The 113573-nt window shown below is 72.4% G+C and carries 104 protein-coding genes, 1 tRNA gene and 2 pseudogenes (1 of these 107 cut by a window edge); 34 read left to right on the top strand and 73 right to left on the bottom strand.

The genetic code is table 11. From position 1 onward, the window contains the following. On the bottom strand, positions 1-765 hold the 5' portion of the coding sequence (locus OG259_RS23475; RefSeq protein WP_328944052.1) for an MDR family MFS transporter. 822 nt of this gene lie to the left of the window's left edge; the window shows 765 of its 1587 coding nt (coding positions 1-765); its start codon is at positions 763-765; its stop codon lies beyond the left edge, outside the window. 101 nt (positions 766-866) lie between these two features. Here OG259_RS23475 and OG259_RS23470 point away from each other — a divergent pair, with 101 nt between their 5' ends. Next, on the top strand, positions 867-1424 hold the full coding sequence (locus OG259_RS23470) for a TetR/AcrR family transcriptional regulator (RefSeq protein ID WP_328944051.1): 558 nt from the start codon (positions 867-869) through the stop codon (positions 1422-1424). Between the two features lie 52 nt (positions 1425-1476). Here the strand turns inward: OG259_RS23470 and OG259_RS23465 are convergent, their stop codons facing one another. Beyond that, positions 1477-2199, bottom strand: a complete 723-nt coding sequence (locus tag OG259_RS23465) for a M23 family metallopeptidase (protein WP_328944050.1) — start codon at positions 2197-2199, stop codon at positions 1477-1479. A gap of 476 nt (positions 2200-2675) precedes the next feature. On the opposite strand from OG259_RS23465, the gene OG259_RS23460 reads away from it, so the two are divergent. Genes OG259_RS23460 through OG259_RS23450 form a run of 3 tightly spaced genes read left to right on the top strand, consistent with a single transcriptional unit; the run spans position 2676 to position 9090 of the window. Continuing rightward, the gene (locus OG259_RS23460) at positions 2676-5846 is read left to right on the top strand and encodes an NACHT domain-containing protein (protein ID WP_328944049.1); all 3171 of its coding nucleotides are present in this window, start codon (positions 2676-2678) and stop codon (positions 5844-5846) included. Positions 5847-5884: 38 nt separating this feature from the next. Further along, positions 5885-6232: a trypco2 family protein gene (locus OG259_RS23455; protein WP_328944048.1), complete on the top strand. Its 348-nt coding sequence runs from the start codon at positions 5885-5887 to the stop codon at positions 6230-6232. Beyond that, positions 6229-9090, top strand: coding sequence for an NACHT domain-containing protein (locus tag OG259_RS23450; protein ID WP_328944047.1), 2862 nt, complete (start codon positions 6229-6231; stop codon positions 9088-9090). Before OG259_RS23455 ends, OG259_RS23450 begins: the two co-directional genes overlap by 4 nt. Before the next feature lie 76 nt (positions 9091-9166). On the opposite strand, the gene OG259_RS23445 is transcribed toward OG259_RS23450, so the two are convergent. After that, positions 9167-11689, bottom strand: a complete 2523-nt coding sequence (locus tag OG259_RS23445) for an ATP-dependent Clp protease ATP-binding subunit (protein WP_328944046.1) — start codon at positions 11687-11689, stop codon at positions 9167-9169. A 474-nt stretch (positions 11690-12163) separates the two neighbouring features. Here OG259_RS23445 and OG259_RS23440 point away from each other — a divergent pair, with 474 nt between their 5' ends. After that, on the top strand, positions 12164-12754 hold the full coding sequence (locus tag OG259_RS23440) for an SCO3374 family protein (RefSeq protein ID WP_328944045.1): 591 nt from the start codon (positions 12164-12166) through the stop codon (positions 12752-12754). On the opposite strand, the gene OG259_RS23435 is transcribed toward OG259_RS23440, so the two are convergent. The 10 genes from OG259_RS23435 to OG259_RS23390 all read right to left on the bottom strand — a co-directional run bounded on the left by OG259_RS23435 (position 12733) and on the right by OG259_RS23390 (position 20770). Next, positions 12733-13068, bottom strand: coding sequence for a histone-like nucleoid-structuring protein Lsr2 (locus OG259_RS23435; protein WP_030324199.1), 336 nt, complete (start codon positions 13066-13068; stop codon positions 12733-12735). The two genes, OG259_RS23440 and OG259_RS23435, sit on opposite strands and share 22 nt — an antisense overlap. A gap of 199 nt (positions 13069-13267) precedes the next feature. Beyond that, a complete protein-coding gene (locus OG259_RS23430) occupies positions 13268-13813 on the bottom strand; it encodes an amino-acid N-acetyltransferase (RefSeq protein WP_328944044.1) in 546 nt (181 codons plus the stop codon). A 9-nt stretch (positions 13814-13822) separates the two neighbouring features. After that, positions 13823-14242 carry a BlaI/MecI/CopY family transcriptional regulator gene (locus OG259_RS23425; RefSeq protein ID WP_266893240.1) on the bottom strand — a complete coding sequence of 140 codons (420 nt, stop codon included), beginning with the start codon at positions 14240-14242 and terminating at the stop codon, positions 13823-13825. A 120-nt stretch (positions 14243-14362) separates the two neighbouring features. After that, entirely contained in the window at positions 14363-14542 is a 180-nt protein-coding gene (locus OG259_RS23420) for a hypothetical protein (protein ID WP_328944043.1), read from the bottom strand. 14 nt (positions 14543-14556) lie between these two features. Beyond that, positions 14557-15129 (bottom strand): hypothetical protein, encoded by a 573-nt coding sequence (locus OG259_RS23415; RefSeq protein ID WP_328947157.1) that lies wholly within the window; start codon positions 15127-15129, stop codon positions 14557-14559. 148 nt (positions 15130-15277) lie between these two features. Continuing rightward, a complete protein-coding gene (locus tag OG259_RS23410; protein ID WP_328944042.1) occupies positions 15278-16084 on the bottom strand; it encodes a type III pantothenate kinase in 807 nt (268 codons plus the stop codon). Continuing rightward, the gene (gene nadC, locus OG259_RS23405) at positions 16084-17106 is read right to left on the bottom strand and encodes a carboxylating nicotinate-nucleotide diphosphorylase (protein ID WP_328944041.1); all 1023 of its coding nucleotides are present in this window, start codon (positions 17104-17106) and stop codon (positions 16084-16086) included. Before nadC ends, OG259_RS23410 begins: the two co-directional genes overlap by 1 nt. After that, complete coding sequence (locus OG259_RS23400; protein ID WP_328944040.1) at positions 17107-18801, bottom strand: L-aspartate oxidase; 1695 nt, start codon at positions 18799-18801, stop codon at positions 17107-17109. Next, positions 18798-19856 carry a pantoate--beta-alanine ligase gene (gene panC, locus OG259_RS23395; protein ID WP_328944039.1) on the bottom strand — a complete coding sequence of 353 codons (1059 nt, stop codon included), beginning with the start codon at positions 19854-19856 and terminating at the stop codon, positions 18798-18800. Before panC ends, OG259_RS23400 begins: the two co-directional genes overlap by 4 nt. After that, a complete protein-coding gene (locus OG259_RS23390; protein ID WP_266893252.1) occupies positions 19853-20770 on the bottom strand; it encodes a Rossmann-like and DUF2520 domain-containing protein in 918 nt (305 codons plus the stop codon). Before OG259_RS23390 ends, panC begins: the two co-directional genes overlap by 4 nt. A 126-nt stretch (positions 20771-20896) precedes the next feature. On the opposite strand from OG259_RS23390, the gene OG259_RS23385 reads away from it, so the two are divergent. Beyond that, positions 20897-22069, top strand: coding sequence for a threonine aldolase family protein (locus OG259_RS23385; protein ID WP_328944038.1), 1173 nt, complete (start codon positions 20897-20899; stop codon positions 22067-22069). 27 nt (positions 22070-22096) lie between these two features. Here the strand turns inward: OG259_RS23385 and OG259_RS23380 are convergent, their stop codons facing one another. Beyond that, positions 22097-22303, bottom strand: coding sequence for a hypothetical protein (locus OG259_RS23380; RefSeq protein ID WP_328944037.1), 207 nt, complete (start codon positions 22301-22303; stop codon positions 22097-22099). A 153-nt stretch (positions 22304-22456) separates the two neighbouring features. Between OG259_RS23380 and OG259_RS23375 the strand changes: the two genes are divergently transcribed. Beyond that, positions 22457-23539: a DUF5937 family protein gene (locus tag OG259_RS23375; protein ID WP_328947156.1), complete on the top strand. Its 1083-nt coding sequence runs from the start codon at positions 22457-22459 to the stop codon at positions 23537-23539. Positions 23540-23597: 58 nt separating this feature from the next. On the opposite strand, the gene OG259_RS23370 is transcribed toward OG259_RS23375, so the two are convergent. The 3 genes from OG259_RS23370 to OG259_RS23360 are packed head-to-tail and all read right to left on the bottom strand — an operon-like array spanning position 23598 to position 26157. Further along, the gene (locus tag OG259_RS23370; protein ID WP_328944036.1) at positions 23598-24209 is read right to left on the bottom strand and encodes an AAA family ATPase; all 612 of its coding nucleotides are present in this window, start codon (positions 24207-24209) and stop codon (positions 23598-23600) included. 14 nt (positions 24210-24223) lie between these two features. Further along, entirely contained in the window at positions 24224-24901 is a 678-nt protein-coding gene (locus OG259_RS23365) for a response regulator transcription factor (RefSeq protein ID WP_328944035.1), read from the bottom strand. Positions 24902-24948: 47 nt separating this feature from the next. Beyond that, a complete protein-coding gene (locus tag OG259_RS23360; RefSeq protein ID WP_328944034.1) occupies positions 24949-26157 on the bottom strand; it encodes a sensor histidine kinase in 1209 nt (402 codons plus the stop codon). Positions 26158-26254: 97 nt separating this feature from the next. Between OG259_RS23360 and OG259_RS23355 the strand changes: the two genes are divergently transcribed. Next, positions 26255-27283 carry an SAM-dependent methyltransferase gene (locus OG259_RS23355; RefSeq protein WP_328944033.1) on the top strand — a complete coding sequence of 343 codons (1029 nt, stop codon included), beginning with the start codon at positions 26255-26257 and terminating at the stop codon, positions 27281-27283. A gap of 4 nt (positions 27284-27287) precedes the next feature. Continuing rightward, complete coding sequence (locus tag OG259_RS23350) at positions 27288-28430, top strand: NADH-quinone oxidoreductase subunit D (RefSeq protein WP_328944032.1); 1143 nt, start codon at positions 27288-27290, stop codon at positions 28428-28430. Positions 28431-28558: 128 nt separating this feature from the next. Here OG259_RS23350 and OG259_RS23345 read toward each other — a convergent pair whose 3' ends face one another. The 5 genes from OG259_RS23345 to OG259_RS23325 all read right to left on the bottom strand — a co-directional run bounded on the left by OG259_RS23345 (position 28559) and on the right by OG259_RS23325 (position 32679). Next, on the bottom strand, positions 28559-29059 hold the full coding sequence (locus OG259_RS23345) for a GNAT family N-acetyltransferase (RefSeq protein ID WP_328944031.1): 501 nt from the start codon (positions 29057-29059) through the stop codon (positions 28559-28561). Further along, entirely contained in the window at positions 29056-30165 is a 1110-nt protein-coding gene (locus tag OG259_RS23340) for a hypothetical protein (RefSeq protein WP_328944030.1), read from the bottom strand. Before OG259_RS23340 ends, OG259_RS23345 begins: the two co-directional genes overlap by 4 nt. Positions 30166-30295: 130 nt before the next feature. Next, a complete protein-coding gene (locus tag OG259_RS23335) occupies positions 30296-31300 on the bottom strand; it encodes an ABC transporter substrate-binding protein (protein ID WP_328944029.1) in 1005 nt (334 codons plus the stop codon). Between the two features lie 25 nt (positions 31301-31325). Further along, on the bottom strand, positions 31326-31991 hold the full coding sequence (locus OG259_RS23330) for an ABC transporter permease (protein ID WP_328944028.1): 666 nt from the start codon (positions 31989-31991) through the stop codon (positions 31326-31328). Between the two features lies 1 nt (position 31992). Further along, positions 31993-32679 carry an ABC transporter permease gene (locus tag OG259_RS23325; protein ID WP_328944027.1) on the bottom strand — a complete coding sequence of 229 codons (687 nt, stop codon included), beginning with the start codon at positions 32677-32679 and terminating at the stop codon, positions 31993-31995. 143 nt (positions 32680-32822) lie between these two features. Here OG259_RS23325 and OG259_RS23320 point away from each other — a divergent pair, with 143 nt between their 5' ends. After that, positions 32823-33818: an ABC transporter ATP-binding protein gene (locus OG259_RS23320; RefSeq protein WP_328944026.1), complete on the top strand. Its 996-nt coding sequence runs from the start codon at positions 32823-32825 to the stop codon at positions 33816-33818. 7 nt (positions 33819-33825) lie between these two features. Here OG259_RS23320 and OG259_RS23315 read toward each other — a convergent pair whose 3' ends face one another. After that, positions 33826-34938 carry an alpha/beta hydrolase gene (locus OG259_RS23315; RefSeq protein WP_328944025.1) on the bottom strand — a complete coding sequence of 371 codons (1113 nt, stop codon included), beginning with the start codon at positions 34936-34938 and terminating at the stop codon, positions 33826-33828. 165 nt (positions 34939-35103) lie between these two features. On the opposite strand from OG259_RS23315, the gene OG259_RS23310 reads away from it, so the two are divergent. The 6 genes from OG259_RS23310 to OG259_RS23285 all read left to right on the top strand — a co-directional run bounded on the left by OG259_RS23310 (position 35104) and on the right by OG259_RS23285 (position 39933). After that, positions 35104-36948 carry a phosphatidylglycerol lysyltransferase domain-containing protein gene (locus OG259_RS23310; protein WP_328944024.1) on the top strand — a complete coding sequence of 615 codons (1845 nt, stop codon included), beginning with the start codon at positions 35104-35106 and terminating at the stop codon, positions 36946-36948. A 28-nt stretch (positions 36949-36976) separates the two neighbouring features. Then, entirely contained in the window at positions 36977-37837 is an 861-nt protein-coding gene (gene folP / locus OG259_RS23305) for a dihydropteroate synthase (RefSeq protein ID WP_328944023.1), read from the top strand. Continuing rightward, the gene (locus OG259_RS23300) at positions 37834-38301 is read left to right on the top strand and encodes a nuclear transport factor 2 family protein (protein WP_328944022.1); all 468 of its coding nucleotides are present in this window, start codon (positions 37834-37836) and stop codon (positions 38299-38301) included. The genes folP and OG259_RS23300 overlap by 4 nt, the downstream gene beginning before the upstream one ends. Before the next feature lie 133 nt (positions 38302-38434). Then, complete coding sequence (gene folB / locus OG259_RS23295; RefSeq protein ID WP_056569486.1) at positions 38435-38794, top strand: dihydroneopterin aldolase; 360 nt, start codon at positions 38435-38437, stop codon at positions 38792-38794. Beyond that, positions 38791-39390: a 2-amino-4-hydroxy-6-hydroxymethyldihydropteridine diphosphokinase gene (gene folK, locus OG259_RS23290; protein ID WP_328944021.1), complete on the top strand. Its 600-nt coding sequence runs from the start codon at positions 38791-38793 to the stop codon at positions 39388-39390. The genes folB and folK overlap by 4 nt, the downstream gene beginning before the upstream one ends. Positions 39391-39450: 60 nt before the next feature. Next, positions 39451-39933, top strand: coding sequence for a DUF3180 domain-containing protein (locus OG259_RS23285; RefSeq protein ID WP_328944020.1), 483 nt, complete (start codon positions 39451-39453; stop codon positions 39931-39933). Between the two features lie 27 nt (positions 39934-39960). Here the strand turns inward: OG259_RS23285 and OG259_RS23280 are convergent. The 7 genes and pseudogenes from OG259_RS23280 to dacB form a co-directional block, all read right to left on the bottom strand. Beyond that, positions 39961-40245 (bottom strand): annotated as a pseudogene (locus tag OG259_RS23280) (SMI1/KNR4 family protein); the annotation flags it as partial. A gap of 414 nt (positions 40246-40659) precedes the next feature. Then, complete coding sequence (gene folE / locus OG259_RS23275) at positions 40660-41265, bottom strand: GTP cyclohydrolase I FolE (protein ID WP_328944019.1); 606 nt, start codon at positions 41263-41265, stop codon at positions 40660-40662. Between the two features lie 100 nt (positions 41266-41365). Next, positions 41366-43384, bottom strand: coding sequence for an ATP-dependent zinc metalloprotease FtsH (gene ftsH / locus OG259_RS23270; protein WP_328944018.1), 2019 nt, complete (start codon positions 43382-43384; stop codon positions 41366-41368). 184 nt (positions 43385-43568) lie between these two features. Then, a complete protein-coding gene (hpt, locus tag OG259_RS23265; protein WP_030219931.1) occupies positions 43569-44108 on the bottom strand; it encodes a hypoxanthine phosphoribosyltransferase in 540 nt (179 codons plus the stop codon). 41 nt (positions 44109-44149) lie between these two features. After that, positions 44150-45169 (bottom strand): tRNA lysidine(34) synthetase TilS, encoded by a 1020-nt coding sequence (tilS, locus tag OG259_RS23260; protein WP_266893305.1) that lies wholly within the window; start codon positions 45167-45169, stop codon positions 44150-44152. 208 nt (positions 45170-45377) lie between these two features. After that, a complete protein-coding gene (locus OG259_RS23255; protein WP_328944017.1) occupies positions 45378-46517 on the bottom strand; it encodes a zinc-dependent metalloprotease in 1140 nt (379 codons plus the stop codon). Between the two features lie 93 nt (positions 46518-46610). Next, the gene (gene dacB / locus OG259_RS23250) at positions 46611-48014 is read right to left on the bottom strand and encodes a D-alanyl-D-alanine carboxypeptidase/D-alanyl-D-alanine endopeptidase (protein WP_328944016.1); all 1404 of its coding nucleotides are present in this window, start codon (positions 48012-48014) and stop codon (positions 46611-46613) included. Positions 48015-48116: 102 nt separating this feature from the next. Here dacB and OG259_RS23245 point away from each other — a divergent pair, with 102 nt between their 5' ends. Both OG259_RS23245 and OG259_RS23240 read left to right on the top strand, forming a co-directional pair. After that, complete coding sequence (locus tag OG259_RS23245; RefSeq protein ID WP_024758444.1) at positions 48117-48608, top strand: inorganic diphosphatase; 492 nt, start codon at positions 48117-48119, stop codon at positions 48606-48608. A gap of 115 nt (positions 48609-48723) precedes the next feature. Continuing rightward, complete coding sequence (locus OG259_RS23240; protein WP_328944015.1) at positions 48724-50394, top strand: threonine/serine ThrE exporter family protein; 1671 nt, start codon at positions 48724-48726, stop codon at positions 50392-50394. 31 nt (positions 50395-50425) lie between these two features. Here the strand turns inward: OG259_RS23240 and OG259_RS23235 are convergent, their stop codons facing one another. Continuing rightward, positions 50426-51130: a DedA family protein gene (locus OG259_RS23235; protein ID WP_328944014.1), complete on the bottom strand. Its 705-nt coding sequence runs from the start codon at positions 51128-51130 to the stop codon at positions 50426-50428. A 151-nt stretch (positions 51131-51281) separates the two neighbouring features. Between OG259_RS23235 and OG259_RS23230 the strand changes: the two genes are divergently transcribed. Then, positions 51282-51650: a YbjQ family protein gene (locus tag OG259_RS23230; protein WP_328944013.1), complete on the top strand. Its 369-nt coding sequence runs from the start codon at positions 51282-51284 to the stop codon at positions 51648-51650. A 21-nt stretch (positions 51651-51671) separates the two neighbouring features. Here the strand turns inward: OG259_RS23230 and OG259_RS23225 are convergent, their stop codons facing one another. After that, complete coding sequence (locus OG259_RS23225) at positions 51672-52433, bottom strand: MerR family transcriptional regulator (RefSeq protein WP_328944012.1); 762 nt, start codon at positions 52431-52433, stop codon at positions 51672-51674. Positions 52434-52555: 122 nt separating this feature from the next. Here OG259_RS23225 and OG259_RS23220 point away from each other — a divergent pair, with 122 nt between their 5' ends. Next, positions 52556-53854: an ion channel protein gene (locus OG259_RS23220; protein WP_328944011.1), complete on the top strand. Its 1299-nt coding sequence runs from the start codon at positions 52556-52558 to the stop codon at positions 53852-53854. Positions 53855-53915: 61 nt separating this feature from the next. Next, on the top strand, positions 53916-55337 hold the full coding sequence (locus OG259_RS23215; RefSeq protein ID WP_328944010.1) for a glutamate decarboxylase: 1422 nt from the start codon (positions 53916-53918) through the stop codon (positions 55335-55337). Between the two features lie 95 nt (positions 55338-55432). Here OG259_RS23215 and OG259_RS23210 read toward each other — a convergent pair whose 3' ends face one another. The 7 genes from OG259_RS23210 to OG259_RS23180 all read right to left on the bottom strand — a co-directional run bounded on the left by OG259_RS23210 (position 55433) and on the right by OG259_RS23180 (position 62472). Beyond that, a complete protein-coding gene (locus OG259_RS23210; protein ID WP_328944009.1) occupies positions 55433-56524 on the bottom strand; it encodes a sialidase family protein in 1092 nt (363 codons plus the stop codon). Positions 56525-56787: 263 nt separating this feature from the next. Further along, the gene (locus OG259_RS23205) at positions 56788-57552 is read right to left on the bottom strand and encodes an ABC transporter permease (RefSeq protein ID WP_328944008.1); all 765 of its coding nucleotides are present in this window, start codon (positions 57550-57552) and stop codon (positions 56788-56790) included. Further along, positions 57549-58517 carry an ATP-binding cassette domain-containing protein gene (locus OG259_RS23200; protein WP_328944007.1) on the bottom strand — a complete coding sequence of 323 codons (969 nt, stop codon included), beginning with the start codon at positions 58515-58517 and terminating at the stop codon, positions 57549-57551. Before OG259_RS23200 ends, OG259_RS23205 begins: the two co-directional genes overlap by 4 nt. A gap of 119 nt (positions 58518-58636) precedes the next feature. Beyond that, entirely contained in the window at positions 58637-59251 is a 615-nt protein-coding gene (locus OG259_RS23195; protein WP_328944006.1) for a PadR family transcriptional regulator, read from the bottom strand. 91 nt (positions 59252-59342) lie between these two features. Further along, complete coding sequence (locus tag OG259_RS23190) at positions 59343-59885, bottom strand: DinB family protein (RefSeq protein WP_328944005.1); 543 nt, start codon at positions 59883-59885, stop codon at positions 59343-59345. Between the two features lie 133 nt (positions 59886-60018). Next, entirely contained in the window at positions 60019-61476 is a 1458-nt protein-coding gene (locus OG259_RS23185) for an aldehyde dehydrogenase family protein (protein ID WP_266893339.1), read from the bottom strand. A gap of 117 nt (positions 61477-61593) precedes the next feature. Then, positions 61594-62472: a helix-turn-helix domain-containing protein gene (locus OG259_RS23180; RefSeq protein WP_266893341.1), complete on the bottom strand. Its 879-nt coding sequence runs from the start codon at positions 62470-62472 to the stop codon at positions 61594-61596. A gap of 306 nt (positions 62473-62778) precedes the next feature. Here OG259_RS23180 and OG259_RS23175 point away from each other — a divergent pair, with 306 nt between their 5' ends. After that, positions 62779-63276, top strand: coding sequence for an ATP-binding protein (locus OG259_RS23175; RefSeq protein WP_328944004.1), 498 nt, complete (start codon positions 62779-62781; stop codon positions 63274-63276). A 110-nt stretch (positions 63277-63386) separates the two neighbouring features. Here the strand turns inward: OG259_RS23175 and OG259_RS23170 are convergent, their stop codons facing one another. The 6 genes from OG259_RS23170 to OG259_RS23145 form a co-directional block, all read right to left on the bottom strand. Then, entirely contained in the window at positions 63387-63599 is a 213-nt protein-coding gene (locus tag OG259_RS23170; RefSeq protein WP_173861569.1) for a DUF397 domain-containing protein, read from the bottom strand. 231 nt (positions 63600-63830) lie between these two features. Further along, a complete protein-coding gene (locus tag OG259_RS23165; RefSeq protein ID WP_328944003.1) occupies positions 63831-64124 on the bottom strand; it encodes a type B 50S ribosomal protein L31 in 294 nt (97 codons plus the stop codon). Positions 64125-64132: 8 nt separating this feature from the next. Next, complete coding sequence (gene rpmG / locus OG259_RS23160) at positions 64133-64297, bottom strand: 50S ribosomal protein L33 (RefSeq protein ID WP_141300493.1); 165 nt, start codon at positions 64295-64297, stop codon at positions 64133-64135. A 135-nt stretch (positions 64298-64432) separates the two neighbouring features. Then, complete coding sequence (locus tag OG259_RS23155; protein ID WP_328944002.1) at positions 64433-66505, bottom strand: FUSC family protein; 2073 nt, start codon at positions 66503-66505, stop codon at positions 64433-64435. Between the two features lie 206 nt (positions 66506-66711). Further along, positions 66712-67857, bottom strand: a complete 1146-nt coding sequence (locus OG259_RS23150; protein ID WP_328944001.1) for a DUF2786 domain-containing protein — start codon at positions 67855-67857, stop codon at positions 66712-66714. Next, on the bottom strand, positions 67836-68225 hold the full coding sequence (locus OG259_RS23145) for a winged helix-turn-helix transcriptional regulator (RefSeq protein ID WP_328944000.1): 390 nt from the start codon (positions 68223-68225) through the stop codon (positions 67836-67838). The genes OG259_RS23150 and OG259_RS23145 overlap by 22 nt, the downstream gene beginning before the upstream one ends. An 81-nt stretch (positions 68226-68306) precedes the next feature. On the opposite strand from OG259_RS23145, the gene OG259_RS23140 reads away from it, so the two are divergent. The 4 genes from OG259_RS23140 (at position 68307) to OG259_RS23125 (ending at position 72723) form a co-directional block, all read left to right on the top strand. Next, a complete protein-coding gene (locus OG259_RS23140; protein WP_328943999.1) occupies positions 68307-69125 on the top strand; it encodes an NAD(P)H-binding protein in 819 nt (272 codons plus the stop codon). A 155-nt stretch (positions 69126-69280) separates the two neighbouring features. Next, positions 69281-70120 (top strand): ABC transporter ATP-binding protein, encoded by an 840-nt coding sequence (locus tag OG259_RS23135; protein WP_328943998.1) that lies wholly within the window; start codon positions 69281-69283, stop codon positions 70118-70120. Then, positions 70114-72228, top strand: a complete 2115-nt coding sequence (locus OG259_RS23130; RefSeq protein WP_328943997.1) for an FtsX-like permease family protein — start codon at positions 70114-70116, stop codon at positions 72226-72228. The genes OG259_RS23135 and OG259_RS23130 overlap by 7 nt, the downstream gene beginning before the upstream one ends. 189 nt (positions 72229-72417) lie before the next feature. Continuing rightward, complete coding sequence (locus tag OG259_RS23125; protein WP_328943996.1) at positions 72418-72723, top strand: hypothetical protein; 306 nt, start codon at positions 72418-72420, stop codon at positions 72721-72723. A gap of 78 nt (positions 72724-72801) precedes the next feature. On the opposite strand, the gene OG259_RS23120 is transcribed toward OG259_RS23125, so the two are convergent. Next, the gene (locus OG259_RS23120) at positions 72802-73386 is read right to left on the bottom strand and encodes a GNAT family N-acetyltransferase (protein ID WP_328943995.1); all 585 of its coding nucleotides are present in this window, start codon (positions 73384-73386) and stop codon (positions 72802-72804) included. A gap of 76 nt (positions 73387-73462) precedes the next feature. Beyond that, on the bottom strand, positions 73463-74389 hold the full coding sequence (locus OG259_RS23115) for an NADP-dependent oxidoreductase (protein ID WP_328943994.1): 927 nt from the start codon (positions 74387-74389) through the stop codon (positions 73463-73465). A gap of 152 nt (positions 74390-74541) precedes the next feature. Between OG259_RS23115 and OG259_RS23110 the strand changes: the two genes are divergently transcribed. Both OG259_RS23110 and OG259_RS23105 read left to right on the top strand, forming a co-directional pair. Continuing rightward, positions 74542-75786 carry a helix-turn-helix transcriptional regulator gene (locus OG259_RS23110; protein WP_328943993.1) on the top strand — a complete coding sequence of 415 codons (1245 nt, stop codon included), beginning with the start codon at positions 74542-74544 and terminating at the stop codon, positions 75784-75786. Between the two features lie 76 nt (positions 75787-75862). Then, entirely contained in the window at positions 75863-77554 is a 1692-nt protein-coding gene (locus OG259_RS23105) for a bifunctional 3'-5' exonuclease/DNA polymerase (RefSeq protein WP_328943992.1), read from the top strand. A 138-nt stretch (positions 77555-77692) separates the two neighbouring features. On the opposite strand, the gene OG259_RS23100 is transcribed toward OG259_RS23105, so the two are convergent. Continuing rightward, positions 77693-78988 (bottom strand): hypothetical protein, encoded by a 1296-nt coding sequence (locus tag OG259_RS23100; RefSeq protein WP_328943991.1) that lies wholly within the window; start codon positions 78986-78988, stop codon positions 77693-77695. A 95-nt stretch (positions 78989-79083) separates the two neighbouring features. Next, positions 79084-79593, bottom strand: coding sequence for a SigE family RNA polymerase sigma factor (locus OG259_RS23095; protein ID WP_328943990.1), 510 nt, complete (start codon positions 79591-79593; stop codon positions 79084-79086). Positions 79594-79734: 141 nt separating this feature from the next. Between OG259_RS23095 and OG259_RS23090 the strand changes: the two genes are divergently transcribed. After that, complete coding sequence (locus OG259_RS23090; protein ID WP_266893373.1) at positions 79735-80115, top strand: DUF6479 family protein; 381 nt, start codon at positions 79735-79737, stop codon at positions 80113-80115. A 30-nt stretch (positions 80116-80145) separates the two neighbouring features. Continuing rightward, positions 80146-81081: a sigma factor-like helix-turn-helix DNA-binding protein gene (locus OG259_RS23085; RefSeq protein WP_328943989.1), complete on the top strand. Its 936-nt coding sequence runs from the start codon at positions 80146-80148 to the stop codon at positions 81079-81081. A 131-nt stretch (positions 81082-81212) separates the two neighbouring features. Here OG259_RS23085 and OG259_RS23080 read toward each other — a convergent pair whose 3' ends face one another. Both OG259_RS23080 and OG259_RS23075 read right to left on the bottom strand, forming a co-directional pair. Continuing rightward, positions 81213-81836 (bottom strand): pyridoxamine 5'-phosphate oxidase family protein, encoded by a 624-nt coding sequence (locus tag OG259_RS23080; protein WP_328947155.1) that lies wholly within the window; start codon positions 81834-81836, stop codon positions 81213-81215. A 193-nt stretch (positions 81837-82029) separates the two neighbouring features. Then, complete coding sequence (locus OG259_RS23075; RefSeq protein WP_328943988.1) at positions 82030-82650, bottom strand: TetR/AcrR family transcriptional regulator; 621 nt, start codon at positions 82648-82650, stop codon at positions 82030-82032. Between the two features lie 243 nt (positions 82651-82893). On the opposite strand from OG259_RS23075, the gene OG259_RS23070 reads away from it, so the two are divergent. Continuing rightward, positions 82894-83754, top strand: coding sequence for an alpha/beta fold hydrolase (locus OG259_RS23070; RefSeq protein ID WP_328943987.1), 861 nt, complete (start codon positions 82894-82896; stop codon positions 83752-83754). A gap of 42 nt (positions 83755-83796) precedes the next feature. Here OG259_RS23070 and OG259_RS23065 read toward each other — a convergent pair. The 4 genes from OG259_RS23065 to OG259_RS23050 form a co-directional block, all read right to left on the bottom strand. Beyond that, positions 83797-83870 (bottom strand) — tRNA-Thr (locus OG259_RS23065). Between the two features lie 85 nt (positions 83871-83955). Beyond that, positions 83956-85530 (bottom strand): alpha/beta hydrolase, encoded by a 1575-nt coding sequence (locus OG259_RS23060; RefSeq protein ID WP_328943986.1) that lies wholly within the window; start codon positions 85528-85530, stop codon positions 83956-83958. A gap of 72 nt (positions 85531-85602) precedes the next feature. Beyond that, on the bottom strand, positions 85603-86805 hold the full coding sequence (locus tag OG259_RS23055) for a DNA polymerase III subunit delta' (protein ID WP_328943985.1): 1203 nt from the start codon (positions 86803-86805) through the stop codon (positions 85603-85605). 128 nt (positions 86806-86933) lie between these two features. Then, positions 86934-87107 (bottom strand): hypothetical protein, encoded by a 174-nt coding sequence (locus OG259_RS23050; RefSeq protein WP_328943984.1) that lies wholly within the window; start codon positions 87105-87107, stop codon positions 86934-86936. Between the two features lie 165 nt (positions 87108-87272). Here OG259_RS23050 and OG259_RS23045 point away from each other — a divergent pair, with 165 nt between their 5' ends. Continuing rightward, positions 87273-88478: a sensor histidine kinase gene (locus OG259_RS23045; RefSeq protein WP_328943983.1), complete on the top strand. Its 1206-nt coding sequence runs from the start codon at positions 87273-87275 to the stop codon at positions 88476-88478. Beyond that, positions 88466-89110 carry a LuxR C-terminal-related transcriptional regulator gene (locus tag OG259_RS23040; RefSeq protein WP_266893389.1) on the top strand — a complete coding sequence of 215 codons (645 nt, stop codon included), beginning with the start codon at positions 88466-88468 and terminating at the stop codon, positions 89108-89110. Before OG259_RS23045 ends, OG259_RS23040 begins: the two co-directional genes overlap by 13 nt. A 45-nt stretch (positions 89111-89155) precedes the next feature. On the opposite strand, the gene OG259_RS23035 is transcribed toward OG259_RS23040, so the two are convergent. From OG259_RS23035 to OG259_RS22970, 14 genes are all read right to left on the bottom strand, one after another. Further along, entirely contained in the window at positions 89156-91576 is a 2421-nt protein-coding gene (locus OG259_RS23035; protein ID WP_328943982.1) for an FtsX-like permease family protein, read from the bottom strand. Next, positions 91573-92370, bottom strand: coding sequence for an ABC transporter ATP-binding protein (locus tag OG259_RS23030; protein WP_328943981.1), 798 nt, complete (start codon positions 92368-92370; stop codon positions 91573-91575). The genes OG259_RS23035 and OG259_RS23030 overlap by 4 nt, the downstream gene beginning before the upstream one ends. Before the next feature lie 98 nt (positions 92371-92468). Further along, positions 92469-95849, bottom strand: a complete 3381-nt coding sequence (gene tmk, locus OG259_RS23025) for a dTMP kinase (RefSeq protein ID WP_328943980.1) — start codon at positions 95847-95849, stop codon at positions 92469-92471. A 142-nt stretch (positions 95850-95991) separates the two neighbouring features. Then, entirely contained in the window at positions 95992-98835 is a 2844-nt protein-coding gene (gene topA, locus OG259_RS23020) for a type I DNA topoisomerase (RefSeq protein WP_328943979.1), read from the bottom strand. A 261-nt stretch (positions 98836-99096) separates the two neighbouring features. Further along, positions 99097-99294: a hypothetical protein gene (locus OG259_RS23015; RefSeq protein ID WP_266900820.1), complete on the bottom strand. Its 198-nt coding sequence runs from the start codon at positions 99292-99294 to the stop codon at positions 99097-99099. 165 nt (positions 99295-99459) lie between these two features. Then, a complete protein-coding gene (locus OG259_RS23010) occupies positions 99460-100251 on the bottom strand; it encodes an ABC transporter permease (RefSeq protein ID WP_328943978.1) in 792 nt (263 codons plus the stop codon). Positions 100252-100289: 38 nt separating this feature from the next. After that, complete coding sequence (locus OG259_RS23005) at positions 100290-101084, bottom strand: ABC transporter permease (protein ID WP_266893401.1); 795 nt, start codon at positions 101082-101084, stop codon at positions 100290-100292. After that, positions 101081-102121 (bottom strand): ABC transporter ATP-binding protein, encoded by a 1041-nt coding sequence (locus tag OG259_RS23000; protein ID WP_328943977.1) that lies wholly within the window; start codon positions 102119-102121, stop codon positions 101081-101083. The genes OG259_RS23005 and OG259_RS23000 overlap by 4 nt, the downstream gene beginning before the upstream one ends. 60 nt (positions 102122-102181) lie before the next feature. Beyond that, on the bottom strand, positions 102182-103186 hold the full coding sequence (locus OG259_RS22995) for an ArsR/SmtB family transcription factor (protein ID WP_328943976.1): 1005 nt from the start codon (positions 103184-103186) through the stop codon (positions 102182-102184). Continuing rightward, on the bottom strand, positions 103183-104754 hold the full coding sequence (locus OG259_RS22990; protein ID WP_328943975.1) for a class I SAM-dependent methyltransferase: 1572 nt from the start codon (positions 104752-104754) through the stop codon (positions 103183-103185). The genes OG259_RS22995 and OG259_RS22990 overlap by 4 nt, the downstream gene beginning before the upstream one ends. Before the next feature lie 102 nt (positions 104755-104856). Next, positions 104857-105552, bottom strand: coding sequence for a small secreted protein (locus OG259_RS22985; protein WP_328943974.1), 696 nt, complete (start codon positions 105550-105552; stop codon positions 104857-104859). 249 nt (positions 105553-105801) lie between these two features. Next, entirely contained in the window at positions 105802-108111 is a 2310-nt protein-coding gene (locus tag OG259_RS22980) for a sodium-translocating pyrophosphatase (protein ID WP_328943973.1), read from the bottom strand. 190 nt (positions 108112-108301) lie between these two features. Next, positions 108302-108760, bottom strand: a complete 459-nt coding sequence (locus OG259_RS22975; RefSeq protein ID WP_328943972.1) for an ATP-binding protein — start codon at positions 108758-108760, stop codon at positions 108302-108304. 15 nt (positions 108761-108775) lie between these two features. Next, positions 108776-109129 carry an STAS domain-containing protein gene (locus tag OG259_RS22970; protein WP_015034520.1) on the bottom strand — a complete coding sequence of 118 codons (354 nt, stop codon included), beginning with the start codon at positions 109127-109129 and terminating at the stop codon, positions 108776-108778. Between the two features lie 81 nt (positions 109130-109210). On the opposite strand from OG259_RS22970, the gene OG259_RS22965 reads away from it, so the two are divergent. Then, on the top strand, positions 109211-111775 hold the full coding sequence (locus OG259_RS22965; RefSeq protein WP_328943971.1) for a DEAD/DEAH box helicase: 2565 nt from the start codon (positions 109211-109213) through the stop codon (positions 111773-111775). Between the two features lie 40 nt (positions 111776-111815). Here the strand turns inward: OG259_RS22965 and OG259_RS22960 are convergent. The 4 genes and pseudogenes from OG259_RS22960 to OG259_RS22945 form a co-directional block, all read right to left on the bottom strand. After that, positions 111816-112013 (bottom strand): annotated as a pseudogene (locus OG259_RS22960) (Rv3654c family TadE-like protein); the annotation flags it as partial. 101 nt (positions 112014-112114) lie between these two features. Further along, the gene (locus tag OG259_RS22955) at positions 112115-112513 is read right to left on the bottom strand and encodes a TadE family type IV pilus minor pilin (RefSeq protein WP_328943970.1); all 399 of its coding nucleotides are present in this window, start codon (positions 112511-112513) and stop codon (positions 112115-112117) included. Continuing rightward, complete coding sequence (locus tag OG259_RS22950) at positions 112500-112706, bottom strand: DUF4244 domain-containing protein (RefSeq protein WP_328943969.1); 207 nt, start codon at positions 112704-112706, stop codon at positions 112500-112502. Before OG259_RS22950 ends, OG259_RS22955 begins: the two co-directional genes overlap by 14 nt. Positions 112707-112819: 113 nt before the next feature. Then, positions 112820-113557 carry a type II secretion system F family protein gene (locus OG259_RS22945; RefSeq protein ID WP_328947154.1) on the bottom strand — a complete coding sequence of 246 codons (738 nt, stop codon included), beginning with the start codon at positions 113555-113557 and terminating at the stop codon, positions 112820-112822. Positions 113558-113573: the final 16 nt, after the last annotated feature.

The raw sequence follows: 113573 nt of genomic DNA, 5'->3' as shown, positions 1-113573 counted from the left end.
GAGGGCGGCGGCTCCACCGACCGCGAGGCCGACGATGGTCGCCGAGCTCCAGGCGTACTCCGTGCCGCCCCAGGTGGTGACGAGGACGATCGCGGTGATGCCGACGGTCAGGAGTGCGGCACCGAGGAAGTCGATCCGGGTGCCGGTGGCGCGCTGCTTCTTCGGCAGGTGCAGGACGGTGCTGACCATGGCGAGGGCGACGGCGCCGAGGGGCAGGTTGATGTAGAAGGACCAGCGCCAGCCCCAGTGGTCGGTGATGGTGCCGCCGACGAGGGGGCCGCCGATCATGGCGAGGGCCATCACGCCGGCCATCATGCCCTGGTACTTGCCGCGCTCGCGGGGCGGGATGAGGTCGCCGATGATCGCCATCACGCCGACCATCAGGCCACCCGCGCCGAGGCCCTGGATGGTCCGGAAGCCGATGAGCTGGCCCATGTCCTGGGCCATGCCGCTGAGCGCCGAGCCGATCAGGAAGATCACGATCGAGGTGAGGAAGACGCCCTTGCGGCCGAACATGTCGCCGACCTTGCCCCAGAGCGGGGTGGAGGCGGCGGTGGCCAGGGTGTAGGCGGTGACGACCCAGGAGAGGTGCTCCAGGCCGCCGAGCTCGCCGACGATCGTCGGCATCGCCGTGCCGATGATCATGTTGTCCAGCATCGCGAGGAGCATCGCGATCATCAGGGCGAGCAGGACGACGCGGACGCTGCGTGGCTGCGTCTCCGATTCCCCCTGCGCCGGTTTCGCTGTCGCTTGTTGCGTCGTCATGTCAGTCCCTTACTTGCCGCCCGGCTAGTTACTACACTGGGGAAGGTAGACCCGTAACTTGCCGGTCGTCAAGTAAGTTCTTTGGAAAGTGGAGGGCAGTCATGGCCCGAGGCAACACCCGCCAGCGCATCCAGGACGTGGCGCTGGACCTCTTCGCGGAGCAGGGCTACGAGAAGACCTCCCTGCGTGAGATCGCGGAGCGCCTCGACGTCACCAAAGCGGCCCTCTACTACCACTTCAAGACCAAGGAAGACATCCTCGTCGGGATCTTCGAGGACCTGACCCGGCCCATGGACGAGCTGATCACCTGGGCCGAGGAACAGCCCCGCACCCTGGAGACCCGGCAGGAGGTGCTGCGCCGCTACCAGGTGGCGCTGCGCGCGGCGGCCCCGCTCTTCCGCTTCATGCAGGAGAACCAGGCGACGGTCCGCGAGCTCAGCGTCGGCCTCACCTTCAAGGAACGCATGATGGCGCTGACCGGGCTGATCCGGGAGCCGGACTTCGCCATGGTGGACCAGGTGCGCTGCGTCAGCGCGATCTTCACCCTGCACGCGGGCGCGTTCTTCATGCAGAACATCGAGGGCGACCCCGAGGAGAAGCACAGGGCCACCCTCGAGGTCGCCCTCGATCTGCTCAATCAGGCCCACGGGGCCCAGTGAAGTTCGGTCGTACGACTCAGACCACGGCTCAGCGTACGGCTCGGATCGCGGCTCAGATGGAGACGCCGTGGGACCGCAGGAAGGCGGCCGGGTTCACGGCGGAGCCGTAGTTCGGGGTCGTACGGATCTCGAAGTGCAGGTGGGGGCCGGAGGAGTTGCCGGTGTTGCCCGAGAGGGCGATCTGCTGGCCGACGAGGACCTTCTGGCCGATGTGCACCTTGATCTTCGACAGGTGGGCGTACTGCGAGTACGTGCCGTTGGCGTGCTTGATGACGATCGCGTTGCCGTACGCGGGGCCGTCGCCGCCGCCGTTCGGGCCGGCCTTCACGACGGTGCCGCTGCCCGCGGCCTTGACCGGGGTGCCGGTCGGAACGGCGAAGTCCTGGCCGGAGTGCTTGTGGGCCCACATGGCGCCGCCCTGGTTGTAGCTGGCGCTCAGCGTGTACGCGGAGACCGGCTTGACCCAGGACGCGGCCTTCTTGGCGGCGACCGGCTTCACGGCCGCGGCCTTCTTGACCGCGGCGGCCTGCTTGGCGGCCGTGACCTTCGCGGCCGTCGCCTTCGCGGCGGCGGCCTTCACCTGGGCGGCGACGTTCGCCTGGGCGTCGGCCTGGGCGGCGACGGCGGCGGACGCGGTGAGCGCGACCGGGGCGGTGACGGCCTTGCCCTCGGCGGCGAAGGCGGACCCAGCTCCGGTCACCATCGTCGCTCCCAGGCCGGCGGCGGCGAGAGCGACGACGGTGACACGGGCGGCGGGGTTCATGCGCTTCGACATACGGGGGAAACCTCCGGGGAAGTACGGGACCCGACGCGAACGGTGCTCTGCGTCGGGCTTGCTCATCCTTGGTAACCCGGACCCCCATCCAGCCCAAAACACCCCATCTACGACATCAGGTCGTAGCGATCTCCGGGGATGTTCAGCCCTTGACGGCCCCGGGAGTCGCCTTCGAAATCGGACATACCGGCACAAGAGAACCGGTTTATCCGCACGTCGCGGGCGGCCGGAACCGCGCAAAAGGCCGTCCGGCGTCCGGTTCGGGCCCCTCCGGGACCAAGGTCCCGCCGGTTCACTCCTGAACGTCCCGAATCGACACCAAAGGTCGCCACTATTCCGGTTAGTACCCCTCGAAACGCCTGTGCGCCTTGTCACCAGGCACCGGCCCCCAATGGGACCTGGGTCACGCAACCGAGCCACCCGCAGGACCGTCCCGCACTACGCTGACCGCTTCGGGGACCCACGGGGGGACACACATGGAACCGGCACTGATCGGCACGCGCCTCGCTTCGGCCGCCATCGGCCCGATCCTGAAGAAACTGCTGGTCAGCGACGGTCCGGGGGCCGGCCTCACGGGCCGGTCGGAGAAGGTCCGGCTCTCCTCCCTGGTCTCCTTCCGCGGCGAGAAGCGCACGCTGACCGAGAAGGACGTCCGGAAGCTCGCGGGGACGCTGGTCGACCGCTCCCGGGACGGGAACGGCGAGCGCCCCTTCCCCACCGACGAGACCGAGGCCGTCACCGACACCCTCGCCACCACCCTCCTCGCCCTCGGCGACCTGGACATGGACGACGTCCAGGCCGTCGGCCTCGGCCACCACGCCCTCGCCCGCCGCCTGCGCGCGGCGGCCCCCGCCCCGGACGGCCTGTCCACCGACTCGGTCCTCTACCTGGAGTCGATGACGGAGTGGGCCTGCCTCCACATCCTCGACTTCTTCACCCAGCGCTCCACGTTCGTGGCCCGCAGCCTGGTCGAGCAGACCCGCGGGCAGAGCGAGCTCATCGCGAAGACCGACGAGCTGATCCGCCGGACGCCGAGGGCCGACACGGAGGACGCCGCGTTCGAGCGGCGCTACCTGACCCACCTGGCGAAGAAGCACGGCCGCCTGACCATCTACGGAGTGGACCTCCGCGACACCCCGGAGAAGTGGCCGCTCGACGTGGCGTACCTGTCACTGGAGGCGACGGGCGTGGCACCGGCCGCGACGGGCGCGATCAGGGCGTGGCTCGCGGACGAGGTCGCGAGCACGGGGCCGAACGATCGCCCCCGCCCTGAGGCGGGCCTCGCCGACACGGCCGCGCTCGTGGAGCCCGACGCCATGGGGGTCGTGGATATCGGCCCGGCCGCTCTTACGGAGGTCGACCCGGCCGACCCCGGCTTCTCGGCCCTGCTGGCGGCGCTGCAGGCGATGTCGGTCGACCAACGCCGCGCTTTCCACCTCGCCACCGACCGCTTGCTCCGCATGTTCACGGGCGACCGCGCCGACCAGGTCCTCGCCCGCCACGACAAGGTGCTCCTGCGCGGTACGGCCGGCTCCGGCAAGACGACCCTCGTCCAGTGGCTGGCCGTCTCGGCCACCCGCGAGGACCTCGCGGACGACATGGCGTACCTCCGCGGCCGGATCCCCTTCGTCCTCCCCCTCCGCGCCCTCACCCGCCACGGCGAGCGGCTCCCCGCCCCCGAGCGCTTCCTCGCCGCCGTCGACTGCCCGCTCTCCGCGCCCGACGGCTGGGCCGACCGCGTGCTCGCCGCCGGGCGCGGCCTGGTCCTCGTCGACGGCATCGACGAGATCCCCGAGGCCGAGCGCGACCGCGCGCGCCGCTGGCTCCGCGACCTCCTCGACTCCTACGACGGCAACCGCTGGCTCGTGACCTCCCGCCCCACCGCCGTACAGGACGACTGGCTCGCGTCGGACGGCTTCACCGAACTCACGCTCGCCCCGATGTCCGCCTCCGAGGCCGCCACGTTCGTGCGCCGCTGGCACCGGGCCGCCGGACCCGAGGCCGCGCCGTACGAACAGCCCCTTCTCGATGCTCTGCGGACGACGCCTGACGTCGCCCAGCTCGCCACCAACCCCCTGATGTGCGGCCTGATCTGCGCCCTGCACCACGGGCGGCGCGGTTTCCTGCCGCGCGGCCGCAAGGCGCTGTACGACGCGGCGCTCGCGATGCTGCTCTCGCGCCGGGACCGCGAGCGGGACATGGGGACCCCGTACGGGATCGAGCTGGGCGACGCCCCCCAGATCCAGCTGATCCAACGCCTCGCGTACTGGCTGACGCTCAACGGCCGCACGACAATGGACCGTTCGCACGCCGAGTCGGTCGTACGGGAGGCCGTGCCCGCGATCACCGAGGCGGCGGGGTACGACGCCGGCGCGCTCTTCACGCATCTGCTCCACCGCAGCGGTCTGCTGCGCGAACCGACCGCGGACACGGTCGACTTCGTCCACCGCACCTTCCAGGACTACCTCGCGGCAAAGGCCCTCGTGGACCGGTGGGACATCGGCGTCCTCGTCCGGCACGCGGCGGACGACCAGTGGGAGGACGTCATCCGCATGGCCGTCGGGCACGCGCGCCCGCGCGAGTGCGCGGAGATCTTCGACGAGCTCCTGAAGGCGGCGGACGCGGCACCGGACCGCCGCACCCGGCTCCGTGTCCTGGTGGTGGCGGCCACGGCGCTCGACCATGCGACGGAGGTGGCGCCGGAGGTCAGGGAACGGATCCTGGCGCGGACCGCGGAGGTGATTCCACCGCGCGGGGCGGAGGAGGCGCGCGAGCTGGCGTCAGTGGGCCGAGCGGTCCTGGACCTGCTGCCGGGCCCGGAGGATCTGGACCACGAGGCGGCGCTGGATGTGGTGATCACGGCGACGCACATCACCCATGACGCCGCCCTGCCCTACCTCGCCCGGTTCACCGCACATCAGGACCTGCCGGTCCTCTCCCAGCTGATGTGGGGATGGTCCCGGTTCCCGACGACCCCCTACGCGGAGGAGATCATCGCCCGGCTCGACACGCCCCTCCTCGACTTCACGCTCGTCTCCGACGCACAGGCCGCCGAGATCGCACGTCTCGGACTGCGCCCCAAGAACATCGAACTCCGCCCCGGAGTCAGCGCCGACGGCATGGCTCTGCTGCGCCCGACGATCGCCCGGGCCCAGAGCCTGCAGCTCCAGGGGTCCCTCGCCTGGTGCCTGGACGCCCTGCCCGCCGAGAACGAGCTGGAGACCCTCACCCTGATCGGGTACCCCACAGGGGGGCTCTCCTTCCTCCGCCGCCTCACCCACCTCAATGCGCTCGAGTTCTACGGTGCCGTGCCGACCACCCAGGAGGACTGGGGCGTGCTGGCCGACCTGGGCAGGCTCTCGTTCCTCGCGCTGCACGCCGAGGCCGTGAAGGACTTCCCCGAACCACTGCGGCTGCCACGGACGGAAGCCCTCTACGTGAACTGCGACGGCACCACGGCACCCCTGGACGTCATCGCCCGGACCTTCCCCGCCCTGAGCCAACTACGGCTCCTGGGCGACGCCGATGAACGGATCCACGACCTCACCCCCCTCGCGGCCCTGCCGCGGCTCCGCTCCGTCGTGGACTACGGCGCCCGCTTCACCGGCGTCGAGAACCTCGCGCCCACGGTCGAGATCAAGACATGAGCCGACTTCCTTCACCCTCCCCCGCTACGTTCACCGTCATGACCGACATCGATCTCGCCGACGCCATCGAGTCCGTACGGGACCAGCTCGTCGACGCCGCCACCCGCGCCCACGGCAAGCCCGTCGCCTTCGAAGTGGGCGACATCGAGATGGAGTTCACGATCGAGCTCCGCAAGGAGGTGAAGGGCGGGACCAAGGCCAAGGCCTGGGTCGTCGAGGCCGGCGCCGACGCCTCCCGCACCCGGGGCGACACCCACCGCGTCTGCTTCACCCTGAAGCCCCGGAACGCCACGACGAACGGGCCCTGGCTCGTCGGCAACGACGACGCCGGCGACACCTCCGACTTCGGGAACACGCCCGACTCCCCTGGCAGGCCCGCGCGTTGACGGCCCCCCTACCGAGCCCCTCCGTACGGCTCCCCGTCGTCGTCCACTCCGAGCAGCACGGACAGCAGGGGAGCGGAGTCCTGCTCACCGACGACACCGTCCTCACCTGCGCCCATGTGCTGCGGAGCGCCTACTCGGCCCGGGTGTCCGTGCCCGGCCGTGGCGAGTCGGTTCTCTGTCAGGTGATCTGGTCGGACCAGCGACTCGACGCGGCGCTCCTCCAATCCCCGGAGAGCCTGCTCGCCATGCCCGGCGAGGTCGCACACCACGATACGTACCGGGCGAAGGTCAGCCTGCTCGCCACCGACCGGCCCCTGCCCGACTGCGAGATCCTCGGCTACCCCCGTGTGCAGCGGTACGGAAACGGGCGACTGGAGAGCGATCAGTACCGGGGCACGCTCCTCCCCCTCGCCGGCCTCGTCCGCCGCACGATGGTCGTCGAGCTCGACGTGCCCCCGGCCACCGAACCCGCGGACGGCAGCTCGCCCCTCGCCGGTCTTTCGGGTGGGCCCGTCGTCGCCGGCGACGGACTGCTCGGCATCGTCAGGGAGGTCCCGCGCGGCCGCGGCCACCGGCGGGTCGAGTGCGTCCCCCTGCACGCCATCGCCGCCGACGCCGACTTCCTCGCCGCCTTCACCCAGGCCACCGGGCGGGACTTCCCCTCGCTCACCGCCCTCACCCGGCACAGCTCGACCGACTCCCCCTACGAGCAGGAGTACGGGGAGGCCGTCGGCACCGCCTACCGCCGCACACGGGTCTTCGGCCTCGACGAACTCCGCAGACGCGCCGCCGAATGGGACCTGGACACCGCCTACCTCTCGCTGGAGGCCGCTGCGAAGGAGCACGACACCGCTCCTGTCCCCCAGCGCATCGACGAACTCCTCGCCTCTCGCCCGCGCGTCCTCCTCCGGGGCGACGCCGGCGCCGGCAAGACCACCCTGGTCTGGTGGCTCGCCGCCCACGCGGCCGCCGGTACCCTCGGCCCCCAACTCGCCGAACTGAACGGCCTCGTCCCCTTCGTCGTCCCGCTCCGGACCCTCCGGACCCGCGGCTCCGGATTCCCCTCACCCGCCGAGCTTCCCGCGACGGCGGGCCTGATGGTCGACTCCCCGCCCGACGGCTGGGCCGGCCGGGTCCTGTCCGGCGGACGGGCGCTGCTGCTCGTCGACGGCCTCGACGAGGTGTCCCAGGAGGACCGCGAGGCCGCACACACCTGGCTCTCGGGGCTCCTCGCGAGGTTCCCCCGGACCCGCTGCGTGGCGACCGTGCGGCCGCTCGCCGTGGAGCCGGAGTGGCTGGCGGCCGAGGGCTTCGAGGAGCTGACGCTCCTGCCCATGCGGGACCAGGACATCCAGGCGTTCGTCACCGCCTGGCACGACGCCGCCCGCCTCGACGGCGAGGACCCGGAGGTCCTGACGAGCCTCGAACAGGACCTGCGCCAGCAGTTCCGGAACAACCCGGCACTCTCCGACCTGGCCCGTACCCCGCTCCTCTGCGCGGTCATCTGCGCACTCCACCGCTTACGGGAGGGCTTCCTGCCCGAGACCCGCTGGGCGCTGTACGACTCCGCCCTGCAGATGCTGCTCGGCACCCGCGACGACCGGCGCCGGATCGACGCCCCCGACGGCATCCGGATGTCGGTGGAGGAGCACCGACAGCTCCTCCAGCGTCTGGCGGCCTGGCTGGTCCGGGGCGGCCAGACGGAGTTCACCCGGGAACAGGCACTGCACCGGCTGAACCGCGCACTGCCGGGGATGCCGCAGGTCGCCGCACAGGGAACGCCCGACCAGATCCTCACTCACCTGCTCAACCGCAGCGGCCTGCTCCAGGAGCGGACAGACGACGTCTTCCAGATCGCACACCGCACGTTCCAGGACTTCCTCGCGGCGAAGGAGTTCGTGGAGGACGACCTCGTGTCGGAGCTCCTGCGCCACGCGTGGGAGGAGCAATGGCACGACGTCCTCCTGCTCGCGGCCGGCCACTGCTCGCGCCGCGAGCTGCCCGTGCTCGTCGAGGGGCTGCTCACGGCGGCGGGCTCGACCGCGTCGGACTGGGATCTGAGGACCACGCTGTACGTGCTGGCGGCGCTGTGCGCCCAGCACGCGGCGTGGCTGTCCGAACCTGTTCGCGACCGCGTCCGGGACGGGGTGACGTCGGTAATGCCGCCACGGAGTCCGGAGCAGGTGTACGAGCTGGCCCGGCTCGGCCCGTACGTCCTGCCGCTGCTGCCCAGCCCCCACCCGGACGGCCGGTTCGACGAGCATGTGATCGAGGTGATCTGCGCGGTCGGGGGCGCGGAGGCCGTCCCGTATGCCCGCGGTTTCGTGGATTCTCAGGTCGCCCACGGCCTGGCCGTCAGCTGGCGGTCCTTTCCCCTCGCCCTCTATGCCCGCGAGGTCCTGGCCCGCCTCGACCTGGACAGGACTCTGCTGTTCGTCTCGACGCGGGCGGAGCTCGCGCACCTGGATCTGCTCGGACCCGTCGCGCGTGTGGCCTTCAGCGGCGACTTCACCGGCGAGGAACTCGCCCGAGCGGTGATCTCCCTGCGCCCCCGGCTGGTCGAGATCCTCAGCAACACCGTTCTGGACGGCCTTGAGTGGCTCCGGGACAGCGGTGCGACACCCGGGAGTCTGATGCTCCAGAACTGCCCGGGAGTGTCCAGTCTGGTCCCGCTCGCCGGGATGGACGGCTTGGAATCGGTCCACCTCCGAGACGTGCCCCTGAGGCCCGGCGGCGTACTAGCCCTCGCTGACGTACCTGGGCTGCAAACCGTCAGCCTGCCGGCCTCGCAGGTCGACTCGCACGAGTTGTCGGCCCTGTACGCGGCGCGACCCGACCTCGATCTCCGTACCACCTGAGAATGCATGCAAAGGGGCGGCCCCGGAACCGATCAGGTTCCGGGGCCGCCCCTTACCGCTCAGTCGCGTGGAACGCTTACGCGTCCTTCGACAGGTTCGGGCCCGTGCCGCCCGTCGCCTCGATCGGCGGGGCGTCCGGCAGGGCCGTCTTCTCCTCGCCGCGGAAGGTGAAGGTGCGCTCGTCGCCCTCGCCCTCCGTGTCCACGACCACGATGTGACCGGGGCGCAGCTCGCCGAAGAGGATCTTCTCCGACAGCGAGTCCTCGATCTCGCGCTGGATCGTCCGGCGCAGCGGCCGGGCGCCCATCACGGGGTCGTAGCCCTTCTTGGCGAGCAGCTCCTTCGCGGCCTGGGAGAGCTCGATGCCCATGTCCCGGTCCTTGAGGCGCTCGTCGACGCGGCCGATCATCAGGTCGACGATCTGGAGGATGTCGTCCTGGGTCAGCTGCGGGAAGACGATGATGTCGTCCACACGGTTGAGGAACTCCGGGCGGAAGTGCTGCTTCAGCTCGTCGCTGACCTTCGCCTTCATCCGCTCGTAGTTGGACTTCGTGTCGCCCTGGGCGGCGAAGCCCAGGTTGAAGCCCTTCGAGATGTCCCTGGTCCCGAGGTTGGTCGTCATGATGATGACCGTGTTCTTGAAGTCCACGACCCGGCCCTGGGAGTCGGTCAGGCGACCGTCCTCCAGGATCTGGAGAAGGGAATTGAAGATATCGGGGTGGGCCTTCTCGACCTCGTCGAAGAGCACGACGGAGAACGGCTTGCGGCGCACCTTCTCGGTGAGCTGGCCGCCCTCTTCGTAGCCGACGTATCCGGGCGGCGAACCGAAGAGACGGGAAACCGTGTGCTTCTCGCTGAACTCCGACATGTCGAGGGAGATCATCGCGTCCTCGTCGCCGAAGAGGAATTCGGCGAGCGCCTTCGAAAGCTCGGTCTTACCGACACCGGACGGACCGGCGAAGATGAACGAGCCACCGGGGCGCTTCGGGTCCTTCAGACCGGCACGCGTACGGCGGATGGCCCGCGAGAGGCCGATGACGGCGTCCTTCTGCCCGATGACGCGCTTGTGGAGCTCGTCCTCCATGCGGAGCAGGCGGCTGGACTCCTCCTCGGTCAGCTTGAAGACCGGGATGCCGGTGGCCGTCGCGAGGACCTCGGCGATCAGATCGCCGTCGACCTCGGCCACGACGTCCATGTCGCCGGCCTTCCACTCCTTCTCGCGCTTGGCCTTCGCGGCGAGGAGCTGCTTCTCCTTGTCACGGAGCGAGGCGGCCTTCTCGAAGTCCTGCGAGTCGATCGCGGACTCCTTGTCGCGGCGGACGCCGGCGATCTTCTCGTCGAACTCGCGGAGGTCCGGCGGCGCGGTCATCCGGCGGATGCGCATCCGGGAGCCGGCCTCGTCGATCAGGTCGATCGCCTTGTCCGGGAGGAAGCGGTCCGAGATGTACCGGTCGGCCAGGGTCGCGGCCTGGACGAGGGCCTCGTCGGTGATGGAGACCCGGTGGTGGGCCTCGTACCGGTCGCGCAGACCCTTGAGGATCTCGATGGTGTGCGGCAGCGACGGCTCGGCGACCTGGATGGGCTGGAAGCGGCGCTCGAGGGCCGCGTCCTTCTCCAGGTACTTCCGGTACTCGTCCAGCGTGGTCGCACCGATGGTCTGGAGCTCACCGCGGGCCAGCATCGGCTTGAGGATGCTGGCGGCGTCGATCGCGCCCTCGGCGGCACCCGCACCCACGAGGGTGTGGAGCTCGTCGATGAACAGGATGATGTCGCCGCGGGTGCGGATCTCCTTGAGGACCTTCTTCAGGCGCTCCTCGAAGTCACCGCGGTAGCGGGAGCCGGCGACCAGCGCGCCGAGGTCGAGGGTGTAGAGGTGCTTGTCCTTGAGGGTCTCGGGCACCTCGCCCTTGACGATGGCCTGCGCCAGGCCCTCGACGACGGCGGTCTTGCCGACGCCGGGCTCGCCGATGAGGACCGGGTTGTTCTTGGTGCGGCGGGACAGCACCTGCATGACCCGCTCGATCTCCTTCTCGCGCCCGATGACCGGGTCGAGCTTGGATTCGCGGGCCGCCTGGGTGAGGTTGCGGCCGAACTGGTCGAGGACCAGGGACGTCGAGGGGGTGCCCTCGGCAGGACCGCCGGCAGTGGCGGCTTCCTTGCCCTGGTAGCCGGAGAGCAGCTGGATGACCTGCTGCCGCACCCGGTTGAGGTCGGCGCCCAGCTTCACGAGGACCTGGGCGGCGACGCCCTCGCCCTCGCGGATCAGGCCGAGCAGGATGTGCTCGGTGCCGATGTAGTTGTGGCCGAGCTGGAGGGCCTCACGGAGCGAGAGCTCCAGGACCTTCTTGGCGCGAGGGGTGAAGGGGATGTGCCCGGACGGGGCCTGCTGCCCCTGCCCGATGATCTCCTCCACCTGCTGGCGGACCGCCTCGAGCGAAATCCCGAGGCTCTCCAGGGCCTTAGCGGCGACACCCTCACCCTCGTGGATAAGGCCCAGAAGGATGTGCTCGGTGCCGATGTAGTTGTGGTTGAGCATCCGGGCTTCTTCCTGAGCCAGGACGACAACCCGCCGCGCGCGGTCGGTGAACCTCTCGAACATCGTTAATCGCTCCTCAGAGCGGTCAGTCAGTTAGGGGTCGATCCCCTCCCTGTCCTTCCGCAGCTTAGTCCCGCAAGCGGGGACCGCTCATTCCAACTGCCGACATCCGTCCGGATCACCCCCTCTTCCGCGGGGAGACCTGCTGCCGAACAGCCGACAAATGCTCCAACCCGATGGTGCGAGACGATGTTCCCGCAGGCCAAGTAGTTACCCGCGTCATCTGTACGCCGATGGCGAACGTGAGACGCCGAAGCCCGCGAGTCGCCCCTCTCCACTAGGAATGTCTTACCCGTAAGCAGTGACACTCCATGCGGCGCACCCCGGTTCCCTCCGCTACCAGCGAACACCCTTGCGCTGCCGAATGCACGCGTACGCCCCATCACGGACACCTTGCGCGTTCGGAGCGGGACTGATTGTCACCGCGGCGGTCCGCCACGGGCGTAACCAACGCACCCTCTCGGGAGTTCCCCGGGCATGGCCTTCACCGTCCCGCTCCCCCGTACGCCGATCGACGGCGGTCTGGCGCGGTGGTACGAGCAGGAGCTCGGCTGGGCGGCGGTGGCCGGCCCGCCGGTGCAGCTGGTCACGGGGCTGCGCTTCGACGTCCTGGAGCTGCCCGCGGCGGCCGGCCGCGGTGTGCTGCGCAGGATGGGCCCGGCGACGGGTCCGGTCGCCCTGCTGGGGCGACGGATGCGGTTGCTCGTGGCCGCGGGGAGCGCGGAGGAGCTACCGGGCCTGCTCGACTGGCTCGAGTGGGGCGGGATCTCGCTGGATCTCGCCGTGCTGGGCACCGACGGCCGGATGACCGCACCCCTTCCCCCGGGGCGGGGCGGATCCGGCGCGCCGGGCGCCGCCGTGTGGCTGCGGGCCCCGGCACCGGGCCGCGAGGTCGAGTCCTCGCTGCCGGCGCTGCGGTCCGCGCCGTGGGGCGGTGCGGCCGCCCCTTGCTTGGTGCGTCTCGTGGCCGCCGCTGCCGCGGAGTGCCACCGGGTGCGGCTGCTGAGTGCCCGGGCCCTGGGGCCGGCGGCTCAGCAGCTGCCGCCTCAGCGGTTCGCGTCCTCGTAAGCGGCCTTGATGTCGGCGGGAACGCGACCACGGTCGTTCACGTTCATGCCGTTCTCCTTGGCCCACGCGCGAATCTTCGCGGTGTCCTGGCTGCCCGTCGCCACCGCGCGGCCCTTGCCGCGTCCACCGGTGGTACGGCCGCCGGTGCGGCGCCCGCTCGTGGTGTACGGCTCGAGCAGGCCACGGAGCTTTTCCGCGTTGGCGGTGGTGAGGTCGATCTCGTAGGTCTTGCCGTCCAGCGCGAACGTCACGGTCTCGTCCGCCTCGACGCCGTCGAGGTCGTCGACAAGAAGGACCTGAACCTTCTGTGCCACCGGATTTCCTTTCATCGAAAATGCAGTACGCGGAAAGGAAACCGCTTTTCCCGGAAAAACACAAACCCCTGGCAGAGGTTCAGAACCTCGGCAACGCGGGAAACGTGCGCGATTCGGACATAGGGTTCCGTGTTGGTTCCGTGTTGGTTCCCCACGGGTTCCCCGTACGGTTCCGCCCGGCGTTCCCGGGGGTTCCGGGTCACAGGTGCAGAAGCATCCGGCTGTTGCCCAAGGTGTTCGGCTTCACTCGTTCGAGACCGAGGAACTCGGCTACTCCCTCGTCATAGGAACGGAGGAGCTCGCTGTAGACATCTCCGTCGACCGGGGTCTCGCCGATCTCGACGAAGCCGTGCTTCGCGAAGAAGTCGACTTCGAAGGTCAGGCAGAATACCCGCCGCACCCCGAGCCATCGGGCGGTGTGCAACAACTTGTCGAGCACCTGATGTCCGACGCCGGCGCCCTTGAACTCGGGATCGACGGCGAGAGTGCGGACTTCCGCGAGGTCTTCCCACATGACGTGGAGAGCGCCGCAGCCGACGACGGTGGCGTCCTCGTCGCGTTCCGCCACCCAGAACTCCTGGATGGACTCGTAAAGGGTGACGGTCGCCTTGTCGAGCAGGATGCCGCGCTGAACGAACGGATCGACGAGACGGCGGACCGCGGCGACATCTCCGGTGCGGGCCCTGCGTACGGTGACGGCTTTGGCGGAGGCCGCGGAAGCGGCCGGGGAGGCAGACGGCGACATGGGGGGACGCTATCGCTCCTGGGGCCCGGTTCCCTCGGCGCCCTCCTCGGGCGGGGCGGGAAGCGGGTTGTCGCGCTGGACGATACGGATGGCGTCGTTCAGGGCCTCGCGCTGATCCTGCGACATCATGCCGAAGAAGGCGACGAGCGCGGCGGCGGGGTTGTCGCTCTGGGCCCATGACTCGTTCATCAGGGCCGCCGCGTATGCGGCGCGGGTGGAGACCGCCGTATATCGATAGGCGCGGCCTTCGACTTCTCTGCGGACCCAGCCCTTCTGGTGGAGATTGTCCATGACGGTCATGACGGTGGTGTAGGCGATGGACCGTTCCTGCTGAAGGTCCTCGAGAACTTCCCGGACGGTCACCGGACGGTTCCATTGCCAGACGCGCGTCATGACGGCGTCTTCGAGCTCTCCCAAAGGACGGGGCACAACGCCACTTTAGTGCTCAAACCGCCAATAACAGGCTATTGACGGAGGGAAACGCAACAAAAAGGACGTGCGACCTCGAAAGGTCGCACGTCCCGGGTACTGCGGCAGCCCGCGAGGGCTTCAGCCGGCGGAGGTGCCGTCCGCCTGGCGCGCGGCCTCGGCGCGGGCGATCGCGGCGTCCACGATCGCGTCCTCCTTGGCCTTGTTCGGGCCGCCCTGGCTCTTGATGATGATGGCGACGACACCGAAGAAGAAGATGGCCATCACGATGGGCGGCACGAGCGCGGATACGTAGTCCATGGCGACCAGACTAGCTATCCGGCGACGCGTTCCTCCGGCGGGGGCGGGGGTACGGGCCTCCGGCGCGGCGGGAAGACCTCGGAGGGCTTGGGCACCGGACGCTCGGCCGGGGCGGGCGGCGTCGGCTTGGGCTCGTCGGCCGCCGCACGGCCACCGGGGAGGGCGAGCAGCCGGGCCCTGGGGGCGGTGGTCGCGGGGGTGCCGGTGGCCTGGGAGACCCGGGCCAGGCGCGCGCGTACGGAGCGCTCGGCGAGGATCTGGCAGCGGGCGAGCAGCGCGGCGGCCGCGGGGTTGCGACGCAGGGTGCGCAGGGCGGCGAGGTCGTCGGCCGCGGGGTCGTACCCGGCGGCGAGGGCGTCCTGGAGGAGCCCCAGGTAGCCGCTGAGCGACCCGGGAAGCGCCTCGCGGTAGCGGGCCAGGTCGTCGAGGAGGAAGGCGCGCAGCCGGCCGGCCTCGCGCACTGCCTCGTCGACGGATTCGGCCAGGCGCAGCGCGTCCTGGACGTCCTCGTCCTGGAGGGGGGCGGGGTGGAGGGCGACGGCGAGGGCACGGCGGAGCACACGCAGCTCGTCCGCGCTGAACGCCATGCCGCCGCGGGATCCGTATGGCGTGGGCATGGGCCGACGATACGCGCTAATCGGACAATTTTCTCTTAGCGATCATTCCGGCGCGTCGATCGCCGGGCGGCCCGGGCGCGGTCGCCGGGGCCCTCACCTGCGGGCCCGGCCCCGCCCCTCACATGCGGGAGACGTTCCGCTCGTAGACCAGGCGCAGGCCGATCAGGGTCAGCCAGGGCTCGTGCTCGTCGATCTCCTTGGAGTCCGCGAGGACCATCGGCGCCAGGCCGCCCGTCGCGATCACCGTCACGTCCGACGGGTCGCCGTCCGCGCCGACGAGCTCCCGCTTCATGCGGGCGACGACGCCGTCGACCTGGCCCGCGTAGCCGTAGACGATGCCCGACTGCATCGCCTCGACGGTGTTCTTGCCGATGACGCTGCGCGGCCGGGCCAGCTCGATCTTGCGGAGCATGGCCCCCTTGACCCCGAGCGCCTCGACCGAGATCTCGATGCCCGGCGCGATCGCCCCGCCCGCGTACTCCCCGCGCGTGGTGATCGCGTCGTACGTCGTCGCCGTACCGAAGTCGACGACGATCGCCGGGCCGCCGTAGAGCTCGACGGCGGCGACCGCGTTGATCACGCGGTCCGCGCCGACCTCCTTGGGGTTGTCCGTGAGGACCGGGACGCCCGTCTTGACGCCCGGTTCCACCAGGACCGCCGGAACGTCCCCGTAGTACCGCCGCGTGACCTCACGCAGCTCGTGGAGCACCGAGGGGACCGTCGCGCAGATGGCGATCCCCTCGATGCCGTCGCTCAGCTCGACGCCGAGCAGCGGGTGCATGCCCATGAGGCCCTGGAGCAGGACCGCCATCTCGTCGGCGGTGCGGCTCGGATCGGTGGAGATCCGCCAGTGCTCGACGATCTCGTCACCGTCGAAGAGACCGAGGACCGTGTGCGTGTTGCCGACGTCGATGGTGAGCAGCATCAGGCCCGCACCTCGCGCAGGTCGAGGCCGATGTCGAGGATCGGGGAGGAGTGGGTGAGGCCGCCGACCGCCAGGTAGTCCACGCCGGTCGCCGCGTACGCCGCCGCGGTCTCCAGGGTCAGCCGGCCCGAGGACTCCAGGACGGCGCGGCCCGCGACGAGGGCGACGGCCTCCTCGGTCTCCGCCGGGGTGAAGTTGTCGAGCAGGATCAGGTCGGCGCCCGCCTCCAGGACCTCGCGGACCTGGTCCATCGTGTCGACCTCGACCTCGATGGGCAGCTCGGGGAACAGCTCGCGCACGGCCTTGAAGGCCTCGGCCACGCCGCCGGCCGCCACCACGTGGTTGTCCTTCACCAGGGCCGCGTCGGAGAGCGACATGCGGTGGTTGACGCCACCGCCGCAGCGGACCGCGTACTTCTCCAGGGCGCGCAGGCCCGGCGTGGTCTTGCGGGTGTCGCGGACCTTGGCCTTCGTGCCCTCCAGGACGTCCGCCCACGCGCGCGTGGCGGTGGCGATGCCGGAGAGGCGGCACAGGATGTTGAGCGCGCTGCGCTCGCCGGTGAGCAGGTCGCGGGTGCGGGCGGTGACGCTGAGGAGCACCTGTCCGGCCTCGACGCGCTCGCCGTCCTCGACGTGCCGCTCGACCTCGAACTCGTCGTCGCAGACGATCGAGAGCACGGCCTCGGCGACCCGCAGACCCGCCACGACGCCGGCCTCGCGGGCGGTGAAGTCCGCGGTGGCGACGGCGTCCTCCGGGACGGTCGCCACGGTCGTCACGTCGACGCCGCCGTCGAGGTCCTCGGCGATCGCGAGGTGGGCGATGTCCTCGACCTGTACGGGGTCGAGACCGGCGTCCGCGAGCAGCTCGGCGAGCGCGGGGTCGAGCCCGCACTCGAACTCCTCGCCGCCGCCGCAGCCACAGCCGTCGCCGCAGCCACCGGCCTCCTCGTCGGAGGAAACCGTGTTGATCTGGATGAGAGGGACGTCCACGGGCTGGGGACGGGCTTCCTCGGGCGTGGTCACTTACGGCTCCCTGGGGGCATCGGAGGTGGGGGGAAAGTCATGTGTGCCGGTCGTCCGGACGTCGAGGGTCCGCTCCGGGGTGAGGCGTACGACGAGGTGCCGGCGCCAGGCCGTGTCGTCGCGGTCCGGGTGGTCCAGGCGCCAGTGGCAGCCGCGGGTCTCCTCGCGGCGGCGGGCGGCGGCGACCAGCACCCGGGAGACGCACAGCAGGTTGGTGGTCTCCCAGGAGTCCACGCCCGGCTCGCCGGCCTTGGTGTCGTCGGTGCCGCCCGCGAGGGCGTCGCTGTGCAGCGCGTCGAGGGCCTCGGCGGCCTCCCGCAGGCTGGCCTCGGAGCGCAGCACCCCGGCTCCGGCCGTCATGATCCGCTGGATGCGGGTCCGGGCGCCCGCCACGGGCAGCGGCAGGGTCACCGGGGCCGCGTGCGCCACCGGGGCGCCCGGCACGCGCGGGGCGGCGGCCGTGATGTCCTCGGCGATCCGCTCGGCGAAGACCAGACCCTCCAGGAGGGAGTTCGAGGCGAGCCGGTTGGCGCCGTGGACGCCCGTGCAGGCGACCTCACCGCACGCGTACAGGCCCGGGACGGTGGTCCGGCCCCGCAGGTCGGTGCGGATGCCGCCGGAGGCGTAGTGGGCGGCGGGGGCGACCGGGATCGGCTCCGTCACCGGGTCGATGCCGTGGGAGCGGCAGGCCGCGAGGATCGTGGGGAAGCGCTCCTCCCACATCTCGGCGCCGAAGTGGCGGGCGTCGAGGTACATGTTCTCGGTGCCGTGCTCCTGCATCCGGCGCGTGATCGCCTTGGCGACGATGTCCCGGGGCGCCAGCTCGGCCAGCTCGTGCTGCCCGACCATGAACCGCACCCCGTCGGCGTCGACCAGGTGGGCGCCCTCGCCCCGTACCGCCTCGGAGACCAGCGGCTGCTGGCCTTCGGAGCCGGCGCCGAGGAAGAGCACCGTGGGGTGGAACTGGACGAACTCCAGGTCGGAGACCTCGGCCCCGGCCCGCAGGGCGAGCGCGACGCCGTCGCCGGTGGAGACCGCCGGGTTGGTGGTGGCGGAGAAGACCTGTCCCATGCCGCCGGTGGCGAGGACCACCGCGGGCGCGTGGACGGCGCCGACGCCGTCGTGCTGCCCCTCGCCCATGACGTGCAGGGTCACCCCCGCCGTCCGGCCCTCGGCGTCCGTCAGGAGGTCCAGGACGAGGGCGTGCTCGATGGTGCGCACGCCCCGGTCCCGTATCGCCTCGACCAGCGCGCGGGAGATCTCGGCGCCGGTCGCGTCCCCGCCCGCGTGCGCGATGCGGCGGCGGTGGTGGCCGCCCTCGCGGGTCAGTGCGATCTCGCCGTCGACGGTCTTGTCGAAGTCGGCGCCGGTCGCGATCAGACGGCGGACGGCGTCGGGGCCCTCGGTGACGAGGGCGTGGACGGCCCGCTCGTCGCACAGCCCGGCACCGGCGACGAGGGTGTCGTCGAGGTGCTGCTCGGGGGTGTCGCCCTCGCCGAGCGCGGCGGCGATGCCGCCCTGGGCCCAGCGGGTGGAGCCGTCGTCGAGCCGCGCCTTGGTCACCACGACCGCGCGGAGCCCGGCGGCGGTGCAGCGCAGGGCGGCGGTGAGACCGGCGACGCCGGAGCCGACCACGACGACGTCGGCGTCGATGGCCCAGCCGGGCGCGGGGGCGTGCAGCCGTATTCCGGTCACTGGGTGGCTCCGAACATGGTGGACATGGTGGCTCCGAGGAGGAGGGGGACGTTGTCGATCAGCCGCGTGGCGCCCACGCGGGCGGCGACGGCGAGGACCGCCTCCCCGTCGTGGTCGTCGGTGACCTCGGTGAAGTCGGCCGGGTCGACGAGGGCCAGGTAGTCGAGGACGAGCGGCGGCTCGGCCCTCGACGCACCGTCGAGGACCGCCCGGGCCGCGGCCCGCACGGCCTCGGCGCCGCAGCCCTCGGCGGCGGCCTGCGCGACCGCGTGGGCGTCGGCGGCGGCCCGTGCCTCGCCGAGCCGGGAGAGTGCCTCGGCGCGGTTCTCGCCCCGGTTCTGGGCGCCGGGCAGAGCCTCGGCACGCGCGCGCAGCGCCTCCTGGGCGGCGAGCCGGTCACGGGCGGCGAACAGCGCGCCGGACAGCGCGAGGGCCGTACGGCGCTCGTCGCGCGACAGGTAGCGGTTGCGGCTGGAGAGGGCGAGGCCGTCGGTCTCGCGGACGGTCGGCACCCCGACGATCTCGACCGGGAAGTTCAGGTCACGGGCCATCCGGCGGATCAGGGCCAGCTGCTGGGCGTCTTTCTGGCCGAAGAAGGCCAGGTCGGGCGCGGTGAGGTGGAGCAGCTTGGCGACGACGGTCAGCATGCCGTCGAAGTGACCGGGCCGGGAGGCGCCTTCGAGGCGCTCGCCCATGGGGCCCGCGGTGATCCGGACCTGCGGCTCCCCGCCCGGGTAGACCTCGTCGACGGAGGGCGCGAAGACGGCGCTCGCGCCGGCGGCGAAGGCCACCTCCAGGTCGGCGTCGAGGGTGCGCGGGTAGCGGTCGAGGTCCTCGCCCGCGCCGAACTGGAGCGGGTTGACGAAGACGGTGACGACGACGGTGCCGTCGGCTCCGACCCGCTCGCGGGCCGTACGGATCAGGGTGGCGTGGCCCTCGTGAAGGGCGCCCATGGTCATGACGACGGCCCGTCGGCCGCCGCTCCCGGCGTCCAGGGCGCGCAGCTCCCGCGCCGTCCGCACGGGCGCGAAGGGGGTGGCGGACGAGGTGTTCATCGGGGCTCCCCTTCGGCGAGTACGCCCAGCAGGTCCTCGGCCAGCTCGGGCTTGAGCAGGCCGTGCGCGAGCGCGCGGTCGGCGGTCGTGCGGGCCATCGCCAGATAGCCGGCGACGGTGCCGGGCGCGTGCTTGCGCAGCTCGGCGACATGGGCGGCGACCGTGCCGGCGTCACCGCGCGCGACGGGGCCGGTGAGGGCCGCGTCCCCGGACCGCAGCGCGTTGTCCAGGGCGGCGCCGAGCAGCGGGCCCAGCATCCGGTCCGGGGCGGCCACCCCGGCCTTGTGCAGCAGCTCCATCGACTGGGCCACCAGGGTGACCAGGTGGTTCGCGCCGAGGGCCAGGGCCGCGTGGTAGAGCGGGCGGGCGTCCTCCGCGATCCACTCGGGCTCGCCGCCCATCTCGATCACCAGGGCCTCGGCGGCGAGCCGCAACTCCTCGGGCGCGGTCACCCCGAAGGAGCAGCCGGCCAGCCGCTGGACGTCGACCGGGGTGCCGGTGAAGGTCATGGCGGGGTGCAGGGCGAGCGGCAGCGCACCCGCGCGCCGGACGGGGTCGAGGACCCGTGCCCCGTACCGCCCGGAGGTGTGCACGATCAGCTGTCCCGGCCGTACGGATCCGGTGTCGGCGAGGCCCTCGACCAGACCGGGCAGGGCGTCGTCGGGCACGGTCAGCAGGACCAGGTCGGCGAGGGCGAGGACGCGCGCGGGCTCGACGACCGGGACCTCGGGCAGGAGGGCGGCGGCACGGCGCCGGGAGGCGTCGGAGACCGCGGAGACGGCGACGGGGCGGTGCCCGGCGAGCCGGAGGGCGGCGGCGAGCGCGGGGCCCACGCGGCCTGCGCCGACGACACCGACGGCGAGCCGGGCGGGTCGGTCCTCGGCTCGGGGCTCTGGCGCTACTGGTGCGTTCACGGTGGGGACGGCCTTCCGTTCCAGTCCTCGGCGGGTACCGGACGATTTCTGGTCATGCTACGCCAGCGTTTCGCGCTGCTCCCGTGGCTGTCCACAGGGTGTGGGTGGTGGTGTGATGATCGGTCCATGAATCCTGTGGACCCTGTGGACGAGGAAGCGGCCCGGCTCTACCGGGCGAAGCTCTGGGGCGGCGCCGACCGCACGCTGTGGCGCACCCAGGTGGAAGGCACGGTCGGCGCGCGCCTGCGTGAACTCGCCGACTGGGCCGAGTCCTCCGGGCACGGCGAGGCATCGCTCGACACGTACGGGGACGGGCTCGTCGAGGAGCTCGAACGGCGCGTCGCCGAGGAGCTCGGCCTCCCCGCCGCGGTCTTCTTCCCCACCGGCACGATGGCGCAGCAGGTGGCGCTGCGCTGCTGGGCCGGGCGGACCGGCAGCCCCGTCGTCGCCCTCCACCCGCTCGGTCATCCCGAGGTCCACGAGGGCGGCGCGCTCACGGCCGTCTCCGGGCTCCGCACCGTCCACCCGACCGACGCGCCCCGGCTGCCGACGGCCGAGGAGGTACGGGACCACCCGGAGCCCTTCGGGACGCTGATGCTGGAGCTCCCGCTGCGGGACGCCGGCTTCGTGCTGCCGTCCTGGGAGGAGCTGACCGAGGTGGTGGAGGCGGCCAGGGAACGGGACGCCGTGGTCCACTTCGACGGGGCGCGGCTCTGGGAGTGCACGACGCATTTCGGCCGTCCGCTCGCGGAGATCGCCGGGCTCGCCGACAGCGTGTACCTCTCGTTCTACAAGTCCCTCGGCGGCCTGTCCGGAGCCGTACTGGCCGGCCCCGAGGACGTCATGGCGGAGGCCAGGGTGTGGCGGCACCGGTACGGCGGCCAGCTCTTCCAGCAGTACCCGGTGGCGATCTCCGCGCTCCGCGGCCTGGACGACGAGCTGCCCAGGCTGCCCTCGTACGTGGCGCACGCGCGCGTGGTGGCCGACGCGGTCCGGGAGGCGCTCACGGAGGCCGCGACGGAGGCGGGCGGCCCGGGGTGGTTCCGGGTACACCCGGAGGCCCCGCACACCCACCAGTTCCAGGTCTGGCTGCCGTACGTCCCCGAGGCCCTCACGGCGGCGTCCCTCGCCCAGACCGAGGCCACCGGCACGGTCCTCTTCCGCCGCTGGTTCAGCCCGGGCGCGGGCGGCCCGCCGGGGGTCTCCGTGACGGAGCTGACCGTGGCGGGACCGGGCCTGGAGTGGACGGCGGAGGACGTGAAGGCGGCGGTACGGGACTTCCTGTCCCGACTGGGCTGAGCATCCGGGGGACGCGCGGGGTTCGGTTCAGGGCGTGCGATGGCGCAGCAGGCGTCGCAGGGCGGTCCCGAGGCCGCCCCGCGCCGGGCGGCCCGCCATCACCCGTTCGAAGCGGCGTCGGTCGCGGACCGACCGCAGGACGGCGACGTCATGGGTGCCGGGCGCCGGCGGCGCCGGCTCACCGAGCCGGTCGGCGCGGTACGTGTCGAAGAGGTACTGGTGCAGCGCGTTCATGTCCTCACCGTGCGCCCGGCCCCCACCCCCTGGCGCGCCGTTTGACGGCTCCCGTCAAACGGCGGTCCCGGGCCCGCCGGCGCGTCGATTGACGGCCCTCGTCAAACGTCGCGACACCGCCCCCACCCGACCCCGCACCATGGACGGGTGAGCGTGACGATCGACATCACCGGACTGCCGCACGAGCGGATCGCCTTCTGCCCCTCGCCGCTGGCGGAGCTGGGCGCCGCCCTGCACGCCCTCTCCGAGCCGGCGCACCACGCCAGGCTGCACGCCTGGACCACCACGACCGCCGCCGCGCTCAAGCCCGAGCTCGCGGACCGGCTGCACGAGGCCGACTTCATGTGGCGGTCCACCCGCTCCGACATCCTGCTGCCCGCCCGGCCCCGTGCGACCCTCGCCGAGGAGCTGGACGACCTCGACCGCATGGACGACGAGAAGTACGTGGGCTCGGCCCTGGAGATCTCCTGCGCCAGCCGCTACTCGCACGGCGCCCCCTCGCCGCTCGTCGACGAGCGGATGCGGCGCCGCACGCTCGACCTGGCCGCCGCGCGCGGACCGCGCCAGGCCGCGTTCGTGGAGCGGATGCTCGCCGACCCGCCCGGTACGCGCGCGTGGATCCGGCGCCTCCTGGAGGACTGCGACGAGGCCTTCTTCGCCGACACCTGGCGCCGCGTCCGGGTCCAGCTCGCCGCCGACGCCCGCCACAAGACGGAACTGATGCGCCACAAGGGCCTGGCCGAGGCCGTCGCGGACGCGTCCTCCGCGATGGTCCTGGAGGAGGACGAGGCGGGTTCCCGGATCGTCGTCGACAAGCTGGTCCAGGGCCGCACCAGCGCCGAGGGCTCGGGCGTGACGTTCCTGCCGACCGCCTTCGGCTGGCCACACCTCTTCGCACTGCACGCCCCCGGCTGGCAGCCGGTGATCCAGTACCCCGTGCCCGCCCGCGACCTCGGCGGCGGCGCCCCCGTCGACACCGTGAAACTGCGTCTTGAGGCGGTCGCCCACCCGATGCGGATGCGGCTGAGCCGCAGCCTCGCCCGGGGCTCGTACTCCACGAGCGAGCTGGCCGACGCGTACGGCATCAGCGCCCCCGAGGTCTCCCGCCACCTCGCGGTCATGAAGAAGGCCGGTCTGATCACCACCCAGCGGCGCGGCCGGTACGTCCTGCACCAGCTGGACGTGGCCGTCGTCGCCCGCCTCGGCAGCGACTTCCTGGAGAGCGTGCTGCGGTGAGTGAGGACCCGGGCCGGCCGGCCCTGGGGGGTGTCTTGTCCGATCGGCAAGACACCCCCTAGTCGAAACGGATGTGCGAGAGGCCGACCCGGAGCCGTCGCAGCCGGTGGCGCAGCGGCCCGTCCGTGTCCGGCAGCGGCCGCAGTCCGGCCAGCTCCGCGACCCGGTCGGCGACCTGCGGGACCGTCAGCCGGTCCGTACGGAGGTGGTGGGCGAACTCCGCCGCCGCAAGCCGCTCCAGGCACTCGTCCAGCTTGGCCACGGCGAAGCTCTCCCGCTTCAGGCCGCGCCCGAGGCCCCGCTCCGCCAGCCGCCCCAGGACCGTCTCCCGCTCGGCGAGCAGCGCGACGTGGTGCACCCGGTCCGCGCCGTGGTCCGCGCGCAGCCGGCCGACGATCTCGGCGAAGTACCCCGGGTCGGTGAGCGTCATCGGCACGATCACGGGCCCGTCCCCGTACCGCCGCAGCGCCAGGTCCAGCACCTCGTGCACGCCCTGCCGCCAGGCCGCCAGGTCCTGGAAGTCCCCGCGCAGCGACGGCGGCAGCGTCCGGTGCAGCCCGAAGCCGATGTGCTCCGGGTCGCACACGGCGCTGCCGGGCAGCCGGCGCCGCAGCTCGTACGCGGTCTGGGTCTTGCCGCCCCCGAAGGGGCCGTTGATCCACAGCAGCATCGGAACGCCCCGGCTCAGCCCGCCGCGCCGCCGCCCGCCCGGACCAGGCCCGTCTCGTACGCGAGGACGACGACCTGCACCCGGTCGCGCAGGCCCAGCTTGGTCAGGATGCGGCCCACATGGGTCTTCACCGTCGCCTCGGAGAGGACGAGCCGGGCGGCGATCTCGCCGTTCGACAGGCCCTGCGCGACCAGCATCATCACCTCGCGCTCCCGGTCCGTGAGGCGCCCCAGCTCCTTGTGCTCGGGCTCCTTGCCCGAGGACGGCAGCATCGGCGAGAAACGGTCGAGGAGCCGCCGCGTCGTCGAGGGCGCCACCACCGCGTCACCGCTGTGCACCGACCGGATCGCGCCGAGCAGCTCCGCCGGGGGCACGTCCTTCAGCATGAAGCCGCTCGCGCCCGCCTTCAGCCCCGAGAACGCGTACTCGTCGAGGTCGAAGGTGGTCAGGATCAGCACCTTCGGGGCGTCCGGCTGCGAACAGATCCGCCGGGTCGTCTCCACCCCGTCCAGCTTGGGCATGCGCACGTCCATCAGCACGACGTCGACCGCCGTCGCGCGCAGCACCTCCAGCGCCTCGACCCCGTCGCCCGCCTCCGCCACGACTTCCATGTCCGGTTGGGCGGCGAGCACCATGCGGAAACCGGTGCGCAGCAGCACCTGGTCGTCGACGAGCATCACGCGGATGGACATCAGATTCCTTCGGGTCGTCAGTGAGCGGGCTGGTCGCCCGGGGGACGTCAGTGAGCGGGTTTGAGCGGGAGCAGGGCGCTGATCCGAAAGCCTCCGCCGGGACGCGGGCCCGCGTCCAGCGTGCCGCCGACCATGCCGACCCGCTCCCGCATGCCGATCAGACCGTGGCCCCGGCCGTCGGCGCCCCCGTCCTCGTACATCTCCTGCGGCGCGCCCCGGCCGTCGTCCTCGACGAGCAGCCCGAGTCCGTCGTCGAAGTACACCAGCCGGACGCTGGCGCCGACGTCAGGACCGCCGTGCTTGCGCGTGTTGGTGAGGGCCTCCTGCACGATCCGGTACGCGGTGAGCTCGACGCCGCTGGGCAGCGGGCGCGGGCTTCCCTCGATCGCGAAGTCCACGGTGAGACCGGCTCCCCGCACCTGCTCGACCAGATCCTCGATCTGCTTCACGTCGGGCTGCGGCACGTACTCCCCGGCCTCCTGGTGCTCTCCGGTGCGCAGGATGCCGAGCAGCCTGCGCATCTCGGCGAGCGCCTGGCGGCCGGTGGTGGAGATGGTGTCCAGGGCCTGCTTGGCGGTCTCCGGGGAGGAGTCCATGACGTACGCGGCGCCGTCGGCCTGCACGACCATCACCGACACGTTGTGCGCGACGACGTCGTGCAGCTCGCGGGCGATCCGGGCCCGCTCGGCGGCGACCGCGACCTTGGCCTGGGCCTCGCGCTCCTGCTCCAGGCGGGAGGCCCGCTCCTCCAGCTGCGCGAAGTAGGCGCGGCGGGTGCGGAGCGAGTCGCCGAGGACCCAGGCGAGGACGAACGGCACGGTCATGATGATCGTGAAGAAGACCCGGGCCGCGCTCGACTGCGGACCGTCCACCGGCCATCTCAGCTGCGAGAGCGTCGCGGCGGAGAGTCCGCCGACCAGTGCGAGCCGGGACGCCCAGCGGGGGCCGTCGTGCGCGGCGACGGTGTAGATGATCACGAGCATGGCGAAGTCGGCCATGAACGGCGTCAGACCGAAGGCGAGCTGCGCGAGGCCGAGGGCGACCGCGAGGACCAGCATCTTCTCCGGGGCGCGTCGCCGCAGGGCCACGACCAGGGAGAAGAGCACGGCGACGAGGCCGTACCCGAGGGGGTGGCCCTCCACCTGGCCCGCGCCCGCCGACACCACCCACAGCATGGAGAACCCCAGGAGGACGACCGCCCAGAAGGTGTCGACGCCCGTCGGGTGTCTGCGGATGAAGTCATAAAGGCGCTGCACGTCACCCAGAGTAGGGAAGGGAGATAGGTGCAGGGATCAACCGTGGGGTCGATCCTTGGCGCGGGACCCGTACTCCCCGAGGTGGAGACTGGGGCGCGTGACGGATGAGACGTGTCAGTGGCAGGGGTGGCGACAGGCCACGGAACGGGCGCTGTACGGCCCCGGGGGCTTCTATCTGCGACCCGAGGGGCCTGCGGGGCACTTCCGCACCTCGGTGCACGCCTCCCCGCTCTTCGCGGGGGCCGTCGCCCGGCTGCTGGTCGAGGTCGCGGAGGAGCTGGGAACGGCCGAGGTCGACCTCGTGGACGTGGGCGCGGGACGGGGCGAGCTGCTCACGGGGGTACTCGCGGCGACGGCCTCGCGGGGGGAGCACGGGCTCACGGTCCGGGCGTACGCCGTCGAGCGCGCGGCCCGGCCGTCCGGGCTCGATCCCCGGATCGAGTGGACCGACCGGCTCCCCCAGGGCGTCCGGGGGCTGATCTTCGCGAACGAGTGGCTCGACAACGTGCCGGTGGACGTGGCCGAGGCGGACGCGGCGGGCACGGCCCGGTACGTGGAGGTCCGCGCGGACGGTACGGAACGGCTCGGCGGCCCCGTCGCCGGCCCGGACGCGGAGTGGCTGGCCCGTTGGTGGCCGCTTCGGGACCCCGGCACGCGCGCGGAGATCGGCCGGCCGCGCGACGAGGCCTGGGCGTCGGCGGTGGCCTCGCTCACGGCGGGCCGCGCGGTGGCCGTGGACTACGCGCACGTACGGGCCGCCCGACCGCCCTTCGGCTCGCTGACCGGCTTCCGGGCGGGCCGCGAGGTCCCGCCGGTCCCGGACGGCGGCTGCGACCTGACCGCCCATGTGGCACTCGACGCGTGCGCGGCGGCGGTCGGAGGCGCGGACGGGGTGCCCGTGGCCGAGCTGGTCACGCAGCGGGAGGCGCTGGGGCGGCTCGGGGTCTCCGGCGGACGGCCGCCGCTCTCGCTCGCCTCGACCGATCCCGTCGCGTACGTCCGTGCCCTCTCCTCCGCGGGGGAGGCCGCCGAGCTGACCGCCCGCGGCGGTCTCGGCGACTTCGGCTGGCTGACCCAGCGGGTCACGGGCGGGGCTACGAGGCCTCCGGGGCAGGGGGGATACTGACCGCATGACGGAGACGACGGTCGGCATCGGCGGCGCGGCGGAGAGCACCGACATGGTGCTGAACATCGGGCCGCAGCATCCCTCGACCCACGGTGTGCTCCGGCTCCGGCTCGTGCTCGACGGCGAGGTCGTGCGCCAGGCCGAGCCGGTGATCGGCTACATGCACCGCGGTGCCGAGAAGCTCTTCGAGGCGCGGGACTACCGGCAGATCATCATGCTGGCCAACCGTCACGACTGGCTCTCCGCCTTCTCCAACGAGCTCGGCGTGGTCATGGCCGTCGAGCGGATGCTGGGCATGGAGGTCCCGGAGCGCGCGGTGTGGACCCGTACGCTCCTCGCCGAGCTGAACCGGGTCCTCAACCATTTGATGTTCCTCGGCTCGTACCCCCTCGAACTGGGCGGGATCACCCCGGTCTTCCACGCCTTCCGGGAGCGCGAGGAGCTCCAGGCCGTGATGGAGGAGGTCTCCGGCGGCCGGATGCACTACATGTTCAACCGGGTCGGCGGCCTCAAGGAGGACCTGCCCGCCGGGTGGCTGGGCCGGGCCCGCCAGGCCGTCGCGGACGTGCGCTCGCGGATGGACGTGTACGACCGGCTCGTCCTCGGCAACGAGATCTTCCGGGGACGTACGCGCGGGGTCGGTGTCCTGTCCGCGGCCGCGGTCCACGCGTACGGGGTGTCCGGGCCCATCGCCCGCGCCTCGGGCGTCGACTTCGACCTGCGCCGCGACGAGCCGTATCTGGCCTACGGGGAGCTGCAGGACACCCTGCGGGTCGCCGTGCGCGAGGAGGGCGACTGCCTGGCCCGGTTCGAGTGCCTGCTGGAGCAGACGCACAACTCCCTGGACCTCGCGGACGCGTGCCTGGACCGGATGGCGGAGCTGCCGCCTGGGCCGATCAACCAGCGGCTGCCGAAGGTGCTCAAGGCGCCGGAGGGGCACACGTACGCGTGGACCGAGAATCCGCTCGGCGTCAACGGCTACTACCTGGTGTCCAAGGGCGAGAAGACGCCGTACCGGCTGAAGCTGCGCTCGGCCTCGTTCAACAACATCCAGGCGCTGGTGGAACTGCTGCCGGGGACGCTGGTCGCGGACATGGTGGCGATCCTGGGGTCGCTGTTCTTCGTCGTCGGCGACATCGACAAGTAGCAGGGACCTGGCCGGGGCCGGGCCGGAGCCCGGCTGTGCCCCTGGCCGGGGCCTGGCCCGGGGGGCAGGCCTGGGGTCAGGCGTAGGGGTCGGACCCGGGTGCCTTGCCTGGGGGTCGGGCCCTGGTGTCAGGCCCCGGGGCGGTGCCCGCAGCTCATCACGACGTACTCCCGCTCCTCCTTGCCGGGGCGACGCCGGTCGACGACGGTCCAGCCCCAGCGCTCGTACCGGTCCGTCAGCTCCGGTACGTCGAGGGTCATGAGGAGGGCCCGGCCCTGTGCCCCGGTCACGAGCAGGGCGTCGTGGAGCGCGCGGCCGATGCCGCGCCCCTGCTGGCCGGGGGCGACGACGAGTTCGGCGAGTTCGAAGGCGGGCTCCCCGCCGGTCAGGACGGTGTCGGTCCAGCCGGCCGCGAACCCGAGCAGGGCACCGTCGGCGTCGAGCGCGACCGCCGCGTTGAACTCTTCCTTCCGCGCGGCCGAGTCGAGCAGCCGGTCCACGGTGCGTACGGCGCCGAGCGGCGGCTCGTGCCAGGGGGCACCGCAGAAGGCCTGGGCGCACAGGGCGAGCAGCTCGTCGCGGTACGGGGCGACCTCACCTGCCGGGAGGGAGGCGAGGCGGTACGTCACGAGTTCACCGCTCCGCGCAGTTCGGCCACATCCAGCTGCTCGGTCTCGTCGTGCGCGGTCAGGTCGATGACCTGGCCGATCGCCTGGGCGGGCGCCGCGACCCGGGGGGCGAGCGGGTTGCCCGGGGTGCCGGTGGGGCTGATCGGGGTGAGCACCGGGGTGCCGAGCACGGCCTGGGCCGCGAGGGCCTCTTCGAGGACCTCTTCGCCCACGACGTCGGCGAGGTCGGTGTTCTGCACGGCCTCGATGGCGGCCGCCGCCTTCTGCGTACCGAAGAAGTCGAAGCCGCCCTCGGGGCGCGGGACGGGCCTGCGAGCCGCGTACGGGACGATCGCGGTCGCGGTCGGCACCACCGGCACCATCGTGGAGGCGGGCGGGACCGGCGCGGCCGGCGGGAGCGCGAGGGCGGGGGCGGCCGGGCGGCTGTGCTCGTTTCCGGCGGCCGCCGCGTGCTTCCCCTGCGGTTCCTCCGTCTCGCGGGCCCGCTCGGCGAGGTCACGCGCGCGTGCGGCCTCGGTGGTGCGGCGGGCCTGCTGGGCCGCGGCGTTGCGCGGGAGGTCGCGCAACGCCTGGGCGGCGCGGCGGAAGACCTCGGGGGTGAGGGTGGAGCCTCCGGCAGGCAGTGCCTTGGCGGCGCCGGACGTACCGGACGCCGACTCCAGGGCCAGGACCCGGGCGCCTTCCAGGGCGCTGGCCCGCTCGGTCTCCGCCGTGGCGTACCGGCGGAGCAGGTCGGCGTGCTCGCCGCGCAGCCCGGCGAGCTCCACGCGCTTGGCGCGGAGCTTGGTGTCGAGCCGGGAGCGCAGCGCGCGCGCCTCCTCCAGGTCGGACTCCAGCTCGGCGACCCGCTCCTCGGCCTTCCACTGGTCGGCGGTGCGGGCCCGGTCGAGCTCGGCGACGCGCAGGCCGGCGCTCCGGTCCCAACTGCGCATGAGGACGGCACCGGTGACGGCGGCCGCCGCCGCGGCGGCCGCGAGCAGCCGTACGACGATCAGGTCCCCGGGAAGCCAGGCGGCCGCGGCACACACGACCGCGGCGCCGGCGACCGCGGAGGGCGGCAGCAGCTTGTGCAGAGGCGGGGAATGGCGGTGGCGTCCACGTGGCATGGCCTGAAATTTACCGTGCGTAGGCGCTGTGTGGGGCGTCGGCCCGGCAATCTCTTGGCCACTTCTCGCCATCAGAAGTGGATATCCACCGTTCCGGTTCCGTTTCGAGCCGACTCCCCTCAGCCGATGCCTACTTCTTGAGCAGCCCCTTCGTCTCCAGATACTCCTTGGCGACGTCCTCCGGCTTCGCCCGCTCGGCGTCCACCTTGCGGTTGAGTTCGGCGAGATCCGCTGTGGTCAGCACCTTGGTGATCTTGTCCAGGGCGGCGGCGATCTCGGGGGAACCGGCGTCCTTGGCGTTGACCACGGGCAGCACGTTGTCGGCGTTCTGCAGCTTCTTGTCGTCCTCCAGGAAGACAAGGCCGTAGCTGTCGAGGGTGGCGTCCGTGGTGGTCGTCAGGACCAGCTGGTCCACCCCGTCCTTCACCGCCTGCTTGGACTGCGGGGTGCCGACGCCCTTGGGGTCGATCCCGGTCACGTCGATCCCGTACGTCTTCTTCAGGCCGGGCGCGCAGAACGGCCGCACCGCGCATTCGTCACCGGCGGCGATCTTCACCTTCAGCTTCGAACCGCCGAGATCGGAAAGCGACGTCAGCTTGTTCTTCTCGGCGAATTCCTTCGTCACCGCGAACGCGTTCTGATCGACCGCCTCACCTACCGCGAGCACCTTCAGGCCGCGCGGTTCGGCGAGCTTCCGCAGCGCCTCGACCGTGGCCGTCGCGTCACCGGAGGCGACCGGCTTGTCCTCGGGCGCCTTCGGCCCGTTCACCTTCGCGTTGAGGAATTCCGCGATCGTCGCCGCGTATTCGGGAACGACGTCGATCTCGCCCTTCTCAAGGGACGGCTCGTACAGCTCGCGATTCTTCACGGTGGTGATGGACACGGAGTATCCGGCGTCCCGCAGCGTCTGGGCGTACAGCTCGGCGAGCACCTTGGCCTCCGTGAAGGCCGCCGCGCCGACCACCAGCGAACCCTTCTCCGCGCCGCCGGAGTTCCCGGTGTCCCCGGAGCTTCCCGAGTTCTTCTTGCCCTCCTCCAGGCTGTCGCCGCCGCACGCGGCGAGCGCGACGGTCAGCGCCGCCGTACCCAGCAACGCACCCGCGATACGCGAGACCCTGTTCACGAGATCACCCATCCCCAGTCGACGTTCAGTGAGAAGTTCACAACCCGCGCGTCCGCGCGAGGAGGCGGTCGGCGGCCACGAGGACGCCCTCCACCAGCAGGGCCAGCAGCGCCACGAGCACCGCGCCCGCGACGACCTGCGCCGTGTCGTACGTGGCGAAGCCGGCCGTGATGATCCGGCCCAGGCCGCCCTGGCCGACCATCGCCGCGACCGTCGCCGTGGCCACCACCTGCACCGCGGCCGAGCGCACCCCGGTCATCACCACCGGCCGGGCCAGCGGGAGTTCGACCTTCCGGAAGAGCTGGCCGCCCGTCATTCCCATGCCCCGCGCCGCCCGTACCGCGGCCCGGTCCACCTCCCGCATCCCCACGTACGCGTTGGTGAGGAGCGGCGGTATCGCGAACAGGACGAGCGCCACGACCGTCGGCACGTATCCGGCGTTCCGCAGGGGCGACACCATGAACAGGGCGAGGACCGCGAAGACGGGGATCGCCCGCCCCACGTTCGACACGTTCACCGCGAGCGTCCCGCCCTTGCCGAGGTGGCCGAGCCACAGCCCCAGCGGCAGCGCGAGCGCCCCTGCTATCAGCAGCGCCGCCCCGCTCACGTACACGTGCTCGGCGAGCCGCTGCCCGATGCCCTCCTCGCCCGTCCAGTGCGCGCCGGTGGTGAGCCAGCCCCAGGCTTCCGTCACGACGCCCATCTCACCCACCTCCCGGCGCGGTCCGTATCCGGGTCCACGGCGTCAGCAGCCGCTGGAGTCCCAGGAGCAACAGGTCGGCGGCGACGGCGAGCAGCACGCACAGCACGGAGGCGGCGAGCATCTGCGCCTTGAAGAAGGTGGGCAGCGCGTCCTCGATGAGATTGCCGAGGCCGCCGCGGCCGACGACCGAACCGACCGTCGTCAGCGCGATCGTGGAGACCGTCGCCATCCGTATCCCCGCCATCAGCACCGGGAGCGCCAGCGGCAGTTCGACCTGCCACAGGAGCCGCAGCGAGCCGTACCCCATGCCCCGGGCGGCCTCCCGGGTCTCGGCGGGCACGGCCGCGAGCCCCGCGAGCGTGTTCCGCACGAGGATCGTCAGGGCGTACAGCACGAGGCCGGTCACCACGAGCGCCGACGAGAGCCCGAAGACGGGCAGCAGCAGCGAGAACATGGCGAGCGACGGCACCGTGTAGAGCAGGGTGGTCAGTCCGAGGACGGGTCCCGCGAACCGGGGCCGGGCCCGGACGAGCAGCGCGAGCGGCACCGCGACGGCGAGCGCGATCAGCACGGACGCGACCGTGATTCCCACATGCTGGAGGGTGGCGTCCGTCAACTCCTGGGAGCGCGTGCGCAGATACTCACCGCAGATCCAGTCGTTCGTGACCAGACAGTTCGGTGCGCTCATCCGTCCCTCCCCCCGGGTCGCCGATCTTCCGAACGCATGTCTGACGACCCTAACCCCCGCCACCGACAATCCCCGAGACCCGCCACAATGCGGCAACACGCCCTTCACACACCCCCGGCATCCAGGGGCCAGAATGGGGAACCATGATCCGGTTCGAGCACGTGACCAAGCGGTACGCGGACGGCACCACCGCCGTCGACGACCTCTCCTTCGAGGTGGCGGAGGGCGAACTCGTCACCCTGGTCGGGCCGTCCGGCTGCGGCAAGACGACCACGATGATGATGGTGAACCGGCTCGTCGAACCGACCTCCGGCCGCGTCCTCGTCGACGGCGAGGACATCGCCGACGTCGACCCCGTCGCCCTGCGCCGCAAGATCGGCTACGTCATCCAGCAGGTCGGGCTCTTCCCCCACCGCACGGTCCTCGACAACACCGCGACCGTCCCCGCCCTCCTCGGCTGGAAGAAGGCCGCCGCACGCGCGCGTGCCGCCGAACTCCTCGACCTCGTCGGCCTCGACCCGGCCGTCTACGGCTCCCGCTACCCCGCGCAGCTCTCCGGCGGTCAGCGCCAGCGCGTCGGCGTGGCCCGCGCCCTCGCCGCGGACCCGCCGGTCCTCCTCATGGACGAACCGTTCGGCGCCGTCGACCCCGTGGTCCGCGAGCGCCTCCAGAACGAGTTCCTCGCCCTCCAGGCCACCGTCCGCAAAACCGTCCTCCTCGTCACCCACGACATCGAGGAGGCCGTCCGGATGGGCGACCGCATGGCCGTCTACGGACAGGGCCGCATCGAGCAGTTCGACACCCCGGCGACCGTCCTCGGCTCCCCCGCCACCCCGTACGTCGCTGACTTCGTCGGCAGCGACCGGGGCCTGAAGCGGCTGGCGGTCACGCCCGTCACCGAGGCCGACCTCGAACCCGTACCGGCGGGAAGTCCCGCGGCCCTGGAAAAGCCCGCGAGCCGGAACGGCGCCCCGGAACCCGTCCCGCTCGGGACCTCGCTCAAGGACGCCCTCGCCGTGCTCCTCCAGCACGACACGGGCCGGCTCACGGTCACCGGCGACGACGGCCGACCCCTCGGCGTCCTCACCCCTGAGGGCGTCCACCGCGCCCTGCGCCGGGCGTCGGCCCCGGCTTCCTGAGCGAGGCTCAGGTCGCGCTGAGCTTGCCGCTCATCCAGACCAGCCCCGGCGGGATCTCCCGGTTCCACGTGTTGAAGTTGTGGCCGCCGCTCTCCAGCGTGATCGACGAGACCTTCGCCGGGCTCTTCACCCTCTTGATGAAGTCGAGCGTGCCCCGGCGGTTGCCCTCGCCCTGCTTCGACGTCGTCACCAGGAACGACGAGTCGCCCTGCCGGCCGTGGTCCAGGCTCCACAGCAGGTCGCCCCGCTTGCGCAGCCGGTCGTCCCCGTGGAAGAGATCGCCCGTCGTCACGTCCTCCGCCGCCCGGTAGTACGCGGAGAACCCCGCCCCCGCGGCGAACCGGTCCGGGTGGTGCAGAGCGATCTTCAGCGCGCAGTACCCGCCCGTGGAGTTCCCCATGAACCCCCAGTTACGGGGTTTCGTGCCCACCCGGTACGTCTCCGAGACGGCCTTCGGCAGGTCCTCGGCGAAGAAGGTCTCCGTCTGCGGACCACCCGGAATGTCCACGCACTCGGTGTCCCGCGGCGGGGCCACCGTCGGCCGGAGCATCACCAGGATCATCGGCTGCATCCGCCCCTCCTTCGCCTGGAGGTACGCCGTCTTCGGGTACTTCAGCCCCTTGATCAGGTTCTCGGCCGTGCCCGGATAGCCCGTCAGCACCACCGCGGCCGGGAAGGTGCGCTTCGCGTACCGCTCCTGGAAGTACTCCGGCGGCAGGTACACATAGGCCGACGAGGCGATCTTGGACCGCTCCCCCGCCACCACGACCTTCTGTATCTGGCCGGCGACCGACGGACGGCCGCCGCCGGGCACGTCGAGCCCCTGCTTCCCCACCACCCGCAGGTCCTTCGAACCGCCCGCGTGGTCGACGACCACACCCATGTCCTGCTCCTGCCCGAACAGGTCGGCCCACGAACCGTAGAAGAGGAAGGACCGGTTCGCCGCCAGGCCGACGGCCGCGAACAGCGCCACCTGCGTCACGAGCAGCAGCCCGACCCGCCCCACCACGGCCCGCCAGCCACGACGCGCGAGCCGCGGCCAGAACCAGACCGTGGCGAAGAACAGCGCCACGGCCAGCACGACCGCCACCACGAGAACTTTGTTGCTGGTGAGACCCATGCGACGACCGAGCCTTCTTTCCGAGAATTTCCTGTGAACCGATGAACCCGACCCCGCACGACTCCGTCCTAGAAGGCGCACCAACCGGAACGGCCCGCCGAACGCGCCGCAGGGCCCGACCGGAGTCAAGGACCCTTCGCAGGACCACGGGAAGCACGGGAAGCCATGTCTGTCACAGTAGATGGGGACAAATCAGGATTGGTTCCGGTTCGGGTACGCCGGATTCTCCGCGGCCCCCGCCCGGAGAAGGTCCCCACGCTCGTCGGCACCGCCTGCACCCTGATCGGCCTCATCGACATCGCCGCCGGCGTCTTCCCCCGCTTCCGCGCCAGCCGGATGCACGCCATGGCGGAGGTCCTCCCGGGCACCCTCGGCCCCCTCTCCGCCGCCCTCTCCCTCAGCGCCGGCGTCCTCCTGCTGCTCCTCGCCCACGGCCTCAAGCGGCACAAGCGCCGCGCCTGGCGCGCCGCCGTCGTCCTCCTCCCCGTCGGCGCCGTCGCCCAGTTCGTCTGGCGCCACTCCGTCCTCGGCGCCCTCCTCTCCCTCGTACTCCTCACGCTCCTCCTGCGCCATCGAGGCGAGTTCGCCGCCCTGCCCGACCCCCGCAGCCGCTGGCGCGCACTCGCCAACTTCGTCGTCATGGGCGCCGGATCCATCGCCCTCGGCCTCGTCATCGTCAGCGCCCACCCGCGCCGCGTCATCGGCAGCCCCAGCCTCGCCGACCGCCTCGAACACGTCCTGTACGGACTCTTCGGAATCGAAGGCCCCGTCGGCTACAGCAACGGCGTGGACTGGACCGTCGGCTACTCCCTCGGCGCCCTCGGCATGCTCACCGCCCTCACCACCATCTACCTCGCCTTCCGCCCCGAGCACCCCGCCGCCCGCCTCACCGACGAGGACGAGGTCCGGCTCCGCGCCCTCCTCGACCAGCACGGCGGCCGCGACTCCCTCGGCCACTTCGCGCTCCGCAGCGACAAGGGCGTCGTCTTCTCCCCCAGCGGAAAGGCCGCCGTCTGCTACCGCGTCGTCTCCGGCGTCATGCTCGCCAGCGGCGACCCCATCGGCGACGTCGAGGCCTGGCCCGGCGCCATCGAACGCTTCATGGACGAGGCCAAGGCCCACTCCTGGACCCCCGCCGTCATGGGCTGCTCCGAGACCGGCGGCCAGGTCTGGACCCGCGAGACCGGCCTCGACGCCCTCGAACTCGGCGACGAGGCGGTCGTCGACGTCGCGGATTTCTCCCTCTCCGGACGGGCCATGCGCAACGTCCGCCAGATGGTCAAGCGCATCGAACGCAACGGTTACACCACCCAGGTCCGCCGCGTCCGTGACCTCGACGAAGCCGAACTCGAACAGGTCCGCCGCGCCGCCGCCGACTGGCGCGGCACCGACACCGAGCGCGGCTTCTCCATGGCCCTCGGCCGCATCGGCGCCCCCGGCGACGGCGACGCCGTCATAGCGACCGCCCACAAGACCGACGCGGACGACGCCCCGGACTCCGCCTACGGCGACCTCAAGGCGATCATCCACCTGGTCCCCTGGGGCCCCGACGGCATGTCCCTCGAACTCATGCGCCGCGACCGATCCGCCGACCCCGGCATGAACGAGCTCCTCATCGTCGCCGCCCTCCAGGCCTCCCCCGTCCTCGGCATCGCGCGCGTGTCCCTCAACTTCGCCATGTTCCGCTCGGCCCTCGCCCGCGGCGAGAAGATCGGCGCCGGACCCGTCCTGCGCGTCTGGCGCGGACTCCTCGTCTTCCTCTCCCGCTGGTTCCAGATCGAGTCGCTCTACAAGTTCAACGCCAAGTTCCAGCCCCGCTGGGAACCCCGCTTCGTCGTCTACCGCAAGAGCCGCGACCTCCCCCGCATCGGCTTCGCCGCCATGCAGGCCGAAGGCTTCGTGAACTTCGCCCTGCCCCGCCCCTTCACCCGCAGGCGCCCCGCCCCGGCTCGCCGCCCCTGCGCCCACATCGTCCCCGCGGCGACGGAGCGCGAGATCCGCGCGGCCTGATCACCCCCCTGGGCCCTACGCTGGACACATGAGTACGACGATCGACCGGGGTACGGCCCGGGGCCTGCCGGAGTGGGACCGCTGCGCGGTCATGGGCGTGGTCAACGTGACCCCCGATTCCTTCTCCGACGGCGGCCGCTGGTTCGACACCACGGCCGCCGTCAAACACGGCCTCGAACTCGCCGCCGAGGGCGCCGACCTCATCGACGTCGGCGGCGAGTCCACCCGGCCCGGCGCCAGCCGCGTCGACGAGGAGGAAGAACTCCGCCGCGTCGTCCCCGTCGTCCGCGGCCTCGCCGCCGAAGGCGTCACCGTCTCCGTCGACACCATGCGCGCCAGTGTCGCCGCCCGCGCCGTCGAAGCCGGCGCCCTCCTCGTCAACGACGTCAGCGGCGGGCTCGCCGACCCCGGCATGGTCCCCGCCGTCGCCGCCGCCGAAGTCCCCTTCGTCGTCATGCACTGGCGCGGATTCAGCCAGGACATGAACAGCCTCGCCGTCTACGACGACGTCGTCACCGAGGTCGTCGGCGAACTCCGCACCCGCCTGGAAGCCGTCGTCGACGGCGGCATCGACCCCGAGCGCATCGTCGTCGACCCGGGCCTCGGCTTCGCCAAGCTCGCCCCCCACGACCTCGCCCTCGTCGCCCACCTCCCCGAGCTCCGCGCCCTCGGCCGCCCCCTCCTGGTCGCCGCCTCCCGCAAACGCTTCCTCGGCCACGTCCTCGCCCACGAGGGCGCCGCCCCGCCGCCCGCCCGCGAACGCGACGCCGCCACCGCCGCCGTCTCCGCCCTCGCCGCCCACGCGGGCGCGTGGGCCGTCCGCGTCCACGAGGTCCGGGCCACCGCCGACGCCGTACGGGTCGCCCGCGCCGTCGAGGGAGCCGCGTGAGCCGCAGCACCGACGCGGCGGCCGTCGAAGCCGCCAACACCGCCTTCTACGAAGCGATGGAGACCGGCGACTTCGAGCGCGTCTCGGACCTCTGGCTCGACGACGGGGCCACCCCCATCACCTGCGTCCACCCCGGCTGGCCCGTCCTCACCGGCCGCGGCGAGGTGCTCCGCTCGTACGCGCTGATCATGGCGAACACCGAGTACATCCAGTTCTTCCTCACCGACCTCAAGATCTCCCTCGCCGGCCGCACCGCCGTCGTCACCTGCACCGAGAACATCCTCAGCGGCGGCCCCGCCGAGGACGGCGCCGAACTGGGACCCCTCGTCGGCCAGCTCGTCGTCGCCACCAATGTGTTCCGCCACACATCCGACGGCTGGAAGATCTGGTCCCACCACGCCTCTCCCGTCCTTACGGAGACCGAGGAGAACGAGGACGGCGACCCCGGTACGAACGAGGCCTGAACCCCCTCCCCTGACCCGCCCACGGCCCCGAGGGCAAGCGCTGTCGGTCCCCGCAGGTAGATTCGATGCTGGACACCCGGCCGTCCGCACCCGGCTGCGTGGCCACCGAACTACGACAGCAGGAGTGATTCGCGTGGATCGTGTCGCGCTGCGCGGCCTCAAGGCCCGGGGCCACCACGGCGTCTTCCCCAAGGAGCGCGAGGAGGGCCAGACCTTCATCGTGGACCTGGTCCTCGGCCTGGACACCCGCCCGGCGGCCGCCGACGACGACCTGACGAAGACCGTGCACTACGGGATCGTCGCCGAAGAGGTCGTCGACGTCGTCCAGGGCGAGCCCGTCGACCTCATCGAAACCCTCGCCGAGCGCATCGCCCAGCAATGCCTCAGCCACGCCGGGGTACAGGAGGTGGAAGTCGTCGTCCACAAGCCGGACGCACCCATCACCGTGCCCTTCGACGACGTGACCATCACGATCACCCGGAGCCGACGATGAAGCCGACACAGAGCGACCCCACCGTCCAGCCCGTACCGGCCTCCGTCGTCGAGACCGTCGACGCCGCCGACACGACGCTGTCCAACCCCCGCTGGGCCGTCGTGGCCCTCGGCGCCAACCTCGGCAACCGCCTGGAGACCCTCCAGGGGGCCGTCGACGCCCTCGCGGACACCCCCGGCCTCCGGGTCAAGGCCGTCTCCCCCGTGTACGAGACGGAGCCCTGGGGCGTCGAGCCCGGCACCCAGCCCTCGTACCTCAACGCCGTCGCGCTCCTGAAGACGACCCTGCCGCCCTCCTCCCTCCTGGAGCGGGCCCACGCAGTCGAGGAGGCCTTCCACCGCGTCCGCGAGGAGCGCTGGGGCGCCCGCACCATCGACGTCGACATCGTCGCCTACGCGGACGTGGTCTCCGAGGACCCCGTCCTCACCCTCCCGCACCCCCGAGCCCACCAGCGCGCCTTCGTCCTCGCCCCCTGGCACGACGTGGACCCCGAGGCCCGGATCCCCGGCCACGGCCCCGTCGCCGAGCTCCTCGCCACCCTCGGCAGCGAAGGCGTCGCACGCCGCGCCGACCTGGAACTCCGTCTGCCCGAGTAGTCGTTACGCTTCGTGGCAGACCGACCCGACCACGACCGACGACCACGCGAAGGACATCCGGTGAAACAACTGCGGCTCAAGGTGCTCGCCGGACTGTTCCTCGTGGCCGGAATCCTCTCCTGGGGCGCCGCACGGCTCTGGGACGCGGTCGGCACCCTCCCCAGCGTGCCGATCGCCGCGCCCATCGTCCTCGCTGTGATCGCGGTCGTGCTCACGGCGACCGCCCTCTCGATCCGCGCCCGCCTCAAGGCACAGCGCGAGCGCCGCCCCGGCGCCAAGGGCGTCGAACCGCTGATGGCGGCCCGCGCGGTGGTCTTCGGCCAGGCGAGCGCCCTGGTGGCCGCCCTCGTCGCCGGCATGTACGGCGGCACGGGCGTCTTCCTCCTCGGCTCCCTCGACGTCCCGGCCCGCCGCGACCAGGCCCTCTACGCCGCCTTCGCGGTCCTGGCCGGCCTGGCCGTCATCGCCGCCGCCCTCTTCCTGGAGCGCGTCTGCAAGCTCCCGGAGGACGACGACGAGGGCCCGGGCAAGGCCCGGGTCTAGCTCCCCGACCGGCGAGGACTCCCACGCTCAGCGGCAGAGCTCGTCGAGGTCCTCGGAGAAGCTCGCGAACTCGGCCTGCGCCTCGCTGACGATCTCCCGAGCGCCCCGGCGCGGCGTGGTCGCGTACCGCCCGGCCAGATCGGCCAGGTCCGCATCCGGGCGCGCCCCCCGCTCCACGTACAGAGCGGCCTCCATCGGCCCGAAGCCGTCGGCCAGCACCCACAGGAAGTCGGACAGGTTCCCGGCGACCACACCGCGCTCGCCCTCCGACCCCATGAACACCACTGGCTGCTCGACAAGCGGCCGCCCCGGCGCCGACGAAGTAGCCGAACTCGTACCCTGGCCGGATCGTCAGCCGCTCCCGGCACAGCTTCCGCGCGTGCGTCCAGGCGACCGTCTTCCCCGCCACGTCCGCCGCGTGCGTCCAGCCGTCCGGCGTGGCCAGCAGCAGATCCGGACTGGCTGAGAACGTCATATGGTCCGTGACCACGTCGACGGCGGCACGCGCCTTCACCGCCGCCACGTCCACGACCGTGGTCTGCACCGTCCGGTCCCCGTCCAGCGTCCACATGGTGCTGCCCGGAATCACGTTCTTCGCCTGGACACAGCCGTCCACCAGGTTCACCAGCATCTTGCTGGTCGGCCCGTACCCCATACCGATCCCCCTTGATCAGCGATCAACTCCACTGATCGGGGACGGTAGGGAGCAAGGCGGACAGCCCGCTACTAACGGGCCAATATCAGGGACATAGCCTCAGCGCGCGTAGTAGCGTCACGAAGTTGACCACGTACCGCCGAGGTGGTCGTCTTCGCGCCCGGCTTCCGGACCCCACGCAGAGCCATGCACATGTGCTCGGCCTCGATGACGACGATCGCGCCACGGGCATCGAGGATGCGCATCAGCGAGTCGGCGATCTGCGTCGTCAGGCGCTCCTGTACCTGCGGACGCCGGGCGAAGACGTCCACGAGGCGAGCCAGCTTGGACAGTCCGGTAATCTTGCCCGATTCAGCCGGAATATACCCAATGTGAGCTACGCCATGGAATGGGAGCAAATGATGCTCACATTGGGACGTCAGTTCGATATCTTTCACGAGGACCATTTCGTCGTGTCCCAGGTCGAACGTCGTCGTCAGGACGTCCTCAGGCTTCTGCCACAGCCCCGCGAACAGTTCCTTGTACGCCCGCGCCACCCGCGCCGGCGTCTCCCTGAGCCCCTCGCGGTCCGGGTCCTCGCCGACCGCGATGAGGAGCTCGCGTACGGCCGCCTCGGCGCGCTTCTCGTCGAAATCGCCGATCGTGCCCTCGCCGTCCAGCGTCACCGGGTCGGTCATCTCTGTGCCTCGTTCCGTCTGACTGATGTGCGCGGAAAAGCCGCGCCCCCACAGGCTAAAACCTGTGGGGGCGCGGCAGCCATTCCGGGGGTCGGGACGGTCAGTCCTCCGGGGTGTCCACCGGGGCGATGTCGATGCCCTTCGTGGTGTCGACCGTCGGGGCCGCCGAGCCGTTCGCCGTGTTCGTCAGGGCGAGCTCCTTGGGGGAGAGCACCGGCGGACGCGTGGACGGGGTACGGCGGGAGGAGCCGGTCCAGGCCGGGCGGGCCGGGCGCTTGACGATGGGGGTGAAGATCTCGGCGATCTCCTCCTTGCCCAGCGTCTCCTTCTCCAGGAGGGCGAGGACCAGGTTGTCGAGAACGTCGCGGTTCTCGACGAGGATCTCCCAGGCCTCGTTGTGCGCGGTCTCGATGAGCTTCTTGACCTCTTCGTCGACCAGCGCGGCGACCTCTTCCGAGTAGTCCCGCGGGTGCGACATCTCGCGCCCGAGGAACGGCTCGGTGTTGTCGCCGCCGAACTTGATCGCGCCCAGACGCTCGGTCATGCCGTACTGCGTGACCATCGCTCGCGCGGTGGCCGTGGCCTTCTCGATGTCGTTGGCCGCGCCCGTGGTCGGGTCGTGGAAGACGAGCTCCTCGGCCGCGCGCCCGCCCAGCATGTAGGCCAGCTGGTCGAGCATCTCGTTGCGGGTGGTGGAGTACTTGTCCTCGTCCGGCAGGACCATCGTGTAGCCCAGGGCACGGCCGCGGGACAGGATGGTGATCTTGTGGACGGGGTCGGAGTTCGGCAGGGCCGCCGCGACGAGGGCGTGGCCGCCCTCGTGGTACGCGGTGATCTTCTTCTCCTTGTCCGACATGATCCGGGTCCGCTTCTGCGGGCCCGCGACCACACGGTCGATCGCCTCGTCGAGCGCGTGGTTGTCGATCAGCTTCTGATCGCCGCGCGCGGTGAGGAGCGCCGCCTCGTTGAGGACGTTGGAGAGGTCCGCGCCGGTGAAGCCGGGGGTGCGTCGGGCGACGGCGCCGAGGTCGACGTCCGGAGCGACCGGCTTGCCCTTCTGGTGGACCTTGAGGATCTCCAGACGGCCCAGCATGTCCGGTCGGTCGACGGCGATCTGCCGGTCGAACCGTCCGGGGCGCAGGAGGGCCGGGTCGAGGATGTCGGGCCGGTTCGTGGCGGCGATCAGGATGACGCCGCCCTTCACGTCGAAGCCGTCCATCTCGACGAGGAGCTGGTTGAGCGTCTGCTCGCGCTCGTCGTGGCCGCCGCCGAGGCCGGCACCGCGGTGGCGTCCGACGGCGTCGATCTCGTCGACGAAGACGATGGCGGGCGCGTTGGCCTTGGCCTGCTCGAAGAGGTCACGGACCCGGGAGGCACCGACACCGACGAACATCTCGACGAAGTCGGAACCGGAGATCGAGTAGAACGGCACCCCGGCCTCACCGGCGACGGCGCGCGCGAGGAGCGTCTTGCCGGTTCCGGGCGGGCCGTAGAGCAGGACGCCCTTGGGGATCTTGGCGCCGACGGCCTGGAACTTCGCCGGCTCCTGGAGGAATTCCTTGATCTCGTGGAGTTCCTCGACGGCCTCGTCCGAGCCCGCGACGTCGGCGAAGGTGGTCTTCGGCGTGTCCTTGGTGATGAGCTTGGCCTTGGACTTGCCGAACTGCATGACGCGGGAGCCGCCGCCCTGCATCTGGTTCATCAGGAAGAGGAAGACGACCACGATGAGGACGAAGGGGAGGAGGGAGAGCAGGATCGAGACGAAGGGCGACTGCTTCGTCGGCGAGACGGTGTAGCCCTTCTCGATCTGCCCGGCCTCGAACTTCTCCTGCAGCTTGTCGGCGAGGTCGGCGCCCTGGGTGCCGATGTAGCTGGCCTGGACCTTGCTGCTGTTGTCGATCTTCTGGCCGTCGACGAGTTCGATCTTGACGATCTGCTCGTCACCGGTGGTGATCTTTGCCTGCTTGACCTGGTTCTTGTCGATCGCCTGGACGACCTTGCCGGTGTCCACCGTCTTGTAGCCCTCGGACGAGCCGACGACCTGCATCAGCACGACCACGGCGAGGACGGCCAGCACGATCCACATGACCGGCCCACGGAAGTATCGCTTCACGTCCATCCATACGGAGCGAGAACGCCCCGTCCCTCCTGCCCGTAGGAAAATGCTGCTGTGTGAGCTGCTGTATGAAAAAGCTGTTCTTCGGACGGTACCTCAGCATCGTCGCCCGCGACCGCCTTCCCGTGGTTCAACGGGGGGAAGGCGGTCGTGGTTCCCCGTACGACGGGACTGTCAGCGTGGGCTGTCAGCCGCCGTAGACGTGCGGGGCGAGCGTGCCGACGAACGGAAGGTTCCGGTACTTCTCGGCATAGTCGAGGCCGTAGCCCACGACGAACTCGTTGGGGATGTCGAAACCGATCCACTTGACGTCGATCGCGACCTTCGCGGCCTCGGGCTTGCGCAGCAGCGTGCACACCTCCAGGGAGGCGGGCTCGCGCGAGCCGAGGTTCGACAGCAGCCAGGACAGGGTCAGGCCGGAGTCGATGATGTCCTCGACGATCAGGACGTGCTTGCCCTTGATGTCGGTGTCGAGGTCCTTGAGGATCCTGACGACGCCCGAGGACTGGGTGCCGGCGCCGTAGGAGGACACGGCCATCCAGTCCATGGTGACGGGGGTGGAAAGGGCGCGAGCCAGATCCGCCATCACCATCACCGCGCCCTTGAGGACGCCGACGATGAGCAGGTCCTTGCCCGCGTATTCCGCGTCGATCTTCGCGGCCAGCTCTGCCAGCTTGGCGTCGATCTCTTCCTTGGTGATGAGCACCGACTGGAGGTCGGTGCCCATGTCCTTCTCGTTCACCCGGGTCACTTTCGTTGCAGCGTGCGTCAGCCTTGCCGGATGACCAGTCTGCCACCCTGGCGGCGGGCTTCGACGCGGCCGGGCAGGTTGATGGCCCCCTGGCCGCGCCAGCCGGTGATGAGCCGGTCGACTTCTTCGATGTGCCGGGCGAAGAGGGAGCCGGCGGGCGCGCCCTCGGCGATGACGGCGCGGCGCAGGACGCGGCGGCGTACGGCGGGGGGCAGCCCGAAGAGCTTGGCGCATTCGAGGGCGCCCGCCTCGTCGCGTACGCGGGTCTCGGCGTCTGCGGCCCAGGTGTCGAGGGCGTCGGCGTCGTCGCGGGACAGCTGGGCCGTTCGGGCGAGGGCTTCGACGACGCCCTTGCCGAGGGCCTTCTCCAGGGCGGGGAGGCCCTCGTGGCGGAGGCGTGAGCGGGTGTAGGCGGGGTCGCTGTTGTGGGGGTCGTCCCAGACGGCGAGTTCCTGTGCGACGCAGGCCTTGCGGACGGTCTGGCGGTCGAGCTGGAGGAAGGGGCGCCGGTAGCGGCCGGAGGCACCGGAGATCGCGGCCATGCCGGAGAGCGAGCGGATGCCGGAGCCGCGGGCGAGCCCGAGCAGGACGGTCTCCGCTTGGTCGTCGCGGGTGTGGCCGAGGAGGATCGCGGCGGCTCCGTGGCGCTCGGCGGCGGCGTCGAGCGCCGCGTACCGCGCGTCGCGTGCGGCGGCTTCGGGTCCTCCTTCGCGGCCGACGGTGACGGCGACGGCCTCGGCGGGGGTGAGGCCGAGGGCGGTCATGCGTCCGGCGACCTCGCCGGCGCGGGTGTCGGAGCCGTCCTGGAGTCCGTGGTCGACGGTGATGCCGCCGGCGCGCACGGGAAGCTTGCGGGCCTCGAAGGCGAGGGCGGAGGCGAGCGCCATCGAGTCGGCGCCTCCGGAGCAGGCGACGAGCACGAGGGGGGTGTGTGCGTCGCGTGCGGGGGCGGGGTCGGTCTGGTGCTCGGTGAGAACGTCGTGGAGTACGCGGCGGACCGCCAGGCGTATCGCCGCGACCGCAGGATGGGGACCCATGTCCGGTGCCCTTCGTGAATGGGGTGGGGTGCCTCGGTCGGAGTCTTAACGGTCGGAAAGGGGGGTTCGGTCACTCAGAGTGCGTCGATGGTGACAGAAACCCGGCCGTTACCCGAGCATTGCACGCCTCACCCCATGCCCAGGGTCCCTCGGATGGGTGATTGGTGGGGTGTTCCGACGTGTTGCTGTGCCGTGTGCCGCACCAGTCTCACGAGTCTGCCTTACGGTGCACCCTCGCGATCCACTCGGCGGGGGCGGCGATCTCGGTCTTGGTGGGGAGCGTGTTGGGGGAGGTCCACACGCGGTTGAAACCGTCCATGCCGACCTGGTCGACGACGGCGCGGACGAAGCGCTCGCCGTCGCGGTACTGGCGGAGTTTGGCGTCGAGGCCGAGGAGCTTGCGCAGGGCGAGGTCGAGGCGGGAGGCGCCGCGTGCGCGGCGCTGCTGGAACTTCTCGCGGATCTCGGCGACGGAGGGCACGACCTGGGGTCCGACGCCGTCCATGACGTAGTCGGCGTGGCCTTCGAGGAGGGACATGACGGCGGTGAGGCGGCCGAGGATCTCGCGCTGCTCGGGGGTCTGGACGAGTTCGACGAGGGAGGGGGCGGGCTCGCCCTCCTCGGCTTCGGGGCGGCCGCCGGCGAGGGTCTGGGCGGCTTCGCGGAGGCGTTCGACGACGGTGCCGGGGTCGACGTCGGTGGCGGAGAGGAACGACTGGATTTCGCCCTGGAGGTGGTCGCGCAGCCAGGGGACGGCGGTGAACTGGGTGCGGTGGGTCTCCTCGTGGAGGCAGACCCAGAGCCGGAAGTCGTGCGGGTCGACCTCGAGTTCGCGTTCGACGTGGACGATGTTGGGCGCGACGAGGAGGAGGCGTCCGCCGCCGTTGGCTCCGGCGGGGAGCTCGCGGGTGGCGGGGGCGAAGGTCTCGTACTGGCCGAGGATGCGGGAGGCCAGGAACGACAGCAGCATGCCGAGTTCGACGCCGGTGACCTTGCCGCCGACGGCGCCGAGGACGGCGCTGCCCGCGTTGCCCGACCGGCGGTCCTGCATCTTGCCGAGGAGGGGGGTGAGGAGCTCGCGGAAGCCTGCGACGTTGGCCTTGATCCAGCCGGCCCGATCGACGACGAGGACGGGCGTGTCGTGGGGCTCCATGCCTTCGGGGATCATCCGGGTGTAGGCGCGGACGTGTTCCTCCGAGGCCTTGGCGTGCCTGCGGAGTTCGGCGACGACCTCGCGGGCCTCGTCGCGGCTGACTTCGGGTCCGGGCCGCACGAGGCGGGTCGCGGTCGCGACCGCGAGGTTCCAGTCGACCATCCCGGATGTGCCTGCGCCACCGATGCTCGTCATGCGTCAACCGTACGGTCTCGAAGCCTGTTCGGTGCGGGTTCGGGACGGCTTCCGTTCGGGTCGGGGCGGGGGCGGCGCGGGGCGGGTGCCTGGTCAGTCCTGGCCGGCGAGGGCGGCGGAGAGGCGGTCGAGGGCGGGCTGTGCCTCGTACGGGGAGAAGGTGGCTCCGGCGAGGAACGCGAAGGCGAGGAGGCGTCCGTCGGCGGTGACGACGGTCCCGGCGAGGGTGTTGACGCCCGTCAGGGTGCCGGTCTTGGCGCGGACGAGTCCGGCGCCCGCGGTGGCGGGTGCGGTGTCGAAGCGGCCGGCGAGGGTGCCGGTGAAGCCGCCGACGGGCAGTCCGGTGAGGAGCGGGCGCAGGGCGGGGCGGGCGGGGTCGGCCGCTCGGGTGAGGAGTCCGGTGAGGAGGGCGGCGGAGACGCGGTCGCGGCGGTCGAGTCCACTGCCGTCGGCGAAGCGGGCGCCGGCGACGGGGAGGCCGAGCCGGGAGAGTTCGTCCCGTACGGCCTTGCTCGCGCCGTCGAAGCTCGCGGGCTGCTTCCGGGCGAGGGCGGTCTGCCGGGCGAGGGCTTCGGCGAGGTCGTTGTCGCTGTGGGTGAGGGTGTGCTCGACGAGGTCTGCGAGGGGTGCGGAGTACGTACGGGCGAGGGGGGCGGCCTTCGGGGTGCGGCCGGGGGCCGGGTCGCCGGTGACCTTGATCCCGGCCGCGGTGAGGTGGCCGGCGAAGGCGGTGGCGGTGTCGCCCGCCGGGTCGCCGGTGCGGGGCGCGGGGCCGCTCTCGCTGTCGTCGAGGCGTCCTTCGTCGGTCATGAGGGCGACGACGGGGGCGATGTTCTCATTGGGGCCGATGGGGTGGAGCGTGGGGCCCGGGTAGAGGTTCGCGTCGTACGTGAGGCGTACGGAGGTGTGGCCGCGGGCGGTGAGGGCGCGGGCGGTGTCGGCGGCGAGGGCCTTGAGGCGGGCCGGGTCGAGCGTGGGGTCGCCGCCGCCGGTGAGGGTGACGGTCCGGCCGTCGGGGGCCTCGGTGACGGTGGTCGCGATGCGGTGGTCGGGTCCGAGGGCGGAGAGTGCGGCCGCGGCGGTGGCGATCTTGACCGTGGAGGCGGGGGGCATGGGGGTGCCGGCGCCCTCGCCGTACAGCTGCCTGCCGGTGGTGGTGTCGACGACGGAGGCGGTGCGCAGGGGGCCGAGGCCGGGGTCGGCGAGGAGCGGTACGAGGCGGGCGGCGAGGTCCGCGGGGCGTCCGGCGGGGGCCGGGGCGTGGAGGGCGGTGAGGACGCCGGGGGCGCTCGGGGCGGGTGCCGGCCGGCGGGGCGGGGCGGGCGCGGGGGGCGGGGCGTGACGCGCGCCACCCGTCGTCGGGGCGGCGGCGCGGGCCCGCTCGGCCGTACGCTGACCCGAGTCCCACGGCCCGGCCGAGGTCACCGCCACGGCGGCCAGGGCCAGTCCGAGGGCAGCGGAGCCCGCCGTGAGCTGCCACATCCTCGGCTCGGGCATTGCTGACCAGCCCCTTTCGCGATCACACACGTGCGTGAGGGACACTTAATCACCGCGCGTCGTCGCGAGCATTCACTTGTGTTGATTCAGGAGGAGCCACCCGTGGAGTTCGACGTTCTCATCGAGATCCCCAAGGGATCGAGGAACAAGTACGAGGTCGACCACGAGACGGGTCGCATCCGCCTGGACCGTCGCCTGTTCACGTCGACGGCCTACCCGACCGACTACGGCTACGTCGAGAACACCCTCGGTGAGGACGGCGACCCGCTGGACGCGCTCGTCATCCTCGACGAGCCCACCTTCCCGGGCTGCCTGATCAAGTGCCGCGCCATCGGCATGTTCCGTATGACGGACGAGGCGGGCGGCGACGACAAGCTGCTGTGCGTCCCGGCCACGGACCCGCGCATGGAGCACCTGCGGGACATCCACCACGTGGCGGAGTTCGACCGCCTGGAGATCCAGCACTTCTTCGAGGTCTACAAGGACCTGGAGCCGGGCAAGTCGGTCGAGGGTGCGGACTGGGTCGGTCGCGCCGAGGCCGAGGAAGAGATCGAGAAGTCGTACGCGCGCGCCAAGGAGCAGGGCGGCCACTGAGCCGGTTCTGTTCTGAGCGTGTGAAGGCGGTGCACCCGTTGGGTGCACCGCCTTTCGCACGTCCGTCGCACACTCATACTGGAATTCACGGTTCCCAGGGAGTGAGGCGGACAGAGTGGTGGCGGAGCCGGACGGCTCGAAGGACGGTCCCGAGGGAGCTCCGGAGGACCGGAAGCCGGTGTCGGACGAGGCGCGGAGCGCTTTCGTGCCGCCGGCCGGGGTGGAGCAGCCCGCACCGTCCGAGGAGGAGCATCCGACCTCCGAGTTCGCCCTTCCGCCGGGACTGACGACGGAGCCGTCGGCCGAGCAGGAGGGTTCGGCGTTCGCGCCGCCGGCCACCTACTCGGCCAAGAACGCGCCACCCGCCTTCACCCCGGCGTACGGGGTGCCCCTGGTGCGGCTCCCGCAGAACGCGCCGTGGCAGGACCGGATGCGGACCATGCTGCGGCTGCCGGTGGGTGAGCGGCCGGTACCCGAGGCGCCGCGCAAGGAGGACGAGAGCGGTCCCTCGGTGCCGCGGGTGCTCGACCTGACGCTGCGCATCGGCGAGCTGCTGCTCGCGGGCGGGGAGGGCGCGGAGGACGTCGAGGCGGCGATGTTCGTGATCTGCCGCTCGTACGGTCTGGACCGGGTCGAGCCGACGGTGACGTTCACGCTGTTGTCCGTCACGTACCAGCCGTCGCTCGTCGACGATCCGATCACGGCGAACCGGACGGTACGGCGACGGGGCACGGACTACACGCGGCTCGCGGCGGTGTACACGCTGCTCGCCGACATCAACGCGCGGGCGCACGAGGTGACGCCCGAGGAGGCGTACGGGCGGCTCGCGGAGATACGGCGCAACCGGCACCCGTATCCCGGGTGGGTCCTGACGGCGGCGGCGGGCGTGCTCGCCGGTGCGGCCTCGGTGCTGCTCGGCGGCGGTCCGACGGTGTTCTTCGTGGCGGCGCTGGGCGCGGTGCTCGGCGACCGGCTGGCGTGGCTGTGCGCGGGGCGCGGGCTGCCGGAGTTCTACCAGTTCCTGGTGGCGGCGATGCCGCCGGCGGCGATGGGCGTGCTCCTGACGATGCTCCACGCGGATCTGCGGCCGTCGGCGGTGATCACCGGTGGCCTGTTCGCGCTGATCCCGGGGCGGGCGCTCGTGGCGGCCGTGCAGGACGGTCTGACCGGCTTCTACATCACGGCGTCGGCCCGGCTCCTGGAGGTCGCGTACTTCTTCGTCGCGATCGTGGTGGGCGTGCTGTCGGTGCTGTACATCGCGGTGCAGTTCGACGCGCAGCTGAACCCCGAGGGGGCGCTGACGGCGGTCGAACGGCCGGTGACGCAGATCCTGGCGTCGATGGTGCTGTGCGCGACCTTCGCGATCCTGTTGCAGCAGTCGCGGGCGACGGTGCTCTTCGCGACGCTGAACGGCGGAGTGGCCTGGGTGATCTACGCGTCGATAGCGGTGACCGCGGACGGGTCGACGGTCATGGCGACGGCGGTGGCGGCGGGTCTGGTGGGCCTTTTCGGCCAGCTGATCGCCCGCTACGAGCACACCTCGTCGCTGCCGTACGTGACGGCGGCGATCGGCCCGCTGCTGCCCGGTTCGGCGACGTACTTCGGGGTGCTCGCGATCGCGCAGAACAACCTGGACCAGGGCTTCGCCTCCCTTGCGAAGGCGGCGGCCCTGGCCCTGGCGATCGCGATCGGCGTGAACCTGGGAGGCGAGCTGGCCCGCCTCTTCATGCAGGCCCCCGGCGCCGCCGCGGCCCGTCGTGCGGCCAAGCGGACCAGGGGCTTCTAGCTGCTGCGGTGATCCCGGTGCCGGTGGGGCGTCAGCGCTTGGCGTGGCGGCCGCGGGGGCCCTGGGGGTTCGGGGTCCCGGGGGCGTCGTGGTCGCCGCCCTTGGACTGCGCCTTCTTCGACTGGGAGCGGGACCTCAGGACCTCGATCACGATCGGTACGACGGAGATCAGGACGATCCCGACGAGGATCAGCTCGATGTGCTGGTGCACGAAGTCGATCTTGCCGAGGAGGGCGCCGAGGATGGTCACACCCGCGCCCCACAGGACGCCGCCGATGATGTTGAACGTGATGAACAGGCGGTAGTTCATGCGGCTGACGCCGGCGATGATCGGCGTGAACGTCCGCACGATGGGGACGAAGCGGGCCAGGATCAGCGACTTCGGGCCGTGCTTCTCGAAGAACTCGTGGGCCTTCTCGACGTTCTCCTGCTTGAAGAGCTTGGAGTCGGGGCGCTTGAAGAGGGACGGGCCGACCTTCCGCCCGAAGAGGTATCCGACCTGGTCACCGAGGACCGCCGCGGCCACGATCAGCATGCACATCAGCCACAGCGGCATGTCCAGCTTGTTGGTGGTGATCAGCAGGCCGGTGGTGAAGAGCAGCGAGTCACCGGGGAGGAAGAACCCGATGAGGAGTCCGGACTCGGCGAAGACGATGACCAGGACACCGATCGGACCAAAGGTCTGAATCAGATGGTCCGGGTCCAGCCAGCTCGGTCCGAGGGCAAGCGTGTTCACGGGTTCCGGGCTCCTGCGGTCGGTGGGGGCATGGGGGACGGCTGGCCCCAAGCTATCAACGTGAACTGAACGCGACCGGTTCCACCCGGGGCCCACGGGATGCGGACAGGGCCCGCTCCCCCGAGGCTGGGGGTTCAGGAGGTGTATGCCGATGGGCATCGAGGAGTTCGGAGGCGGCCAGGGGCCGCACCCCGATGTGCTGGTCGTGACGACGAACGACGTGCCGGGTTTCGAGGTCCGGCAGGTGATCGGTGAGGTCTTCGGGCTCACCGTCCGCTCCCGCCATCTGGGCAGCCAGATCGGCGCGGGGCTCAAGTCGATGATCGGCGGGGAGCTGAAGGGCCTGACGAAGACGCTGGTGGAGACCCGCAACCAGGCGATGGAACGCCTGGTGGAGCAGGCTAAGGCGCGCGGCGCGAACGCCGTGCTGATGTTCCGCTTCGACGTGACGGAAGCGGCGGACGTGGGCACGGAGGTGTGCGCCTACGGCACGGCGGTGGTGATCGCACCGCGCGCGTGAGCCGGCCGGTGGGCCTTCGGGTCAGGGCGCCAGGCGTGCCGCGTTCGCCCGGACGGCGGCATGGAGGTGCTCGGGAAGGCCCGGGTGGATCGAGTCGTAGAAGGCGTGGAAGTTCTCGTCGGCGACGTACATCCCGGCGAGCTCCGCATGGGTCTTCGGGTGGCACTCGAAGAACCAGGTGGTGATGTGGCGGCGGTGGGCCTCGGCGAGGTCCATCGCCTCCTCCGACTCCGGGGTCAGGCCCTCTTCCATGAGGTCGGCGTAGGCGGCGCCCCAGACGTCCACCTCGTCCTTCATCCGCTGCCAGTCGTCCTTCGTGTAGCCGGCGGCCCTGGCCTGGGCCAGTTCGTGGGAGTGGGTGCCGCCCCAGCGGCGGGCGGACTCCTCCGCGTACCGCTCGGGGTCCTTGTCCCCGAAGACCTCGAACTTCTCCTCGGGGGTGAGGTTGATGCCCATCTTCTTCGCCTCCATGGCGTGCTCGACGGCCGCCGCCATCCTCTTCAGCTCGCCGATCCGCTCGGTCAGCAGCGCGTGCTGCCGCCGCAGGTGCGCCTGTGGGTCGGCGTGCGGGTCGTCGAGGAGGACGGCGACCTCTTCGAGGGGGAAGCCGAGCTCCCGGTAGAACAGGATCTGCTGGAGCCGGTCGAGGTCCGCGTCGTCGTAGCGGCGGTGGCCCGCCGTGCTGCGGCCGCTCGGGGAGAGCAGTCCGATCGCGTCGTAGTGGTGCAGGGTCCGCACCGTGACCCCGGCGAAGCCGGAGACCTGTCCCACGGAGTAGCCCATCGGCCGTCCGCCCTTTCTCTCGGTACGCGTGTCAGCCTCGGGCCTGACGTGACGTGAGGTGCAAGTCCGTTCGACTCGAATTTCGGGATGTTGTGCGGCATTTGCTCACTTATGGTGGGCCAGTGGCCACCGATGATGCTTCGCCCGGTCAGCCCGCTCCGTCATCCTCCGCCGACGAGGCCTCGCTGCGGGTGCTGCTTCCGCAGGTGCTGCCCTCGCTCTTGGTCGGGGTGGGGGCGAGCCTGCTGCTCCTGGGGATCAGCGCCCTCGCGGATGAGTTCGAGGGCGTCCTCTGGGACGACCTGCCCGACGCCCTCGGCATCGGCGGCTACTCCTCCCTCTGGATCATCAGCATGCTCACGGCGGCGGGCATCGCGGTGGGCCTCGTCGTCTGGAAGGTCCCCGGACACGCCGGCCCCGACCCGGCGTCCATGGGCCTCGGCGGGACGCCGCTCGCCCCGGGAGTCGTACCCGGCCTCCTCCTCGCGAGCGCCCTCGCGCTCGCCGGCGGAGTCAGCCTCGGCCCCGAGAACCCGATCATCGCGTCGAACATCGCCCTCGCCTACTGGCTCGGCCGCAAGGTCGCGCCCGCCGTTCCGGGCGCCGCCTGGGTCGCCCTCGCCTCGTCCGCCACCATCGGCGCCCTCTTCGGTACGCCGGTGGCCGCCGCCCTCGTCATCTCCGAAGCCCTCGCCGGCACGCCGGGGCGCGGCTCCCTCTGGCAGCGGCTCTTCGCCCCGCTCGTCGCCGCCGGCGCCGGGTCGGTGACCACCCAGCTGCTCGCCGACCCCACCTTCGACATGGACATCCCGCCGCTCACCGACCCCGGCTGGGGCGACCTCCTCGCCGCCCTGGTGATCGCCTCCGCGGCGGCCCTCTTCGGCCTCGCCTCCTGCTACCTCTTCCCCTACTTCCACGCCGCCTTCCGGCGGCTGCGCCACCCCATGCTGATGCTGCCCCTCGGCGGTCTCGTCCTCGGCCTCCTGGGCGCCCTCGGCGGACCCCTGACCCTCTTCAAGGGCCTGGATCAGGTCAAGGAACTCACCTCCTCGATCGGCAGCTGGTCCTCGGGCGAACTGGCCAGACTGGCCGTCGTCAAGCTCTTCGCCCTCCTCGTCGCCGCCTCCTGCGGCTTCCGGGGCGGCCGGATCTTCCCCGCGGTCTTCATCGGCGCCGCCTTCGGGCTGCTCGCCCAGGCCCTCGTCCCCGAGGTCCATCCGGCGATCGCCGTCTCCTCCGCCGTCCTCGGCGTCCTGCTCGCCACCACCCGACAGGGCTGGATCAGCCTCTTCACCGGCGCCGTCCTCGCCCCCTCCCCCGCGGTACTCGGCCTGCTCTGTCTCGCCTCCCTCCCCGCCTGGCTGATCGTCACCGGCCGCCCCCAGCTCGAACTCGACGAACAGGGCGACTCCCTGCGCTGACCCCGCCCCCTCGGAGACGACCACCCCGCCGGCTCTCCCCACCCGACAGAAGGAGTCCCCCATGCCGCCGCTCCACCAGGGGCCCACCGCCTCCCCCTCCGAGCCCGAACGCCGACTCGCGCTCAACCCCTTCTTCGGTGCCGCCGACCCGGTCGGCGGCATGACCGAGGCCCCGCCCCGCCACCGGATGCCCGACGGCCCGCTGCCCCCGGCCAACGCCTACCAGCTCGTCCACGACGAGCTGATGCTCGACGGCAACTCCCGGCTCAACCTCGCCACCTTCGTCACCACCTGGATGGAGCCCCAGGCCGGGGTCCTGATGGGCGAGTGCCGCGACAAGAACATGATCGACAAGGACGAGTACCCGCGCACCGCCGAACTGGAACGCCGCTGCGTCGCCATGCTCGCCGACCTGTGGAACGCCCCGGACCCGGCCACGGCCGTCGGCTGTTCCACCACCGGCTCCAGCGAGGCCTGCATGCTCGCCGGCATGGCCCTCAAGCGCCGCTGGACCATGCGGAACGCCGACCGCTACCCGGGCACCGCCCGCCCCAACCTGGTCATGGGCGCCAACGTCCAGGTCTGCTGGGACAAGTTCTGCAATTTCTGGGAGGTCGAGCCCCGGCTCGTCCCCATGGAGGGCGACCGCTTCCACCTCGACGCCGAGTCCGCCGCAGCGCTCTGCGACGAGAACACCATCGGCGTCGTCGCCGTCCTCGGCTCGACCTTCGACGGCTCCTACGAACCCGTCGCCGAGATCTGCGCCGCTCTGGACGCCCTCCAGGAACGCACCGGTCTCGACATCCCCGTCCACGTCGACGGCGCCTCCGGCGCCATGGTCGCCCCCTTCCTCGACGACGGCCTCGTGTGGGACTTCCGGCTGCCCCGCGTCTCCTCCATCAACACCTCCGGTCACAAGTACGGACTGGTCTACCCGGGCGTCGGCTGGGCCCTGTGGCGCTCGCCCGCCGAACTCCCCGAGGAGCTCGTCTTCCGCGTCAACTACCTGGGCGGCGACATGCCCACCTTTGCCCTCAACTTCTCCCGGCCGGGCGCCCAGGTCGTCGCGCAGTACTACACGTTCCTCAGGCTCGGCCGGGAGGGCTACCGGGCGGTGCAGCAGACCTCCCGGGACATCGCCCGCGGCCTCGCCGAACGGATCGAGGCCATGGGCGACTTCCGGCTCCTGACCCGCGGTGACCAACTGCCCGTCTTCGCCTTCACCACCGCCCCCGACGTCACCTCCTTCGACGTCTTCGACGTCTCCCGCCGGCTCCGCGAACGGGGCTGGCTCGTCCCCGCCTACACCTTCCCCGCGAACCGCGAGGACCTGTCCGTCCTGCGCGTGGTCTGCCGCAACGGCTTCTCCGCCGACCTGGCCGGGCTCCTCATCGAGGACCTGGGCCGACTGCTGCCCGAGCTGCGGCGCCAGTCCCATCCGCTCACCCACGACAAGAGTGCGGAGACCTCCTTCCACCACTAGGGACCGTCTCGGCCGTGTCCGCCGGTTCGCGCCCGGCCGGGTCGGGTCGGGTCGAGGTCGTACATGCCCCGGAGCGACCGCCGCGAGCCTTCCGGTCAGTCACCGACCGGGTCCTCGCAGGCCAGCTGGAACTCCGACCAGCGCACCCCGTCCAGGGTCAGCGCGTACTGGCAGCGCGACGCCTCACGCAGCAGGCCCAGCGGGGTGCGCCGGGTGTGATGCGTCCCGTCGCCGAGCCGGACGAACGTACGGCCGCCGTCCCCGCTCTCGTACCCCGAAAGCTCCGTGCCGATCTCCACCCGGCCACCGGGGCCCGGGACCGGCAGGCCGAGCAGGCTGCGAGGCTGCTCGCTCGGCCCCGTCGTCCACATCCGCTGCCAGGTCCTGCCCCCGTCCACGGAACGGTGCAGTGCCCGCATCGGGTTCTTGACGGGCTCACCGTCCGCCAACTCCCCCATCTCCGCCGCGTACACCGCGTCCCTGCCCACCGCCACCGCCGTGTGCCATCCGGGCCTTGTGGTGGGACTCGGCAGCCGGCTGACCGTCCAACCACGCCCCCCGTCCCGGGAGACGGCGACCGCCGCCCGCCCCGACAGCGGGTCCGTGCCCGAGACCCACCAGGAGCCGTCGGGCTCCGGCTGCTCCTGGGGGCGTGGATGTGCCCCCAGCAAGGGCATCCGGGCCAGCGCCCGGCGTCGCCCGTCCTGCGGCGACACCACCACGAGACGGTGCCGCTCGCAGTCGTCCGGCAGGGCCTCGGAGGGCACGGCACAGTCGGTGTCGAGCACCGCCCCGGCGGGTATCTCCTGGGTCGTCCCGACCGTACGCCGGTCGCCCGCCCGCCAGTTGCGCCCGCCGTCCTTCGTGAACCAGGTCCGCGCGCCCTCCTCGACGAGCGCCCGGCCGGGGCCGAGGGGCAGCAGGTTCGCCGATATGCCCTCCGTCCCCGCCACCTGCGGCAGCGGTGACCTCCGCAGCACCCATTCCCTCGCCCCGGCGTCCCGCACGGCCACGTACTGCCGACAGAAGCCGTTCGCCGGAACCGCCGGGTCGGTCACACACGAGGCGAGCAGCGCGAATCCACTGCCGTCCCGCGCGAAGCCCAGACTGTGCGCCCAGCCGGGCAGTCCCGGCGCGGACGGGATCTCGGGCGGCGCCCCGAACAGTCCTGGATCCGGAGTCGCCACCTGACCCTTGCCGACCGACGCCGAGGCGCCCGCATTCCCCGCATTCCCCGCGCTCCCCGCGCTCCCCGAACCACCTTCCACCACACCCGACTTCGACCCCGTACACCCGCTCAGCACCACCAACACCAGCGCCACGACGGCGCCGGCCACTCCTCCCACGGGCCTGCGCATCGCACGTCCCCCTGTCCTCCCTCGGGCGGTCCGCGGTGAACCGCTGCTTTGAATACACCGCTCATCGCCTCCGGGTTCCCACCTCCGCGCCGCTACTTCCCGAGCCGCCCGAACTTCCTTACCGCCAGCGGGAAGAAGACCGCCAGGAGCACCAGCGGCCACACCACCGCCGCCCAGATGTGCCCGGGCGCGCCGCCCGGATTGCCGAAGAGGTCGCGGACCGCCGTCGCGGTCGCCGACATCGGGTTCCACTCCACGAACGTGCCGAGCCAGCCCGGCATCGAGTCCGGCGAGGCGAAGGCGTTGGAGAGGAAGCCGATGGGCCAGACCAGGATCTGCACCGCCTGCACCAGCTCGGCCCGCCCCGCGACCAGGGCGAGGAAGATCCCGATCCACAGCATCGCGAACCGCAGCAGGAGCAGCAGCCCCAGGGCCCCCAGGGTGCCGGCGAGGCTCCCGTTCGCCCGCCAGCCGATCGTGTACCCGACGCCGACCATCACGAGCAGCCCCACCGTCGACTGGAGCATGTCGGCGGCCGCCCGCCCCACGAGCACCGCGCCGTCGGTCATCGGCATCGCCCGGAACCGGTCGATCACGCCCTTGTTCAGGTCCTGCGTCACCGCCGTCATGGTGCCTTCGAGCCCGAACACCATGGTCAGCGTGAGCATCCCGGGCACCAGGAAGTCGACGTAGTCGCCGTCGACGCTCCGCCCGCCGCCGACCAGATAGCCGAACATCAGCAGCATCATCACCGGGAACACGAGCCCGACCAGGACCTGCACCGGCTGCCGCGCCCAGTGCGCCAGTTCCCGGCGGGTCATCGTCCAGCAGTCGCTCACCACGTACGCGGCGCTCATGCCGCCACCTCCTTCCGCGGGGACGGCTCCCCGTCCGTCAGATGCAGGAAGACCTCGTCCAGCGTCGGCCGCCGCAGGGCGATGTCCTCCGCCTCGATCCCCGCCTCGCCCAGCGCCCGCACGGTCTCGGTGAGCGAGGCCATCCGGTCCGCCACCGGCGCGCTGAGCCGCCGCCGGTCGGCGTCCACGCTCACCTCGGACCGCGCCGCGGGCAGCAGCCCGGCCGCCTCGTCGAGCCGTGCCCCGTCCCGTACGACCACGTCGATCCGGTCCACGCCGACCTTCGCCTTGAGCTCGTCGGATGTGCCGTCCGCGACGATCCGCCCCTGGTCCACGACGGAGATCCGGTCGGCGAGCTGGTCGGCCTCCTCCAGGTACTGCGTGGTCAGCAGCACCGTGGTGCCCCCGCCGACGAGCGAGCGCACCGACTCCCAGACCTCGCCACGCCCGCGTGGGTCGAGTCCCGTCGTCGGCTCGTCGAGGAAGAGGACCTCGGGCTCCGTGATCAGCGAGGCCGCCAGGTCGAGCCGCCGCCGCATGCCGCCGCTGAACTGCTTGACCGGCTTGCGGCCGGTGTCGCCGAGGCCGAAGCGCTCCAGGAGCTCGTCGGCCCGCGTGCCCGCGCGCCGCGCGCCCAGGTGGTGAAGCCGGCCGAACATCTCCAGGTTCTGCCGGCCGCCCAGCTCCTCGTCGAGGGCCGCGTGCTGCCCGAGCAGCCCGATCCGCCGCCGTACCTCCCGGGCCTCGGTCCGTACGTCGTGTCCCGCCACCCGCACCAGGCCCTCGTCGTGGCGCAGCAGGGTGGCCAGGATCCGTACCGTCGTGGTCTTGCCCGCACCATTGGGCCCGAGCAGGCCGTGGACGGTGCCGCGCCGGACGGTGAGGTCGAGGCCGGCCAGGGCGTCCTTCTCGCCGTACCGCTTGCGCGCGCCCTCCACGAGGATCACGTCGCCAGTCGCCGTCATGTCGATTCCTCCCGAAATGCTCGTAGTCAAATTTGACCAGTTGCCACCGACGGAGGAAGGTATGCCCTCCCGGGCTTCTAGTCAAACTTGATTAGAGACTGCTCTTCCCGCGCGCCCGATCAGCTCGCAAAGGGGTTCTCCTCCCCCTCGGCGAGGACGCCCACGAAGGGATCGCCCTCCCCCGCGAACACGTACGCCCCGCCCTCGATCCGCTCGATCAGGCCCAGCGTCCACTCCTTGCCGGCGTCCGCCGAGTGGACCCACATGTGCATGATCTCGCCGATGTGCCCGAGCTGACCGGGGCCGCCCTCGGGCGTGTAGTACCCCGTGACGGCGGCCCGCCACTCGTCGAGCGCCCGTACCCGCTGCCGCAGCAGCTCCGCGGCCTCCGCGCGGGGCAGGTCCACGATGAAGCCGATGCCCGCCGACAGGACGTCCATCTTCTGGTCGTACGTGGTCAGCGCCTCGCGCAGCAGCGCGAAGTACTCCTCGGTGCCGCGCTCCGTCAGCTCGTACTCCACGCGCGGCGGGCCGCCCACCGCGCTCGGCGCGACCTCGTGCGCGTGCAGCAGTCCCTGCTTCGCCATCTGCTTCAGCGCGTGATAGATCGAACCGGGCTTGGCATGGGACCACTCATGCGCGCCCCAGTACTCCAGGTCGTTGCGGACCTGGTAACCGTGGGCGCGGCCGTGCTGCCTCACCGCGCCCAGGACGAGCAGCCGGATCGCCGACATCGCCGTACCTCCTAGTCAATCTTGACCAGAGTACGCGCGCGGTGGCCCCGCGCGCGGGGCCGCTCGGGGAGCGGCCCCGACCCGCTCACGTTCAGCCCCGGCCCCGCTCCGCCGCGATCAGCTCGAAGGAGGTCTTGCCGTCCAGGGACTCGCGGACGACATCCGCGTGCCCCGCGTGCCGACCGGCCTCCTGCACCAGGTGGAGCAGCATCCAGCGGATCGAGACCCGTCCGTCCACGGGGAACCAGGGCGCCTCGGGCAGCGGGAAGGTGTCGTCCAGGCTCGGCACCGAGCGGACGAACTCCTCGGTCTCCTTCGCCACGCCCGCCCAGAACTCCACGACCTCCGGGATCGTCTCCTCCTCCACGAGCCGGAAGCCCTCGCCCCAGGTCTCCTGGGTGCGCTGCCGCTCGTTCGGCTGCTGCTGCGCCAGCCGGAGCCAGTTCAGCTCGACCTCGGCGACGTGCTTGAGCAGGCCGGAGAGGCTGAGCTCGCTGGCACTGGGGCGACTCGCCGCCTGCTCCTCGGTGAGGCCGAGGAGCGAGCGGCGGATCGCGGCACGCTGGGCCTCGACGAAGTTGAGGAGCGCGCCGCGCTCGTCGCCGTGAGCCTCCGTGGGAACGAGAGCCACCATGATGTCCGCCTTCCGTACGCCTACGCAGATGGGTGCCGGGGAGGCCCTGGCCTTTCGGCCCCGGCCCTTCCGACACCCATCAAGTTACGGACCCTTGCGGACAAGTACTGTCCTCAACGAGACATCAGCCGGGTCAGAAGGGGAACCGGCTCCGGCCGTGCTGGATCGAGATCCACTTCTGGGTGGTGAAGCTCTCCACCATCGCCTCGCCGTTGAGCCGCCCGATGCCCGAGTGCTTCTCGCCGCCGAAGGGCACGATCGGCTCGTCGTGCACGGTGCCGTCGTTGATGTGGATCATGCCGGTGTGCACGCGCTTGGCGAGTCGCACACCCCGCTCGATGTCACCCGTGTGGACGGCGCCGCTGAGCCCGTACGGGGTGTCGTTGGCGATCCGCACGGCCTCGTCCTCGCCGTCGAACGGGACGATGAGGGCGACCGGGCCGAAGATCTCCTGGCCCAGGATCGGGGCGTCCGGGGCGAAGCCGGTGAGGACGGACGGGGAGACGAGGTTGCCGTCGACCGTGCCGTGCAGGAGTGCCGTCGCGCCGGCCTCGACCGTCTGGTCGACGAGCGAGGAGACGGCCTCCGCCTGCTGGGAGTTGATGAGCGGACCGATGTGGGTGGCGGGGTCGGCCGGGTCGCCGACGCGCAGGGTCTTCACCTTCGCCACGAACTTCTCGGTGAACTCCTCCTCCACCGTCCGGTCCACCAGGATCCGGTTGGCGGCCATGCAGACCTGGCCCTGGTGCACGAAGCGGCTGAAGACGGCCGCGTCCACCGCGTAGTCGACGTCGGCGTCGTCGAGGACGATCAGGGCGCTGTTGCCGCCGAGTTCGAGGACGGCGTGCTTGAAGTTCTGCGCGCAGACCGTGGCGACGTGACGGCCGACCTTGTCGGAGCCGGTGAAGGAGATGACCTTCGGGATCGGGTGGGTCAGGAGCGCGTCGCCGATCTCGGCGATGTCGGTGACGACGACGTTCAGCAGACCGGCCGGCAGACCGGCCTCCTCCAGGACCTTGGCGACGAGGGTGCCGCCGCAGATCGGGGTGTTCTGGTGCGGCTTGAGGACGACCGCGTTGCCGAGCGCGAGCGCGGGCGCGACCGACTTGATCGAGAGGAGGAAGGGGAAGTTGAACGGCGAGATGACACCGACGACGCCGACCGGGACGCGGTAGACGCGGTTCTCCTTGCCGTCGACCGGGGACGGCAGGATGCGGCCCTCGGGACGCAGCGCCAGCTGCACCGCCTCGCGCAGGAACTCCTTGGCGAGGTGCAGCTCGAAGGCCGCCTTGAGACGGGTGCCGCCGAGCTCGGCGACGATCGTCTCGGCGATCTCCTCCTCGCGGTCCTCCACGATCCGCAGGGCCCGCTCGAAGACGAGCCGGCGCGTGTACGGGTTGGTCTCGGCCCACTCGGCCTGGGCGCGCTCGGCGGCGCGGTAGGCACGGTCGACCTCACCGGCGGTGGCGACGGTGATCGACGCGAGCTTCTCCCCGGTGTACGGGTTGAAGTCGATGATGTCCCACGAGCCGCTGCCGGGCTTCCACTCGCCGTCGATGTACTGGTGGGCCAGGTCGGTGAAGTGCGACATGGATCGAGACCCCTCTACCCGCTCTACGTCTGTACGGATGACAGAAGCGACGCTGAGACGCCGCGACGCGGAGACGTCACGACGCCGGAACTGATGTCACGTCATCGTACTGATGTGTCAGGTGAGTTGGAGGAGTCCTCGGAGAAGGTCCCGGCTTTCGGCCGGATCCGGCCCTTCCTTCTGCAGTCGCTCCATCACGCGCTGGTACTGGGCGACCTCCTCGCGCTTGTCCAGGTAGAGGGCGCTGGTGAGCTGCTCCAGGTAGACGATGTCGGAGAGGTCGGACTCGGGGAAGCTCAGCATCGTGAACGCGCCGCTCTCGCCGGCGTGCCCGCCGAAGCTGAAGGGCATGACCTGGAGCGTGACGCCCGGGTGCTCGGAGATCTCGATGAGATGCCTCAACTGCCCCTGCATGACGGCCCGGTCGCCGTAGGGGCGGCGCAGCGCCGCCTCGTCGAGGACGGCGTGGAACTGCGGGGCGCGCTCGGAGACGAGGACCTTCTGCCGTTCGAGCCGCAGGGCGACCCGGCGGTCGATCTCGGCGGCGGGGGCGTCGGGCATGCCCCGGGTGACGACGGCCTGGGCGTACGCCTCGGTCTGCAACAGGCCGTGGACGAACTGCACTTCGTAGACGCGGATGAGGGAGGCGGCGCCTTCGAGACCGATGTACGTCTGGAACCAGCCGGGCAGGACGTCGCCGAAGCTGTGCCACCAGCCGGCGACGTTGGCCTCGCGGGCGAGCCCGAGGAGCGAGCCGCGCTCGGCCTCGTCCCCGACGCCGTACAGCGTGAGCAGATCCTCTACGTCCCTGGCCTTGAAGCTCACCCGTCCCAACTCCATGCGGCTGATCTTGGATTCGGACGCGCGGATCGAGTAGCCGGCCGCCTCGCGGGTGATCCCGCGCGATTCGCGCAACCGCCTCAGCTGGGAGCCCAGCAGGATGCGCCGCACCACACTCCCGCTCGCTCCGCCCGATTCGCCTGCGGTTGCGGTCACGGCTCCAGCCTCCCCTTTACGGTGTCGAGCCCCCGTCGAGCCCCGGATTCTGCCACCAAACGCTTCAGCGCGTACACATTCGATTACGGAAAGACGGCGACTTCCGGGCAGCCGCGGAAAGTTCCCCCCGACCGGGGGACGACTTATGCACAGATTAGGCACGGGGGCGGACAGGTCCGGCGCGTGCACGTGCATCTGCCCTTGCATCCAGTGGTCGCATTCGGAACCATGGACCCCGCGCAGCCGCGTGCTCGTTCGTGTTGTCGTGTTGTCGCACCACAGTCGCGATTCCCGGGAGTGCCTCGCATGGGGACGAATGGATCGACCGTGCTCGAGCCGTTAAGGCAGGGCCTTCCGCCGATCGATCCCGGCGCCGTCTCCACCTCCGCCTCCTGCGCCCTGCCCGCACGGTACGAAGCCGTGCGCGGGGCCCGGAAGTTCACCAGCGCGACGCTCGACCGCTGGGAGCTGAGCGAACGCTTCGACGATGTGGCCCTGGTCGTCTCCGAGCTCGTCACCAACGCGCTGCGCCACGCGGTGCCCGCCGACGCGCCACAGGAGGAAGGCCAGAACCCACCGGTTCGGCTGCACCTGATGCGCTGGTCCTCGCGCCTCGTGTGCGCCGTGCGCGACCCCAGCCAGGAGAGCCCGGAGGCGCGCGGCGGCGAGGAGGACTTCGCGGCCGAGTCGGGACGCGGACTGTTCCTGGTGGACTCGTTCAGCGACAGCTGGGGGTGGCATCCGCTCGCCGGCACGCTGCGGGGCAAGGTGGTGTGGGCGCTGTTCCGGATCGGTCCGGAGTAACGGCGCCCCGTCGTACGCATGCGAGAAGGGCCCTGGCGCACACCGCCGGGGCCCTTTCTCATAGGTACGCGGTCCTGCCGCAGGAAGCGGCCCCACACCAGGACGCGGTCTCACACCAAGTGGTCGAACTCCCCGTCCTTGACGCCGAGGAGGAGCGCCTCTATCTCCGCGGGCGTGTAGACGAGGGCGGGACCTTCGGGGTGTCGCGAGTTGCGTACGGCAACGTTTCCCCCGGGCAGTTTGGCGAACTCCACGCAGGATCCCTGGGAGTTGCTGTGCCTGCTCTTCTGCCACACGACGCCTCGCAGCTCCGTGGCCGCCATGCCGTTGTACGCGTGATGCGCATGATGCACTGGTAGCTCCCCGAGTTGCTTGGTGCAGGTGTCAACTTCCTCGGATCATAGCTGTGTTCATATGCCGATGCATGAGCAGATGCACGTGCACGGGGGGTGGCGTAGCGGCTACGCGACTGAGCGTGCTACCAGCGAGTACGGCGGACGGGCGGGCACTCACTCCCCCTCCGACGTACGCCTTCTTGGACGACCGAGGGCAGCCTACGGTTCCTGATCTTCGGCGGTGCCGCCGGTGGCGGCACCCTCCCCCCTGCCGTACCTCTTCTCGAAGCGTTCGACGCGGCCCGCGGTGTCCAGTACGCGCGCGGTGCCGGTGTAGAAGGGGTGACTCGCCGAGGAGATCTCGACATCGATGACGGGGTAGCTGCGGCCGTCCTCCCACTCCACGGTCTTCCCGGGATCACCGGTGCGCGTGGAGCGGGTGAGGAAGGCGAAGCCGCCGGCCTTGTCGCGGAAGACGACGGGCTCGTACGGGGGATGGATGGCGGGCTTCATGGGGTGGTTCAGCGCTCCTCTCGGAAGTCGACGTGCCGGCGGGCGACCGGGTCGAACTTGCGCAGGGTGAGGCGGTCGGGGTCGTTGCGGCGGTTCTTGCGGGTGACGTAGGTGAATCCGGTGCCGGCGGTGGACCGGAGCTTGACGACGGGGCGGAGCTCATTGCGTGCCATGCCGTGAAGAGTAAATGAAAATGAATCCCATTGCCAATATCTCCATCGAGAGGTAGGTCACCCGCTGAAGGAGACGGGGAAGGCGGGTGCCGGGGAAGGCGGGTGCCGGGGAAGGCGGGTGCCGGGAACGAGGGGCTAACGCGCCCGCGTGGAGTCCATCAGGGCCGTCGTGACCTCATCCAGGGCCTCCAGGAGGAACACCGCGCCCTTGTGCAGCAGGAAGTGGTCCGGCGGTTCCTCGGACCAGGCGTCGACCGTCTCCCGCAGGTCGTCCCAGCTCGGCGCCTTCCGCTCCCGCACCTTCTTGGCGCCCCGTTCCGTCGCCCGGCGCAGGGACTCGGCGAGGGTCGCGGCGGCCGGCAGGGGCGTGGCGCCGCGCTCCGGCAGATGTGCCTCCAGGAGCATCGCCACCCGCCCGAACTCCGCGAGCGCGTGGTCGGCCTGTTCCGCCGCCGCGTGTGAGAGCCCCCGGTGCCGTACGGGCTCGTGCGTCGCCCGCTCCACCGCCTCCTGCCAGGCGACCCGGGCCGCGCGGGTGTCCAGGAGCGCCTCCCGTACGTCGGGGCTGCCGTATCCCGCCGGGTCGGCGTACCGCGCGGTGACGGTGGCCGCGTACCGGCCGACCGACGCCAGCCAGTCCGCGAGCCGGCCGCGCAGCCGCGGGGTCTCCCAGGCCGGGTACACGGCGTACGACAGCATCGCGAGGAGCCCGCCCAGCAGGGTCAGCAGCACCCGGTCGCGGACGGTCTGGGTCAGGCCCGCGCCCTCCATGTCGAGCAGGAACACGACGTACGCGGAGACGAAGACCTGGCCGGCCGCGTACCCCGTGCGCATCAGCAGGTAGTTCGCGAAGGCGCACACCACCGCCAGACCGGCCGCCAGGTACGCGCCCGGATGCGCCGACTGGACGACCGCCGTCGCCAGGCCCACGCCGACGAGGGTGCCGCCGAACCGGGCCACCGAGCGCGCGTACGTCTGCGAGAAGTCCGGGCGCATCACCATCACCGAGGCCATCGGCGCCCAGTAGCCGTGCCCGAAGGGGAGCGCCGCGCCCAGCAGGTAGCCGGCGGCCGTGACCGTCGAGACACGGATCGCGTGGCGGAGGACCGGGGAGTCGCGGCGCAGCTCGGCGCGTGCCTTCGCGGCGACGATCGGTGCGAGACGGACGAGGGTGGGACGGGTACGGCCGGTGGCGCCGGGCCCGCCCGCACCCGTGGTCTCCGTCCTCGGCTCGGCCGTCTCGACGACGTCTCCGAGCAGCGCGGCGAGCCGGAGGGCGGCGCGGCGGGACGGGCCGTGGAGGATCGCGCCGGTGTCCGGGGTGCGGAGGGCGGCGACGGCGGGGGCGGGGAGGGTGACCGGTTCGCCGTGCCGGATCGCGTGCGCGGCGGCGTCCAGGACGGAGGCCGCCGCCGCGAGAAGCTCCCGCACGCGTGCGCGTGCCGGGCCCTCCTCCGGGACGCCGACCGCCGGGTCGGCGAGGGAGGCGAGGACGGGACGGATGCGTTCCGCGAGGCCCCGTGCCCCGTGGAGTTCCGCCGGGCGGCGGCGGGCCTGGCCCGGGGTCACCGCGGCGGCGCTGCGGGCGGTCATGAGCGGCAGCGGATCGAACGGCGCCACCGGGTCGTGGCGCAGGCGGCGGGCGTAGTCCGCCTCGGCGGCGAGCGCGTCCGCGAGGGCGTCGCGCTGGGCGCCCCAGCGGCGGACGGGGAGGAGGACGACCAGGGCGGCCTGGACGACACCGCCCGCGAAGATCATGACGGCGTGGCCGGCGGCCGCGGCGACGGAGGTGGGGAGGGTGACGGTCACCAGCATGATCGCCACGTTGGAGGAGGCGATGATGCCGGCGGTGGGACCGGCGGCCCAGGCAAGCCCCGCGAGGAACGTCCAGAGGAGCAGAAGGGCGAGGAAGAGGACCTCGTGGGCGCCGGTGAGATAGCCGAAGAAGGTCGACACGGCGAGGCTGGCGCCGGAGGCGAGCGCGAGGGTGGGACGGGGGCGCCAGGAACGCTGGAAGGTGGCGATGGCCGCCTGGAAGGCGCCGAAGGCGGAGGAGACGGCGACGGCGGGCCCGAAGACGGCGAGGGAGAAGCCGACGACGAGGGCGAGCCCGAGTGCGGCGCGGGCGGCGAGGACGGGGTCGAGCGGCCGCCGCTCGACGGTGAGCCCGGAGCGGGCGGTCTCCCTCAACGCCCGGAGCCAGCTCATGGCCCGAGCGTATCCGCGATCACGACATAAGGGGCATACCCCCCGCTCCGCCCCTTCCCGAAACCCTGCGGGAGGTGGGCGGCGGGGCCACCCTGCCACCTCGTCGTGGGCACGCGTCCGCCGCTCGCGGAGACACCCGGCCCGGCGTCCGGCTACCCCCGCGGCACGCGTCCGCCGCTCGCGGAGACACCCGGCTCGGCGTCCGGCTACCCCCGTAGGCCCCGGCGCTCCGGCCCCAGGCCCGCTCGGTCCGCTGCCGTCGCGCCGTGGTTCCAGCCGTCCTCGTCCCAGGCGGCACGTACGCGCGTGGTGCGGGTTTCCGGGAAGAGTTCGTCCGTGCGGGTGGTGACCGCAAGGTCGCGCGAGGCGAGGGCCGGGAGGAGGGTGGGGGTCTCCGCGGCGACCCGGCGGGACGTCGTCGCGAGGCGGCTTCCCAGGCGGTTCGCGTACGCCAGCAGGAACGACTGCCGGAAGGACTTCGTGCGCTTGCGGCCCCCCGCCCGCTGCTCCGCCTCCGCCCGCGTCATCGCCGCCGTCCCCTGCACCAGCAGCGACGTGTACAGCAGCTCCACCGGGTCGAGGTCCGCCTCGAAGCCGACCACCGTCGAGAAGCCGTACGTCTCGTTCCACACCGCCCGGCAGTGGTTCGCCGTCGCCACCGCGTCGAGCAGGATCGCCTTCGCCTGCTCGTACGGCGGCTCCACCCCGATCCGGATCGCCCCTGGCGTCTCCGGCGACGGCGCCCCCGCCGCCAGCGTCGCCTCGTCCAGGCTGTGGCGCGCCATCAGCTCCTGCGCCTTCGCCGTGAGCGCCTCCGCCTCCTCCGGATACCCCGTCGCCTCCGCCTTCGCGAGCAGCGCCCTGATCCGGGTGAGCATCCGCGGCTCCCCGGCCACGGCCGGCGGCAGCGCCTCCCCCGGCACCGGACCGACCGCGTCCAGGCGCGGCAGCCGGACCAGGAGCCGGTACAGCTCCAGGACGGTCGTCGCGTAGGAGAAACGGTCCGACGGGCGGCCGCGAGACGTGTCGTCGAGTTCGTCGAGCTGCCCCCGCCAGCGGTGCGGCAGCGTCTCGTAGCGGGCCGTCTCGGCCCGGATCAGGCCGGTCAGGACCCGGAGGTGGTCCTCGGAGAGATCACGGCGCACCATCCGCGCCAGGTCCGCCGGCTGCCACCCGCGCCCCCACAGCGTCCGTACGAACTCCTCGCCGCGACGCGCCAGTTCCCCGTCGGCGCCCCGGTCGGCGGCCAGCAGCGACGCCGCCGTGTCGAGCGACCCGTCGTCGCTCGCGTACAGCGCCTCGAAGGCCTTGTCGATCGTGGTGCTCGTACTCACGCCGTCCTCGTGTCCCATTCCTCGCGCGACCGGGCGATCACCGCACGGTGGTCGAGCGACCAGTCGATCAGCTGCTTGATCAGGCGGGTCATGCTGTGCCCGGTCTCGGTCAGCGCGTACTCCACCTGCGGCGGCGTCGTCGGATACACCGTCCGCGAGACGAGGCCGTCCCGTTCGAGGCGGCGCAGCGTCAGGGTCAGCATCCGCTGCGAGATCCCGGTGACGAGCCGCTGGAGTTCCCTGAACCGCCTCGGCCCCGCCGCGAGTTCGACGACCACATGCACGCTCCACTTGTCGCCGAGCCGGTCCTGGACGTCCCGTACGCCGCACTCCTCCGCGCAGCTCACCAGGGGATCGGTGGTTACCTCCGTGTGCCCCTCGGACATGAATGTGCCTCCTTACGCGATCGTCTCCGCCGCTCCACGATGGTCTCAGCCACCTCACCACCACGGCCCCTGGGGGAAACCATGCTGCTCGTCACCGGCGTCTCCGGCGCTCTCGGCTCGCTCGTCGCCGAACGGCTCGCCGGTCGCGAGGACGTCGTCCTCGGTACGCGCGCGGGGCTGCCCGGCACCCGCCGGCTGGACTTCGACGCGCCCGGGACGCTGCCGGAGGCCTTCGCCGGGGTGGACACGCTGCTGCTGATATCCGCCGGGTACGGGGAGGACGACACGGTCGTCGCCCGCCACGAGGCCGCGATCTCGGCCGCCGAGCGGGCCGGCGTACGGCACGTCGTCTACACGAGCCTCTCCGGCGACGGCGACCACCTCACGTACGCGCTCGCGCACCGCTGGACCGAGCGTCGGCTGCGGCGCTCCACCACCCTCGACTGGACGATCCTCCGCAACGGCCTCTACGCCGAATTCCTCACCTGGATCGCCGCCCCCGACGCCGACGACCGGATCACCGGCCCCCTCGGCGAGGGCCGCCTCGCCGCGGTCGCCCGCGCGGACCTCGCCGACATCGCCGTCTCCGTCGCCACGGACCCGGGCGCGCACCGGAACCGGGTCTACGAACTCGTCGGCGAGCGCGCCCTCGGCGGCGCCGACCTGGCGGAGGCACTGGGCGCGACGTACGCCCCCGGCACACTCGCCGACGCCCGCACCGCGCTCGCCGCGTCCGGAGCGGTGCCCTTCCAGGTGCCGATGCTGGCGAGCACGTACTCGGCGATCGCCCACGGATTCCTGGACGGTACGGGGGTCGAGAGCGACCTGCGCGCCCTCCTCGGCGGCCGCGAACCGCTCGACGCGCTGGACGTGTTCGTGAAGGCGGTACGGGCGGGCTAGACCTGGCTCTCGGGGGGCAGTCCCGCTCCGGCTCGGGGAGGGCGGACCTTGCTCGGGGGAGGGCTGGACCTGGCTCCGGGGGTAGGGCCAGGCCTACCTTCCGGACGCCCTTCAGTGGTCGTGATCGGCGGCGGCGGAAACGGTTCGCTTGAGGCATGACCTCGACAGCCCCCATCGCCCCCGTCGCCACCGTCTCCACGGCCACGGCCACCGCCGCCACCTCCGCCGTACGGCTCCGCGGGCTCACCCGTCACCACCGTGACGTCCGCGCCCTCGACGGCGTCGACCTCGACTTCCGCGCCGGGACGTTCACCGCCGTCATGGGCCCCTCGGGCTCCGGCAAGTCCACGCTGCTGCAGTGCGCGGCCGGGCTCGACCGGCCCACCTCCGGGCGGGTGGAGGTCGGCGGGACCGCCCTTGAGGGGCTGAGCGAGCGGCGGCTGACCCTGCTGCGGCGGGACCGGATCGGTTTCGTCTTCCAGGCCTTCAACCTGCTGCCCGCCCTGACGGCCGCGCAGAACGTGGCCCTGCCCCTCCGGCTCGCCGGCCGCCGCCCGTCCCGTACGGAGGTACGGGAGGCGCTGGCCCGCGTCGGGCTCGCGGGGCGGGAACGGCACCGGCCCGGCGAGTTGTCCGGCGGACAGCAGCAACGGGTCGCGATCGCCCGCGCGTTGATCACCCGCCCCGCGGTCCTCTTCGGCGACGAGCCGACCGGCGCGCTCGACTCGACGACGAGCCGCGAGGTGCTGGACATGCTGCGGGAGCTGGTCGACCGGGACGGCCAGACGATCGTCATGGTCACCCATGACCCGGTGGCGGCGGCCCGCGCGGACCGCGTGGTCTTCCTGGTCGACGGCCGCGTGGCGGGCGAGCTGCCGGACCCGACGGTGGAGGCGGTCGCGGCGCGGATGACGGCCCTGGAGACGATCACCCCGGCCGCGATGCCGGGGACGGCCCGCACCACCGCTTCCCCCGCCGGGAGGACCTCGTGCTGACCGTCGTCCTCTCCGGCCTGCGCGCCCGCTGGGCCTCCTTCCTCGGTGGTTTCGTCGCCCTGGCGCTCGGCGTCGGGCTGCTCGCCGTCATGGGCCTCGGGCTGTCCGCCACCATTCACGCGCCCGAGCGTTCCCCTCAGCGGTTCGCTTCCTCGCCCGTCGTCGTGCAGGGTCAGGACCGGCTGACGCTCGATGTGCGGCGCGGACCCGAGACCGTGTCCGTGGCGCAGCGGCTCGACCGTCCACAGCCTGTGGACAACCAGCTGCTCCGCGAACTGAAGGCCCGCTGGACCCTCACCGCCTCCGGCGGCCCCGACGCCTTCGGAGTGGACGCCCCGGCCGCCGAGGTCCGGGCGCTCGTCGGCGACCGCGCCCAGGTCCTCACCGGCGACGAACGGCGGCGCGCCGACCCCGGCTCCGAGCGGGACGCCGACGCGCTCGTCGGCCTCAACGCCCTCCTCGGCACCTCCGGCGGCGTCACCGCCTTCGTCTCCGTCTTCGTCGTCGCCTCCACCTTCGCCTTCGCCGTGGCACTGCGCCGCCGTGAGTTCGGGCTGCTCAGGACCGCCGGAGCCACCCCCGGGCAGATCCGGCGGCTCCTCCTCGCCGAGGCCACGGCGCTCGGCGTGCTCGCCTCAGCCGCCGGGTGCGCGCTCGGCGCCCTCGGCGCGCCCCTGCTCGCCAGGACCCTGGTCGACGGCGGTCTGGCGCCGGAGTGGTTCACGGTCGGCGGGCCGGCCTGGCCCTTCCACGCCGCCTTCTGGACGGGGGTGACCGTCGCCCTCGCGGGGGCAGTGGCCGCCTCCCGGCGGGCCGGGAAGGTCGGCCCGACGGCCGCGCTCCGCGAGGCGGACGTCGACGCCGACACCCTGCCCCTCGGCCGGGCCGTGCTCGGTACGGGACTGCTCCTGGCCGGCCTCGGGCTCCTCGCCTGGACGTACGCCACGGAACCGTCCGCGCTGCTCAAGCGGAAGACGTACACGACCCTCCCGATGCTCCTGATCACCGGAATCGCCCTGCTCTCCCCGCTCCTCGTCCGGCCGGTGGCCCGACTGCTGCGGCTGAGGGGGGCGGTGGGGACGCTGGTACGGGAGAACAGCGCGGCCTCGGTACGCCGTACCGCCGCCGTCGCGGCCCCCGTCCTCGTGACCGTGGCGCTCGCCGGGACGCTCTTCGGCTCGGCGACGAGCGTCACGCGCGCGAAGGGCGTCGAAGCGCGCGAGCAGACGGCCGCGCAGTACGTCGTGCGGGGCACGGAGCTGAAGCCGGTGACGGCGCCCGCCGGGGCGGTCGTCTCCCCCACCGGGCCGACCTCCGTCTTCGTACGGGACGGGGACGCGGCCGTCGTGAAGTACGGGGCGCGGGCGGTCACCGACCCGGCGGCCTTCGCCGAGCTCGCCCGGCTGCCCGTGGTCGCCGGCGACCTGCGGGACCTCGACGACCGGTCGATCGTCGTGAACGAGGAGTTCGAGCGGCGCCGGGTGGGCGAGAGCGTCGAGGTCTGGCGGGCGGACGGGACCGGTCCGGTACGGCTCCGGATCGCGGCCGTCCTCGCCCTCGGGACCGGCGACAACGGGCCGTACGTCACCCGGGCGAACGCCCCCGGCTCCGCCCCCGACCGGATCGACGCGCTCGGCGGCGGTACGGCCACGGTGCGGGCCCTGGAGGCGAGCGGCGGCACCGTCAGGACGGCCGACGCGTGGGCCGAAGCCGAGCGCCCGTCGAACGGCGGCCCGCAGGCCCGGCTCGGCATGATCCTCGTCCTCGGCATCGCGCTCGTCTACACGGTGATCGGCCTCGCCAACACCCTGCTCATGGCGACCTCCGTCCGCGGCGGAGAACTGGCCTCGCTGCGGCTCGCCGGGGCCACCCGGGCCCAGATCCTGCGGGTGGTGACGGGCGAGGCGACCCTGGCCGTCGCGATCGGCACCCTGCTCGGCCTTGCGGTGACCGCCCTGGTCCTGGGCGCCCTGGGAGCAGGCCTCGCGGCCCTCTCGGCCCCGGTGGCCCTGGCCCTCCCGTGGACCACGGTCGGCGCGGCGGCGGGCGCGTGCGCGACGGCCGCGATCGCCGCGTCGGCCCTCCCCGCGTGGCGCCTGACGCGCTGAGCGGCGATGGTGGGACGGACGGGGCGGTGACCGGGGTCGGAGCCGGGTCACCGCCCCGTCCAGCTGTCCAGCCCTGTCCAACCGCGTCGAACCGCGTTCAGCCCGTCCAGCCCGTTCAGCCCGTCCAGCCGCGTCCAGCCGCGCGAAACGCCTTGCTGCGCACTCCGGCGGACGGCGATCATCGATCCTGTGCCGGGACAGCGGAAGCGGAAGAGAGAGCGGCAGCGGAAGCTCGCGGAGTTCGCACGCGAGGCGGACCGCTTCGGCCCGGACGCCGGGCGCTGGGAGCTCCGCTACGCGACGAAGGACGAGTCGGAGTGGCAGGCGGAGCTCCGACGGCTACGGACCGAGGAGCCCGGCCTCGACTGGGACGCGGTCCGGCTGGACATGCTCTGCGGACGCTCGACGCACCCGACGACGTACCAACTGAGCGTCTTCGTCCCCCATCCGGCCCCGGAGGAACCCACCGCCGCGCCGCTCCCTGATCCGGCCTGATCGACAAGACACCCCCTGGACGGCACCGGAACCGGGGCGCACCCCCCGTGCCGCCCCGGCCCCGCCGCGGGGCCCGACTCAGGCCCCGCTCTCCCCCGCCCCCGCGGACGCGGACTTCGCCGCCCGCCACTCCGGGGCCAGGACCGACCAGACCTCCTCGTCGTGGCGCCTGCCCCGGTACGGGTAGCTCTCCCGCAGGACGCCGTCCTTGCTCATGCCCAGGCGACGCGCCACCGCGATGCTGGGCTCGTTGTCGGAGGAGACCACCCACTCCACCCGGTGGATGCCGCGCACCTCGATCGCCCAGTCGACGAGCGTCCGCGCCGCCCGGGTCACCAGACCCTTGCCGACGCCCGCAGGCTCCAGCCAGCAGCCCGCCTCGGCCGTACCGTCGCCGGTGTCCAGCTTCCGGAGGATCACCGCGCCCACGAGGGTGCCGTCGGACCAGATGCCGTGGATGCGCCCCGTGTCGGCGGCCGTCTTCTCCGCGTACGCCCGCAGGAAGGCCCGGCTGGACTCCAGGTCGGTGACGACGTCGGGGAGGCCGTTGCGCGCGCCGATGAACTCGCGTCCCCGGTCCATGTGCGCCAGGAACTCGTCGGCCTGCCACGGTTCGAGCGGGCGCAGCTCCGCGCCGTCGTCTCCCAGGGGTATCGCGTACATCGTCGTCGCCTTCCAGGTCGGGGCCCGCACTCGCGGCGAAGGGATCTTCTCACCCGCCTCCACCGCGCACCGGGACTTACGGGATCAGGACCAACTTCCCCCGCACATGGCCCGACTCGCTCAGTTCCTGGGCCCGCGCCGCCTCCTTCAGGGGGAGCGTGTCGGCCAGCCGGACGGCGAGGGTGCCCTCCACCGCCGCGCGCGCGTGGGCCGTGAGCCCGGCCCGTACGGAGTCGGGGTCGCCCGTGACCCCCGAGAACACGATCCCGTGCCGCTCCGCGTCCACGTCCGCGATCGTCACGATCCGCTCCTTCGCCGCGCCCGCCCCGCCCAGGAGCTCGATCGCGACGGGCAGCACACCGTGCCCGGCCGCGTCGAAGACCGCGTCGACGCCGTCGGGGGCGGCGGCCCGCACCCGGTCGGCCAGGCCCTCCCCGTACGCCACCGGGATCGCGCCGAGTTCCCGCAGGTAGGCGTGGTTGGACTCGGACGCGCTGCCGATGACCGTGACCCCGGCGGCGACCGCGAGCTGGACGCCCACCGAGCCGACGACACCCGCCGCACCGTGCAGGAACAGCGTCTCGCCCTCCCGCACGCCGATCAGGTCGAGCACGCGCTGCGCCGTCTCCCCGGCCACCGGGATGCTGGCGGCGGCCTCCCAGGAGAGCCCGGCCGGCTTGGGCGCGACGGTCCCGGCGATCGCGTACTCGGCGTAGGAGCCGGTCTTCGTCCAGCCGAGCACCTCGTCGCCGACCGTCAGACCGGTGACGCCCTCGCCGAGCTTGTCGACGGTTCCGGCGAACTCCAGGCCGGGGACGGCCGGGAAGGTCGTCGGGTAGAACTCCTCGACCCAGCCGTAACGCCGCTTCCAGTCCACCGGGTTGAGCCCGACGGCCGCCACCTTGACGCGGACCTCACCGGGACCCGGCTCCGGTACGGCGACACCGGTCGCGTGGCGCAGCACCTCGGGGCCGCCGAACTCCTCGTACACGATCGCTTCCATCTCAGCCTCCGCAGCTGCCCGTTCACGTTTTCCGCTCTTCGACGTGATCAAGACTGCGCCCACGGCCCCCCGCTCCCCGCCCTCCCGACGGCCAGTCCCACCTGGCCGAAATACCGGCCGCTCCCCGTCCCTCCCCGCGTACGCTCCCTCGCATGGACGCGACCACGCTGACCACCGCGTACGAGATCATCCGGCAGCCGCTCGGGGAGATCCTCCCCAAGGTCTCGGCCGCCCTCGCCCCGCTCGTCCCGCACGTGGACGCGGCCGAACTCTCCACCCACTGCGCCCACTCCCCCTTCAAGGCACTCGGCGGCACGGAGCTGCTCACCGCCTCCGAACTCGCGCCGCTGCTCGCGGCCGGCGTGCCCGGGAGCCCCTGGCAGGGCGTCGCGACGCTCGGCGGCCGGGAGCGCGAGGTCGTGGCCGTCACGAGCCACGCGACCCGGCGCGGGGCGGTCCTCGTACTGGTACGGGAGGACGGCGCCGCCCCGGCGGACGAGGCCGAACTCGCCGTGGCGCAGGCCCTGTGGGACCTGGTGACCGGCCACTTCGACCGGTTCGCGTCGGAGGCCCTGCCGGGCGCCCTCGCCCGTTCGCGGTCGGCGGCCGACACCCGGGCCCGGGTGATCGCGGAACTGACCGCCACGCACTCGGCGGCCCTCGCCGGGGTCCTCGGGGTGCTGCGCAGCCGGGCCCTGGACGACACGACGGCCCGGACGACCGCGACCGACCTGGCCGCGTCGGCGCTGATCGAGATGCGGGCGGAACAGCGGCGGGACCGGGCGCTCGCGGAGGAACCGGTCCAGGACGCCTTCGAGCGGCTCGCCGCCGAACTCCGGCCGATGCTGCGGCACAGCCAGGTCAGGCTGGACCTGGGGGCACCGGACTCGGACCGCTCGCTCGCGGCGGACGTGGCGCACAGCGCGCGGGCGATCGTCCGGTCCCTGCTCCTGATCGTGCTCGAACAGGACTCGGTGGACCGGATCCATGTCGGCTGGCAGCTGACCGAGCACGAGCTGCGGGCCTCCGTACGGGACGACGGCGCGGGCGCGCTCGCCCCCTGCGACCTGGGCGCGGGCACGATCAAGGACCGGCTCGACGTGCTCGGCGGGCGGCTCGACATGGACCCGGTCCCGGGTTGGGGCACGACGATCACGGCGGTGATCCCCCTGGCGGCGCCGGCCGCGCCGGTCGAGGCGGCGCACCCGCTGACCGGCCTCGGCGAGCGGGAGGTGGAGGTCCTGCGGCACCTGGCCCTCGGGCACCGCAACCGGCGGATCGCCGAGGAACTGCACATCAGCGAGTCGACGGTGAAGTTCCACGTCGCCAACATCCTGAACAAGCTGGGCGTCGACTCCCGGGGCGAGGCGGCGGCACTGTTCCACGCGGCGGCGTAACGCCTGCGGCGAGCTCCGGGAGGCTCGTCGGCCCGGCTTCCGGTCACTGTCAGTGCCGGGTGCCAGACTCGCACCCATGACCGAGAGGTGGGCACTGGCGGCCGAGGCGGAAGGGGACGGAGCACTGCTCGTCCCCCTCGGCCCGGACGGGCTGCCCACCGGGGACGTGCGGCGCGAACCCGACCTCGTCGAGGCCGTACGGGCCAGGCCCGAGGTCGCCCGCTGGGTGTGGCGGTCGACGGCCGAGGTGTACCCCCGGCTGCTCGCCGGCGGAGTGCGGGTCGAGCGGTGCTACGACATCGAGGACGCCGAGCAGCTGCTCCTCGGCCACGAGGGGCGGCTCGGCGAGCCCCGCTCGGCGGCCGCGGCCTGGGCGCGCCTGCGGAACTCCCCCGTGCCGCCCGATCCGCCGCAGCGCAACGCCGAGCCCGGCTCGCAGGACTCGCTCTTCGAGCCGCGCCCGGTGGTCTCCGTACCCTTCGACGGGATTCTCGCGGTCTACGCGGAGCAGCTGCGCCGCCACGACCGGGCGGAGCACCCGGGCCGGATGCGGCTGCTCACGGCCGCCGAGTCGGCGGGGATGCTGGTGGCCGCCGAGATGCACCGGGCGGGGCTGCCGTGGCGGGCGGACGTGCACCGGGAGCTGCTGAACGAACTGCTCGGCGAGCGGTACGCGGGCGGGGGCGAGCCGCGCCGCCTGGCCGAGCTCGCGGACGAGGTGTCCGCGGCCTTCGGCCGCCGGGTCCGGCCGGATCTGCCCGCCGATGTGGTGAAGGCCTTCGCGCAGGCCGGCGTACGGGTGAAGTCGACCCGCCGCTGGGAGCTGGAGGAGCTCGACCATCCGGCGGTGAAGCCGCTGATCGCGTACAAGAAGCTGTACAGGATCTGGACGGCGCACGGCTGGTCGTGGCTGCAGGACTGGGTGCGGGACGGCCGTTTCCGGCCGGAGTACCTGCCCGGGGGCACGGTCAGCGGGCGCTGGACGACCAACGGCGGCGGGGCCCTGCAGATCCCGAAGGTGATCCGGCGGGCGGTGGTCGCGGACGAGGGCTGGCGTCTCGTCGTGGCCGACGCCGACCAGATGGAGCCGCGCGTGCTCGCCGCGATCTCCCGGGACCCCGGCCTGATGGAGGTCGCGGGGCACCCCGACGACCTGTACACCCGGCTCTCGGACCGGGCCTTCTCCGGCGACCGCGACCACGCCAAGATCGCGCTCCTGGGCGCGATCTACGGGCAGACCAGCGGCGACGGCCTCAAGAACCTGGCGGCGCTGCGGCGCCGCTTCCCGCGTGCGGTGGCCTATGTCGACGAGGCGGCGAAGGCCGGCGAGGAGGGCCGTCTCGTACGGACCTGGCTGGGCAGGACGAGCCCGCGCGCGGTGGGCGCGGGCGAGGACGAGGAGGCCGGGCTGCCCCAGGAGGGCGGTGAACCGGCGGCGGAGGAAGCGGAGTTCACTCCTGGGTACGCCTCGGGGAACGCGCGGGCGCGGGGCCGCTTCACCCGCAACTTCGTGGTGCAGGGCAGTGCCGCCGACTGGGCGCTGCTGATGCTGGCGGCGCTGCGCCGTGCTCTGGCGGGGATGCTGGCGGAGCTGGTCTTCTTCCAGCACGACGAGGTGATCGTGCACTGCCCGGCGGAGGAGGCGGAGGCGGTCTCGGCGGCGATCCGGGCGGCGGGGGACGAGGCGGGACGGATCGCGTTCGGGGAGACGCCGGTACGGTTCCCGTTCACGGTCGCCACGGTCGAGCGGTACGCGGACGCCAAGTAGCCACGAGGAAAAGGGGGATGGGCCCGCACCCCAATGCGGACCCATCCCCGGAGAACTTCCTCGGGCACTGCTTCGGCGCTTCTCGGGCGCTGCTTCGGCACTGCTTCGCTTCGATGCTGCTGCGGTGCTGCTTCGGCGCTACTTCATGGGCAGCGTCTGCCACTTCGGGCTCAGCGCGATCGCCTTCAGCTGCTTCATCGTCAGCGCGGGCTCGGCGCGGGTGGCCGCCTCGTGCTGGGTGCCGGCGTTGAAGGCGGACACGACAACCCGGAAGCCCTCCGGCGTGATGGTGTCGACGGACCACCAGACGACGCCCTCGCCGCCCTTCTCACCCGCCTGCTGGGTGAGCTTGACCTTGCGGCCGTCGGGGAGCGTGGTGACGTCCCCGCTGCCGAAGAGGGTGCCGACCACGTCCGCCATGTTCGGCTGGATGTTGACCTCGACGAGGCTCTTCCCCTTGCCGTCGTCGACGACCACGTAGGCGTACCCGGACTGCCCGCCCTTGTTGACGACCGCGAGGCCCTTGGGCACGAGCGAGCGCAAGGTGTTCATCGAGTCGGTGGCGTTCGGCTCGGCCGGCAGCCGGGGCTCGCCCTGGCTGCCCTCGCCGCCCGACATGTCCACGTTCTGGGGCAGCTTCTTGAGAAGCGGACGCCAGTCGTCGGTCGTGACGAGGGCCTTGAGCTGCGCGGGCGTGAAGGGCGGGTTCTCCCGGCTGATGGGGGCGCCCTTCTCGGCGGCGGCGTTGTACTCGCTCACGTCGACCAGGAAGCCGTCCTTGGTGAGCAGGACCGCCCGCCACTGCTTGGTCTCCTCACGCTTGTCGGGGTACTCGTACCCCTGGAGGATCATGAGCCGGGAGCCGTTCGACAGGTTCTGCATGGTGCAGTTGTCGTAGGGGATGGCGACCTTGTCGGGGCAGGCCACCTGGTCCTCACCCGCCTCGCCGGTGCCCGCGCGGAAGAGGCCTACGGTGACACCGGCCTTGCCGTTCCCGTCGTCGAAGACGCCGCTGACGGCCTGGCCCCTTCCGTCGAGGCCCTCGAACTCCCAGGAGCCCGCCGGGGTGTTGTTCTCGAGGACGGCGGCGATGTCCTTGACGGGGATGCTCGCCTCACCCGGCCGCTGCTTCCCCGGGACGGGGTCGATGGTGGGGCGGGGCTTCGGGGGCGCCGCCACGGAGGTGGTCGTCGTGTTCCCGCTCGGCGACAGCAGCGAGCCGCCGTACACGCCGCCGATGCCGACGGCGGCGAGCGCGAGAACGCCTCCGGTCATCGCGAGGCGGCGGCGGACCAGGCGGCGCTTGCCGCGCTGGAGCCCGCCCTCGACCAGCTCGCGCCGGTCGTCGGCGGCGAAGCCGTCGCCGGTGCGGCGCAGGACCGCGCCGAGCTCCTCCTCGAATCCCTCGTGCTGGGGACCTTCGTTCTGGGGCATGTCGAATTCACCGTCTCCGGTCGATAAAAGGGCAGAAGCCGCTGGGGGCGGAAGTGGACGAGCGGACGTGCGGAAACCGGGAAGGGACGCGGGGGTCAGCGGGTGGCGAACTCGGCGATGCTGCCGCCGAGTCGTGCACGCAGCTTCGCCAGCGCCCGTACGGAGCGGGTGCGCACCGCGGCGGAGCTGACGTGCAGGGCCTCGGCGGTCTCCTCGATGCTGCGGTCCTCCCAGTACCGCAGCACCACGACCGCCCGGTCCTTGGGTGCGAGCCCGGCCAGCGCGTCGAGCAGCGCGATCCGGAGCGCGGGGTCCTCGCCGGTGTCGGGGGCGCGGTCGGGAAGCTCGCCGAGGGGGCGCTCGGTGGCCGAGCGGCGCCTCTGGTGGCTGAGAAAGGTGCGGACGAGCACGGTCTGGGCGTACGCGGCGGGGTTCCCGATCCGGGCCATACGGCCCCACAGGGCGTACATCCGGCCGAGCGTCTCCTGGGTGAGGTCCTCGGCGAGATGGGTGTCTCCGCTGGTCAGCAAGCATGCCGAGCGGAACAGATGACCCGAGCGTGCGGCGGCGAACTCCAGGAACTCGTCCGCGCGGGACTTTCTCATGCCCCTCCTTTCCCTCGCGGTGACGTGGTGTGGTCGCCGTACACCTCATTGACGCGACAGAGGCGGGGAAATGTTTCAGGGAATCTTCAGGCGTCTTCGCCGGGTGCGTCCAAAAGGGCGAAAAAGGGGTAATCCTGGAGTATGAACAGTCTCAGCGCAGCCCAGACCATGGCCGCGGGAGTCTGGCAGTCGGGCCTCGGACAGCTCCTCGGCGGACTCGTCATCGTCGCCGTGCTGATCGCGGCGGTCTGGCTGGGCTTCCGGGTCCGTGACCGCGAGTCCAACCCGCCGAAGCCGGACGAGCAGCCCCATCGACCGGAGGACGGCAGCCTGCCGGGCGAGACGTCCGGGTACCGCAGGCCTGCCGAGATGCCCCAGACGGACGGCGAGCACCGGCTCATGCCGTACCAGCTCAAGGACGGCTCGGAGGCGTCGCCCGACCCGCCGACCGAGGAGAAGCGCAAGTGGGGCGGGATCTCCAGCGGAGGCTTCGGCAGCGGAGGCACGGGACACGGCGACTGAACCCTTCCTGCCCGACGGAGGCCACGCCCCGTGGATGAGAACGCTGCCCCCGCAGCCCTCCCAGCGACCCACCCCGAATCCCACCCAGCCCCCCTCCCCCAATCTCACCCCACGGCCCTCCCCGCAGCACTCTTCGAGGAGCAGCGACCGCATCTGCGGGCCGTCGCGTACCGCCTCCTCGGCACCTTCGAGGAGGCCGACGAGGCGGTGGAGGACGTACGGAGGACCGGGCGGGCCCGGGAGGCCCCGATCGCCCCGGGCCCGGTCCCGGCCACGGACGACCCCACCGCGGCCGTGGCTCGCGCCTGCCTGGCCCGGCTCCGCTCCCGCGAGACACTCCGCGAACACCCCTGGGACCCGTGGGACCCCTGGGCCTCGGGCGGACCGCACCACACCGCCCCCGCCACCCCTCTGGGAAACCCCCAGGAACAGCCCCAGCCGACGACCCTGGACGAGCTGACACCCCCGGAACGGCTCGCGTACGTCCTGCACGACGAGTTCTCCGTCCCGTACGAGGAGATCGCCCTGATCGTGGAGCGGACCCCGGCCGCCACCCGCCAGCTCGCCGGCCGGGCCCGCTACCGGCTCCAGGAGGCCGAGGAGATGCCGGAGCCCGACCTGCCGCGCCAGCGGGAGATCGTCGCGGCCTTCCGGACGGCCGCGCGGAACGGCGATGCCGCCGCCCTGCACGAGCTCCTCGACCCGGAGGTGGTGCTGCGGGCCGACGCCACGGCCGTACGGACCGGGGCGACGGTCGTGCACGGCCCGGGGGCGGTCGCCGAGGCGATCGCCGACCGGGTGGGCACGGCCAGAAGAGCCCTGGTGGACGGCGCGGCGGGCCTGGCCTGGCCGCCGGAGGGCGACCCGCGGCTGGTGTTCGCGTTCACGGTCCTGGAGGACCGGATCACCGCGATCGATGCCCTGTCGGACGCGGACCACCTGAGCAGCCTGAAACTCCAGCTCTGACGGCTCTGATGACTCTGACCGCTCCGAGAACTCCCAGAGCTGTCAAAGCTGTCAGAGCGGTCAGGCGGTCAGAGCGGTCAGAGCGGTCAGAGCCATCGGAGCCATCGGAGCCGTAGGAGCCATAGGAGTTCTCACTCGCCGAGGACGCGCCCCGCGCGGGAGGCCACATGCGCGGGCGGTACGACGTCGGCGGGAAGAACGGGATCGGTGACCGGCTCGCCGAAGGTCGTCACCACGGGCAGCACGCCGGCCCACAGACCGAGGGCGGCGTCCTCGGAATCACCGTCGTCCGGCGGCCCGCTGCGGGTCTTCACGGAGGCCTCGGTCAGGTCGAGCGCGAGCACCGAGGTCGCGGCCAGCTCCTTGCGGCTGGGCCGGCGTGCGTACTCCCATTGCCCCGGGGAGCTCTGCTCGGTGAGCGCCCGAAGGCCGCGCAGCTTCTCGTCCGGGTCGGTCACGACGCGGGGCACCCCGTAGACCATCGCGCAGCGGTAGTTCACCCCGTGCTCGAAGACGGAACGGGCCAGAACGAGCCCGTCGACATGGGTGACGGTGACGCAGACGGTGGTGTCGGGCGCCTGGACGAGGCTGCGGCTGGCGACGGACCCGTGCAGGTACAGCTGGTCGCCCTCGACGCCGTACGCGGTGGGCACGACCATCGTCGTGCCGTCGACGGGAACCCCGAGATGGCAGAGGAACCCGGCCCCGAGCACGGCGTCCAGATCGGCCCGCCGATGACTCCCCTTCTCCCGCATCCGCCGCAACCGCGTCCGCTCGGTCACGACCAACGCGTCACCACCCCCGGCCACCCCGCTGCCACTGGTGCTGCTGCTGGTGTTGGTCACGCTGCCCCCTGTTTCCCACTCCGGCGCAAAAGATCTTCCGGAGTTGTACGACCAACCGCCCCGCCCCCGCCACCTCCGCCCACCTGTCGGAACGGCGCGGCCTTCACGGCCTGTCGGCCGTCCGGTCCTCGCCCGGACGCGGCGGGGGATAGACCACGTCGAGCAGCCCACCGACGAACTCGTCGAGGTCATCGAGCCCCGCCCCGTCCGGCACCTCCGGCGGGTGGGCCAGCAGGTCCACGACGGCCGAGTGCACGGCCATGGTCACGACACGCGCGCGCTGCGGCGTGACGTCGAGCCCGGCGGATCGCTGGAGCCGCTCCATCATCGCGAAGTCCATGGCGGAGATCTCCGCGAGCACCTTGCCCAGCCACGGCTTGCGTGACGCCTCGCCGTGGAGTTCGAGGTAGGCGAGCACCCGCCGGCGGCCCGGGCCCGCGGCCTCTTCGAGCAGGCCGCGCAGCAGTGCCGCGAGGTCCTCACGGCTGGTGGGGCCGCTGACACCGGTCGGCAGGGTGCCCGCCTGCCGGAAGAGGTCGAGGCAGCGCTCCGCGACGGCGGCAAGCAGCGTGTCCCGGGTGGGGAAGTAGTTCTTCGCCGTCCCGGTCGGCACTCCCGCCGCGCCGTCGACCGCTCGATGGGTCAGGCCGCGGCTGCCCTCGGTGCCCAGCACTTCGAGAGCGGCGTCCCGCAGCAGGTTGCGCCGGTTCGCGTTCTCCGCCACGCCGCCCCTCCCTTCGCTGCCCCGTCGATCGCTCTGGCCCCGACCGGATCGGCCTGACCATCCCCGCCCAAACACCACAGGTGTGGTGAATCTAGCAGCCCTGCTTCACCCTCTCACGTCAACCACCCCACCCGTGGTGCCACAGCTGTGGTAGTTGTTGGGATACACAGACCGGACCTCGATGCGCCGACGAACGAACGAACGGCCGGCTGTCCGGCGTACGACACGAGGAGAGGCAAGGCCATGCCCGAGGTCGAACTGTCGTCCGGAACCATCGCCTACGAAGACACCGGGGGCGACGGTCCCGTCCTGGTGTTCCTGCACGGCGTACTGATGGACCACACGGTGTGGCGCAAGGTCGTCCCCGACCTGCGCGGCACCTACCGATGCGTGCTGCCCACGCTGCCACTGGGCAGCCACCGCAAGCCGATGCGCCCGGACGCGGACCTGTCGCTGCGCGGACAGGCGCTCCTGGTCGGGGAGTTCCTCGACCGGCTCGGGCTGGACGAGGTCACGCTGGTGCTCAACGACTGGGGCGGAGCGCAACTGCTGCTGTCCGAAGGCCGCACGGCGCGCATCGCCCGGCTCGCCCTCGTCGCCTGCGAGGCGTTCGACAACTACCCGCCGGGCAAGCCCGGCCGTTCCCTGGTCCGGGCCGCATCGGTCCCCGGCGGCCTGGCCCTGCTGATGAACCTCCTGCGAGTGCGCCCGGTACGGCGGGCTCCGAACGGCTGGGGCGCCATGAGCGAGCACCCGGTCCCCGACACGATCATGGACGCCTGGTTCCGGCCCGCCCGCACGGACCCCGGCGTCCGCCGCGACCTGGCCAAGTACCTGACCTCCACCCCGCCCAGAGCGCGGTTGCTCGCATGGTCCGAGCAGATGCGCTCCTTCGACAGACCCGTACTCATCGCCTGGGCGGCGCAGGACAGGCTGATGCCCCGCGAGCACGGCCCGCGCCTGGCCGAGCTGTTCCCGCGAGGCCGCCTCGCCGAGATCGAGGGCAGCCGCACCCTGGTCCCCGAGGACCGGCCGGACGAACTCGTACGACTGCTCAGAGACTTCATGCGGACCGCAGCGGATGACGGCGGCCAGGAGAAATGAAAAAACCCCAGGTCACGGCGAGTGAGTCCTGGGGTAATTCCGAGCCGCCTTCGGGATTCGAACCCGAGACCTACGCATTACGAGTGCGTTGCTCTGGCCAACTGAGCTAAGGCGGCACGCCGTCCGAACCCATGGTGGGTGCAGCAGCGACGCCAAGTCTACACAGTTTCGCGGGGTGCTCCGACCACCCCCGGAGAGGGCCTATGAGCAGCGCTTTCCTTCGGCCGGAGGGGTGCCCTCCAGGAGGTAGGTGTTGATCGCCGAGTCGATGCAGTCGCTGCCCCGGCCGTACGCGGTGTGGCCGTCGCCCTCATAGGTGAGGAGGGTGCCGGAGGAGAGCTGGCCGGCCAGGGACTGGGCCCACTTGTACGGGGTGGCCGGGTCGCGGGTGGTGCCGACGACCAGGATCGGGGCGGCGCCCTCGGCGGTGATGCGGTGGGGGGCGCCGGTGGGCGGGGTCGGCCAGGAGGTGCAGTTGAGGGCCGCCCAGGCGAGGCCCCTGCCGAAGATCGGGGAGGCCTTCTCGAAGGACGGGACGGCTTTCGGCACGTCGGCGGGGCCGGCGTAGGCGGGCGGCAGGTCCAGGCAGTTCACGGCCGCGTTGGCGAACATGAGGTTGGCGTACGTGCCGTCCGCCTCGCGCTCGTAGTAGCTGTCGGCCAGGACGAGGAGGCCGGAGCCATCGCCGCCGATCGCCTGGGTGAGGGCCTCGCGCAGCTGGGGCCAGGCGCCCTCGTCGTACATGGCCGCGATCACGCCCGTGGTGGCGAGGGACTCGCCGAGCTCCCGGCTCTCGCCGGTGGGCACGGGGTCGGCGTCCACGTCGCGGAAGAACCTCTTCAGCGCCTCGCCGGCCGCCGGGACGGACTCGGTGCCGAGGGGGCAGTCCGGTTTCTGGATGCAGTCGGCGGCGAAGGCCCGGAACGCGGTCTCGAAGCCGCCGGTCTGGTCGCGGTTGAGGTCGATCGCCGGCAGCGACGGGTCCATCGCCCCGTCGAGGACGAGGCGGCCGACCCGGTCCGGGAACAGCTCGGCGTACGTGGCGCCGAGGAACGTGCCGTACGACGCCCCCACGTAGCTGAGCTTCTCGTCGCCGAGCACCGCCCGCAGGATGTCCATGTCACGGGCCGTCTCGATCGTGGAGACGTGCGGCAGGATCGTCCCCGACTTCTTCGCGCAGCCGGCCGAGAACTTCTTGAAGGCGGCGCTCAGCGCGTTGATCTCCGCGCTGTCGTCGGGGGTCTGGTCGACCTGTGTGAACGTGTCCATCTGCGGGCCCGTCAGGCACTCCACCGGCTCGCTGCGCGCGACTCCGCGCGGGTCGACGGCCACCATGTCGTAGCGGGCGCGGACGGGTGCCGGGTAGCCGATGCCCGCGTACCCCTGGAGGTAGCCGACGGCGGAGCCGCCGGGGCCGCCCGGGTTGACCAGGAGCGAACCGAGCCGCTTCCCGGGACCGGTCGCCCGGACCCTGGAGACGGCCAGCTCGATCTGCTCCCCGTCCGGCTTCGCGTAGTCCAGCGGGGCACGCAGGGTCGCGCACTCGAAGCCCGTGACGCCGCAGTCGCGCCACTTCAGCTTCTGGGAGTAGTACGTCTTCAGGACGTCGGGCGAGACGGACACCGCGGCCGAAGAGGCCGACGGGGCCGACGCTGCCGACGGGGCCGATGTGGTGCGGGACGCCGCCGCGTCGCTGCCGCCCGAGCAGCCGGAAAGGATCAGCCCGGCGGCCGCGAGGGCCGTGGCGGACGTACGGAGCAAGCGCCTGGAGTCCATTCCCGGAGCGTATCCGGACCGGTACGGACCGTGTCCAATCGCCTGCCGGAGCCGTCCCCCGGCCATCCCCCGTCAGTCCCTCAGCGCCATCGTCATCGCCTCCACCGCGAGCAGCGGAGCCACGTTCCGGTCGAGGGCCTCCCGGCAGGCCAGGACCGCCTCGATGCGGCGGAGGGTGCGCTCCGGGCTGGTGTCCCCGGCGATCCGCTCCAGCGCGTCCCGTACGTCCGTGTTGGCGAGGGCCGTGCGCGACCGCAGCTGGAGCGCCAGGACATCGCGGTAGAAGCCGGTGAGGTCGGTGAGGGCGAGGTCCAGACTGTCCCGCTGCGTACGCGTTCTGCGGCGCTTCTGGCGCTCCTCCAGCTCCTTCATCGCCCCGGCCGTGCCGCGCGGCATCCGCCCGCCCTGCGCCGCGCCGAGGGCCGCCTTCAGGTCCTCGGTCTCCTTGACGTCGACCTCCTCCGCGACCTGCTTGGCGTCCTCGGCCGCCGCGTCCACCAGCTCCTGCGCCGCCTTGAGGCAGCCGCCGATGTCCTCGACCCGCAGCGGCAGCTTGAGGACGACGGCCCGGCGCGCGCGGGCCCGCTCGTCGGTGGCGAGCCGCCGGGCCCGGTCGATGTGCCCCTGGGTCGCGCGGGCGGCGATGTACGCCGCCTCCGGGTCGATGCCGTCGCGCCGGACGAGCACGTCGGCGACCGCCTCCACGGGCGGGGTGCGCAGGGTCAGGTGCCGGCAGCGGGAACGGATCGTGGGCAGCACGTCCTCCAGGGAGGGCGCGCAGAGCAGCCAGACCGTGCGCGGGGCGGGCTCCTCGACGGCCTTCAGAAGGACGTTGCCCGCGCCCTCGGTGAGCCGGTCGGCGTCCTCCAGGACGATGACCTGCCAGCGACCGCCCGCCGGCGAGAGCTGGGCGCGCCGGACCAGTGCGCGGGTCTCCTTCACACCGATCGACAGCAGGTCCGTGCGGACGATCTCCACGTCCGCGTGGGTGCCGACGAGGGTCGTGTGGCAGCCGTCGCAGAAGCCGCAGCCCGGCGCCCCGCCCAGGGCCCGGTCGGGGCTCACGCACTGCAGCGCGGCGGCGAACGCCCGTGCCGCGGTCGCCCGCCCGGACCCCGGCGGGCCGGTGAAGAGCCAGGCGTGGGTCATCTTCGAGGCGTCGGGCTCGGGGCCTCCGGCGGCATGGGCGGTCACGAGCGCGTCGGCGTCCCGCGCGGCCGCGGCGAGCTGCTCCTCGACCTTCGCCTGTCCGACCAGGTCGTCCCATACGGCCATGTCTGCCCCTCCTCAGGTACGCCCTCCATTGTGGGGCAGTCCGCTGACATCACCGGCCGGGCACGGAGGCCCCGCGACCCGTACGCCGGTTCAGGCCTCGGCGCGGGGAGTGGGAGCCGTACGCCGGTTCAGGCCTCGGCGCGGGGGCGGGTCAGCCACAGGCCGATGGCCGAGCCGAGCAGCACCGTGCCCGTGCCGACGCTCGCCGTGACGTGGGCGGCGGCGGTCAGGTCGGCGAAGGTGCTGACGTACACGTTGCCGAGGACGCTCGCCGTGAGCAGCAGCCAGAGCAGGAAACGCATGGGGATCTCCGTGGGTCGGGGGGACGAAGGGGAAAGCGCAGGGGGTGGGTCGGTACGGATTCGATCTTCGTCACCCCGGCTCCCCGGCACAGCGGTGCCCGCCCCCGGACCCATGGTGGTGCCTGCACCACCGCGCCCCCGGGGCCTCCCGCATAACCTGTCGGAATGCGCGACGCGATCAAGGACTCCGGCCGGGCGTCGCTCCACCTCCTGCGCGGGGCGGCGATCGCGCTCCTCTGCTGCCTGATGGCGGGCGTCGCCCTCTTCACGGCCTTCCTCACCGCCACGGTCATCGGCGCGGGCGTGCTCCCCGAGAGCGTGCTGCTGCTGCGCCGCCTCGCCGGCTGGGAGCGGAGCCGGACCGCCGCCTGGACCGGGACGCCCGTCCCGGAGGCGTACCTGCCGCTCGAAGGTCCCCTCCCCGCGCGCGTGCGCACCGCCGTCACCGACCCCGCCACCGGACAGGACCTGATCTGGGCGGGCGCACAGTTCCTCTACGGCCTGGCGCTCTGGTACGCCTCGCTGGTGCTGTGGCTGCCCGCGGTGCTCGTCGACGGCGTGGTGACCGGGCTCGCGGGACGGCGGCCGGTGGCCCTGCCGCTGATCGGCCGGCTGGCCGACCTGGGGGCCGAGTGGTCGCGCACCCTGCTCACGCCGACCCCCGCGGCCGCCCGGGCCGCCGCGCTCGCCGCCCGCGTCGAGCAGCTGACGGCCACCCGGGCGGGCGCGATCGCGGCGCACGGCGCCGAGCTGCGCCGGATCGAACGCGATCTGCACGACGGTGCGCAGGCCCGCCTCGTGGCGCTGTCCATGCGGATCGGGCTGGCCAAGCGGGCGTACGACTCCGATCCGGCGACCGCGCGGAAGCTCCTCGACGACGCGCAGACGCAGGCCGAGGAGGCGCTGGCCGAGCTGCGGCACGTGGTGCGGGGCATCCACCCGCCGATCCTCACCGACCGGGGCCTGACCGGGGCGGTGCGGGCCCTCGCCGCGAGCAGCGGCCTGGAGGTGCAGGTGACCGTGACGGGGCTGGCCGACCACACCCCGGGCGACCGGCCGGAGCACCTCGACGCCCCCCGCGCCCCCGCAGCCGTCGAGGCCGCCGCCTACTTCGTGGTCGCCGAGGCCCTCACCAACGCCGCCAAGCACAGCGGCGCCGCCCGCGCCTCCGTCGCCCTCACGCGCGAGCCGACCGCTCTCCACGCGCGCGTGGCGGACGAGGGCCGCGGCGGCGCCGAGGCCGGCGAGAGCGGCGGCTCGGGGCTCGTGGGCATGCGCCGCCGGGTCGCCGCACTCGACGGCACCGTACGACTGACCAGCCCCGAAGGGGGCCCGACCGTGATCGAAGTGGAGCTGCCGTGCGTGTGGTGATCGCCGAGGACAACGCCCTCCTGAGGGAGGGCCTCGTGCTGCTGCTGACCTCGTCCGGCCATGAGGTGGCCGGGGTCGCGGCCACCGGCCCCGAGGTCCTGCCGCTGCTCCTGGAGCACCGCCCGGACGTGGCCGTCCTGGACGTACGGATGCCGCCGGGCTTCCGCGACGAGGGGCTGCGGGCGGCGCTCGCGGCCCGCGAGGAGCTGCCGGACCTGCCGGTGCTCGTGCTCTCCCAGTACGTGGAGGAGACGTACGCCGCCGAGCTCCTGGGCGGCGGCGCGCGGGGCGTCGGCTACCTCCTGAAGGACCGGGTGGGCCGGGTGGACGAGTTCCTCGACGCCCTGGAGCGGGTCGCCTCCGGTGGTACGGCCCTGGACCCGGAGGTCGTCACCGAGCTGCTCGCCCGCCGCCGCGACGACCCGCTGGACTCCCTCACGCCCCGCGAGCGCGAGGTCCTGGAGCTGATGGCGCAGGGGCACGACAACGGCACGATCGCCCGCTCGATGGTGGTCACCGAGCGGGCCGTGCACAAGCACATCGGCAATGTCTTCCAGAAGCTCGGCCTGCCGCCGGGCGACAGCGGTGGCCACCGCCGGGTCCTCGCCGTTCTCGCCTATCTCGAAGCCTGAGCGAGTCCCGGTCCCAGGCGCCGGTCCGCCTCCTCGAAGCCCGGGTCAGGCCCGCTGCCGCCGTGAGGGCAGGAACACGCCCGCCACCACCGTGACCACCACCGCGCCGGCGATCAGTCCCGCCTGCTCGGGCGGGAGGTAGGGCAGTCCGCCCGTGAGCGACCAGGCGAAGGAGGTCAGCGGCAGCGCGGCCACCACGACCCCGATGACCAGGCCCGCGACGGTCAGGAAGCCCGCCTCCAGGCCCAGCATCCGGCGCAGCTGACCGGCCGAGGCGCCCACCTGGCCGAGCAGTCGGAGTTCGCCGCGCCGTCCCGCGCCGATCAGGGTGAGGGTGCTGAGGACGGACAGGAGGGTGAGTCCGCCGATCGCGGAGACGATCGCGGCCGAGACGATCCCGTTCAGCTCGGCCCCGGGAGGCATCACCTGTTCGGGCACGACGGGGGAGGCGGGTCCGCCCTTCGCCGTGGACGCCAGTACGCGCGCGGGGTACGGATCGCTCATGTGCGGGGCCAGTTCGGTCTTCGGCAGGAGGAACTCCCCGAGGGCGAGCGAGCGTTCGTACACCGCCACCACCCGCAGCCGCTTGCGGACCCCGTCGCCCAGACGCAACTCGACCGACGAACCGACCTTCGTTTCCAGGGACTTGGCCATGTCCGCGCCGACCGCTACCGTCCCGGTCCCGGCGAGCCCCGCCAGGTCGCCGGCGACGACACCGGGGTCGAGCGTGCCCGCGAGGCCCGCCGCGTCCACGCCGAGCACCGGAAGCCGGTCGAGGCGCGGCGAACCGGCCTGCGTGCGGGCCAGGACGACCGTCGAACGCAGCACGTCCGTGGCCGCGTCGACCCCCGGCCGCTGCCGCACCTCCGCCGCCGTCATGCCGGAGAGCGCGAGGTCGGCGGTCGTCGCGGCCCGCGCCTGACGGTCGGCGGCCCGGCCCATCGTCGTGCCCGCCGAAAGCTGCACGAGCGCGAAGGCGGTGACGAGGACGACCGGCACGAGCGCCGCCCCGAGGCGCCGGGAGTGGGCGCTCGCACCGGCGGCCGTCAGCCGGCCGGGCGCGCCGCCGATCCGGCGGAACGGCCGGTCCAGGACCTTCATCGCGGCCCCCGCGATCCACGGCCCGAGCACCGCGCACCCGGCGACCAGCGTCACCGTGGCCGCCCCGGCGGCGGCCGCCGCCGCGTCACCGCCCTGGACCGTGGCCGTACCGGCCGACGCCACGCCCAGCAGGAGCAGCACGAGCCCGACGGCACGCCGCACGGCGCCCTTCCCCGCGCGCTCGGGGCGCCGGGCGGCGAAGAGGACGACGAGCCGGGTGATCCCCACCACGACCGCGGCGACGACGAGGGTGGCGGCGAACAGCCACGGCGGGGAGGGAAGTTCGAGTCCTTGCGGGACGACGCCGGTGCGGGCCCCCAGCGCCGACCACAGTCCCAGGAACACCGGTACGGCCGCGGCCGCGCCGAGCAGCGCCGCGAGACCCGCCACCCGGGTCACCTCCCGGCCGGCGGTCGCCCGCACCTGACGGGGTGTCGCACCGACCGAGAGCAGCAGGTCCCGCTCGGCGGCACGCTGTTGGAGCGCCTGCGCGACGAGCGAGGCGAGCACGAGGACGGCGATGAGCACGACGGTCCCGGAGACGGCGGCGAGGAGCTGGAGGAGCTCCATGCGCGCGGGAGGAGCGGCGAGGTGCTCGGCCCCGCCCCGGCCGTCACCGGTGAGCGCCCGGAGCGGCTGCCCCGAGGCCGTGTCCTTGAGTGCGGCCCGGTCCAGGGCGGCCCGTACGCGCGCGTGGAGGGTGTCCACGGGCACGCCGGGTTCGGCGAGCACTCCGACGGCGTCGACGGAACCCGGATGCCCGGCGAGCTTCCGCGCCTCGCCCGCCGTGACGTACAGCGCGGCGGGCCCGTCGGCGAGGCCGACGACCTTCCGCCCGGCGACGGTGTCCCCGACCCGTGCTCCGGCACCGGAGCCCATGACGGCCTCTCCGGCCCCGCGCGGCTCGCGCCCGTCGGTCAGCCGGTACGGGGCCAGCCGAGCCGCCTCCCAGGACCGCCCGGTGTGCACCCGCCGGTCCGGGGAACCGTCCGTCCCCTGCTCCCGTACGACGAAGGTGTGGTCCGGCACCGCGGCCCGGACCCCCGGCACCGCGCGGACGACGTCGACGGTCGCACTCGGGATCCGTACCCGTTCGGTCAGACCGGCCGTCTGTGTCTGGGCCTCGCTCCCCCACGGCTTCGTCGTCCAGCGGACCTCCTGGTCACCGGCGACGACGACGGGCGCGGCCGCGTACCGCTCCACGCGCGCGTGGCCGAGCCCTGCCGATCCTGCGGCGAGGGCCAGGGCGCCGAGCAGCGCGGAGGTGACGGCGACGGCGGCGAACACGGCCGCCCAGGCCTTCCGGTGCGCCCGCAGGGAGCGGGCGGCGAGCAGCCGGACCGCCGGGTTCGCGAGCGGCTTCATCGGGCCACCGCCATGGGGCGGAACGGGTGGTCGGCGTGCGCGCCCAGCATCTCCCGTACCCCGGGCTCGTCCGGACGGTCGAGGCGCCCGACGAGCCGGCCCCGGTCGAGGAACACGGCCTCGTCCGTCCAGGCGGCCGCCACAGGGTCGTGGGTGACGAGGACGACGGTGGTCCCCCGCTCGTCGACCGCGCGCCGCAGCAGGGCGAGGACTCCGGCCGCCGTGACCGGGTCGAGCGCGGCGGTCGGCTCGTCGGCGAAGACGACCTCGGGTTCGTTGACCAGGGCGCGGGCGATGGCCACCCGCTGGCGCTGGCCGCCGGACAGGCTCTCCGGCCTGTCCCCGGCGCGGTCGGCGAGGCCGACGGCCGCGAGACCGGCGAGGGCGCGGGCGTCGAGTTCCCGGCCTTCACGGGCTCCGGCGAGAAGGAGCGGCAGGGTGACGTTCTCCCGCACGTCGAGGGCGGAGACGAGGTTCAGCGACTGGAAGACGAAGCCGATCCGGTCCCGCCGGAGCCGGGTGAGACCGGATGCCTTCAGCGTGGCGAGGTCGGTGCCCCCGATCCGTACCGTCCCGGTCGTCGGCCGTTCGAGTCCCGCCGCGCACCGCAGCAGGGTGGACTTGCCGGAACCCGACCGGCCCATCACCGCCACGAACCGGCCGCGCGGCACGGCCAGGCTCACCCCGTGGAGCGCGGGGGCTCCGCGCCCGTAGGTCCGGCCCACCCCGTCGAGGGCGAGGGCGGCCTCCGGGGCGCGGGCGGCACGGCTGTCCGTCACTGCAGTCGTCGTCATACCGACAACGCTAGAAAAGCGCAGGTCAGAGCGGTATGGGGCTGGCTTCCGGCTTGGGGGTGGAGCTAGCTCCACCCCCAAGCCGGGGAGGAAGCGGGTCAGCGGCGGCGCCGGGGGCCCTCGTCCTCGTCGTCGTGCGGGCCGAACAGCTCGTCCGCGAGCGTCGGCAGATCGTCCAGCGGGGTCTCCTCGGCCCAGTCGGAGCGGCGGCGGGGTCGGCCGTCCTCGTCGAGCTGGGGCAGCTCGCGGGTCCGGTCGTTCGCGCCGTCCGGCTGCTTCGGGGCGGGCCGGGCGTCACGGAAGATGCCCTGCGGCACCCGGTCGGCCGGGTCGGACGCCGGGGTGTCCCGTACGGGAGGCAGCACGGCGGTCGACTCGGCGGCGTTCTCCGGAGCCTTCCTGGTGGCCTTCACGGCGGGCAGGACGGCGGTCTCGTCGGCGGCCCGCGTCTCGCTGATCCGGGGCAGGACGGACGTCTCGGTCTCGTCCTGCTTCGTGATCTTCACGATCGGCGTGGCGACGGTGACCTCGTCGGGCGAAACGGTCGGCGCGTCCGGCTCCTGCCGCGCGGCAGACGTCCGCGGGTCGGTCCTCGGGTCCGGCGCCACGACCGGGACCGGCTTCACGATCGGGGTCGGCCGGGTGATCTCGTTCGCCGAGAGTTCGACCGCCGCGGCCTTCTCCCGGGCCGCCTTCGCCTCGGTCGCGGCCTTGGCCTCGGCAGCCTTCCGCTCGGCAGCCGCCCGCTCCCGAGCGGCCTTCGCCGCCTCGGCCCGCTGAGCGGCGGCCTGCTCCGCGGCGGCGCGCTCGGCCGCGGCCCGCTCCGCCGCGGCCTTGGCGGCAGCGGCGGCGGCGATCTGCTCGGCGGCGGCCTTCGCCGCGGCCTCCTCCGCCGCCTTGGCGGCAGCGGCGGCCTCGGCCATCCGGCGGGCCTCCTCGGCGCGGAGCAGCGCCTCCTCCGCCTTGCGCTGCTTCTCCAGGCGGCGCTCCTCCGCCTCGGCCCGCAGCCGGGCCTCTTCCTCGGCCTCCTTGCGGAGTCGTTCCGCCTCTTCCAGACGGGCCTTCTCCTCGGCCGCGAGGCGCCTGCGCTCCTCCTCGGCGGCGGCTTCGGCGGCGATCCGGGCCTCCTCGGCCTTGCGCCGGGCCTCCTCCGCCTGCCGTTCGGCCTCCAGACGGCGCGCTTCCTCCTCCTCGCGCCGCTTGCGCTCCTCCTCCTCGGCGCGGAGCTTGGCGAGCTGCTCCTGGCGCTCGCGCTCCAGGCGCTCCTCCTCGGCCTTGCGGGCGGCTTCCTCCTCCGCCTTCCTGCGCGCCTCTTCCTCGGCCTTGCGGCGGGCCTCCTCGACGGCCTTCACCTCGGCCTCGGAGAGCGGCAGCATCCGGTCGAGCCGGTGGCGTACGACGGTGGTGACGGCCTCGGGCTCCTGCCCGGCGTCGACGACGAGGTAGCGGCTGGGGTCGGCGGCGGCGAGGGCGAGGAATCCGGCCCGTACGCGCGCGTGGAACTCCGGCGGCTCGGACTCCAGGCGGTCGGGCGCCTCGGTGAACCGTTCCCGCGCGGTCTCCGGGGAGACGTCGAGGACGACGGTCAGGTGCGGGACGAGACCGTCGGTGGCCCAGCGCGAGATGCGGGAGATCTCGGTCGGGGACAGGTCACGGCCGGCGCCCTGGTAGGCCACGGACGAGTCGATGTACCGGTCGGAGAGGACGATCGCGCCCCGCTCCAGGGCGGGCCGGACCAGGGAGTCGACGTGCTCGGCGCGGTCGGCCGCGTACAGCAGGGCCTCGGCGCGGTTGGAGAGCCCCGCCGACGACACGTCGAGGAGGATCGAGCGCAGGCGCTTGCCGATGGGGGTGGCGCCGGGTTCGCGGGTGACGACGACCTCGTGGCCCTTGGCCCGGATCCACTCGGCGAGCGCCTGGACCTGGGTGGACTTGCCGGCGCCGTCGCCGCCCTCCAGGGCGATGAAGAAGCCGGTCGGGGAGGGCGCCTGCACCGGGTCGGAGCCGCGCAGCGCGTCGCGCAGGTCGCGGCGGAGCGGGACGCCCGCCCGGTCGTCGGTCTTGGCGAGGACGAGCGCGGCGACCGGCAGCAGCAGGGCGCCGATCAGGGCCAGCGTGAAGGCGGCGCCGCCGTGGGCGAAGACGAAGTCGCCGGAGGCGAGGCGGTGCGGTCCGATCGCGGCGGCGAGCAGCGGCGCGGCGAGCGCGCCGATGGCCATGCCGACGCGGGCGGTGGCCTGGAGGTGCTCGGTGGTCCGGGCCCTGCGGGGCTCCTCGGTCTCCTGGTCGACCAGGGTGTGGCCGGTGTTGGCGGCGACTCCGGCCGCGTATCCGGCGAGGACGGCGAGGAACAGCACGGTCGCCGTGTCCGGGACCAGGCCCATCGCGATCAGCGCGACCCCGGTGACGGCGGTCACGAGGGCGAGCAGCCGGCGCCGGGACAGCACGGGCAGGACCTTGCCCGCGGTGCGGATGCCGACGGCGGTGGCACCGCTGAGCGCCAGGATCAGGAGCGCGTACGTGACGGGGCCACCGCCCAGGTCGTACGCGTGGAGCACGGCGACGGACGCGGCGGCGGCGATGGCCCCGGCGACGGTGGCGCAGGTCAGGACGAGGATCTGGAGGGCTCCCGTACGGCCCTTCTCGGCGGCCGGCCGGCGCAGGCCCTCCAGGGGCGAGCGGGGCCGGGGCGTCTCGCCGCCGGGCAGCGTCATCGCGTAGAGGACGGTGACGGAGGCGGCGAAGAGTCCGGCGGCGACGTACGAGCCGAGGGCGGCCTGGTGCAGCGTGAACCAGTCGATTCCGGCGCCGAGCAGGTTGCCGACCAGGGTGGCGACGAGCAGCACGGCTGCCGCTGCGGGGACGGCGAGGAAGCCGGTGCGCTGGGAGAGCCGCCGCAGGGCGCCGAGGTGGTCGGGCAGCGGCCGTACGGCCCCGCCCTCGATCGGTGGGGCGGGCAGCAGCGCGGGCGCCGCGCCCTCACGGCCGATCGTCCAGAGCCGCTCGGCCGCGCCGGTGACGAAGACGGTGCCGAGCAGGTACCAGAGGGCGCTGCCGGGGGTCCAGTCGATCCACAGGGGCGCGATGACGAGCAGCGCGATCCGGACGCCGTCGGCGCCGATCATGGTCCAGCGCCGGTCGAGTGCGCCGCCCGGACCGGTGAGCGCGGTCAGCGGTCCGAGGAGGACGGCCCCGAAGAGGACCGAGGCGAGCAGCCGGGCGCCGACGACGGCGGCCACGGCGAACGCGGCACCCCGTTCGCCCCCTCCGAGCGCGCCCTCGGTGACGGCCGCCTGGAGGCCGAGGAGGACGAGGACGAGCAGGGCGAGGGCGTCACCGGTGCTGCCGACGAGCTGGGCGCTCCACAACCTGCGGAGCGGCTGATGGCGCAAGAGGGCGCGTACGGCACGCTCCCTGGAATCCGCGACGAGTGCGGCGTCGGAATCGCCGAGGCGGTCTGGCTGCTCTGCTCGCGTCATCCGTCCACCCTATCCGGACGGCATTGCTCCCCGCGGCCTCCGCCCGAACATCCGGACGAGGCTGTGACAGGACGAACGGAAGAACGAAAGGTGGGGGCGGAGGCACCTGCCTCCACCCCCACCTTTCTCGCTCTCGGAAGGACTACTCCGGCTTCGCGGCCGCCGTCTTCTTGGCGGCGGTCGTCTTCTTGGCCGTCGTCGTCTTCTTCGTGGCCGTCTTCTTGGCGGCGGTCGTGGTCTTCTTCGCCGCGGCCTTCGTGGCCGTCTTCTTCGCGGTGGTCGCCTTCTTGGCCGGGGCCTTCTTGGCGGCCTTCTTCGCCGGCGCCTTGGCCCGCTTCTCCGCGAGGAGCTCGTAACCGCGCTCCGGTGTGATGTCCTCCACGCTGTCGCCGGTCCGCAGCGTGGCGTTGGTCTCGCCGTCCGTCACGTACGGGCCGAAGCGACCGTCCTTGACGACCACGGGCTTCTCGCTGACCGGGTCGGTGCCCAGCTCCTTCAGCGGCGGCTTGGCCGCGGCCCGGCCCCGCTGCTTGGGCTGGGCGTAGATCGCGAGCGCCTCTTCGAGGGTGATCGTGAAGAGCTGCTCCTCCTCGGTGAGCGACCGCGAGTCCGTGCCCTTCTTCAGGTACGGGCCGTAGCGGCCGTTCTGCGCGGTGATCTCGACGCCCTCGGCGTCCGCGCCGACGACCCTGGGCAGGGACATCAGCCGGAGCGCGTCCTCCAGGGTGACGGTGTCGAGGGTCATCGACTTGAAGAGGGAGGCCGTGCGCGGCTTGACCGCGTTCTTGCCGGTCTTCGGGGTGCCCTCGGGCAGGATCTCCGTGACGTACGGGCCGTAGCGGCCGTCCTTCGCGACGATCTGGTTGCCGCTGACCGGGTCGGCGCCCAGCTCGAAGTCGCCGCTCGGCTTGGCGAGCAGCTCCTCGGCGAGCTCGACGGTCAGCTCGTCGGGTGCGAGCTCGTCGGGGACGTCGGCGCGCTGGTGGCCCTCGGCCTCCTTCTCGCCGCGCTCGACGTACGGGCCGTAGCGGCCGACGCGGAGCACGATGTCGTTGCCGACGGGGAAGGAGGAGATCTCGCGGGCGTCGATCGCGCCGAGGTCGGTGACGAGTTCCTTCAGGCCGCCGAGGTGGTCGCCGTCGCCGTTGCCGGCGTCCGCGGCGCCGCCGGAGGCGGCCGTACCGCCCTCGGTCTCACCGAAGTAGAAGCGCTTCAGCCACGGTACGGACTTGGCCTCGCCGCGGGCGATGCGGTCGAGGTCGTCCTCCATGCGGGCGGTGAAGTCGTAGTCGACGAGGCGCCCGAAGTGCGTCTCCAGGAGGTTGACGACGGCGAAGCTCAGGAAGGACGGCACGAGGGCCGTGCCCTTCTTGAAGACGTAGCCGCGGTCGAGGATCGTGCCGATGATCGACGCGTACGTCGACGGGCGGCCGATCTCGCGCTCTTCCAGCTCCTTGACCAGCGAGGCCTCGGTGTAGCGGGCCGGCGGCTTGGTCGCGTGGCCGTCGACGGTGATCTCGTCGGCGGTCAGCGCGTCGCCCTCGGCGACCTGCGGCAGGCGCCGCTCGCGGTCGTCGAGCTCCGCGTTCGGGTCGTCGGCGCCTTCGACATACGCCTTCATGAAGCCGTGGAAGGTGATCGTCTTGCCGGACGCGCTGAACTCGGCGTCACGGCCGTCGGCGGCCCGGCCGCCGATCTTCACGGTGACCGAGTTTCCGGTCGCGTCCTTCATCTGGGAGGCGACGGTCCGCTTCCAGATGAGCTCGTACAGCCGGAACTGGTCGCCGGTCAGACCGGTCTCCGCCGGAGTGCGGAAACGATCACCCGAAGGGCGAATCGCCTCGTGCGCCTCCTGCGCGTTCTTGACCTTGCCCGCGTAGACGCGCGGCTTCTCCGGCAGGTAGTCGGCGCCGTACAGCTGCGTGACCTGTGCCCGCGCCGCCGAGACGGCGGTGTCGGAGAGGATCGTGGAGTCCGTACGCATGTAGGTGATGAAGCCGTTCTCGTACAGCTTCTGGGCCACCTGCATGGTCGCCTTCGCACCGAAGCCCAGCTTGCGGCTCGCCTCCTGCTGGAGGGTGGTGGTGCGGAAGGGGGCGTACGGGGAGCGGCGGTACGGCTTCGACTCGACCGAGCGCACCGCGAACGCGGTGTCGGCGAGCGCGGCGGCCAGAGCCCGCGCGTTCGTCTCGTCCAGGTGGAGGACGCTGTCGCTCTTCAGCCGGCCGTCGGCGCCGAAGTCACGACCCTGCGCGACCCGCTTGCCGTCGACCGCCGCGAGGCGCGCGACCAGCTGCGACGGGTCGGAGGCGTCACCGGAACGGCCGGTGGCGAAGGTGCCGGTGAGGTCCCAGTACTCGGCGGAACGGAAGGCGATGCGCTCGCGCTCCCGCTCGACGACGAGCCGGGTGGCCACCGACTGGACGCGGCCCGCCGACAGCTTCGGCATGACCTTCTTCCACAGGACCGGCGAGACCTCGTAGCCGTACAGCCGGTCGAGGATGCGGCGGGTCTCCTGGGCGTCGACCATGCGCTGGTTCAGCTCGCGCGGGTTGGCGACGGCCTCTCGGATCGCGTCCTTGGTGATCTCGTGGAAGACCATCCGGTGGACCGGGACCTTGGGCTTCAGGACTTCCTGGAGGTGCCACGCGATGGCCTCGCCCTCGCGGTCCTCATCGGTGGCGAGGAAGAGCTCGTCGGATTCGGCGAGGAGCTCCTTGAGCTTCCTGACCTGCGCCTTCTTGTCGGCGTTGACGACATAGATGGGCTGGAAGTCATGCTCGACGTCGACGCCGAGGCGGCGCACCTCACCGGTGTACTTCTCGGGCACCTCGGCGGCGCCGCTGGGAAGGTCTCGGATGTGCCCGACGCTCGCCTCGACGACGTAGCCGGGGCCGAGGTAGCCCTTGATCGTCTTCGCCTTGGCAGGCGACTCGACGATGACGAGTCGGCGGCCGCCGTGTGCGGCTTCGCTGGTCGGGGACAACTTCGCTCTTCTCTCCGGATCGACACTCTCTGGGCACGTACGGCGCTGGCACGCACGGCAGCGGCACGGACGGTGACGCTCCCGTCGCTGCGGAGTGTGACGGTACAACCCGCCCCCGTGTCAAACGGCGAAAGCCCGCAACGGCCACTCGAACGGTAACCCGAGTCCTGGCATTCCTGCCGCCCGGACTCCCGGTCGGGCGGGGCGGGCCGTCTGCGCGAGGGGTGCCGGAGAGAGTGCGCGGAGGGTGCCGGAGAGATCTCAGAGCCTGCCGAAGCACCAGACGCCGAGGAGGAGGAAGCCGGCGCCGAAGAGGCTCGTCAGCGCGACCGCGGCGCGCGGGGCGACCCCGTACGCGACGGGCTCACGGTGCAGTGTCCGCACGGTGGTCCACAGCAGCAGCGCGCCTCCGAACAGCGTGAACGCCGCCCCCGCGAAGATCGCCGGCCCGCTCTCCATGCCCGTACCCCGTTCCGTCCACGTGCGGTGTTGGTCTCCCGCAGGCGAGGCTGGCACCTCCGGGCGTCAGGGGTGCGAATTCCGGGTGAACGACGCGGAGCGTCTCGTACGGTTTCACGAAGATGGCCGGTAGTGACCCACTCCTCACCTCGCTTTCCTCTTCCGTCACATCGTGTCGAGGGTGGCCCGGCGCCGGCTGCCCCGCTCGAAGAGACCGAGCAGGACGACGGCGAGCAGCCCCCATCCGGCGCCGACGGCCAGCTCGGCCCCGAGCAGGGCGCCGTCGAGACCGCCCCCGGCGGTCAGCCCGCGCGCCGCGTCCGCCGCGTGCGTGAGCGGCAGCAGCTCACCGGCGACCCGCATCCACTCCGGCAGCGTCTCCCGGGGGACGGCCGCGCCGGTCAGCAGGAGCAGTACGGAACTGGCCACGTTCGACACCAGGAACACGTCACGGAAGCGGAGCCCCAGCGCGCCGAGCGCGAGCCCGAACGCCGAGCAGGCGCCGGCCGCGACAAGCAGCACCAGGCCGAGACCGGGCAGCGCCCCGGCGGGCACGGGCAGCCCCAGGACGAGCGAGGCGGCGGTCAGCACGAAGGCGCTGACGAACAGCCCGTTGAGCACGTACGGGAGGGCTCGCCCGATCCACAGCGGGACCCGGTGCCGGGGCGAGAGCAGGACGGCGCCGAGCGTGCCGTACCGGCGCTCGTTGGCGACCGCCATCGTGCCGCCGTAGACGCAGGAGGCGGAAGCTGCGAGGACGGCGTTCCCGACGAGGTGGAAACGGTCGTCGGCGACCCCCAGTTCCCTGCCCAGATAGACGAAGAAGAACACCTGGAGAAGCGGCCCGACCAGCAGCGTTCCGATGAACATCGGCGGGGTCGTCCAGTTGAACAGCGCCCGGTAGGAGATCGCCCCGCCGACGACGACGAGCCGCGCGGTACCGAGAAAACGGAACATCACTGATGGCCTTTCAGGTCGGATCAGGTCAGGTCGGATCAGGTCAGGGCGAGGGTGGCGGCGGCGCGCGCCCGGCGCTCCACCCGCCCGAGGACGAGGACGGCGGCCAGGGCGTACCCGGCCCCGAGCGCGGCGGCGACGAGCAGCGGCGTGAGCACGTCCCCGCCGGAGGTCGCCGCGTGCACGGCCCGCGCGCCCCAGGTCGTGGGCAGCGCCCAGGAGACCGGGTGGGTCCAGGCGGGCAGCACGGTGACGGGCACGAGCAGCCCGGACAGCAGCCAGACGGGGGTGTCGAGCGGGTTGGCGAGCGCGTTGGCGTTGCGCAGCAGGACGAAGGTGGCGGCGAGCAGGAGCCCGGTCATGCCGAGCGCGAGGACGCACACCGGGACGGCGACCAGGAAGAGCAGCGGGTGCGCGAAGTCGAGCGGCACGTCGAAGAGCAGGACGCCCCACAGGACGGTCGCGCCCATCGCGTACGTGCCGATGACGGCGGTCGCGAGGGTGATCGGGAGCAGGACGAGCGCGAGCGGCGTCGGCGCGACGACCAGGGTCTCCAGGGTGCCGAGCCAGCGCTGGTTCTGCACCGCGCCGCCGGAGCCGAAGAGCACCGAGCCCCAGATGCCCATGAGTCCGGCCCCGACGGAGGCGGTGAGCAGCCGGTCGGGGTCCCCGGCGGCGCGGAACAGGTAGACGGCGAGGGTCGCGTAGACGAGGGGGACCAGGACGGCGAAGGTGATCTCGATCGGGGAGCGCGACATGTACGAGACGTGGGTCCGCACCCCGACGCCGACCAGTCGCGGAACGCGCCTCAGGAGGGCGCTGTCGGCGCTCATACCGGCATCGCCTCCGAGGGGGTGCCGCCCTCGGCCTGGAGCACGTCGTCCGGCGCGGCGCTTCCCGCCGTCTCCTCCACGATCGCGATGTAGGCGTCCTCCAGGGACGGTTCGCGGCTCGTGACCCGCCCGATCCGTACGCCGTCGAGCGCGGCCAGGACCGGTCCGTGCAGCTCGGCGGCCCCCCGTCCGGTCTGCACGGTCACGGTCTGCAGCGCGCCCCGGTCCTCGGCGGACACGCCCCGCACGCCCGGCACCCGCCGCAGCCGGTCCAGCCGCTCCTCGTCGACTCCGTACGCCTCGATCTCCAGCACGTCCCGTTCCTTGACGAGGGACTTGAGGCTGTCGGGGGTGCCGAGGGCCCGGATGCGGCCACCCGCGATGACGGCGATCCGGTCGCAGAGCTCGTCCGCCTCGGCCATGTAGTGGGTGGTGAGGAGGACGGTCGTCCCGGCGGCGGCCAGGTCGGCGACCGTGCGGCGCAGGTCGCGGGCGGCGACGGGGTCGACGCCGATGGACGGCTCGTCGAGGAAGAGGACGTCGGGGCGGTGGAGCAGACCGCGGGCGATGTGGAGGCGTTGCCGCATGCCGCGCGAGTAGCCCTCGACGCGCTCCTTCTCCCGGCCCAGGAGGCCGACCAGATCGAGGAGTTCGGCGATGCGCCGCTTCTGGTCGCGGGCGGGGACGCCGTACAGCTCGGCGAAGTAGCGGAGGTTGTCGAGCGCGGAGAGCCGGTCGTACAGGCCGCGGTCGCCGCCGAAGACGTACCCGATCCGGCGGCGTACGGCGACGGGGTCGCGGGCCACGTCGTGGCCGAACACCCGGGCCGTGCCGGAGGTCGGCAGGAGCAGGGTGTTGAGCATCTTGATGGTGGTGGTCTTCCCGGCGCCGTTCGGCCCGAGGAGGCCGAACAGTTCACCCGGCGCCACGTCGAAGGTGACGCCCCGCACGGCCTCGGTCTCGGTCCGCCGGGACTTCGGCCACCCGGTCCTGCTGGTGTAGGTGCGGCGCAGCGCGTCCGCCTCGATTGCGAGCATGCGCCGGACGGTAGGAGCCGGCGCGGGGGCCGGGCCATCGATTCGGAACGACCCGAATCGTCAGGCCACGGCCCTGAGGACGCCCTCCCCGGCGAGCAGCGCGAGCAGGGACCGGCCCGTGTCCGTCAGCTGGTAGTACACCGAGCGTCCGACGCGGTGGCGGGTCACGACACCGGCCTCCGCGAGCACCGACAGGTGCTCGGAGACGGTGCTGGGCGCGAGGCCGAGGCGGTCGGCGAGGCCTGCCGTGGTCAGCGGTCCGCCCAGCTCGCGCAGGACCGCGGCCCGGCCGCGGCCGAGCATCAGCCCGAGCCGGTCCTCGGCGACGGGCTCGGGCGGTTCGCGCAGGGCGCCGGCGCCCCGGGCCTGGAAGCTGAGCGCGAACACCTCGGGGTCGTCCGTCGAGTACAGCCGGCAGCCCTCGGCGAAGACCAGCGGCACGAGGACGAGACGCCGCTCACCGGGCGCGTACTCCGCGTCGATGTGCTTGGTCAGTTCGAGTACGGGCGGCTGCCACCGTCCCCGGGTCTCCAGGCCGGCGAACAGCGCGTCGACGCCCTCGGTCGCGAACGTCCTGGCCCGGACGAGCACTTCGTCCTCGACGAGCCGTCGCATCGTCGGCCAGTACGGCTCGATCGCGCCCTCCCAGTAGGCCGCGTACGCGTCGGCGAGCGCCGCGCAGGCCGCCTCCGGCTCCTTCAGATAGGGCTGCACGAAGGGCTCGTCGGCCATGCCGGGATAGCAGACGGCCACCTGGGCGCGGACGAACTCCGGGTCGGTGGCCCGCAGCGCGGCCAGCTCCTCGTGGACGTTGACCGTCCCGAACGGCCGGGGCAGCAGGAAGTCGGACACCTCGCCCCGCCCCTCGACGAACAGGTCCCGCAGCGGGCGGAGCCGGTCGTCCTCGCGCCACACCTCGCGCGCCTGCCCGACCCACTCCTGGTACGGCCAGGAGGGGTGGCGGTGCGGCAGGGCGAGGTGCATCGAACAGAACGCGTCCCGCAGCGGACTGATCGCGATCCGGGTCGACCCGAGCGAGGCCTCGTCCAGCTCGATCCGTATCAAGCGCCGTCCTCCCCGCTCTGTCCGGCCGCCCCGGCCTGCCCGGCTTCCCCGACGGGCAGCAGGAAGCCCTCCTCCACGAGCAGCCGGATCGCCTGCGGGGTGCGGTCCCGCAGTATCACCGGGTCCTCGCCCATCAGCTGACCGATCGCGTCGAGGATGCGTCCCGCGCTGAGGGTGCCGTCGCAGACCCCGGCGAACCCGGCGCCGACGTGGTCGACCCTGGTGGCGCGGCGCATGCCGCGGTTCTGCCGGAGCACGACGTGCTCGGGGTCCTCGGCGCCGGGGAGCCCGACCTGCTCCTGCACGACCTCGGGCGCGAGCGTGAACCGGTCGGCGAGCAGGGCGGCGTCGTCGTGGCCGCGCAGATAGTCCTGGCGCTCGAAGTGGGCGCGGACGGTGGGGCCGAGGGGCTGCTCGACCGGGTGCGGCCATTCCTCGACGACGATCGACGGCTCGACGGTCCCGGCGGCCACCGCCTCGTTCCGCCGGATCGTGATCCAGCCGAAGCCCACCGCGCGCGTCTTGCGGGCCTCGAACTCGTCGAGCCAGCTCCCGTACGCCTCCCGGTACGCGTCCGGGTCGCCGCGGTGGTCGCCGCTGTCGCGGAGCCAGAGCTCCGCGTACTGGGTGATGTCCTGGACCTCGCGCTGCACGATCCAGGCGTCGCAGCCCGCGGGCACCCAGGACCGCAGCCGGTCCTGCCACTCCTCGCCCTCGACATGCTGCCAGTTGGCGAGGAACTGGGCGTATCCGCCGTCGTTGAGCCGTTCGCCCGCCTGCTGCACGAGCGTGCGGCACAGGTCGTCGCCGCCCATCCCGCCGTCCCGGTAGGTGAGGCGGGCGCCGGGGGAGATCACGAACGGCGGGTTGGAGACGATCAGGTCGTACGTGTCGCCGTCGACCGGCTCGAAGAGCGAGCCGGTGAGCAGCTCGGCCTCCCGGGCCCCGGAGAGCGCGAGCGTGAGCCGCGTGAAGTCCAGGGCGCGCGGGTTGAGGTCGGTGGCGGTGACCAGGGTGGCGTGCTGGGCGGCGTGCAGCGCCTGGATGCCGGAGCCGGTGCCGAGGTCGAGCGCGGAGGACACCGGCGTACGGACCGTGATGCCGGCGAGGGTGGTGGAGGCTCCGCCGACGCCGAGGACGACGCCCTCGTCCTTCTTGCCGATGCCGCCGGCTCCGCCGACGGCGCAGCCCAGGTCGGAGACGATGAACCAGTCCTCGCCGTCCGGCCCGCCGTACGGCCGGACGTCGACGGTCGCGGACACGGTGTCGTCCTCGCGGACGACCCAGCCGTCGGCGAGGGCTTCGTCGAGCGGGAGCGCGGCGGCGGCCCGCTCGCTCCCGACGGTCTGCTGGAGCAGGAAGATCCGGACGAGGGTCTCCAGCGGGGAGTCACCGCGGGTGGCGCGCAGCGCGGGCACGGTCTCGCTGCGCGCGAGCGCCGCGTAGGCCGGGGCGCCGAGCCGGTCGAGGAGTCCGTCGGCGGTGAAGTCCGCGGCGAGCAGTGCCTCGCGCAGACGGGTGGCGTGCGCGGGCACCGGGAGGCGGGGAGGCAGGCTGGTCGTACTCACCGCTCCATTGTGACCGCCGCCACCGACAACCGGGCGGCCGACCCGGCGACGGGCGGCGGATCGCCGCTCGTCGCCGGGTCGAAGCGAGGTGCCCGGGAGGGGCTACTCCTCGGTCTTGGCCGACGAGGTCTTCTTGGCCGGCTTCGTGGAGGCCTTCGCCGAGGGCTCTGCGGAGTCCGAGTCCTTGTCGGAGGAGCCCGAGGCGGTGGAGCCGGGCTTCGGGGACGCCGAGCCGGAGGCCTTCGGCGGGGTCGAGGCCGTCGGCTTCTGGCAGCCGGGCTGCTTGGCCATCGCCTGGCCCAGCTCGCCCTCCTCCAGCTTGGACAGGGCGTTCTGGTCCATCTTCTCGATCTTGGTCAGGCCGTCGGCGACGCCCTGGAGGCCGTCCGCGAACTTCTGCTGGTTCGTCGGGTCCAGCGCGTCGACCTGCTTCTTCAGCCCCTCGTACGCCACCGCGGTCGCGTTGAGCTCCTTGATCGCGTCCTGCTGGACCTTCGCGCCGTTCTCGACGGGCGGGGCGCCCGCGCTCTCGACGGCCTTGGCCAGCGCCCGGTCGGCGTCGGCGATGTCCTGGAACGCCTTCGAGTCGGCGGCCTGGATCTCGGCGGGCTTGCTGTCGGCGGCCGTCGAGATGATGATCTGGTGGGCGTCGGCCCGCTTCTGGATCTGGGGCTTGGCCTGGTCGCAGAACGTCTTCGCCCAGTCACCCACCTTGTCGCCCTCGTCGTCGCTGCAACCGGACAGCGCGAGCACCAGTACCGCGCCGCCGGACAGTGCGGCCGCAAGCTTCTTGTTCACCGGATCGGTCCCTTCCAAGGCTCTCGGCCCCGGAACATACACGCCGAACGGGCTACTTCCACCTTTCGTACGACGGATTCAGACTGTATTGCAGTCTTTTGACCCAAGGGAGAGACGTCTCACGCGCCCCCGACGCGCCCGGAAATGAGACGGACACCACGTACGGACTCACGCGCGGACTCCCCGTACGGAAGCGCGTACGGAAGCACGTACGAACACCGGCATACGGGGACCGGTACGGACGGCACGTCAGGACACCGCCACCGAACGCCTCTTGGAGACCCACACGGCGCCGATGACGACGGCGAGCGCGAACGCCGCGACCCCCGCCCGCAGACCGGCGCTGGCATCACTCCCGTGACCGAACCGCACCACGGCCGGGGCGATGAGCAGCGCGACCAGGTTCATCACCTTCAGGAGCGGGTTGATCGCCGGTCCCGCGGTGTCCTTGAACGGGTCGCCGACGGTGTCCCCGATGACGGTCGCCTCGTGCGCCTCGCTGCCCTTGCCGCCGTGGTTCCCGTCCTCGACCAGCTTCTTCGCGTTGTCCCAGGCGCCACCGGAGTTGGCGAGGAAGACCGCCATCAGCGCGCCCGTACCGATCGCGCCCGCGAGGTACGAGCCGAGCGGTCCGACGCCCAGCGCGAAGCCGACGGCGATCGGGGCCATCACGGCGAGCAGCCCGGGCGTGGCGAGTTCGCGCAGCGCGTCCCTGGTGCAGATGTCGACGACCCGTCCGTACTCGGGCTTCTCGGTGTAGTTCATGATCCCGGGGTGCTCGCGGAACTGCCGCCGCACCTCGTACACCACCGAACCCGCCGACCGCGACACGGCGTTGATCGCGAGCCCCGAGAACAGGAAGACGACCGCCGAGCCGAGGATCAGCCCGAAGAGGTTGTTGGGCTGTGAGATGTCCATCGAGAGCGTCAGCTCGTTCGCCCTCGCGCCGACCTCGGCGACGGAGGTCGCGATGGCGTCCCGGTACGAGCCGAACAGCGCCGAGGCGGCGAGTACGGCGGTGGCGATGGCGATGCCCTTGGTGATGGCCTTCGTCGTGTTGCCGACGGCGTCGAGGTCGGTGAGGACCTGGGCGCCCGCGCCCTGGACGTCCCCGGACATCTCCGCGATGCCCTGGGCGTTGTCGGCGACCGGTCCGAAGGTGTCCATGGCGACGATCACCCCGACGGTGGTGAGCAGGCCCGTACCGGCGAGGGCGACCGCGAACAGCGCGAGCATGATCGAGGCACCGCCGAGCAGGAACGCCCCGTACACGGCGAGGCCGATCAGGAGCGCCGTGTAGACGGCGGACTCCATGCCGAGGGCCACGCCCGCGAGGACGACGGTAGCGGGGCCGGTGAGCGAGGACTTGCCGATGTCCCTGACCGGCCGCCGGCTCGTCTCCGTGAAGTAGCCGGTGAGCTGCTGGATGAGCGCGGCGAGGACGATACCGAGGGCGACGGCGACCAGGGCGAGGACCCGGGGATCGCCGGCGTGGTCGTGGATGCCCGGCTCGGTGACTCCCCGGAGCTCGGCGTAGGAGGAGGGCAGATACGTGAAGGCGGCGACGGCGACACCGGCGAGCGAGATCACCGCCGAGACGAGGAAGCCGCGGTTGATCGCGGTCATCCCGCCGCGGTCGCCGTGCCGGGGGGAGACCGCGAAGATGCCGATCACCGCGGTGATCACGCCGATCGCGGGCACGATCAGGGGAAACGCCAGGCCGTGGTCGCCGAAGGCCGCCTTGCCGAGGATGAGCGCGGCGACCAGGGTGACGGCGTACGACTCGAAGAGGTCGGCCGCCATGCCCGCGCAGTCGCCGACGTTGTCGCCCACGTTGTCGGCGATGGTGGCCGCGTTGCGCGGATCGTCCTCGGGGATGCCCTGCTCGACCTTGCCGACCAGGTCTGCGCCGACGTCGGCGGCCTTGGTGAAGATGCCGCCGCCCACGCGCATGAACATGGCGATGAGCGCGGCGCCGAGCCCGAATCCCTCCAGGACCTTGGGCGCGTCGGCCGCGTAGACGAGGACGACACAGGCGGCCCCGAGGAGGCCGAGGCCGACGGTGCACATGCCGACGACCCCGCCCGTACGGAACGCGATCCGCATGGCCCGGTGCGCGACCTCCGTCAGGTTCTTCTCGGGTTCGCCCTTGGCCGGGGTGGCCTCCCTGGCGGCCGCCGCGACGCGCACGTTGGCGCGTACGGCGAGTCGCATGCCGATGTACCCGGTGACCGCCGAGAACAAAGCCCCGACCAGGAAGAACAGGGAACGTCCGGCGCGCTGTGACCAGTTGTCCGCGGGCAGCAGCATCAGCAGGAAGAACACGACGAACGCGAAGACGGCGAGGGTCCGCAGCTGCCGCGCGAGGTAGGCGTTGGCCCCCTCCTGCACGGCTGCGGCGATCTCCCGCATCCTCTCGGTGCCCTCACCGGCCCTGAGCACCTGGCGGACGAGGAGCCGCGCGACGACCAGCGCGGCGAGAGCGACGGCCCCGACGACGTACACGATCGTCCGGTTCCCGCTCGTGAGCACCGCCGCGGCGAGAGAAGTGGGGTACATGGGGACGGATCATAGGGAGACAAACCGGCACGTACGGGGATGCCGGAAACCCCCGCGCGGATGCACCAATCAGGGGCCGGGTCTCGGGGCGGGCGATGGCGCACAACGAGAACGCGCCGGCGGCGCGACGAGAAGAGGCCCTGCAGGGCAGGGCCTCTTCTCGTCGCGCTCGGAACTGTGCGTGTACGGGTCAGGACAGGACGTCCGCCGAACTCACCGGCCAGCTCATCCGGATGGTGCCGCCGTCCTCGCCGGCGCTCACCTCGACATCGTCGACGAGCCCGCGGATCACCGCGAGCCCCATCTCGTCCTCACCGTCGGCGTCGTCGAATTCCTCGGCCGGGGCCGCTGCCCGCGCGCCGGGGACACCGGCGGCATCGGCCGCCGCCACCCCCGCGCCCGGGACCTCGTCGCCGACCTCGATGGAGAACGTCTTCTCCTCCTCGGTCAGCACGACCCTGATGGGCGTCGCGACGTCGTTGCTGCGGTGCAGCCCGACGGCACGCGAACACGCCTCTCCCACGGCGAGACGCACCTCGTCGAGGACAGCCTCGTCCACCCCGGCCCGACGCGCGACCGCAGCGGCCACGAGACGGGCCGTGCGGACGTGCTCGGGCTGAGCGCTGAAGCGGAGTTCAACGGTGGCCATACGAACCCCCTGGGCTCAGTCGACGGCGTTGACGGCCTCGTCGACCGAGGTGTGGATCGGGAACACCTTGGTGAGACCCGTGATCCGGAAAATCTTGAGAATGCGCTCCTGGTTGCAGACCAGACGCAGCGATCCCTCATGCGCGCGGACGCGCTTCAGACCGCCGACGAGCACACCGAGGCCCGTGGAGTCGAGGAAGTCCACGCCCTCCATGTCGACAACCAGGTGGTAGCTGCCGTCGTTCACCAACTCGACCAACTGCTCGCGCAGCTTGGGCGCGGTATACACATCAATCTCGCCACCGACCTCGACGACCGTACGGTCACCACCAGCGCCGGACACATTGCGAGTCGACAGGGACAGGTCCACGGATCCTCCAGCACCTTGCTATCGAACGATCGTTCCCACTGGGTCTCCCGGGCGGAGTCAGGGAACTGATCGCCAGCCGCGATGGCATTCAATCACTTACCAGCAGCCATGCACGACGCCTTGGAAGCATTGTCCGTCATGGCAGTGACACACTCGGTGCCGATGGCCAAGAATCAGCGCCCCCGTCACCCGGCCGGGGACACGGGCAGTCGCCCCTCCCCCGGCATGGTCCTCGACCGGCTCTCCTCGGGCGAGAGTCGGGCCGCGCGCATCACTCATACGGAGCACATGCCCGCCCGGGAGGGTCGTCATGCCGTCTGGCCGCATCGCATCCGTCCGGAGGTGATCGCGGCCGTCCAGTCGGCCGGGATCGAGCACCCCTGGGCCCACCAGGCACAGGCCGCCGAGCACGCCCTGGACGGCGAATCCGTGGTGATCGCCACCGGAACCGCCTCGGGCAAGTCGCTCGCCTACCTCGCCCCGGTCCTCAGCACCCTCCTGGACGGCTCGGAGGCACCGAACGGGCGCGGGACCACCGCCCTGTACCTCTCGCCCACCAAGGCCCTCGCCGCCGACCAGCGGCGCGCCGTGCGGGAACTGGCCGCCCCGCTCGGCAACCGGATCCGCCCCGCCGTCTACGACGGCGACACGCCCGTCGAGGAACGCGAGTGGGTCCGCCAGTACGCGAACTACGTGCTGACCAACCCCGACATGCTGCACCGGGGCATACTCCCCTCCCACCCCAGGTGGGCCTCCTTCCTGCGCTCCCTGCGCTACGTCGTGATCGACGAGTGCCACACCTACCGGGGCGTCTTCGGCTCCCACGTCGCCCAGGTGCTGCGGCGCCTGCGCCGGATCTGCGCCCGGTACGGCTCCGAGCCGGTCTTCCTCCTCGCCTCCGCCACCTCCGCGGAACCCGCCCTCGCCGCCGGCCGCCTCACCGGCCTGCCGGTCACCGAGGTCTCCGACGACGCCTCCCCGCGCGGCGAGCTGGTCTTCGCCCTGTGGGAGCCGCCGCTGACCGAGCTGCACGGCGAGCGCGGCGCGCCCGTGCGGCGCACCGCCACCGCCGAGACCGCCGACCTGCTGACCGACCTGACCCGGCAGGGCGTCCGCACGGTCGCCTTCGTACGCTCCCGGCGCGGCGCCGAACTGATCTCGGTGATCGCCCAGGAACGCCTCGCCGAGACCGACCGCTCACTGGCCCGCCGGGTCGCCGCCTACCGCGGCGGCTACCTGCCCGAGGAGCGCCGGGCCCTGGAGCGGGCCCTGCACTCCGGCGAGCTCCTCGGCCTGGCCGCCACGACCGCCCTGGAGCTGGGCGTGGACGTCTCGGGCCTGGACGCGGTCCTGATCGCCGGCTACCCGGGCACCCGGGCCTCCCTCTGGCAGCAGGCGGGCCGGGCCGGCCGATCGGGCGAGGGCGCCCTCGCGATCATGATCGCCCGCGACGACCCGCTGGACACCTTCCTGGTCCACCACCCGGAGGCGATCTTCGACCAGCCGGTCGAGTCGACCGTCCTGGACCCCGACAACCCCTACGTCCTCGCCCCCCATCTGTGCGCCGCCGCCGCGGAGCTCCCGCTGACCGAACCGGACCTGGCGCTCTTCGGCCCGGCCGTCCCCGACCTGCTGCCCCAGCTGGAGGGCGCGGGCCTGCTGCGCCGCCGCTCGACCGGCTGGTACTGGACCCGCCGCGAGCGGGCCGCCGACCTCACCGACATCCGGGGCGGCGGCGGCAGCCCCGTCCGGATCGTGGAGTCCGGCACGGGCCGGCTGCTCGGCACCGTCGACGAGGCCGCCTCCCACACCGCCGTCCACGAGGGCGCCGTCCACCTCCACCAGGGCCGCACCTACCTCGTCCGGGAGCTCGACCTCAAGGACTCCGTGGCCCTCGTGGAGGAGGCCGTCCCGCCGTACTCCACCACCGCCCGCGACACCACCTCCATCACCGTCCTGGACACCGAGACCGAGATCCCCTGGGGAGCCGGCCGCCTCTGCTACGGCTCCGTCGAGGTCACCAACCAGGTCGTCTCCTTCCTGCGCCGCCGCCTGATCACGGGCGAGGTGCTCGGCGAGACCAAGCTCGACCTGCCGCCCCGCACCCTGCGCACCCGGGCCGTGTGGTGGACGGTCACCGAGGACCAGCTCGACGCCGCCCGGATCACCCCGGAGATCCTCGGGGGCGCCCTGCACGCCGCCGAACACGCCTCCATCGGCATGCTGCCGCTCTTCGCCACCTGCGACCGCTGGGACATCGGCGGCGTCTCCGTGCCGCTCCACCCCGACACCCTGCTGCCCACCGTCTTCGTGTACGACGGCCATCCGGGTGGCGCGGGCTTCGCCGAGCGCGCCTTCCACACGGCCCGTGCCTGGCTGACCGCCACCCGGGAGGCCATCGCCTCCTGCGAGTGCGAGGCGGGCTGCCCGTCCTGCATCCAGTCCCCGAAGTGCGGCAACGGCAACGACCCGCTCCACAAGCGCGGCGCGGTCCGCCTCCTCACGGAAATCCTGAGGGAGGGCCCGGACGCCCCGGCGGCCTCGTCGGCGGAGCAGGTGCCCCCGGAAGCCCCGCCGGCGGAGCAGGTGCCCTCGGAAGCCCCGCCGGCGGAGCAGGTGCCTCCGGAGGCCCCGCCCGGGACCTGATCTCCGGCCGGTAGGGGCCGCGTACGACCCGGGCCGTCACCTCCGCGAGCTCGCCCCGCACCGCGCAGCCCACCAGCTCGGCGCCTTGCGCGGCGGCCACCCGGGAAGCGGCGGCACAGGCCTCGGCCTCGCCCCACAGCGCCCGGTCGGCGGCGGCGAGTGCCGCCAGGTCGGCGGCTCCACCGGCCCGGTGCCGGGCCGCCACCGCCTGTCCCAGCGCGAGCACCGCCCCGAACACCACGCACAGCGCACAGGCCGCGAACGCCACCCACACGGTCGCCGCGCCCCGGTCGGTGCGGAGGGCCGCCCGACGGCCGCCCCGGGACCGTGCTCGGGCCGTCACGGCGGGCCCCCGTTCTCCGGGGCGCCGGGTGCCGGGCCGCCGGACGCCGCCGTGTCCTCGGCGAGGGCCGCCGCGGCCGCCCGCAGGGTCAGCCCCATGCCCCGGGGGCCCGGGGCGGCGGCCTCCACCGTCACCCGCCACAGCTCCCCCGACCGCGTCACCGAGACCCGGGCGCCCTCGGGAGCGGCGGCCCGCGCGGCCGACTCGGCGGAGGCCACGGGCTCGGAACGGGCCACGATCCGTGCCCCGGCACGCGCCGCGTCCACGCAGCGGATCTGCGCCGCGGCCGCCGCTAGGGCCCAGAGCAGGGTCACCGTGAACAGGGCGAGGACCGGCAGCACCATCGCCGCCTCCACCGTCACGAAACCGCGGTCGCCCCGTTCAGAACGGCGCATCGAGAGCCTTCCCGATCACCGATTCCAGCGCTCCCGAGACCGCCCCGCTGGTCACGATCTTGTACAGCACCGCGGCGAACCCCGCCGCCGCGATCGTCCCCACCGCGTACTCGGACGTGGTCATCCCCGCGTCGCGGCGCGCGGCCTCCCTTCGCGCCCGCCACCAACCGCCCACCGCCGCCTTGACCGCCATGCCGACCTCCTCGATTCGTCGTTCTCGTCCTGCGTGTGTTTCTCGTCGTGCGTGTGTTTCTCGTCGTGCGTGTGTTTCTCGTCGTGCGTGTGTTTCTCGTCGTGTCACGCCGTTCATCCGTCCAGGAGTCCCGTCGCCAGGCCGATGACCACCGGGGCCACCCCCACCGCCAGGAAGGCCGGCAGGAAGCAGAGCCCCACGGGGGCGCTGATCAGCACCTGTGCCCTGCGTGCCCTGGCCGCCGCCGCACGGGCGCGGGCCGACCGCAGCGCGGCCGCGTGCCGGGCGACGGCCTCCGCCGCCGGCGCCCCCGAGGAACCGGCCCGTTCCATGCAGCGCGCGAGGCCCGAGGCGCCCGGTATCGCACCGAACCTCCGCCACACCTCGGCCGGTTCGCCACCGAGCCGCAGCTCGGCCGCCGTACGGGTCAGCCGCTCGCCCAGCGGACCGCCCAGGGACCGCCCGACGGCCTCCGCCGCCTCCCCCGGCCCGGCTCCGGCCGAGGCGCAGGCCGCCAACAGATCCGCGGCGAGCGGAAGATGACGTGCCGCGTCGTCCGCGTCCACCGGCACGGCGGACCGGCGCGCCGCTCCCCGCCGCACCCCCGCGGCCACCAGGGCGCCGGCCGACAGGCCGCCGAACACCCCGAACAGCACCCAGCCGAGCCCGGCCGCACCGAGCGGCGCGACCCAATGCGCCATCCACCGCGGCGGCCCGGACCGAAGCCTTCGCGGTCGCGGGGCCGGGGCCGGAAGCAGACCTCTCAAGCGACGCCGCGTCCCGCGCGCCCTCCGCCCGCGCACCAGCTCCCGCACTCCCTGCTCGCACCAGACGATCGCGGCGGCCCCCATCGCGGCCACCTGCACG

Source organism: Streptomyces sp. NBC_00250 (assembly GCF_036192275.1).
In the GTDB taxonomy this organism is placed as follows: domain Bacteria; phylum Actinomycetota; class Actinomycetes; order Streptomycetales; family Streptomycetaceae; genus Streptomyces.
The sequence above is the reverse complement of the archived record's forward strand: the minus strand, read 5'-3'. Positions and strand labels throughout refer to the sequence as shown.

Bases quoted from the DNA above. Each gene is read 5' to 3' on its own strand.
- OG259_RS23470 (WP_328944051.1), top strand. From the start codon at position 867: ATGGCCCGAGGCAACACCCGCCAGCGCATCCAGGACGTGGCGCTGGAC.
- OG259_RS23465 (WP_328944050.1), bottom strand. From the start codon at position 2,199: ATGTCGAAGCGCATGAACCCCGCCGCCCGTGTCACCGTCGTCGCTCTC.
- OG259_RS23460 (WP_328944049.1), top strand. From the start codon at position 2,676: ATGGAACCGGCACTGATCGGCACGCGCCTCGCTTCGGCCGCCATCGGC.
- OG259_RS23455 (WP_328944048.1), top strand. From the start codon at position 5,885: ATGACCGACATCGATCTCGCCGACGCCATCGAGTCCGTACGGGACCAG.
- OG259_RS23445 (WP_328944046.1), bottom strand. From the start codon at position 11,689: ATGTTCGAGAGGTTCACCGACCGCGCGCGGCGGGTTGTCGTCCTGGCT.
- OG259_RS23440 (WP_328944045.1), top strand. From the start codon at position 12,164: ATGGCCTTCACCGTCCCGCTCCCCCGTACGCCGATCGACGGCGGTCTG.
- OG259_RS23430 (WP_328944044.1), bottom strand. From the start codon at position 13,813: ATGTCGCCGTCTGCCTCCCCGGCCGCTTCCGCGGCCTCCGCCAAAGCC.
- OG259_RS23420 (WP_328944043.1), bottom strand. From the start codon at position 14,542: ATGGACTACGTATCCGCGCTCGTGCCGCCCATCGTGATGGCCATCTTC.
- OG259_RS23415 (WP_328947157.1), bottom strand. From the start codon at position 15,129: ATGGCGTTCAGCGCGGACGAGCTGCGTGTGCTCCGCCGTGCCCTCGCC.
- OG259_RS23410 (WP_328944042.1), bottom strand. From the start codon at position 16,084: ATGCTGCTCACCATCGACGTCGGCAACACGCACACGGTCCTCGGTCTC.
- panC (WP_328944039.1), bottom strand. From the start codon at position 19,856: ATGAACACCTCGTCCGCCACCCCCTTCGCGCCCGTGCGGACGGCGCGG.
- OG259_RS23385 (WP_328944038.1), top strand. From the start codon at position 20,897: ATGAATCCTGTGGACCCTGTGGACGAGGAAGCGGCCCGGCTCTACCGG.
- OG259_RS23380 (WP_328944037.1), bottom strand. From the start codon at position 22,303: ATGAACGCGCTGCACCAGTACCTCTTCGACACGTACCGCGCCGACCGG.
- OG259_RS23370 (WP_328944036.1), bottom strand. From the start codon at position 24,209: ATGCTGCTGTGGATCAACGGCCCCTTCGGGGGCGGCAAGACCCAGACC.
- OG259_RS23365 (WP_328944035.1), bottom strand. From the start codon at position 24,901: ATGTCCATCCGCGTGATGCTCGTCGACGACCAGGTGCTGCTGCGCACC.
- OG259_RS23350 (WP_328944032.1), top strand. From the start codon at position 27,288: ATGACGGAGACGACGGTCGGCATCGGCGGCGCGGCGGAGAGCACCGAC.
- OG259_RS23340 (WP_328944030.1), bottom strand. From the start codon at position 30,165: ATGCCACGTGGACGCCACCGCCATTCCCCGCCTCTGCACAAGCTGCTG.
- OG259_RS23335 (WP_328944029.1), bottom strand. From the start codon at position 31,300: ATGGGTGATCTCGTGAACAGGGTCTCGCGTATCGCGGGTGCGTTGCTG.
- OG259_RS23330 (WP_328944028.1), bottom strand. From the start codon at position 31,991: ATGGGCGTCGTGACGGAAGCCTGGGGCTGGCTCACCACCGGCGCGCAC.
- OG259_RS23325 (WP_328944027.1), bottom strand. From the start codon at position 32,679: ATGAGCGCACCGAACTGTCTGGTCACGAACGACTGGATCTGCGGTGAG.
- OG259_RS23320 (WP_328944026.1), top strand. From the start codon at position 32,823: ATGATCCGGTTCGAGCACGTGACCAAGCGGTACGCGGACGGCACCACC.
- OG259_RS23315 (WP_328944025.1), bottom strand. From the start codon at position 34,938: ATGGGTCTCACCAGCAACAAAGTTCTCGTGGTGGCGGTCGTGCTGGCC.
- OG259_RS23310 (WP_328944024.1), top strand. From the start codon at position 35,104: ATGTCTGTCACAGTAGATGGGGACAAATCAGGATTGGTTCCGGTTCGG.
- folP (WP_328944023.1), top strand. From the start codon at position 36,977: ATGAGTACGACGATCGACCGGGGTACGGCCCGGGGCCTGCCGGAGTGG.
- folK (WP_328944021.1), top strand. From the start codon at position 38,791: ATGAAGCCGACACAGAGCGACCCCACCGTCCAGCCCGTACCGGCCTCC.
- folE (WP_328944019.1), bottom strand. From the start codon at position 41,265: ATGACCGACCCGGTGACGCTGGACGGCGAGGGCACGATCGGCGATTTC.
- ftsH (WP_328944018.1), bottom strand. From the start codon at position 43,384: ATGGACGTGAAGCGATACTTCCGTGGGCCGGTCATGTGGATCGTGCTG.
- hpt (WP_030219931.1), bottom strand. From the start codon at position 44,108: ATGGGCACCGACCTCCAGTCGGTGCTCATCACCAAGGAAGAGATCGAC.
- tilS (WP_266893305.1), bottom strand. From the start codon at position 45,169: ATGGGTCCCCATCCTGCGGTCGCGGCGATACGCCTGGCGGTCCGCCGC.
- OG259_RS23255 (WP_328944017.1), bottom strand. From the start codon at position 46,517: ATGACGAGCATCGGTGGCGCAGGCACATCCGGGATGGTCGACTGGAAC.
- dacB (WP_328944016.1), bottom strand. From the start codon at position 48,014: ATGCCCGAGCCGAGGATGTGGCAGCTCACGGCGGGCTCCGCTGCCCTC.
- OG259_RS23230 (WP_328944013.1), top strand. From the start codon at position 51,282: ATGGGCATCGAGGAGTTCGGAGGCGGCCAGGGGCCGCACCCCGATGTG.
- OG259_RS23225 (WP_328944012.1), bottom strand. From the start codon at position 52,433: ATGGGCTACTCCGTGGGACAGGTCTCCGGCTTCGCCGGGGTCACGGTG.
- OG259_RS23215 (WP_328944010.1), top strand. From the start codon at position 53,916: ATGCCGCCGCTCCACCAGGGGCCCACCGCCTCCCCCTCCGAGCCCGAA.
- OG259_RS23205 (WP_328944008.1), bottom strand. From the start codon at position 57,552: ATGAGCGCCGCGTACGTGGTGAGCGACTGCTGGACGATGACCCGCCGG.
- OG259_RS23200 (WP_328944007.1), bottom strand. From the start codon at position 58,517: ATGACGGCGACTGGCGACGTGATCCTCGTGGAGGGCGCGCGCAAGCGG.
- OG259_RS23195 (WP_328944006.1), bottom strand. From the start codon at position 59,251: ATGTCGGCGATCCGGCTGCTCGTCCTGGGCGCGGTGAGGCAGCACGGC.
- OG259_RS23190 (WP_328944005.1), bottom strand. From the start codon at position 59,885: ATGGTGGCTCTCGTTCCCACGGAGGCTCACGGCGACGAGCGCGGCGCG.
- OG259_RS23185 (WP_266893339.1), bottom strand. From the start codon at position 61,476: ATGTCGCACTTCACCGACCTGGCCCACCAGTACATCGACGGCGAGTGG.
- OG259_RS23175 (WP_328944004.1), top strand. From the start codon at position 62,779: ATGGGGACGAATGGATCGACCGTGCTCGAGCCGTTAAGGCAGGGCCTT.
- OG259_RS23170 (WP_173861569.1), bottom strand. From the start codon at position 63,599: ATGGCGGCCACGGAGCTGCGAGGCGTCGTGTGGCAGAAGAGCAGGCAC.
- OG259_RS23165 (WP_328944003.1), bottom strand. From the start codon at position 64,124: ATGAAGCCCGCCATCCATCCCCCGTACGAGCCCGTCGTCTTCCGCGAC.
- rpmG (WP_141300493.1), bottom strand. From the start codon at position 64,297: ATGGCACGCAATGAGCTCCGCCCCGTCGTCAAGCTCCGGTCCACCGCC.
- OG259_RS23155 (WP_328944002.1), bottom strand. From the start codon at position 66,505: ATGAGCTGGCTCCGGGCGTTGAGGGAGACCGCCCGCTCCGGGCTCACC.
- OG259_RS23150 (WP_328944001.1), bottom strand. From the start codon at position 67,857: ATGGGACACGAGGACGGCGTGAGTACGAGCACCACGATCGACAAGGCC.
- OG259_RS23145 (WP_328944000.1), bottom strand. From the start codon at position 68,225: ATGTCCGAGGGGCACACGGAGGTAACCACCGATCCCCTGGTGAGCTGC.
- OG259_RS23140 (WP_328943999.1), top strand. From the start codon at position 68,307: ATGCTGCTCGTCACCGGCGTCTCCGGCGCTCTCGGCTCGCTCGTCGCC.
- OG259_RS23135 (WP_328943998.1), top strand. From the start codon at position 69,281: ATGACCTCGACAGCCCCCATCGCCCCCGTCGCCACCGTCTCCACGGCC.
- OG259_RS23120 (WP_328943995.1), bottom strand. From the start codon at position 73,386: ATGTACGCGATACCCCTGGGAGACGACGGCGCGGAGCTGCGCCCGCTC.
- OG259_RS23115 (WP_328943994.1), bottom strand. From the start codon at position 74,389: ATGGAAGCGATCGTGTACGAGGAGTTCGGCGGCCCCGAGGTGCTGCGC.
- OG259_RS23110 (WP_328943993.1), top strand. From the start codon at position 74,542: ATGGACGCGACCACGCTGACCACCGCGTACGAGATCATCCGGCAGCCG.
- OG259_RS23105 (WP_328943992.1), top strand. From the start codon at position 75,863: ATGACCGAGAGGTGGGCACTGGCGGCCGAGGCGGAAGGGGACGGAGCA.
- OG259_RS23100 (WP_328943991.1), bottom strand. From the start codon at position 78,988: ATGCCCCAGAACGAAGGTCCCCAGCACGAGGGATTCGAGGAGGAGCTC.
- OG259_RS23095 (WP_328943990.1), bottom strand. From the start codon at position 79,593: ATGAGAAAGTCCCGCGCGGACGAGTTCCTGGAGTTCGCCGCCGCACGC.
- OG259_RS23090 (WP_266893373.1), top strand. From the start codon at position 79,735: ATGAACAGTCTCAGCGCAGCCCAGACCATGGCCGCGGGAGTCTGGCAG.
- OG259_RS23080 (WP_328947155.1), bottom strand. From the start codon at position 81,836: ATGCGGGAGAAGGGGAGTCATCGGCGGGCCGATCTGGACGCCGTGCTC.
- OG259_RS23070 (WP_328943987.1), top strand. From the start codon at position 82,894: ATGCCCGAGGTCGAACTGTCGTCCGGAACCATCGCCTACGAAGACACC.
- OG259_RS23060 (WP_328943986.1), bottom strand. From the start codon at position 85,530: ATGGACTCCAGGCGCTTGCTCCGTACGTCCGCCACGGCCCTCGCGGCC.
- OG259_RS23055 (WP_328943985.1), bottom strand. From the start codon at position 86,805: ATGGCCGTATGGGACGACCTGGTCGGACAGGCGAAGGTCGAGGAGCAG.
- OG259_RS23050 (WP_328943984.1), bottom strand. From the start codon at position 87,107: ATGCGTTTCCTGCTCTGGCTGCTGCTCACGGCGAGCGTCCTCGGCAAC.
- OG259_RS23045 (WP_328943983.1), top strand. From the start codon at position 87,273: ATGCGCGACGCGATCAAGGACTCCGGCCGGGCGTCGCTCCACCTCCTG.
- OG259_RS23035 (WP_328943982.1), bottom strand. From the start codon at position 91,576: ATGAAGCCGCTCGCGAACCCGGCGGTCCGGCTGCTCGCCGCCCGCTCC.
- OG259_RS23030 (WP_328943981.1), bottom strand. From the start codon at position 92,370: ATGACGACGACTGCAGTGACGGACAGCCGTGCCGCCCGCGCCCCGGAG.
- tmk (WP_328943980.1), bottom strand. From the start codon at position 95,849: ATGACGCGAGCAGAGCAGCCAGACCGCCTCGGCGATTCCGACGCCGCA.
- OG259_RS23015 (WP_266900820.1), bottom strand. From the start codon at position 99,294: ATGGAGAGCGGGCCGGCGATCTTCGCGGGGGCGGCGTTCACGCTGTTC.
- OG259_RS23010 (WP_328943978.1), bottom strand. From the start codon at position 100,251: ATGTTCCGTTTTCTCGGTACCGCGCGGCTCGTCGTCGTCGGCGGGGCG.
- OG259_RS23005 (WP_266893401.1), bottom strand. From the start codon at position 101,084: ATGAGCGCCGACAGCGCCCTCCTGAGGCGCGTTCCGCGACTGGTCGGC.
- OG259_RS23000 (WP_328943977.1), bottom strand. From the start codon at position 102,121: ATGCTCGCAATCGAGGCGGACGCGCTGCGCCGCACCTACACCAGCAGG.
- OG259_RS22980 (WP_328943973.1), bottom strand. From the start codon at position 108,111: ATGTACCCCACTTCTCTCGCCGCGGCGGTGCTCACGAGCGGGAACCGG.
- OG259_RS22975 (WP_328943972.1), bottom strand. From the start codon at position 108,760: ATGGCCACCGTTGAACTCCGCTTCAGCGCTCAGCCCGAGCACGTCCGC.
- OG259_RS22965 (WP_328943971.1), top strand. From the start codon at position 109,211: ATGGCATTCAATCACTTACCAGCAGCCATGCACGACGCCTTGGAAGCA.
- OG259_RS22955 (WP_328943970.1), bottom strand. From the start codon at position 112,513: ATGCGCCGTTCTGAACGGGGCGACCGCGGTTTCGTGACGGTGGAGGCG.
- OG259_RS22950 (WP_328943969.1), bottom strand. From the start codon at position 112,706: ATGGCGGTCAAGGCGGCGGTGGGCGGTTGGTGGCGGGCGCGAAGGGAG.
- OG259_RS22945 (WP_328947154.1), bottom strand. From the start codon at position 113,557: ATGGGGGCCGCCGCGATCGTCTGGTGCGAGCAGGGAGTGCGGGAGCTG.